General features: G+C 61.4%; 94 protein-coding genes and 1 pseudogene (1 of these 95 running past the window's edge). 38 read left to right on the top strand and 57 right to left on the bottom strand.

Going from position 1 to position 115343, the window contains the following annotated elements; translation table 11 throughout:
• Window positions 1–481: 481 nt before the first annotated feature.
• Together KOL99_RS17320 and KOL99_RS17325 are read left to right on the top strand one after the other, a co-directional pair.
• Window positions 482–1789, top strand: a complete 1308-nt coding sequence (locus KOL99_RS17320; protein ID WP_216511729.1) for a hypothetical protein — start codon at window positions 482–484, stop codon at window positions 1787–1789.
• A gap of 206 nt (window positions 1790–1995) precedes the next feature.
• Complete coding sequence (locus tag KOL99_RS17325; RefSeq protein WP_216511730.1) at window positions 1996–2508, top strand: hypothetical protein; 513 nt, start codon at window positions 1996–1998, stop codon at window positions 2506–2508.
• A 646-nt stretch (window positions 2509–3154) separates the two neighbouring features.
• Here KOL99_RS17325 and KOL99_RS21860 read toward each other — a convergent pair.
• The 3 genes from KOL99_RS21860 to KOL99_RS17335 form a co-directional block, all read right to left on the bottom strand.
• Window positions 3155–3283, bottom strand: a complete 129-nt coding sequence (locus KOL99_RS21860; protein WP_268898957.1) for a hypothetical protein — start codon at window positions 3281–3283, stop codon at window positions 3155–3157.
• Window positions 3284–4170: 887 nt separating this feature from the next.
• Window positions 4171–4602, bottom strand: a complete 432-nt coding sequence (locus tag KOL99_RS17330; protein ID WP_216511731.1) for a hypothetical protein — start codon at window positions 4600–4602, stop codon at window positions 4171–4173.
• A 148-nt stretch (window positions 4603–4750) separates the two neighbouring features.
• Window positions 4751–6565 (bottom strand): alpha-amylase family glycosyl hydrolase, encoded by a 1815-nt coding sequence (locus KOL99_RS17335; RefSeq protein ID WP_216511732.1) that lies wholly within the window; start codon window positions 6563–6565, stop codon window positions 4751–4753.
• Window positions 6566–7433: 868 nt separating this feature from the next.
• On the opposite strand from KOL99_RS17335, the gene KOL99_RS17340 reads away from it, so the two are divergent.
• From KOL99_RS17340 to KOL99_RS17355, 4 genes are all read left to right on the top strand, one after another.
• Entirely contained in the window at window positions 7434–7748 is a 315-nt protein-coding gene (locus tag KOL99_RS17340; RefSeq protein WP_216511733.1) for a BON domain-containing protein, read from the top strand.
• 95 nt (window positions 7749–7843) lie between these two features.
• A complete protein-coding gene (locus tag KOL99_RS17345) occupies window positions 7844–7993 on the top strand; it encodes a lmo0937 family membrane protein (RefSeq protein WP_216511734.1) in 150 nt (49 codons plus the stop codon).
• Between the two features lie 128 nt (window positions 7994–8121).
• The gene (locus KOL99_RS17350; protein ID WP_216511735.1) at window positions 8122–8544 is read left to right on the top strand and encodes a hypothetical protein; all 423 of its coding nucleotides are present in this window, start codon (window positions 8122–8124) and stop codon (window positions 8542–8544) included.
• 621 nt (window positions 8545–9165) lie between these two features.
• The gene (locus tag KOL99_RS17355; RefSeq protein WP_236026395.1) at window positions 9166–10929 is read left to right on the top strand and encodes a sigma 54-interacting transcriptional regulator; all 1764 of its coding nucleotides are present in this window, start codon (window positions 9166–9168) and stop codon (window positions 10927–10929) included.
• A 9-nt stretch (window positions 10930–10938) separates the two neighbouring features.
• Here the strand turns inward: KOL99_RS17355 and KOL99_RS17360 are convergent, their stop codons facing one another.
• The 3 genes from KOL99_RS17360 to KOL99_RS17370 all read right to left on the bottom strand — a co-directional run bounded on the left by KOL99_RS17360 (window position 10939) and on the right by KOL99_RS17370 (window position 13519).
• Window positions 10939–11184 carry a hypothetical protein gene (locus KOL99_RS17360; protein ID WP_216511736.1) on the bottom strand — a complete coding sequence of 82 codons (246 nt, stop codon included), beginning with the start codon at window positions 11182–11184 and terminating at the stop codon, window positions 10939–10941.
• Between the two features lie 170 nt (window positions 11185–11354).
• Complete coding sequence (locus tag KOL99_RS17365; protein WP_216511737.1) at window positions 11355–12476, bottom strand: sigma 54-interacting transcriptional regulator; 1122 nt, start codon at window positions 12474–12476, stop codon at window positions 11355–11357.
• A gap of 845 nt (window positions 12477–13321) precedes the next feature.
• Window positions 13322–13519, bottom strand: a complete 198-nt coding sequence (locus tag KOL99_RS17370; protein WP_216511738.1) for a hypothetical protein — start codon at window positions 13517–13519, stop codon at window positions 13322–13324.
• A 238-nt stretch (window positions 13520–13757) separates the two neighbouring features.
• On the opposite strand from KOL99_RS17370, the gene KOL99_RS17375 reads away from it, so the two are divergent.
• The 4 genes from KOL99_RS17375 to KOL99_RS17390 all read left to right on the top strand — a co-directional run bounded on the left by KOL99_RS17375 (window position 13758) and on the right by KOL99_RS17390 (window position 18951).
• The gene (locus KOL99_RS17375; RefSeq protein WP_216511739.1) at window positions 13758–15275 is read left to right on the top strand and encodes a B12-binding domain-containing radical SAM protein; all 1518 of its coding nucleotides are present in this window, start codon (window positions 13758–13760) and stop codon (window positions 15273–15275) included.
• Window positions 15276–15288: 13 nt separating this feature from the next.
• Complete coding sequence (locus KOL99_RS17380) at window positions 15289–15807, top strand: GGDEF domain-containing protein (RefSeq protein ID WP_268898961.1); 519 nt, start codon at window positions 15289–15291, stop codon at window positions 15805–15807.
• On the top strand, window positions 15804–16289 hold the full coding sequence (locus tag KOL99_RS17385) for a ferritin-like domain-containing protein (protein ID WP_216511741.1): 486 nt from the start codon (window positions 15804–15806) through the stop codon (window positions 16287–16289). The genes KOL99_RS17380 and KOL99_RS17385 overlap by 4 nt, the downstream gene beginning before the upstream one ends.
• Before the next feature lie 421 nt (window positions 16290–16710).
• Window positions 16711–18951, top strand: coding sequence for a putative bifunctional diguanylate cyclase/phosphodiesterase (locus KOL99_RS17390; protein WP_216511742.1), 2241 nt, complete (start codon window positions 16711–16713; stop codon window positions 18949–18951).
• 266 nt (window positions 18952–19217) lie between these two features.
• On the opposite strand, the gene KOL99_RS17395 is transcribed toward KOL99_RS17390, so the two are convergent.
• The 3 genes and pseudogenes from KOL99_RS17395 to KOL99_RS17405 all read right to left on the bottom strand — a co-directional run bounded on the left by KOL99_RS17395 (window position 19218) and on the right by KOL99_RS17405 (window position 21311).
• Window positions 19218–19949, bottom strand: a complete 732-nt coding sequence (locus KOL99_RS17395) for an SDR family oxidoreductase (RefSeq protein WP_216511743.1) — start codon at window positions 19947–19949, stop codon at window positions 19218–19220.
• A gap of 262 nt (window positions 19950–20211) precedes the next feature.
• Window positions 20212–20781: pseudogene (locus tag KOL99_RS17400) on the bottom strand (sulfate ABC transporter substrate-binding protein); the annotation flags it as partial.
• Between the two features lie 68 nt (window positions 20782–20849).
• A complete protein-coding gene (locus KOL99_RS17405; RefSeq protein WP_216511744.1) occupies window positions 20850–21311 on the bottom strand; it encodes an RrF2 family transcriptional regulator in 462 nt (153 codons plus the stop codon).
• A gap of 430 nt (window positions 21312–21741) precedes the next feature.
• On the opposite strand from KOL99_RS17405, the gene KOL99_RS17410 reads away from it, so the two are divergent.
• Together KOL99_RS17410 and KOL99_RS17415 are read left to right on the top strand one after the other, a co-directional pair.
• On the top strand, window positions 21742–22311 hold the full coding sequence (locus KOL99_RS17410) for a hypothetical protein (protein WP_216511745.1): 570 nt from the start codon (window positions 21742–21744) through the stop codon (window positions 22309–22311).
• Window positions 22312–22368: 57 nt separating this feature from the next.
• Window positions 22369–23043: a DUF1345 domain-containing protein gene (locus tag KOL99_RS17415; RefSeq protein WP_216511746.1), complete on the top strand. Its 675-nt coding sequence runs from the start codon at window positions 22369–22371 to the stop codon at window positions 23041–23043.
• 27 nt (window positions 23044–23070) lie between these two features.
• On the opposite strand, the gene KOL99_RS17420 is transcribed toward KOL99_RS17415, so the two are convergent.
• Window positions 23071–23313, bottom strand: a complete 243-nt coding sequence (locus tag KOL99_RS17420) for a VF530 family protein (protein WP_216511747.1) — start codon at window positions 23311–23313, stop codon at window positions 23071–23073.
• 131 nt (window positions 23314–23444) lie between these two features.
• Between KOL99_RS17420 and KOL99_RS17425 the strand changes: the two genes are divergently transcribed.
• A complete protein-coding gene (locus KOL99_RS17425) occupies window positions 23445–24155 on the top strand; it encodes a fatty acid desaturase family protein (RefSeq protein WP_216511748.1) in 711 nt (236 codons plus the stop codon).
• A gap of 137 nt (window positions 24156–24292) precedes the next feature.
• Here KOL99_RS17425 and KOL99_RS17430 read toward each other — a convergent pair whose 3' ends face one another.
• Together KOL99_RS17430 and KOL99_RS17435 are read right to left on the bottom strand one after the other, a co-directional pair.
• Window positions 24293–25426 carry a potassium channel family protein gene (locus KOL99_RS17430; protein WP_216511749.1) on the bottom strand — a complete coding sequence of 378 codons (1134 nt, stop codon included), beginning with the start codon at window positions 25424–25426 and terminating at the stop codon, window positions 24293–24295.
• A 259-nt stretch (window positions 25427–25685) separates the two neighbouring features.
• The gene (locus KOL99_RS17435; protein WP_216511750.1) at window positions 25686–26333 is read right to left on the bottom strand and encodes a hypothetical protein; all 648 of its coding nucleotides are present in this window, start codon (window positions 26331–26333) and stop codon (window positions 25686–25688) included.
• Between the two features lie 171 nt (window positions 26334–26504).
• Here KOL99_RS17435 and KOL99_RS17440 point away from each other — a divergent pair, with 171 nt between their 5' ends.
• Both KOL99_RS17440 and KOL99_RS17445 read left to right on the top strand, forming a co-directional pair.
• Window positions 26505–26990 carry a hypothetical protein gene (locus KOL99_RS17440; RefSeq protein ID WP_216511751.1) on the top strand — a complete coding sequence of 162 codons (486 nt, stop codon included), beginning with the start codon at window positions 26505–26507 and terminating at the stop codon, window positions 26988–26990.
• A 69-nt stretch (window positions 26991–27059) separates the two neighbouring features.
• The gene (locus tag KOL99_RS17445) at window positions 27060–27431 is read left to right on the top strand and encodes a hypothetical protein (RefSeq protein ID WP_216511752.1); all 372 of its coding nucleotides are present in this window, start codon (window positions 27060–27062) and stop codon (window positions 27429–27431) included.
• Between the two features lie 31 nt (window positions 27432–27462).
• On the opposite strand, the gene KOL99_RS17450 is transcribed toward KOL99_RS17445, so the two are convergent.
• Window positions 27463–28425 (bottom strand): tetratricopeptide repeat protein, encoded by a 963-nt coding sequence (locus KOL99_RS17450; RefSeq protein ID WP_216511753.1) that lies wholly within the window; start codon window positions 28423–28425, stop codon window positions 27463–27465.
• A gap of 440 nt (window positions 28426–28865) precedes the next feature.
• Here KOL99_RS17450 and KOL99_RS21865 point away from each other — a divergent pair, with 440 nt between their 5' ends.
• From KOL99_RS21865 to KOL99_RS17465, 5 genes are all read left to right on the top strand, one after another.
• Entirely contained in the window at window positions 28866–28991 is a 126-nt protein-coding gene (locus KOL99_RS21865) for a hypothetical protein (protein WP_268898958.1), read from the top strand.
• A 159-nt stretch (window positions 28992–29150) separates the two neighbouring features.
• Entirely contained in the window at window positions 29151–29276 is a 126-nt protein-coding gene (locus KOL99_RS21870; protein WP_268898959.1) for a hypothetical protein, read from the top strand.
• 447 nt (window positions 29277–29723) lie between these two features.
• Window positions 29724–30086, top strand: coding sequence for a hypothetical protein (locus KOL99_RS17455; protein WP_216511754.1), 363 nt, complete (start codon window positions 29724–29726; stop codon window positions 30084–30086).
• Window positions 30087–30135: 49 nt separating this feature from the next.
• A complete protein-coding gene (locus KOL99_RS17460; protein WP_216511755.1) occupies window positions 30136–30696 on the top strand; it encodes a dihydrofolate reductase family protein in 561 nt (186 codons plus the stop codon).
• Window positions 30697–31152: 456 nt separating this feature from the next.
• Window positions 31153–32379 carry a radical SAM protein gene (locus KOL99_RS17465; RefSeq protein ID WP_216511756.1) on the top strand — a complete coding sequence of 409 codons (1227 nt, stop codon included), beginning with the start codon at window positions 31153–31155 and terminating at the stop codon, window positions 32377–32379.
• Between the two features lie 133 nt (window positions 32380–32512).
• On the opposite strand, the gene KOL99_RS17470 is transcribed toward KOL99_RS17465, so the two are convergent.
• Window positions 32513–33616, bottom strand: coding sequence for a GTP pyrophosphokinase (locus tag KOL99_RS17470; protein WP_216511757.1), 1104 nt, complete (start codon window positions 33614–33616; stop codon window positions 32513–32515).
• 250 nt (window positions 33617–33866) lie between these two features.
• Between KOL99_RS17470 and KOL99_RS17475 the strand changes: the two genes are divergently transcribed.
• Window positions 33867–34727, top strand: a complete 861-nt coding sequence (locus tag KOL99_RS17475; protein ID WP_216511758.1) for an AraC family transcriptional regulator — start codon at window positions 33867–33869, stop codon at window positions 34725–34727.
• 121 nt (window positions 34728–34848) lie between these two features.
• A complete protein-coding gene (locus tag KOL99_RS17480; RefSeq protein ID WP_216511759.1) occupies window positions 34849–35013 on the top strand; it encodes a hypothetical protein in 165 nt (54 codons plus the stop codon).
• A 14-nt stretch (window positions 35014–35027) separates the two neighbouring features.
• On the opposite strand, the gene KOL99_RS17485 is transcribed toward KOL99_RS17480, so the two are convergent.
• The 23 genes from KOL99_RS17485 to KOL99_RS17595 all read right to left on the bottom strand — a co-directional run bounded on the left by KOL99_RS17485 (window position 35028) and on the right by KOL99_RS17595 (window position 64127).
• Window positions 35028–35192, bottom strand: coding sequence for a hypothetical protein (locus KOL99_RS17485; protein WP_216511760.1), 165 nt, complete (start codon window positions 35190–35192; stop codon window positions 35028–35030).
• Window positions 35193–35523: 331 nt separating this feature from the next.
• Window positions 35524–37182 carry a GAF domain-containing protein gene (locus tag KOL99_RS17490; protein ID WP_216511761.1) on the bottom strand — a complete coding sequence of 553 codons (1659 nt, stop codon included), beginning with the start codon at window positions 37180–37182 and terminating at the stop codon, window positions 35524–35526.
• 145 nt (window positions 37183–37327) lie between these two features.
• Complete coding sequence (locus KOL99_RS17495) at window positions 37328–39328, bottom strand: heterodisulfide reductase-related iron-sulfur binding cluster (protein WP_216511762.1); 2001 nt, start codon at window positions 39326–39328, stop codon at window positions 37328–37330.
• Window positions 39329–39474: 146 nt separating this feature from the next.
• Window positions 39475–40818, bottom strand: a complete 1344-nt coding sequence (locus tag KOL99_RS17500; protein WP_216511763.1) for an FAD-binding protein — start codon at window positions 40816–40818, stop codon at window positions 39475–39477.
• Window positions 40819–40828: 10 nt separating this feature from the next.
• Window positions 40829–41641: an electron transfer flavoprotein subunit beta/FixA family protein gene (locus KOL99_RS17505; RefSeq protein ID WP_216511764.1), complete on the bottom strand. Its 813-nt coding sequence runs from the start codon at window positions 41639–41641 to the stop codon at window positions 40829–40831.
• Window positions 41642–41740: 99 nt separating this feature from the next.
• Window positions 41741–42562 carry a CoA-transferase subunit beta gene (locus KOL99_RS17510; RefSeq protein WP_216511765.1) on the bottom strand — a complete coding sequence of 274 codons (822 nt, stop codon included), beginning with the start codon at window positions 42560–42562 and terminating at the stop codon, window positions 41741–41743.
• Between the two features lies 1 nt (window position 42563).
• Window positions 42564–43529, bottom strand: a complete 966-nt coding sequence (locus tag KOL99_RS17515; RefSeq protein ID WP_216511766.1) for a CoA transferase subunit A — start codon at window positions 43527–43529, stop codon at window positions 42564–42566.
• A gap of 276 nt (window positions 43530–43805) precedes the next feature.
• On the bottom strand, window positions 43806–44963 hold the full coding sequence (locus KOL99_RS17520; RefSeq protein WP_216511767.1) for an acyl-CoA dehydrogenase family protein: 1158 nt from the start codon (window positions 44961–44963) through the stop codon (window positions 43806–43808).
• A 32-nt stretch (window positions 44964–44995) separates the two neighbouring features.
• Window positions 44996–45913, bottom strand: coding sequence for an electron transfer flavoprotein subunit alpha/FixB family protein (locus KOL99_RS17525; protein ID WP_216511768.1), 918 nt, complete (start codon window positions 45911–45913; stop codon window positions 44996–44998).
• A gap of 9 nt (window positions 45914–45922) precedes the next feature.
• Window positions 45923–46699, bottom strand: coding sequence for an electron transfer flavoprotein subunit beta/FixA family protein (locus KOL99_RS17530; protein WP_216511769.1), 777 nt, complete (start codon window positions 46697–46699; stop codon window positions 45923–45925).
• Between the two features lie 28 nt (window positions 46700–46727).
• Window positions 46728–48845 (bottom strand): heterodisulfide reductase-related iron-sulfur binding cluster, encoded by a 2118-nt coding sequence (locus tag KOL99_RS17535; RefSeq protein WP_216511770.1) that lies wholly within the window; start codon window positions 48843–48845, stop codon window positions 46728–46730.
• A 91-nt stretch (window positions 48846–48936) separates the two neighbouring features.
• Window positions 48937–50076 carry an acyl-CoA dehydrogenase gene (locus KOL99_RS17540; RefSeq protein ID WP_216511771.1) on the bottom strand — a complete coding sequence of 380 codons (1140 nt, stop codon included), beginning with the start codon at window positions 50074–50076 and terminating at the stop codon, window positions 48937–48939.
• 175 nt (window positions 50077–50251) lie between these two features.
• Window positions 50252–51034 carry an enoyl-CoA hydratase/isomerase family protein gene (locus KOL99_RS17545; protein WP_216511772.1) on the bottom strand — a complete coding sequence of 261 codons (783 nt, stop codon included), beginning with the start codon at window positions 51032–51034 and terminating at the stop codon, window positions 50252–50254.
• A gap of 18 nt (window positions 51035–51052) precedes the next feature.
• Window positions 51053–51904, bottom strand: a complete 852-nt coding sequence (locus KOL99_RS17550) for a 3-hydroxybutyryl-CoA dehydrogenase (RefSeq protein ID WP_216511773.1) — start codon at window positions 51902–51904, stop codon at window positions 51053–51055.
• Window positions 51905–51943: 39 nt separating this feature from the next.
• The gene (locus KOL99_RS17555) at window positions 51944–53119 is read right to left on the bottom strand and encodes a thiolase family protein (RefSeq protein ID WP_216511774.1); all 1176 of its coding nucleotides are present in this window, start codon (window positions 53117–53119) and stop codon (window positions 51944–51946) included.
• Window positions 53120–53372: 253 nt separating this feature from the next.
• A complete protein-coding gene (locus KOL99_RS17560; RefSeq protein ID WP_216511775.1) occupies window positions 53373–54539 on the bottom strand; it encodes a M24 family metallopeptidase in 1167 nt (388 codons plus the stop codon).
• Complete coding sequence (locus tag KOL99_RS17565) at window positions 54533–55066, bottom strand: nitroreductase family protein (protein ID WP_216511776.1); 534 nt, start codon at window positions 55064–55066, stop codon at window positions 54533–54535. Before KOL99_RS17565 ends, KOL99_RS17560 begins: the two co-directional genes overlap by 7 nt.
• A 148-nt stretch (window positions 55067–55214) precedes the next feature.
• Entirely contained in the window at window positions 55215–58463 is a 3249-nt protein-coding gene (gene icmF, locus KOL99_RS17570) for a fused isobutyryl-CoA mutase/GTPase IcmF (RefSeq protein ID WP_216511777.1), read from the bottom strand.
• A gap of 31 nt (window positions 58464–58494) precedes the next feature.
• Window positions 58495–59073: a DUF6125 family protein gene (locus KOL99_RS17575; RefSeq protein ID WP_216511778.1), complete on the bottom strand. Its 579-nt coding sequence runs from the start codon at window positions 59071–59073 to the stop codon at window positions 58495–58497.
• A gap of 181 nt (window positions 59074–59254) precedes the next feature.
• Window positions 59255–61255, bottom strand: coding sequence for a solute symporter family protein (locus tag KOL99_RS17580; protein WP_216511779.1), 2001 nt, complete (start codon window positions 61253–61255; stop codon window positions 59255–59257).
• A 32-nt stretch (window positions 61256–61287) separates the two neighbouring features.
• A complete protein-coding gene (locus KOL99_RS17585) occupies window positions 61288–61593 on the bottom strand; it encodes a DUF485 domain-containing protein (RefSeq protein WP_216511780.1) in 306 nt (101 codons plus the stop codon).
• A 115-nt stretch (window positions 61594–61708) separates the two neighbouring features.
• The gene (locus tag KOL99_RS17590) at window positions 61709–62545 is read right to left on the bottom strand and encodes an IclR family transcriptional regulator (protein ID WP_216511781.1); all 837 of its coding nucleotides are present in this window, start codon (window positions 62543–62545) and stop codon (window positions 61709–61711) included.
• A 22-nt stretch (window positions 62546–62567) separates the two neighbouring features.
• Window positions 62568–64127, bottom strand: a complete 1560-nt coding sequence (locus KOL99_RS17595) for an acetyl-CoA hydrolase/transferase C-terminal domain-containing protein (protein ID WP_216511782.1) — start codon at window positions 64125–64127, stop codon at window positions 62568–62570.
• A gap of 501 nt (window positions 64128–64628) precedes the next feature.
• Here KOL99_RS17595 and KOL99_RS17600 point away from each other — a divergent pair.
• Entirely contained in the window at window positions 64629–65057 is a 429-nt protein-coding gene (locus KOL99_RS17600) for a MerR family transcriptional regulator (RefSeq protein WP_216511783.1), read from the top strand.
• 71 nt (window positions 65058–65128) lie between these two features.
• Here KOL99_RS17600 and KOL99_RS17605 read toward each other — a convergent pair whose 3' ends face one another.
• Genes KOL99_RS17605 through KOL99_RS17615 form a run of 3 tightly spaced genes read right to left on the bottom strand, consistent with a single transcriptional unit; the run spans window position 65129 to window position 69948 of the window.
• Window positions 65129–67699 (bottom strand): hybrid sensor histidine kinase/response regulator, encoded by a 2571-nt coding sequence (locus KOL99_RS17605; RefSeq protein ID WP_216511784.1) that lies wholly within the window; start codon window positions 67697–67699, stop codon window positions 65129–65131.
• A 17-nt stretch (window positions 67700–67716) separates the two neighbouring features.
• Window positions 67717–68907 carry an FIST signal transduction protein gene (locus tag KOL99_RS17610; protein ID WP_216511785.1) on the bottom strand — a complete coding sequence of 397 codons (1191 nt, stop codon included), beginning with the start codon at window positions 68905–68907 and terminating at the stop codon, window positions 67717–67719.
• A gap of 39 nt (window positions 68908–68946) precedes the next feature.
• Complete coding sequence (locus KOL99_RS17615) at window positions 68947–69948, bottom strand: DUF3187 family protein (RefSeq protein WP_216511786.1); 1002 nt, start codon at window positions 69946–69948, stop codon at window positions 68947–68949.
• A gap of 306 nt (window positions 69949–70254) precedes the next feature.
• On the opposite strand from KOL99_RS17615, the gene KOL99_RS21875 reads away from it, so the two are divergent.
• The gene (locus tag KOL99_RS21875) at window positions 70255–70380 is read left to right on the top strand and encodes a hypothetical protein (RefSeq protein WP_268898960.1); all 126 of its coding nucleotides are present in this window, start codon (window positions 70255–70257) and stop codon (window positions 70378–70380) included.
• Window positions 70381–70488: 108 nt separating this feature from the next.
• On the opposite strand, the gene KOL99_RS17620 is transcribed toward KOL99_RS21875, so the two are convergent.
• From KOL99_RS17620 to KOL99_RS17630, 3 genes are read right to left on the bottom strand one after another with little or no spacing between them, the layout of a single operon-like run.
• A complete protein-coding gene (locus KOL99_RS17620; RefSeq protein WP_216511787.1) occupies window positions 70489–70764 on the bottom strand; it encodes a YtxH domain-containing protein in 276 nt (91 codons plus the stop codon).
• Window positions 70765–70802: 38 nt separating this feature from the next.
• The gene (locus KOL99_RS17625) at window positions 70803–71393 is read right to left on the bottom strand and encodes a DUF3618 domain-containing protein (protein WP_216511788.1); all 591 of its coding nucleotides are present in this window, start codon (window positions 71391–71393) and stop codon (window positions 70803–70805) included.
• Window positions 71315–71758 (bottom strand): phage holin family protein, encoded by a 444-nt coding sequence (locus KOL99_RS17630; RefSeq protein ID WP_216511789.1) that lies wholly within the window; start codon window positions 71756–71758, stop codon window positions 71315–71317. The genes KOL99_RS17625 and KOL99_RS17630 overlap by 79 nt, the downstream gene beginning before the upstream one ends.
• Window positions 71759–72138: 380 nt before the next feature.
• Between KOL99_RS17630 and KOL99_RS17635 the strand changes: the two genes are divergently transcribed.
• A complete protein-coding gene (locus tag KOL99_RS17635) occupies window positions 72139–72504 on the top strand; it encodes a DUF3135 domain-containing protein (protein WP_216511790.1) in 366 nt (121 codons plus the stop codon).
• A gap of 360 nt (window positions 72505–72864) precedes the next feature.
• Here KOL99_RS17635 and KOL99_RS17640 read toward each other — a convergent pair whose 3' ends face one another.
• Window positions 72865–73914, bottom strand: a complete 1050-nt coding sequence (locus KOL99_RS17640; protein WP_216511791.1) for an adenosine deaminase — start codon at window positions 73912–73914, stop codon at window positions 72865–72867.
• A gap of 383 nt (window positions 73915–74297) precedes the next feature.
• On the opposite strand from KOL99_RS17640, the gene KOL99_RS17645 reads away from it, so the two are divergent.
• Window positions 74298–75671, top strand: coding sequence for an ABC transporter substrate-binding protein (locus KOL99_RS17645; protein ID WP_216511792.1), 1374 nt, complete (start codon window positions 74298–74300; stop codon window positions 75669–75671).
• 132 nt (window positions 75672–75803) lie between these two features.
• Entirely contained in the window at window positions 75804–77525 is a 1722-nt protein-coding gene (locus tag KOL99_RS17650) for a PAS domain S-box protein (protein ID WP_216511793.1), read from the top strand.
• 111 nt (window positions 77526–77636) lie between these two features.
• Here the strand turns inward: KOL99_RS17650 and KOL99_RS17655 are convergent, their stop codons facing one another.
• The 3 genes from KOL99_RS17655 to KOL99_RS17665 all read right to left on the bottom strand — a co-directional run bounded on the left by KOL99_RS17655 (window position 77637) and on the right by KOL99_RS17665 (window position 81601).
• A complete protein-coding gene (locus tag KOL99_RS17655) occupies window positions 77637–78104 on the bottom strand; it encodes a DUF1003 domain-containing protein (RefSeq protein WP_216511794.1) in 468 nt (155 codons plus the stop codon).
• A 757-nt stretch (window positions 78105–78861) separates the two neighbouring features.
• The gene (locus KOL99_RS17660) at window positions 78862–79488 is read right to left on the bottom strand and encodes a fibronectin type III domain-containing protein (RefSeq protein ID WP_216511795.1); all 627 of its coding nucleotides are present in this window, start codon (window positions 79486–79488) and stop codon (window positions 78862–78864) included.
• Window positions 79489–79702: 214 nt separating this feature from the next.
• Window positions 79703–81601 carry a methyl-accepting chemotaxis protein gene (locus KOL99_RS17665; protein ID WP_216511796.1) on the bottom strand — a complete coding sequence of 633 codons (1899 nt, stop codon included), beginning with the start codon at window positions 81599–81601 and terminating at the stop codon, window positions 79703–79705.
• Window positions 81602–81793: 192 nt separating this feature from the next.
• Between KOL99_RS17665 and KOL99_RS17670 the strand changes: the two genes are divergently transcribed.
• The 9 genes from KOL99_RS17670 to KOL99_RS17710 all read left to right on the top strand — a co-directional run bounded on the left by KOL99_RS17670 (window position 81794) and on the right by KOL99_RS17710 (window position 94495).
• The gene (locus tag KOL99_RS17670) at window positions 81794–83566 is read left to right on the top strand and encodes a transporter substrate-binding domain-containing protein (protein ID WP_216511797.1); all 1773 of its coding nucleotides are present in this window, start codon (window positions 81794–81796) and stop codon (window positions 83564–83566) included.
• Entirely contained in the window at window positions 83563–84975 is a 1413-nt protein-coding gene (locus tag KOL99_RS17675) for a sigma-54-dependent transcriptional regulator (protein WP_216511798.1), read from the top strand. The genes KOL99_RS17670 and KOL99_RS17675 overlap by 4 nt, the downstream gene beginning before the upstream one ends.
• Window positions 84976–85095: 120 nt before the next feature.
• Complete coding sequence (locus KOL99_RS17680; protein WP_216511799.1) at window positions 85096–85290, top strand: hypothetical protein; 195 nt, start codon at window positions 85096–85098, stop codon at window positions 85288–85290.
• Window positions 85291–85305: 15 nt separating this feature from the next.
• Complete coding sequence (locus KOL99_RS17685; protein WP_216511800.1) at window positions 85306–85518, top strand: glutaredoxin family protein; 213 nt, start codon at window positions 85306–85308, stop codon at window positions 85516–85518.
• Window positions 85519–85847: 329 nt separating this feature from the next.
• Complete coding sequence (locus tag KOL99_RS17690; protein WP_216511801.1) at window positions 85848–87488, top strand: anaerobic C4-dicarboxylate transporter; 1641 nt, start codon at window positions 85848–85850, stop codon at window positions 87486–87488.
• Window positions 87489–87693: 205 nt separating this feature from the next.
• Window positions 87694–90657 carry an NAD-glutamate dehydrogenase domain-containing protein gene (locus KOL99_RS17695; protein ID WP_216511802.1) on the top strand — a complete coding sequence of 988 codons (2964 nt, stop codon included), beginning with the start codon at window positions 87694–87696 and terminating at the stop codon, window positions 90655–90657.
• A gap of 192 nt (window positions 90658–90849) precedes the next feature.
• Window positions 90850–93387, top strand: a complete 2538-nt coding sequence (locus tag KOL99_RS17700; protein ID WP_216511803.1) for a hybrid sensor histidine kinase/response regulator — start codon at window positions 90850–90852, stop codon at window positions 93385–93387.
• Window positions 93388–93418: 31 nt separating this feature from the next.
• The gene (locus KOL99_RS17705; RefSeq protein WP_216511804.1) at window positions 93419–94015 is read left to right on the top strand and encodes a chemotaxis protein CheD; all 597 of its coding nucleotides are present in this window, start codon (window positions 93419–93421) and stop codon (window positions 94013–94015) included.
• Window positions 94016–94033: 18 nt separating this feature from the next.
• Window positions 94034–94495, top strand: a complete 462-nt coding sequence (locus KOL99_RS17710) for an SRPBCC family protein (RefSeq protein WP_216511805.1) — start codon at window positions 94034–94036, stop codon at window positions 94493–94495.
• 232 nt (window positions 94496–94727) lie between these two features.
• Here the strand turns inward: KOL99_RS17710 and KOL99_RS17715 are convergent, their stop codons facing one another.
• The 7 genes from KOL99_RS17715 to KOL99_RS17745 all read right to left on the bottom strand — a co-directional run bounded on the left by KOL99_RS17715 (window position 94728) and on the right by KOL99_RS17745 (window position 102032).
• A complete protein-coding gene (locus tag KOL99_RS17715; RefSeq protein ID WP_216511806.1) occupies window positions 94728–95021 on the bottom strand; it encodes a J domain-containing protein in 294 nt (97 codons plus the stop codon).
• Complete coding sequence (locus tag KOL99_RS17720) at window positions 95018–96163, bottom strand: transaldolase family protein (protein ID WP_216511807.1); 1146 nt, start codon at window positions 96161–96163, stop codon at window positions 95018–95020. The genes KOL99_RS17715 and KOL99_RS17720 overlap by 4 nt, the downstream gene beginning before the upstream one ends.
• A 57-nt stretch (window positions 96164–96220) precedes the next feature.
• Window positions 96221–98296 (bottom strand): transketolase, encoded by a 2076-nt coding sequence (gene tkt / locus KOL99_RS17725; protein ID WP_216511808.1) that lies wholly within the window; start codon window positions 98294–98296, stop codon window positions 96221–96223.
• A gap of 220 nt (window positions 98297–98516) precedes the next feature.
• On the bottom strand, window positions 98517–99512 hold the full coding sequence (locus KOL99_RS17730) for an aldo/keto reductase (RefSeq protein WP_216511809.1): 996 nt from the start codon (window positions 99510–99512) through the stop codon (window positions 98517–98519).
• 253 nt (window positions 99513–99765) lie between these two features.
• The gene (locus tag KOL99_RS17735) at window positions 99766–101193 is read right to left on the bottom strand and encodes an OmpA family protein (protein ID WP_216511810.1); all 1428 of its coding nucleotides are present in this window, start codon (window positions 101191–101193) and stop codon (window positions 99766–99768) included.
• A 258-nt stretch (window positions 101194–101451) separates the two neighbouring features.
• Window positions 101452–101820, bottom strand: coding sequence for a rhodanese-like domain-containing protein (locus KOL99_RS17740; RefSeq protein ID WP_216511811.1), 369 nt, complete (start codon window positions 101818–101820; stop codon window positions 101452–101454).
• A 14-nt stretch (window positions 101821–101834) separates the two neighbouring features.
• Complete coding sequence (locus tag KOL99_RS17745) at window positions 101835–102032, bottom strand: hypothetical protein (RefSeq protein ID WP_236026397.1); 198 nt, start codon at window positions 102030–102032, stop codon at window positions 101835–101837.
• Window positions 102033–102396: 364 nt separating this feature from the next.
• Between KOL99_RS17745 and flgM the strand changes: the two genes are divergently transcribed.
• Window positions 102397–102681, top strand: coding sequence for a flagellar biosynthesis anti-sigma factor FlgM (gene flgM / locus KOL99_RS17750; RefSeq protein WP_216511813.1), 285 nt, complete (start codon window positions 102397–102399; stop codon window positions 102679–102681).
• Between the two features lie 215 nt (window positions 102682–102896).
• On the opposite strand, the gene KOL99_RS17755 is transcribed toward flgM, so the two are convergent.
• The 3 genes from KOL99_RS17755 to KOL99_RS17765 all read right to left on the bottom strand — a co-directional run bounded on the left by KOL99_RS17755 (window position 102897) and on the right by KOL99_RS17765 (window position 114282).
• On the bottom strand, window positions 102897–104402 hold the full coding sequence (locus KOL99_RS17755) for a M15 family metallopeptidase (RefSeq protein WP_216511814.1): 1506 nt from the start codon (window positions 104400–104402) through the stop codon (window positions 102897–102899).
• Window positions 104403–104466: 64 nt separating this feature from the next.
• Window positions 104467–109608, bottom strand: a complete 5142-nt coding sequence (locus KOL99_RS17760; protein WP_216511815.1) for an MBG domain-containing protein — start codon at window positions 109606–109608, stop codon at window positions 104467–104469.
• 3 nt (window positions 109609–109611) lie between these two features.
• Window positions 109612–114282 (bottom strand): pilus assembly protein, encoded by a 4671-nt coding sequence (locus KOL99_RS17765; protein ID WP_216511816.1) that lies wholly within the window; start codon window positions 114280–114282, stop codon window positions 109612–109614.
• A 288-nt stretch (window positions 114283–114570) separates the two neighbouring features.
• Between KOL99_RS17765 and KOL99_RS17770 the strand changes: the two genes are divergently transcribed.
• Window positions 114571–115343: the 5' portion of a hydrogenase small subunit gene (locus KOL99_RS17770; protein ID WP_216511817.1), read on the top strand. It continues 415 nt past the right edge of the window; 773 of the gene's 1188 nt are visible here — the first part of the coding sequence; the start codon lies at window positions 114571–114573; its stop codon lies beyond the right edge, outside the window.

Here is a 115343-nt window from a genome sequence, read left to right on the forward strand (position 1 = left end):
GCTGCAGACTGGAAACATTCCTATTTCCAGCCTGATGCAGAAGTTGTTGGGAGGCTACGCTACCGCTTTCAATCTGCGCCATCAACGCTGCGGGCATTTGTTTCAGAACCGATACAAGTCGATTCTTACGGATGGGAACTGCAAGAGGTGCTGGACAGAAACTTATAATCTTATACGTGTCCCCCTTTGTCCCAAGCTGTTTCACGTGGTGAAAAGCTGGCCGAAGAAAACGGATGGGAACTGCAAGAGGTGCTGGACAGAAACTTATAATCTTATACGTGTCCCCCTTTGTCCGAGGATGCGAAGGCCTTGAATGACCTTTCGACCGCATTTGTCCCCAAATATGAGGAATTCGTAAGGATCTGCAGAATAAAGCTTGTCGACTGAATTTTAACAAACGGCGAAAGCGGTCTTGACTGTGACTGTCGCTGCGCTTGTGACGTTGGCCTAATAGGTACACAAGGAATGCTAGGAGTCGGTTGTGCAAGACAAAAGCCTATCTGATTTTACATCATTTACTGGGACCCTTAGGGCTGGTGAGTTCAACATTCAAATCACTTTCTTAGCCCGTATTGACAACAGAGGAGAGGTCGAGTTCAATTTTGCCCAAATCCCTCTTACGAAAGAAAACATTTTTATAAAGAAGCATTGGAATAATGATAATTTCTTATTCACTCTTTCGGGGCAATCTGACGACGGAATACTATTCAAAACTGAATATTTTCAATTCAACTCCGTAGGCCACCAGAGTAGTAAAGACTGCACCTTGCTGAACCTAGCCGGCTTCTGCTCTAAAGCTGAGTTTCAAAGGGATCTTACAAAATTATCTCCAAAGCCGGTGATCCAGATGTGGCTGAAGGGTTTCCAGAGTTTCCGTCCCTTAACTCGAGAATGCCAACTCGGAACGGTTACTATGGGTGGAAAGACCACAATTAAAGATCCAGATACCATTACCGGCTTTATTTCAGTACGTATGGATTATGAAACTGATGATTTATTAGTTTGGCGCAAGGAAGCCGATAAACTACTTGAACACTTACGGCGGGTAATGTCTTTTGCTTCGGCAACTGTTATTCAGAATCCAGTAATTGAATTTCGCTCCGGGAATAAATCGGAAGTTTTTACCTTCTCCCAGACAAGGCAAGCACCTGCATTTATGCAAACCTTTCATTTTCTTAATTATGAACCCATTTTCGAAGCAGCTCTGAACTCTTTTTTTAATCCACCCTTTAAAGCAAATAACCTTTTCTTTGCCATCGAGTGGTTCGCCATGGACGCAACATATAATGAAGTACGCTTGGTTAACGCTATGACAGTCCTTGAAAATCTGATTGCGGCTAATCTCGATGATTCTTTTGCTCTAATTCGGCCAGCCAAAGAATTTGAGAAAATCAAAAATAAACTTCGACAAGAAATAAAAAAATGCCTTGCGAAATGGTCATCGGAAGAATCAGAAAAGGCAAATGAGATTGTGGTAGAGCTCAATGAACGGCTTTCTGATCTGAATAGAAGATCAATTTTCCACAAAATTAAAGCTCTGTCAAAATCGTGGTCGGTTCCGCTCGATGGAATCAGTGATGATGAGATCAAAGCAGCCAAGAAGGCTCGTGATTTGATCGTACATAGAGGACAATACTACCAGGAAGATAAAGAGGACCAAGAGGATCTTTGGTCTCATGTTGCAGTGATAAGAGAAGTTGTCGTGCGTTTCGTCCTTACAGCTTTAGGATATCGTGGCCGTTATATTTCATATTACGGTGGTTATCACGATGCGCATTTTCCTCCTTGAGAGAAACCAGAGGGGCAGTGGGGCTTCGATAACTTGATAACTTGCCTATCGTCTCCAAATTCGATTGATAAGTGACTGGTAGACTTGAAGTTTCAACCAGCCGGCAGGACCCGGGCAAACCGGGTCAGCCGAATGTTGGCGCAGGGGCGAAGGTGCGAGTCTGTTCAGTAATCTAGCAAAATAAGGGGCGCACATAGGGAGGAGATATGGGGTGGCAGGAAGAAGAAATCGCTAAACTTCGAAATACAGAAGAAGCAACATCGACTGGGAACAAAAATAAAGAGAAGGTTGCTATTACATTTTGGAAATCAGTCTTAGACGCAAATCAATCACTGCTACCAGAATTAAGACTGTCTGAAAACGAAATCACTGGCCCCTATGTGGTTCAACATCGGTTACTAAACAGGTATGGTTACGGAATTACTTTGTTCGTATGGATAATCAATGACGCAATCACTTATACGTTGACTGCTTGCAACGGCCACGGTAAGTTAGAAATATTTTTAGACCAACTCAATAATATAGTTGCTACAAGAGAAGAGTCATCAGGCGACATTTTCTTGGAAAATAAGTTATTTTATTATGTAGTGAATTCCTATACCCCTGAAATATTGTTAAAAAACATCATTCAAAATAAATTCCCCCCACATACAGGCCTTGAGCAATTCGATTATGATCCAAAAAAACAAGTAAAGAAAAATCGATTTTGGCTAAAATGAGGTTTTTTTGGAAGTGGCGGATTTGACCTCACCTCTTTTCGGATAAAGATAAGGGCGATGGGACCGGTTGTTGAGTTGATAGCTTTAGCTGGAAGAAGCCCGTGAGAGTTGAAGCAAAAGGACGAGGGTTTCACCGACGCCAGTTGGCTCAAGGCTCAGCTGATTAAGCTTGCTAAGCCCATAGAAGATCGTGAGAGAGCGTGAGAGTCTGATAAGCAAATGGAAGTACGACCAATAGGCTGAGATAGAGCCAAAAATAGTCGAGCAGAACCGAGCGCTAACGAGCAGCCAAGAGCAGACTCCGCGGGTTCCTGAGAGCGGATGAGAGCCGCCGGAAGCTGGGCCGCTACGCTGCTCAGGCAGGTGTTGGTCAATAGGTGAAACCAGGACTAACGGCTCTAACATGTTTAAATATTCTCTCGATGGTATTCGCTCAAACCGTTATAATGAATTTGGTGGGTGTGAGCAGTTATTATAGGTTTTGCCAACTCACCTCACCATTTCGGAAGCGAACCCGCCAAACTAATTAATTATTTGCAATACAATGCGGGTAACTACCCTCTAAGACAACTAAACACCTTCTGAAATTTAGGCCACTTGAGTGCAAAACCGTAATCCCATGTGCTTCCGCCATTATTATCAATAATTACAGATTTATAGGCATGAAAGCCTGACAACTTTCACCAAAACTTTCACCATCGAGAAGAGAGAGGGCAAACAGTCCTCTCTTTTTTTGTGCTACGAAGTCTTCACCGAGATATTCCAGGATGGACATCACATCGTCCTCGAGCCCTTCCACATACTCTGCGCACGTCACATAAATCATTTTTTTTGCTGTTATGCCCCATATGACAGCAGCAGGGGGACGCCCATGAAATTATGCGTTACCCATTGTCTTAGTTTCGGAAGAAACGCATAAAAATCATGGGGGTCCCCATGTCTCCATGTCTCCCCAATACCGACGGATGCAACGACTGACGAAAACCCGTTGCCCAGGACCATTAGCCACGGAGAACATCTGAGACCTGCCGGGAAAACGAAAAACCGAGCAGAATTGTTACTTTGCGTGTGATAACTTCTAAATAGGTATTTATAACTTGTAAATCGTCATTTATATTTTACAAGTCCCAGCTCATAACTTCTACAACGTGATTTACAACTTCTGACTACCGGTTGATAAGTTGTAAATACCGATTTATAACTTATCAAGAGCGGTTTGGAATATATCAAGAGCTGTTTACAACTTATATATCGCGACTGAGAAATTATACATCCCGAGTGATAACTTATAACTCGCGATGCATAACTTATAACTCGCGATGCATAAGTTATGCATCGCGGTTTAGAAAAAATATATCGGGGTTTATAAAACATGAAGAGCGGTTCAGAACTTTAAAATAGCTGTTTATAAAACATCACCCGCAGATGACAAGTTATACACAGCTATTTAGAAGTTATAACTCGCGGTTTACAAGTTGTGCATCGTGATGGACGGATGATCCGGAGCAGGAAAGAGGGCTTAGGCGGGTGACAGCCCGCGGCTGTCAGGCAAAAAGGGGAGTAATCAAAGGCTTGCAACGAAAATCCTCCGGGGTGCCTGGCGGCACCACGGAGGATTTTTTGTTGGGGGCATGGCCCTTGACCTGGAAATGGGGAGCCGGATCAGGTCGGCGTACCCCCCTCCTCCCCTTCCTTTGCGGCGCGCGCTGCACTGAGAGCTGCGTTAGCGGCCTTGGCCCTTGCGCGTCCCCGCTTCTCTCTGGCGAGGGTGAACCCCGAGGCGAGAAGGATTTCAGGAGTGCGCACAGCAGCCATTTCCAGGATGGCGGCGATCTCGTCCAGGTTGAGAACCAGTTGTGCCTGAAGCAACTCGCGTTCCGCGATCACCAACCTGCTCCCGTGCATCGACTCGTGATACACCGCATCGTGCTTGGCCGATGCGGCAAGATAAGATTCCAACAGGGTCGGATGCGCCACCCATAACGAATCCGGGAACCTGGTCTTGTCAGCCAGGGAACTCACTACCCCCTGGTTGAACTCATGAAACTTCGTTGGCGGCATGTTGTGATAGTCCCGAACAATTCTGGAGCCCACGTCGCACCTCCTTTCCTTCGCCTGAGCGCAAGGTTTAACCTTAATTTGTTTTAATATATTTCCCTGCCCCCATCAGATTACAACCTGGAGCAAGTAAAGCAAGCGCCCGGTGCCCCGATAATTCATTTCCAGCGCCACGACGGAGCCATCACTGGGAAAATATCAGCACGCTGTAGGGCCCAAGAGAAATTGTTGCGTGACAGGGGAGTCCGTCGCACTCGCCCGTTTCGGCACCGGCGTCGCTGCTCGGATGATCAGAGAAGGCTTCGCTGTACCCCTGCCAATCACTGTTGAAGCGCAGCCTCCAGATCCCTTCGGCCGGGAAGCCGACAACGTATCCCTCGTGCGGTTCTCTGAAGAAATTGGCGACCACAACGACGTCGTCTCCCGCTCCTCCCTGGTCCCAGCGGTGGAAGGCGATGACCTTGGCCTCCTCGTTCAAGTGGTGCACTTGGGTGAACTGCCCGCACAGGCCGCGGGTGAAACCAGCGCGGTTGAGTCGCAGATGGATCAGGTCCCGGTAGAGCCGGACGATGCCGCGGAACTCGTCGCGCTGATCCCAGTCCAGCGGGACCGTGTCGCGGAACCATTCCCCTTCGAGAAACTCCTGCCCCTGGAACAGCATCGGTATGCCGGGAGCCGTAAAGACAAGGGCGGCGGCCAGGGTAGAGCGTTTCTGGGCGTACCATCCCTTAGGGTCCCCGGGATTTATCTCCTGAGGCACGCGGGCCTTGCCGTTGGCCACCTCGTCGTGGCTTTCGCTGTAGATGACCCGATCGAAGGCATCGTCGTTGTAGCGGTAACAAATGGCGTCCCGGACGGAGGCAAGCGAGCGTTCTTGGTCTTCGGGGGTTATCACCGCCTGGCGTATGGGATGCACGAACATGGCGTCCCACTGCGATCCGAAGCCGGCGCCCCCGGCACCCACGGCCTTGGTGAGCCAGCTGTTGTTCTGCAGGTCCTCGGCTATGGTGATGCGGCCGGGGAACTGCTGGGCGACCTGTTCATTCAGCCACTGCATAAGACTCCACCCCTCGGGAAGGTCGTTTTCTGTCGACCCGTCGACACTCCTGATGAACTGGGTGCAGTCGTAGCGCAACCCGTCCACATGGTATTCCTTAAGCCACATGAACACGTTGTCGGATATGAACTGGCGCACCTCGCCCTGGCCGTAATTGGGGCGTGTCTCCCCCCATGGGGTGTGGGACCGGCCGTCGTTGTAGAAGTAGATGCCGCCCTTCCCGTTTTCGGACCAGCCGTCGAACTGCCACAGATCGAGATCGTTTGGGCCCAGGTGGTTGTAGACCACGTCGAGGATCACCGCGACCCCTTGGCTATGGGCACGTTTGACGAAACGTTTGAAGGCAAGAGGGCCTCCGTAGCTCAGTTCGACGGAGAAGATATGGGCAGGGTTGTACCCCCAGGACCGGTCGCCGGCAAACTCGCCCACCGGCATGATCTGGATGGCATTGACCCCCAGTTTTTTCAGATGCCCCAGACGGGCCGCGATCGAGTCGAACTGGGCAGCCGCATCGTCATCCTCCTGGTCATTGAAAGTCCCGACATGCAGCTCGTAGATGACCAACTCGTTCCAGGGAGCCAGGTGAAAGTCGTCGCCCCAGTCAAAGCTCGGATCGTGGACCACTGCATCGCCAGTGGAACCGGTCACCTCGCGGGCATAGGGGTCGATGCGCTTGAGCTCCCCCTTTTCGGTAGTGAGCAGGAACTTGTAGGCGTCGCCGATTTTGGCCCCAGGCACATCGGCAAACCAGTTGCCGTTCTCCTCGGTCTGCAGGGGGTTCCTGGCGCCATCCCAGTCATTGAACGCCCCGATGACCGATACCCGCGTGGCATGCGGGGCCCAGACCCGGAATCCGACTCCCCCAGCGTGCGGGGTCGCCCCCATCCCACCGCCCCGATCCCCTTTGAGCTCTTTCTCCTTGACAGTGTTCTCTTTGCTCATGGTCACAGTCCTCCGGCAGCCCTATCTGCGCAGCCCACTTCGCGCACCAGGAAACCAGGATCCACTCAGCCAGAAGCCCTCAAAGGCCACAAGGCCGCAAGAGTGCCGGTGGTCGTCATGGTTCTTCCTTTATGGGACGATACACCTTTATGTGACGGAAAACCTCTTCCCTGCCGAGTTTCCCAAACTTCAGTAATCCTCTTTCCAAAATCTTCATGGCCCATCTCCTTAATGGCGATTTCATCCTGGTTTAGCCGGTGCAGGAGGCCGGATCCCTCTTGATTTGCTACTAGCGTGCCGAATTAACCCAAGCAACCTTGGGAACACAAGAGTTTGATTGCACGAGGAATATCGAAGGGCAAAGGATGAGTGCGGGGAGAAACCGCAAGCGGTACCCGTCATTTATGGCATAACCGCCATATGCGGTGGGCCTTTCCACCCCCCGGTTGCAGCCCTAAGACAGAAGCATGACCTCGAGCTGAAACAAAGGACAACCTGTGAAACGATGGATGTGGGTGCCAGAACCGACGTCGGCAGCTACAACTGCTCGGATCCCGGAATGGAGGTGGAAAATAGCAGCGGAAAGGCTCTTCCTGCAAAAGAGTGCCCCGTCCCGACACGGGCGTGACCCGGCCGAACTGGAGACCGCAGGGGGACGATGCTGAAGCGACCTGCCACATATAAAAGTTCCGCCACATGTGGCGGCCGCCCATCTTTTGCCGGGCATCCCGTGGCTTCCCTCGGCAGCTAACGATCAGCTTTGACAGGTTATTATTACGGCCGTACCCGAATCCGGCAATTGGCTTGCCAATTGCAAATAAAGGGTACCGCAGCGTATTCAAACCGTTTATTAAAAGGAGACGACATCATGTTAAAACTGCAGCGTATCTTGAGGCTACTGGTTTGTGCCGTGCTGGTAACAACGTCCTTTGGCTGTGCGTCTACCAGGACCCATGAGAGCCCCGGCGAGTACGTCGACAACACAGTCATCACAACCAAGGTAAAAGCAGCCATCTTAAACGAGTCTTCGCTGAAAACCATGCAGATAAGCGTCAAGACTTACAAGGATGAGGTTCAATTAAGCGGTTTCGTTGATTCGGCAGAAAGCGTTGCCAAGGCGGGAGAAATCGCCAGGCGCGTTCCTGGCGTCGGGTCTGTAAAAAACAACCTGTTGGTAAAATAGCCGCCGGGACAGTAATTCACCGGGCAGGCTGCAAATCTTGACCTTGAGAACCGATACAGGCTAAGGCTGACGCAGTCAGACCTGGGGAGGTTGGTATGCTTTGGACTATATGCGCGATCTTGATAGTACTTTGGCTTGTTGGGCTGGTTACCTCCTATACCATGGGTGGCCTGATTCACATTCTTCTCGTGATTGCCATCATTGTAGTAGTGGTACAGCTCATCCAGGGACGCAGATCCATGTAGGACGCCCCCCCATAAGGCAGTAAGGGCTGCGCTCCTTTTCTGACAGGGGCCCGTCCGAAGGCGTGAGACACCCCTCCTTGTCGGACATGACTGACGAGGAGGGGAACGAGGTGCCAGGGAGGTGGAACATGAAGGTTTCAAGCACCATTATCGCGGCGGTGTGCATGATATTCCTGGCCAATGCTGGAGCCTGCCTGGCCATCGACCAATCGATTTGTACTCCCGGCGAGATCACCTACTATCCGGGCGGCCAATTGAAATCCTGCACACTGAAGGATGATGTCATCGTAAGTGGCGTTAAATGCAAGCAGTATGCGTCCGTCACCCTGTTTCAATCAGGAACCCTTCAAAGTTGCGTCACAAGCGACTATTTCAATTACGGAGATATTACCTGCAACCAGTACGGCCAGGTCAGTTTCCATGCAAACGGCAAACTGGACACCTGCAATCTTTCCAAATCGCTGACGATCGACGGCAAGACCTGCGCCGCATTCGAAAACATCTCGCTTTTCGAAAACGGGAAACTGAAGTCCTGCAGCGCCCCTCATTGACCGGCGCCGGCCACCTGTGACAGGAGGCGGGAAAGGCCGTAGTCTTGGAACCGGCCAGATCCAACAACCGCATTCACCTCGTCATTGCTTAACAGGCTCAGGTAGTCCAGGTCGTCGCCCCCCCGTGGACGATATTCCTTCCATAACCTTACCTTCACTCGTAAAAGGGAACTGCTGGGCCCGCCCCGCCGTAAAAAGCCCCCAATAATGCTACCGTTGTGGGTGCCAGCTTGGAATCGGTGACGCCGGACCTCCGGCCCCGGGTGCACGTTAACCTCCGGGATCAGGTCCTATGCAAGGAGCCGATCGGGAACCTACGTGCCGGAACATGTCGCTTGATAAGAATATGTGCATAAAACTGAATTTATATTAAAAGGGAAAATGCAGCCGACCCTTCAGTAGGTAACGAGTCACTGAGCACAGCCACCTTAAGCATAACTGTCATATGTAGCAGTCAAAAATTTTGGCATTAGTCATATACGGAAATGGGTGTTATCATAAAAAGCGAATTCCAAAACCATCCCACCATTTAATGTACACAAACAAATGTTAAAATTATTTTTACTATTTAAACTTCTGTATAAAGTTTTGCCCTGAGTATCGGGACACAAGAGGTGACAGATGGGCATTGACAAAAACAAGGGCCTTTTGAATACGATTGCCAAACCACGTCCCACAGGACAGCACCGGTTAAGTGCCCAATCGGTTTTTTCGCCCCCGCTGACAAAGGAGGCGATGCTGAGACTTGTTCAGCAGCTTGAAATCCACCAGATCGAACTTGAATCGCAGAACGAGGAGTTGCGCCGGGCCAGAGAAGCGCTTGAGGTATCGCGCAACAGCTACGCAGAGCTCTACGACTTTGCCCCCGCAGGCTATTTCACCTTCGATATCAATGGGGTGATTCGGCAGGTAAACCTTACCGGCGCCAACCTATTGGGGGTGGAACGGCACCTGCTGGTCGACACGCCCTTCGCCCGGTATATCGCCGACGCACAAGGAAGGGAGCTTTTCCCCCGGCACCTGGCGAATGTCGCCCAGAATTCGAGTCTACAGCAGTGTGAAATCAGGCTCAAAGGGAAAGGAGATTCTATCGTCTACACCCAGTTTCGCAGCGTCAGGGTCGACGACAGCAGCAGCTCGCATATCCGTATCTTTTGCTCGGTGGTTGACGGTACCATTGCCAGGCGCCTGAAGGAGGACCTGCAAAAGTCTCATGACAATCTCGAGTCAACCGTGTCGGAGCGGACCGGAAAACTGGCCAGGGCAAATCAGATGCTCGCACGGGAAGTTGAGGAACGCAAGAAGACGGAGGAGTCGCTCCAAGATGCCTGTTCCGAGATAAAGCGTCTGAAGGACCGGCTCCAGGCCGAAAACATCTACCTGCAGCAAGAGGTTGCCCGGCAGTACAACAGCTGCGAGATTATCGGACAAAGCGAAGCCCTTTCGCAGGTAATGGCCCGTATAGAACAGGTAGCCCCCATGGATGCGACGGTTCTCCTGCAGGGCGAGACCGGTACCGGCAAGGGAATGGCGGCGCGGGCCATCCACAGAAGCTCTGCCCGCAGAGAGCGCCCCATGATAACGGTCAACTGCACTACGCTGCCGGCTACCCTTGTAGAGAGCGAGCTTTTTGGGCGGGAAAAGGGGGCTTTCACTGGGGCTTTTGCAAGGCAGATCGGGCGCTTCGAACTGGCCGACGGCGGCACCATATTCCTTGACGAAATCGGCGATTTGCCGCTTGAGTTGCAAAGCAAACTGCTCAGGGTCATCCAGGACGGGGAGTTCGAGCGATTGGGCGCCAACCATACCATTAAGACCGATGTACGTATCATCGCGGCTACCAACCGAAATCTGGAACAGGAAATCCGGACCGGCAGGTTCCGGGAAGACCTCTACTACCGGCTCAACGTATTTCCAATCTCGATGCCACCACTTAGGCAGCGCAGTGAAGACATACCGCTGCTGGTTGAGTTTTTTCTCGCCAAGTTCAACAAGAAAATCGGCAGGGAAATCACCACCGTACCGAGTGAGACCATGCGCGCCTTGCAGAAATACCACTGGCCCGGCAACGTGCGGGAATTGGAGAGTGTAATCGAGCGGGCGGTAATCACGAGCCAAGGGAGCACGCTACAGGTACTGGACCAGTTCAACAATTTCCGCATGAAAGAGGATGCAGCAAATAACACAGGGCCGGCGGCGAATGAAGAGAGGGAGGAAGGGGAAGGTATCAAAACCCTCGTCGATCTGGAACGCGACTACATCCTCGGTGTGCTGCTGAAAACAGGTTGGCGCATTGAGGGAGCCAGTGGTGCGGCAGGGATACTCGGACTCAATGCCAGCACCCTGCGCGCACGTATGCGAAAATTCGGAATCATCCGTAAATAGTTGGCAACTTCATGGCTTATGCTTCGTTTCTTGATCGCGCTTTAACTTCCTGCAGCCTTCGATCAGTGCAATTTTCTGGGTCTCGATGGCTGCCTCACAGGAACGTTCATCTTCGGCGGTCAATGGCGCTGTACCGTTTCTCGACTCTAGCAGGTTTTCTATATTAGACTCGATCCCTCGTACGAACCCGATGAATTCTCTATATTGTCTTTCTTTGATGTCTTCTGTCTTGTCCTTGATGCTGCTGATATCCATGGCAGTCTCCTTTTATCGGTATTACTGTTCCTACGCCTTGCATCTCGTGCCGGCGCAGTATGAATTGTCGAGGTAGCGGGACAGGTTGGCGAACCCGTCCTGGATTGCCGGCTCAGGGGATGGGGGAGCGGTATATGTGACAGTCGTTAGGCAGGCAAACAGTTGATCGTTCACTGGTCACGCCTGTACTGGCGGAGGATGCCGAATTTCCGCATCCGTGCCCGAAGCGTGCTGGGATTAAGCCCGAGGAGTACGGCCGCTCCGCGATCCCCCTCGATGCGCCAACCTGTTTTTTGCAGCACGTTGAAGATGTAGCCACGTTCCAGTTCGGCAAGTGCCTTGATCTCCATCTCCCCAGTACGAATGATGCCGGACTTTTCCCAGACCTGCAGTTCGCCCCCATGGCCGGTGATCAACGCCCGCTCGATGATGTTCTCGAGCTCCCTGACGTTTCCGGGCCAGTGGTAAGACTGCAGGTCGCCTAGTGTAGCGCTGGAGACGCTTGCTGCCTTCTTGCCGATTTGCCCGTAGTGTTTGGCAAGGAAATGATCTACGAGCAGCGGGATGTCTTCTTTGCGCTTCCGAAGGGGGGGGATCGTGATGGGAAATGCGCTGAGGCGGCAGAACAGGTCCCCCCGAAACCTGCCAGCCCGAACCTCCGGCTCCAAGTCCCGGTTGCTTGCCACAATGACCCGCACATCGACCTTTATGGTGCGAGGGCTGTCCATACGCTGGAGTTCCCCGTCCTGGATGAGTCGGAGCAGTCTCCCCTGCAGTTCCGGTGACAGTTCGGCGATCTCTTCAAGGAGTATCGTGCTTGCATCGGCCAGCTCGAAACGCCCGATCTGCCGCCCCTCGGCTCCGGCACACTCTCCACTCTCCCACCCGAAGAGCTCGCATTCGACCAGGTTCGGAGGCAGTGCCGCTAGGTTGACCGTGACCATGGGCCGGTCCCTGCGAGAGCTTTTGTTGTGGATGGCGTGTGCCGCTACTCTCTTCCCTGTGCCGGCCTCTCCAATCAGCAGTACCGTCGTATTCAGGAAAGCTGCCTGGTCGACCCGCCGCAGGAGCTGCAAAATGGCGTTGCTTCTACCAATGACCTCGCCGAAGTTATACTTCTTGGCTACCTCCTGCTGCAGGTATCTGTTCTCGGCCTGAAATCTGTCTTTCAAGCGCTTTATCTCCGCATAGGCACCAAGGAGTGATCCCTCCGCCCTCTTGCGCTCCTCTATCTCCTGGGTCAGCTGCATATTCGCCCGGGCCAGGTCGTTGAGTCGTCTGTCCACTTCCATCCACCTCTACCTCCCTGTCCGCGTCCTGCCAAGGAGGATTTCGCAACATGCGTGCCAGACAAAGCCGCCGGCGATGGAGAATGCAAGCTGCCGATTGAACAGGGAAAAATCAGATAAGGGATTCGGTGGGAGAGATAAGGCGTCGAGGGGAATCCGTCAGGTTTACCATAACTGCTACATATGACGGAGAGCCTGGCAGATGTTGGCGGGTGAGACCGATAAGGGGTGAAATCTTCAGCGGTAGCGAAAGCAATTGGCTTGACTTCGATCCTGAACCCAGCGCGCCGCGGGGAGATTAACCAACTGCCAAATTGTAACGAACTCCCTGCTGCAACAAGCTTCTCAAGCCTCGCAATTTCCTCGCGCAACCCCGCCTCCAGGGCCTTGGCAGCGGTGATATCGGAAAAGGTGATCACCACCCCGTCGATTACCTCCTCCATGGTGCGGTAAGGCAGGACACAACTAACGTGCCAGTTTAAACTCCTGATCACTTGCAGAGTTAAATGGCAGACATGCTTAGACTCACTGAACGGCCCCTCCCTCGCACACGGCACTTTGCAAAGGAAACCTGTCGTATTTGGCAATGCCGTCATATATAGCGGCCTACCGACTGAATGCGCGGTGCCAGGGTTCAGGCTAAAAGAACCGGGTCGCGCTTTCGGCTGTCCCGTCGCCCATTTGCCTCTTACACTACCGCGACCGGCTCTGGGCACACAAGCTGCAGCGGTATTACCGGTCGAGGGCTACGCGCCCAGCCGGCCACCGTGTGTCGCAAACAGAGTGGCCCATGAAAACCTGAGCAAAGGAGCACGAAAATGAAAAAAACAATGACAACCGTTGGCTTGTTAGTGGCGGCAATGATGCTGTCCGGCTGCATTGTCCCATACTGGGGCGACGATGGTCGCGACGGTTACCGCGATGGTGGTTACCGAGATGGTGGTTACCGCGATGGCGGGCACAGGGATGGCGGATACCGCGATAGGGGGGAACGTTACGAAGGCGGGGAACGCCGTTGACGACAGCGTCGATGCTCTGGTCGACACGACCTGGATTCGCCGCGGGCCCAAGGTCAGAACCTGTCAGGTCAATTTGCTGATGGTGGCTGTACCCTACCATTTGTTCCAGCTATGCCAGACTTTACGGACCAGATACGCTTGGACTTCGTCTCCATTACAGTGGTCCACGTTTTCTACCACGAGAAGCGCATAATCGAGTCGGGCACGCATCACCCGATGAGCGACAACCGGGGTGCCTAAGTCCGACATACTCAAAGAGGCTGAGATGAATGTTCTACTCGTCTATCCTAAGTACCCGGACACCTACTGGAGTTTCCGTCATGCCCTGCCGTTTATCGGCAAAAAGGCGGTTTTCCCTCCGCTCGGACTTCTTACGGTGGCGGCAATGCTTCCACGACAGTGGCAATTGAGGCTTATTGATCTGAATGTCGAGCGGCTTTCGGACAGCGACCTGCAGTGGGCCGACCACGTCTTCATCAGTGCTATGACAGTCCAGAGGGAATCGACACAGGAGGTTATCGACCGATGCCGCAGCTTTGGGGTCAAGACCGTCGGGGGAGGCCCGCTTTTCACGACCTGTCATGACGAATTCCCGCAGGTGGACCACCTCGTGCTCGGTGAGGCGGAGGTGACCTTGCCCCGGTTTCTGGCGGACTTGGAAGTAAAGATGCCGCAGCGGTTGTACCTTCCCGACGGTCGCCCCGACATCTCCCGCACCCCGCTGCCCCGATGGAGTCTCATCGACTTGCGCAAGTACGCTTCCATGAATATCCAGTATTCCCGGGGATGCCCCTTCGACTGCGAGTTTTGCGACATCACCCAACTCTTCGGGCGAGAGCCGAGAACCAAGACGAAGGACCAGGTGATAGCCGAACTGGAAGCGCTCTACTCGGGAGGATGGCGTGGAGGGGTCTTTTTCGTTGATGACAATTTCATTGGCGACAAACAGAAGCTGAAAAGCGATGTTCTCCCATCCGTAATTGCGTGGATGAAGCGGCATGGACACCCCTTCTTCTTCTATACCGAGGCTTCCATCAATCTCGCTGACGACCCTCAGCTCCTGGAACTCATGTCCGCCGCCGGGTTCCGCGAGGTCTTCATCGGCATTGAAAGCCCCGAAGAGGATGCACTCAGGGAAACCGGAAAAACCCAGAACCGCAACCGCGATCTCGCCGCCTCGGTCAGGTGCATCCAACGGGCGGGGCTACAGGTTCAAGGGGGCTTCATCGTCGGCTTCGACAGCGACTCGCCCGCTATTTTCGACAAGCAACTTCGCTTCATCCAGGATAGCGGCATTGTCGTGGCTATGGTGGGCATATTGATGGTCCTACGGGGAACCAAGCTGCATGGCCGACTCTCAAACGAAGGAAGAATCATCAATAGCTCGACCGGGAACAATACGGAAGCCTTCCTGAATTACCTTCCGAAGATGCCCCCCCAGGACCTGATAGCAGGGTACCAGCGCCTGGTCAGAACCCTCTATTCCCCCAACTACTTCTACGACCGCCTGATGATCTTTCTGAAAGAGTACCGACTTTCGGAGACATCCTCGTTTGCGCTGCTGCAGCGCCGTGATATCAGGGCATTCTTCCGTTCCATGTTGTTTCTCGGCATCCTTGGAAGAGAGCGAATTCACTACTGGAAGGTATTCTTCTGGACGTTGCTGAGGAAACCACGACTGCTGCCGCTCGCTATAACGCTCACGATCTACGGTTTTCATTTCCGCACCGTCGCAGCCGCAATATGCTCGACGCCTCACAGTACTTCCCTGGAGGAGAGGTAAGGGTATCGAATCCCTGCCGTGGGCTGGCCTATCTTCGCAATACGAAAACACTCACGACGCGTTGACCGGCCTCTACAACAGGGCCTATTTCGATGAAGAACTGGAACGGCTGGCCCAGAGCGCTATGTTTCCCATGAGCCTGGTGATGGCGGATGTCAACGAACTGAAAGGTGTCAATGACGCACTGGGGCATGCAGCGGGAGACGAGCTGATAAAGATGGCGGCCCGGGTCATCCGGCGCGCCTTCCGTACCAAGGACATCGTTTCTCGGATCGGAGGAGACGAGTTTGCGGTAATCCTGCCGCAGACGGCAACCAGTGTGGCCAGGGAAACCGTCCGCCGGATCATGAACTGCCCGGAGGTCGCGAATGGCCAGGTGAGCATCGCCTTCGGCATAGCCACCGCAAAAGACAGGGATCAGCTTCGGGACACCTTGAAGCTCAGTGACGAGAGGATGTATCGCGAAAAGTCGGAGCAGAAGCAATCACAGCCAGAAGTCCCTGAAGACCAGGGAGGAGGGGGAACGCCATGAATGTTTTCGATTGCGCCATAAAGATGGAAGAGGAGGCGAGGGGTTACTACCAGCAGCTGGCAGAGTCGGCCGGCACTGAGGAACTGAAGAATCTCTTCACCCTGCTGGCCCAGGCCGAGCAGGAACACCACGATGCCTTGGTGGAGCTGAAGGCGGGGATCACCTCAAGAAAATCGCAATTCGAGGCCTTGCGGGAGGCGGCCTGCCTCTTTAAACCCCTGCTCGCCAAGCGCGAACAGATGGCAGCGCTAAAAAAGGACCCGGATGCCTATCAGATGGTCACCCGCCAGGAGCAAAAGTCGATAACATTCTACGAGGAGCTGGCTGCGCAGACAAAGGACGACGAGGCGCGCAAGATCGTTCTAAGTATCGCCGACGAGGAACGCAGGCACCTGAGCATCGTCGAGAATATCTATTCCTTCGTCGAGTCGCCCAAGAACTTCCTTGCCTGGGGCGAGTTTAGTAACATCCAGGAATACTGAGAGATAAAGAGCCACCTGATTCGGATTTATCGGATTAGTACCGAAAGGCAGCCTTCGCTACAGAGCAAATAGATCCCATTATTGCGGGGGCCCCTCCAGAGGCCCCCCGCCATCGCGAAGCGTCAGATAGTGGCGCTTTCTGCAACCCATTACGGATACTGTCAAATATGACAGTTTTCGCCGACAGTAAGTCTTTGGCGAAGCACTCCCGGCACTGCATCACCCTGCAGAATCAGCCAGTTGATAACCACGCCCCGTTAAAAACAGCTGGCACGTTAGTTGCGATCTTCTCTGGGGAGGCGGTATCAAAGAGTGCTGACAACCAAGGGTGGCGGCAACCGGGCGGAAAATTGCGGAACCACCGTGCGAGAATGTTTGCAACTGGGTCATTGAGCAGGAAGTACACCAGCAGAGGTCGACAATGGAATCCGAACGGGGAAAAGAGAAACCGAACCGGACAAAGGATGAGACCCGGCGACTCCTTCATGAACTGCAGCTGCGCCAGGTGGAACTTGACGTGCAGAACGCGGAGCTGCGCCATACAAGGGATGAGCTCGAGGCGACGCTTGATAAGTTTACCGACCTCTACGATTTTGCCCCGATCGGATATTTCACCCTGGACCGCCAGGGGGCAATCCGCGCCGTTAACCTTAGTGGTGCCAGTCTCCTAGGCATCGAGCGCAGCGACCTTTTGGGAAGACTTTTCCTGGAATTTGTCCCCGCAAAGGCCCGCCCTGGCTTCTCCGAATTTCTCGGAAGGGTGTTCGCCTTGCAGAAGAAGGAATCATTGGAGACGGCGCTTAACCCGCAAGGGGATGCTCCTCTCTTTGTGCACATAGATGCCGCGCTCTGCGGCTCGGGGCTCGAGTGCCGCTGTGCCGTTTCGGACATCTCTGAGAAGAAACAGGTCGCCGACGCCCTGGCGAAGAGCGAGGAGCAGTACCGTGCCATAGTAAGCAACATAAACGAGTACGTCTACAGTGCCAGCTTCGAAAACAACGCCCTGGTGTCGACCTACCACAGTCCCAAGTGCGTCGACATCACCGGCTATTCCCCGGAGGAATACGCACGTGACCCCCACTTGTGGCTTTCCATGGTTCATGAAAATGACCGGGAACTGGTCCTTCGTTTTCTTGATGCCGTTTATGCCGGCGAAAAACCCGAGCCGATCAGGCACCGCATCCGGCACAAAAATGGCAGCGAACGGTGGATTCTGAACAGTTGTACGGTACAGAGGACGGAAAGCGAGGGGGTTGCCACGATTACACGGCTGGACGGCTTCATCCTCGACATCACCGAGTTGAAGCTCGCAGAGGAGAGCATATTTTTCCTTGCCTACCACGATACGCTCACCGGGCTTCCCAACCGCAGCACGCTGTATAAGCGGATAACTCAGGTGATGACGGTAGCGAGGAGAACAGGCAAAGGCATAGCCTTGCTGTTTCTGGATATCGATGGTTTCAAGAAGGTAAACGACTCACTGGGCCACGATGTTGGAGACCGGGTCCTCCAGTCGGTTGCAAGGCGCCTGAAGGAATGCACGCGATACTGCGACATCGTGTCGCGGCTTGGGGGAGACGAGTTCGTCATCATGCTCTGGGATTGCGGGGCCGCGGAGGCTACAGTTGTGGCAAATAAAATCATCACTTCAGGTTTCAGCGTCCCGGAGGTCAGTGCCCCCCTTAACGCCAGCATCGGCATAAGCCTGTTCCCCCAGGACGGTACGGACTACCTCACACTGCTAAAGCACGCCGATGTCGCGATGTACCACGCCAAGAAATCCGGCGGCAAGAAGCATCAGTTCTTTACCCGCAAGTTAAACGAGCACGCCCGCGAGCGGTTCATCATGGAGGCCGATTTGCGGCACGCAGTGGAGCGAAGCGAGTTCGTGCTGTACTACCAGCCGAAGGTCGACCTCACCACCGGAAAATCCAGAAGCATGGAGGCGCTGATCCGCTGGCAGCATCCCGTCAGGGGGTTCACCCTGCCGGGCAATTTCATCGGCATAGCGGAGGAAACCGGGCTTCTTACGCCGATCAGCAAATGGACCATACGGACCGTCTGCCGGCAGTTACGCCAGTGGAGACAGCAGGGGATCGGCCCGCTTTCTGTGGCGATAAACCTTTCAGCAACCTTCTTCCAGCAGTCAGACTGCGAGGAAATCATCGAGTCGGCCCTGTATGAAACAGGGGTGCCGCCCGAATGCCTGGAGCTGGAGCTGACCGAAGCCACCCTTATGAACGATCCGGACAGGGTCCTCGGGAGCATGGCCGCCATGAAGGCACTTGGGGTGCAACTGTCCATCGACGATTTCGGGATTGGCTATTCCTGTCTCAATTATCTGAAGAAGCTCCCGATCGACAAGCTGAAGATCGACCAGTCTTTCATTCACAATATAGCTTTCGATACCGACAACATGGCGGTGGTTCGCGCCATCATGAGCATAGGTCGGAGCATGCAGCTCAAGGTAATAGCGGAAGGGGTGGAGAACGCCTCGCAACTCGCCTGGCTTCAGGCGGAGGGGAGCGAGGAAGCGCAGGGATTCTACTTCAGCCGCCCGCTGTCGGTGAACGGGCTAACCCCTCTCCTCAAGCAGGGGGCCAACTACCTGCACAACCCTCGCGGCAAGCTGAGAATCAGGGAGTCGGAAATCCCCCGCTAGCTCCTGCCCTGCCGCCTCTTCTGCAGCATCGCGGTTAAGCGGTCGCCACGAACTGTCAACCGTTTTATCGACTATTATGGGCCTCGCTTTCCTCCTGGGAGCGAGGCTCCTTTTTATTCGGTGCCGCTTTCGGGACCCGGCTCAATGAAAAGGAAGGCTCAGCGTGACCTGCTCTAAAAAAAAGGAAGGGTTACCACCAAGGCAGTAACCCGTTTTTCCTTTGCCCGCCAAGGTATGTAGGCGCCCCTACGCCCCCGATGTTTTCGCTACGGCACCATGGTACCGAACTGCTGCTCGACTTCTTTGGGAGCGTTGAGCAGACCACGATATACGTCCTTGGACATCGCGTCCGGGAAGATGTAGTCTTGGTCCTTCTCGATCCCGTCCAGGATCATCTTGGCAACCTGCTCCGGGGTGGCTTTGTCCATCTCCTGGCCGGCTGTCATCCTGGTGTCGACAGGTCCCGGGTACACTCCGTACACCTTGACGCCGCGCGACGCCAGCTCGGCGCGCACCCCCTGCAGCAAGGAATGACCGGCGGCCTTAGAGGCTGAATAGGTGCCGTTAACGGGGAGGTTCACAAGACCCAGGATGGAGCAGACGTTCGCTATCGCCCCACCGCGGGCTGCCAATAGCGGCGCGAAGGCCCGGCACATGGAGAGGGTGCCGAGATAGTTCACCTTGATCTCCTGGCGCGCGCTTTCAAGACCTTCCGGGTCGAGCAGGCTTTTGCAATGGTTGACGCCGGCGTTATTGATCAGCAGGTCGACATCCTGGCATTGCGCCGCGGCCGTGGCCACGCTGGTCTCGTGGGTCACGTCGATCCTGAGCGCCACCACGTGCCCGGGGTTGAATCTGGCCATTCCCGCCACCGCCTGGATATTGCGTGCCGCCGCATATACCTTGGCAGCTCCGCGCTCCAGCAACTCATTCACCAGCGCCCACCCGATACCGCCGTTGGCACCGGTAACAAGAACTACTTTTCCTGACAGGTCCATCTTTCCTTCTCCTCTTTTGTATTACGGTCTTTCTGCCCACAACAGCCGGTTACGCGGCTGCCGAACTTGGCCGGGCTGCCCGGCCGCCCCTGAAGTTTCACTCACCGGTCCCGTCATGACCGCCCCCTCTTCCAAAACGGCATACAGGGCTCGTGCGGCACTGCCCGATCCGGATTCCCTCAGGGTTATAGCCGTAGGCGCCGAAGGGAGATGTGCCGCCGGTGCCGATCCACTTGCTCCCCCCCTGGTGCCGCTACGGTTCCGTGCTCACCAGGGTCACCTGCTTGAAGAGTTCACCGACGAACTGTTTCGCCTTCGCCTCGTTGCCCCCCTTCTGTTTCAAGGCGTAGGCCCAGGCGGCCAGGTAGTTCCAGCGCGCGCCGCCGGAGGTCTTGGGATTTGGGGTGATCACCGCGACGCCCGGCTTGACTAGGTCGTTCCAGTCTTTAATCTTCTTGGGGTTCCCCTTGCGCACCAGGAACACGATGGTGGAGGTGTAGGGGGAGCTGTTGTTCGGCAGTCGCTTCTGCCAATTCTCGGGAAGGAGCTTCGCCTTATCGTGGATCTCATCGATGTCGTAGGCCAGCGCCAGGGTGACGACGTCCGCCTCCAGGCCGTCGATGACCGCCCGGGCCTGTTTGCCCGAACCGCCATGGGACTGCTTGAAGGTCGCGTCCTGGGTCCACCTCTTGGAAAAAGCCTTGTTGTAGTCCTGGTACAGCTCGCGGGTCGGGTCGTACGAGACGTTGAGGAACTCCTGTGCCGCGAAAGCGGTGAGGGGCAGTGCTGCTACCAGCAGCGTGGCGAGTGCGGTTCGGATCTCTCTTTTCATATTCTCCTCCAAGTTCTTTTTAGTCTACAGATTTAATAGATTAATGAGACAAAAAAATACGGTTACTCTCAGATGCAAAAGTCGACGACGTTCTTTTCGGTAAGTTCAGCCTGCGCGATGCGTTCCAGAACATCAGCCAGGGTAGTGTGGTCAACGATCTTCGCAATGGCATCACGCACGTCCTTCATGACCAACCGGATGCCACAGGTATTCTCGTTGCCACACTCGGTACACTTGGCGTAGGCGGTTTCGCTGACACATTGAACCGGCGCCAGCGGGCCTTCCATCACTCGGATCGCCTGGCCCATGGTGATCTGCCTGGGTGACCGGCCCAAGTAGTAGCCGCCCCCCTTCCCTTTCCGGCTCTGCAGGATGCCGCTGTTTTTCAAGGCGAGCAGGATGGATTCCAAAAACTTTTTGGGGATGTTCTCGTCACGTGCTAAATCCGCGATCAGGATCGGCCCCTGCTCGTACTGGCGTGCCAGGTAGATAAGGGCTTTGAGGCCGTATTTGGTCTTTTTCGATATCATCCACTACCCTGTCGTTTTTGTAGACTTGTGTATAGCCTCTCGAGAGGCTTTATGTCAACTATATTTTTCTGGCAACCTTACACCGCAACATCATCTGGTCGAAATCATTCATTTTTCACCGGTGATGTCCTGCGTATCAGGCGCAGCACACATATGGGGAATCGACCCCATCCGCATGCTCCTGTAGGGGCGAATAATCATTCGCCCGTTTCCATGCACGGGAGCAGTTTTCGCCCCATCCCCTCTTAGCGTCCCAGATTTCAGCCTCGGTAGCATAGTCATTTATTGGCGAAGGAATCCTTCCAGTTTGACTTGCCTCAGAAGACATCATATAGTGCCGTTTACTTAACAACCTCTTACCCACTGCCGTAATGCCTAATGATGCCGGTGGCGCGTATCAAACAATGCTGCCCTAACAAAGGAGCTAATGTTGATTCATGAAACCATTAAAACTGCCTTTGAAACAGCAAGCAAAATCCCCCTAGAACCCGCAATCCCCAAGAAATTACATGCAGCAAGGGCAAGGTGTTGGGTCGAATCACTGGCAGCCGAATTTCGGAAAGAGTTTGGAAAGCCGGACTGGAGAGTATTCTCTATTGACTGCGATGAAAACAAGAAGGAATTCCGCAGGAACGAGTTCTTATTTGACATCACTGTTAGCAGAGTAGATTTCATTACCTCTCCAGTTCACGCCAAATCTATACCATTTATGACCGATCTAGAGTGGGCCGTCGAATCAGAGTTCTCTGGTAACACTCGAAATGTGATTGACGACTTCAACAAACTTGTGGTCGCACGATCAAAGAACAAGCTTATGGTTATTGCTGCAGGCCCTCGGGAGAAAGATGTATGGGAAACACTGAGACCTTGTGCTGCCGCTGCCACTTTTGGAGGAGCACGTGTGTTCTTAGCAGCTATTCCGCACCCACGCCATTGGAATAGTGAAAGCTTACAGGTCACGATTCTTGAATTTAAGGCCACGGATGGTCTGTGGGTATAATGCAGGCTGGAGAAATTCCCCTGTCTCCATAGGGATCTTCAACACGTTGAGGTAGCAATGACCAGAGTAAACGAGAGGGTGGGGGGTGTTGCGAGGGCTGTGCGGTCGCGCTGGCCCTCGCTCTGCGCATTGTTGGCGCTTGGCGGTCTGTATGCGGCTTTGCCTTCCACTTTGCTACTGGGCGGCCCGCGCTGGCTCCTCCTGGCTATCGTCTCCGTACTTGCAGTGCCACTTGTCGTCACGCATTACCAAGGGGCCCATGATGTAAACCAGGTGATAGGGTTCGTTCTAAACGGCGTGGTGACGGCGACCATGATCATGTCGTTAGCCTTACTGATAAGAGCCCTGCCGCTTCACCTGGAAAAACCGCAAGAACTGCTGCAGTCCGCTGCGGCACTGTGGCTCTCCAATATCCTGGTATTCGCTTCCTGGTACTGGAGGCTTGACGCCGGTGGCCCGCACCATCGAGCTCAACAACAGGAACACCTCAAGGGGGCATTTCTCTTTCCCCAGATGACGCTGCCCCCCGAGAGAAAACACGCTGCTGGTTTGCATGAGTGGACACCGAATTTTGTGGATTACCTGTTCCTGGCCTTTAACACCTCAACAGCCTTCTCGCCAACCGACGTTCCCGTCTTGTCGCGTTGGGCAAAGGTTTTGATGATGCTGCAGTCGATGATCTCTTTGCTGGTGATAGCGCTACTTGCGGCTCGGGCGGTCAACATCCTGTAACATCCGGGGAGGCGAACGGAGTTGCACTTAGGGTCTCAGGGTGCAGGCCCCGCCGGCCCGCAACCTCAGGTACATCTCCTCGACCTTGTCTCTGGCCCAGGGCGTCCTTCTTAGGAATTTGAGACTGGAGGAGATGCTGGGGGTGTGGGTAAAACAACGAATGTCGATCCGCCTTCCCAGCTCTTCCCAGCCGAGCTCCTCCACCAACGCGGTGAGAATCATCTTCAAAGTGACGCCGTGGAGCGGGTCGTTTGGCGATTGAGCGGTCATCGTTTCATCCTGAATTCTGTAGGTGCAAAGCTGAGAAAAGGCGACTACTGTTGATATGGCTGATTTGCTGTAAGAAGTCAACGGAATCAGTCCGCTCCGGGTTAAGGCATGATGAGGTGACAGTAGTGGGGTTGGAAGAGAAGCAGAGACAATTCAATGCAGCCATGGAGTTGTATAGCACACGGAGCGGCTACAAACGTTTCGGCGTGTTGGTATCCTTTGCCAACGTGAGTCTGCAGGCCTGGCTGGTCTGGTGTACCATGTCGCTGCCCATTGGCATCGCCGGAGAGCTGACCGCGCTATTGGTCGCGTGGCTTCTTGCCGATTTTGTGAACGGGCTGGTGCATCTGTACATGGACCACAATGATCACTACGACTCGTTCTGCGGACCGCTGATCGCCAATTTCCACCTACACCACAAACTGCCTCGTTACGGGCAGAAGAGCTTGCCGGTTGTCTACTTCATCGAGTCCGGCTCCAAAGTCTGGCTTGTCCCCTGCCTGGCTTTACTGGCGGTGGCAGCAGAGTTCTTTGGGCTACATCCGGTACTATTTCATACTCTCGTCTACGCCGGAATCCTTTCCTCAGTCGCTGAGGTCTCCCACTACCTCTGCCATAATTCGATATCGCCCGCCGTGGTATTCCTGGGCAACTGCCGAATTCTCCTATCCAAGCGGCATCACGCTATTCATCATATGCAGGACAACGTGAACTACGCCTTCCTAAACGGTGTCACCGATCCCGTCATCAACCTCATAGCCGCCCGTTTCCCCCGGGGGTACAAGCAAAACACCGACCTCCATTACGCCACCTACTCAGGAGAGACCGGCTCGCACCAGTAACGCAAGGGGCAGACGCCGCATCCTTATTTACATTTACGGTCTTATGCGTAAATAGCGTCACAGCCTATTAACGGATAAGGCGATGCCAAAAACCACCTCAGCTCGACATTATGGGACCGGGCATTCCACCACCCGGCTCAAAAATGCCTCTCCTCAACCTCCTCCGCGGCTTTCTGGCGTTTGGCCGGGGGCTTCCAGAAGCTGGCTTGCCAGTTGTCCACACCGTTTTCCCGCGCCACCCATGGGGGGAGACCGACCTTGAAATGCCTGGAGAGCGCGTTGATGTAGGGCTCGTACATGAGGCGCAGTTCGCCAAGGTTCTGCTCCAGGACAGCCCTATCCTTCAGCTTGTAACCGCTGCCGCGAAGGATGTCGCAGATCTCGTCCAGCTTCGCCGGAGGGAGCCGGTCAGCCCCTAGTTGCCGCGGCTGGGTCTTGAACACGAGTGCCAGGTCGACTACCGCATGGCGCGACATGGCAAAGGTGAGCTCCGCCTGACGGTTGCAGGTCCCCTCTACCCCAGCCATGATCAGGGCGCAGGTGTCAAGGATCGCGGTAAGCGCGGCCAGCCAGGACTGGTTGTCGTGTTGGGAACGAAAATAGGCGAGCACGGGATAGGAAAGATGCCCCTCGAGAAACTCCGCGGACCAGCGCTCCCACTCGTGCAGAAGTTCGCGAAGCGATTCCGCCCCCCCGTGATGGCTGTGCCTGCGCAGCATCTCCGAAGCGGTGGGAGGTGAACCGGCCCGGGCGTCGAGCAGGGAGATGCTCACCTCGCGTCGGGCGAAGGACTGGTTCAGAGCCGGCAGGTAACTGATCACCAGGGCCAGGAAAGCGAACCCCATCCCTGATTCGATCACCACCAGCAGGCGCCCCAGGCTCGTTTTGGGCACCACGTCACCAATGCCGAGGGTAAAGAAGGTGGTGCCGCTCAGGTAGAGGTCACTGATCAATGCGGTACCGCCGTCGCGGTAGAAAAGCCAGGAACCGCCCCAGTGGATGAGCGCGAAGCCGGCGATCAATACCGCCGCCCAAAGGCTCAACAGAAGCAAAAGCGACAGCGGCCCGAAGTAGCTCAACCAGGTTTCCCGGCGCCTGGCCGGAACGAAGTTGTGGATGAGCCAGGTCCAGGGACGCCAACTGCTGCGGTAGAAGACCCGCGTGATGCGGAAGCGGCGCGTCACCCGGCGCGGCAGGATGATGGTCTCGAATCCCTCCCACAGCACCAGGAGCACCAGTGCAGCTCCTAGAATCATCGCCACAATTGCCATATCCTGCCTCTCGCCCGCCATCCGAACTGCCACACGCTCTCATAGCAGTTCCACAAATTCTCTCACCAAGACGGACGAATGCAAAGGGGTGACAAGGCCCCCGTGCCCAAAACCATTGGCCACGGAGAAAACCTGGGAACTTCTGAGAAACCACGCAAACCAGCGGCCCCAATTCCATATCGGTGCTAATCCGAATGAGACAAAAGCGCCCCCGTCCGGGAGACGGACGGGGGCACGGGAATGTTGTCAAAAGAAGTGTTTAGAGCGACCTGATGCTCACCGGCAGGGACCAGGGGCCGCGGCCGGTGGAGGAGAGGATGCTGGCACGAATCCAGTACAGTTTGCCGGGTTCTCTACCGGGAATGTGAATCTTGGAGGCCAGGGGAAAGTCATCCACGTCGAGCCATGTAGGATTGGTGGCCGGATCCTGATCCGTGATCTGAACCCTGTAACTTTTGGCGCCCGGAAACCTGGTGATCCTGGCTGACAATGTACCGGAATCCTTGCCATGAGTAACGGTGAGCTCGGGCGCCGGAGGAGGACCGGAAGCGGTCTTTTTCACCTGCACCTGCACCGGACGAACCTTGAACCCGGCCCTCTTCAGAGCGTCCCGGTCGCCTTCGACGGCCAATTCGACGTACTGGCCGATCCTCGCTATCCGTTTCTTACTCGTCTGGTGAAACTCGTCCCTCTCCTTCACCATCGCCACATCATGGTTTTGCGCTCGGAGTATCGCGGCATCTAGGAAATCCGCGTCCTCCCCCAGCCCGTCTAAAGATCGCAACCATGGTGGCCACGGCTTCAGGTTGGGGTGATCATGATTGAGCAGCATCACCTTGACGGTCCTCATCATTTCCGCCGTCTCGCGAGGGGTAGATCCGAATTCAGGGGCTAGCACTGACTGCATAAATTCCTCCTGGGCCTGATGTGATCTCATCTCCAGGAGGAGACTATCTTAAATATATTTAATTGCAAGCACCACATTTACCGATCCTTGCGGCAAGCTTGTGCCCCTTGGTAGCCACGTGGTTCACAATTTCTAGGGCGTACAAGAAGGTATGCGCCGCTGGTGGTGACGATGCCGGCCTTCTTCGACACATTTCGCGCTCCCGTATCGAGCCTGAGAAGTAGTTGGGCAAACTCCTGGCAAACATATGCCGCCACAACTTGCCGAAATCATACATACTTTACGGAGGTTGACGAATCATTTATCAAAGTTGACGGGAAGTTTTTCAAAGTTGACGGGAAGTTTTTCAAAGTTGACGGGAAGTTTTTCAAGGTTTGGAAAAAGTTCAACAAGGTTTTGGAAAAGTTTGACAAACCTCCCCCCTACCTTTTCAAGGTCCGGGACGTGATGGTGCGGGCGGACGGAATCCTTCTCGAACTTCGCGCCTTTGTGCCAACTTTCACCGGCGGTTTATGCAGTCCGGCGAAGAACCTGGGCAAAGAGCGGCTACGGGTGTGTGAGGTTTTCGGTTTCCGGTTCCGTTTTTTCCCAGAAGTGCTCGGATCTTCTCTGTGGCTAACGGTTTTCCCAACCGAGGTTGATCGGACTGGTTTATGAACTACAATTAATTCAGCAGACAGAACCGGGTCATTTACGGCTGGCCTGACAGCGACGTGGAGGTACCACATGGATGGCGTGAGCGAGTATAAGCTACTTAGCTTGGAGTTGAGGACGTTATTGGCGGAGGCAATAAAAAGGTCCCAGATCGCTGAGGCAGGCGACTACGAGCCTCGTCGCCTGTTCGCGCTGACGCAGGTGCTCGGGTGCCGTGACCTGTTGCAATACCTTATTGACAACGATGAGTCTGCATTTGGTGAGGTTCTGGAGGCAACGCTCGAAGATCAGGAAACGCAATACTGGGAGGCTTGGAAAGACGATAACCGCGAGAGGATGACTATTGCCCTTGCCCACCGACGCCTGTTGAAGAGGCTGATTAGGCGGCTGACCGATCCCCGGCGCAGACAAATGCTGCTTCCACAGTTAAATCCTAACCTGTGACTGCGCGGAAGAAGTCACTGTTGCTGCCGAGTCAGCCAAAAACTCTCTCCGTGACCCAGTAAATGCCCATCGGTCCTTCAGGCTTGTCCTCACGGATTCTGACATCCGCCACCTCCACGCTCTCAACCCCGGCGACACTCTCGAATTCGTTGATCATCTCGAGCGCCCGAGATTCCGAATCGGAGACGACATCGTAGGCGACGTAGTACCCCCGCGCCTCCCGGTACCACGGATGTCCTGCAGGCAGTCTCGCAACGATGATGAATTGGTATCGTTTCGATTCGTCGCTGTAGCAGAACCCCTTCAACCTCCTTATTTCGCCGAGCAGCGGGTTACTGCTACCGTACTCATCAAGGCAGTGCATCAGAAAGCTTTGTACCTCGTCTTTGCTGCACCCCTGTTGCTGCCGAATACGCGCAAGCGCAGCGACCACAAAGCCGACCCTTTTTTGATACTCGTCATCCCTCTCGGGGTGCTCCTCCAGGAATCTTTCTGCCAACTCTCCGGCTTCGGCAATTCTGCCCATTCCCTCCAAAGCGAGGATTCGGGTAGACTCGGCGCACCATCGCATAGAGGCATCTTCAATACCATCCAAACACGTCAAGGCAGCTTCATAGTCATGACGGTCGAGCCCAAGAAGGGCCATATTGATCCGGACCTCGTCTGTTTTTACGTGCGGGCAAAGCAATGCCTGATCGTAGGCAGCCGATGCTTCTTCGTGCCTGTTAAGGCGGCTTAGGCAGATTCCCAGGAAAAGCCAGTTGGTCCAGAGGGTAGGAGTTTTCAGCACGCCGCGTCTCATCGTGTCAACGGCGCTTTTGACATCATTTAACCCGGCGTAGGATTGGCCAGCGAGGTAGCAGGCAAAGGGATTCTTGGCATATTCGAGCTCTGCCGCGACCTGGAGAGCCTCTGTATACCGGCCAGCTTCTAAATGATCGATACCCTTGTCCAAAAGTTTTTCAATTCTTTTCTTAGCAAGATCATCCACCACAGCACCTCCCGTATGACTGCCGTACCACACCTCGCCCGGTTAAAATAATTTGAATAATTTAATCTCGTTGGCGACGATGTCAAGTTCGTGCAGGAACGCAGTGCTCCAACTCGCAGCTGAGCCGTCTTGAGAAATATAGCCACAGGAGGGAACGGCCGTCGGGACAGTGGGACCAAGGGTTGATACTGGATGGGGGAGAGCTCGCGGTCGCACGGCTCATCGGCCCGATAATGGTTCCGGGGACAACGTGATACCCTCACCCGCCGAGACATGATGCCCAGAGAATTTACCTACACATAGTCTCAGAGTGTAACCGGCGACCGGCTACTGAAGGCGTCTGACGGCGTACTGGTAATAAAAGCACATCTGCTGTCTTATCGTGGTATAGTACAAAGGATAGAATTTTTACGTAATGCAACTTTACAACAAGGAGTAACATCATGAGTAAAGGCCAAGACAGCAAGAAATCATCCAAAAAGGAACCGGCAAAAACACAAAAAGAAAAGAAGGCCGACAAACGGCTCAAAAAAGAGGAAAAAACTACTGGCGTAAAGCTCACGATCTAAAAAGAGTCCGTCTGTTACCGAAGACAGCGACAGCCGGCGCTTTACTGTTACTTGACAGCCGCCGCGCTGCGGCTCTTCTTCCCTCCGAATTCCCACGCAACGTCTCTCCTCAAGCCTGCTCTTCACGCAACAAAATCGTTCGCAACAAATGGAGACATCATGATCCTCGCAATAGTGGTTACCTGTGTATTTTGCGCCGCCGCCTTCGCCCTGCTGAACAAGGGGCCGATGGACCGCCAATCCGCCCACAGCACGGTCTATTGGGCGCGCTACGAAGGTAAATAGGCAAAATACTGAAATCGCGTCCTTACGGCGGCTTGCCGCAAGAGCAAGCCGCTTGTTGAGACATCCAAGTTTCCGGTAGCTTCCCTTGCCTCCTCCGATCCATCTCCCCAGAAACAGTCCGCACGGTTCCTTTCAGAACCCTTCCGTTCGATGAAGTTATCTCGATGGTTTGAAGTTCAGAAAACGCAGCCCTGGTCCGGGTGGAACTGGATGGCCGGCCCATGGCCGACGGCGTGGTCCCCCTGGAGCGGGCCCTGGTGGAGCACAGGGTCGTGGTCCGGATGGGAGGACCGATACTGCCAGCCGTTCACGTTTGACTTGCCTCATAAGAACAATTATAGTGCGGCCTGTTCGGCAAACGGTATCCTGTCGAGGAGCCGGGCCAGACCGCCCTACTCCTGCAGGCGCCCATCCCCCTCTGACCCAATCGGTATCAAGGAGTTCCCGATGCGTTACATCAATATCGACAAGATACTCGCCGCCCAGCTCACCACGCCGGCTGAAAATCCGCTCGTCGGAGACGAAACCCGCATGATCGACGTCTGGTTTGACGGTGCCGCGGTGCGCAAACAGCTGTTCAAGAAGGTGCACAAGACGGAGCAGGAAGCGATGGCGCAGGAACTCGAGAACAAGGGGTTCATCCGCTCCGGTAATCTCCTCATCAACCCGCGCGCAATCCTCTTCGCCGAGATGGAGCACGAGATCGTTGGCGGTCTGGTCACCATCGGCTACCAGGACAACGGCAAACCGGTGGAGCTAAAGGTGGACACCACGGCCTTCAAGGATTTGTGCGAGCGGCTGGCGAAATAGGAAAAGTGAGTTGGTCCGGAGCAGCACCAACGTTGAGGAACGTACCCAGATGACGACCCAGTACTACGCAGCGGCTAGTCTCGACGGATTCATTGCCACCGAAGATGATTCGTTGGATTGGCTGTTTCAGTTAGGCAGTGTCGACGACACCAGCTATCCCGCATTTATCGCGGAGGTTGGCGCACTGGCGATGGGTTCGACAACCTACGAGTGGATGCTGCGTCATGCCGACGAGGTGGCCCTGGAGACAGGAACGGCGTGGCCGTACACCCAGCCAGTGTGGATATTTTCCAGCCGGGAGCTTCCAACCATTGACGGTGCGAATATCCACTTCGTGCGTGGTGACGTCCGGTCTGTTCATGCCGAAATGATGAAAGCGGCAGGATCCAGGAACATCTGGATTGTGGGCGGAGGCGATCTGGCCGGCCAGTTCTACGACGCCGGACTACTAGACGAGATCATCGTTCAAGTCGGCTCGGTCACCCTCGGCAAGGGGAAGCCGTTCTTTCCGCGTCGCCTGGTCACCCCACCGTTGACCTTGGTTTCCGTGCAGCAGTTCGGCCCAGGATTTGCCGAGTTGCGGTACCAGGTACCGAAGCTTGCCCAATGAGGCGCTGCACCGGCACGGGTTCATCGGCATCGAGAAAGAGGTCGTTGACCTTATTTCCATATGGATCAAAAGCCAGTCCCCCTCCAAGTAGCGCCTCCTGGATTTCTCTACAACCAATCACTGCCCGCCAAGTACCACCGGCGGGCTTTTTTTTTGTCAGCAACAAGGGCAGACTGGGGAAGGTTGCAATCTCTGTTTGCCGGAGCCACAAGCCTTGCAAGAGGACACGAGGGGGAAGAACCAGATGCGGATGACTTCCTGATCATTGAGAAGAAGGACTATTGGGTATCGCATTTTGTTCACATCTGTTACTGTCGTTTCATCAAGGAGCTTTGAGCACCGCAGCTCCCCACACTGACCTTCTCGAAAAGATACCTACCATTTAACATTTCCCCAGAAATTTAAATCATGGATTCCATCCGGATATCAGCCACCACGCGATGCAGAGGGGAACTGATGTCCACCATGGATGTACGAAACAGCCAGATCGCAGGCAACCGCCTGGAATACGGCCGCCACTATGATTTTCTGCAGTTTGTGACGCTCGCACAGGCAACGGCAGCCAGCGACGAGAGAGACGAGCTGCTCGCCTGGCTACGGACGCATGCCGACTTCGGCTGCGGCGACACCAAGGTCGATTGCGGGAGGCTTTCGCCAGGCTGCCGGACCTGCGCTACCGGCGGGTGGTCCTGCCTCTTCATCAACGGCCGCTGCAACGCCTCCTGCTTTTATTGCCCGACGTCGCAGGACGATACCGGCGACCCGCTGACCAACGGTATCCCCTTTGCCTCTCCCGAGGACTACGCCGAGTACGTGGCACGGTTCGGTTTCACCGGGGCCAGCATCAGCGGAGGGGAGCCGTTACTCACCCTGGACCGCACACTCGCCTACCTGGATGCCGTCAGGCGACGCTGCGGCGACTCGGTCCATCTCTGGTTGTATACCAACGGCACGCTCCTTACCAAGGAGATCGCGACGGAGCTCCGTAGCGCGGGGCTCGGCGAGATCCGCTTCGACATCGGGGCGACCGGCTACCACCTCGCCAAGCTTCAGCTGGCGGTGGGGGTCATACCTACGGTGACCGTGGAGATCCCGGCCGTTCCGGAAGAGGAAGGGGTGTTGCGGGGAAAGCTGACGGAAATGGCTGCCGTGGGGGTTCAGCATCTGAACCTGCACCAGATGAGACTGACGCCGCATAATTCCCGGCACCTGGCAAGCCGTCCCTACACCTTCGTGCATGGAGAGAGTGTGACGGTGCTGGAATCGGAATTGACCGCACTCAGGCTGGTGCGCTTTGCGCTCGAAAAGGGTATCGGCCTGCCGGTCAACTACTGCTCCTTCCCCTACAAGCGTCGCTTCCAGCATGCGGCTGCCCGCCGTCGCGGCATCCCGTTTGTCCGGGGGAGTGGCGAAGAGGTGACGCAGGCAGGGTACATGCGTGCCGTCGGCGGGGGGAACGTGCAGTATTTCGAGGCCGTCACCCTCCCCCGCGGGATCTACCAACACCCTGTGGTGGAGATCGCCCTCCCTTCGGGTGGCCGTATAGCCGTGGAGAAGCGCCCTGTTTCCCAACTCATGCCCGCCGCCGCTTCCACTTTTGCATCCCTCTCCGAAGAGACCGTTTTTCCTGCCGAGTTACAGAGGTTCGAACGGATCGCCATGGGCCTTGCCGATTACTTTTGAGGTTATTCGGGGTTAAAGGCTAAAGGGGACAGGCTACTTTTTCGATTTCTCAGGCAGTAGATTCCACAAGCGGAAACCAAGCAGGCGTTGTCGGCCTGCACCGGCAGGCTTGTCGAGGTATAGGGGACAGGGACTATGACGTCCCCTCTGCGGAAGTTACGGCTTGGGCCGACCGATGTGCCTTGAGCCACTGCGAGAAACGCTCGCTGTTTCTCCGCGACAGGATCCGCTCGAATTTTTCCTGGTCGTAGAGATAGAGACAGTACCGGATCAGAGAGTAGGCACTGAAGGTCCGGTTCGGGTTTTCAGCGATCACGTGGTCGCTGTACTGCCGGACGACTTTCAGATTCTCGTTGAGGCACCGGTGCAGGTCCGCCTTCTGGAAGGTGCTGTCCTGCTCCAGGATATCCTGGACAAAATCATCCACCTTCTGATCCTCGAACGAAAAATCCCTGAAAAAGTGCCCTGCGATGGGGAGAAAGTTGAAGGCGTTCACGGTTTTCGAGCCGGGCGACACCGCCTGTCCAGGCAGTTCCGGCACACCGTCTGCCGGCTCGCTGATCTGCGTATCCGTCGCCTGCTGCATCAGGTCCGAGGTCGCGTTGCGGATTTCCTTGAATTCGCGGTCTGCCAGTTCGAACAGGGCGGAGAGGACGTTGATCCTGCGCTTCAGGTCGACCGGGATCGATTTCTTGTACTTGATCTTGTGGTCCAGCCTGCTCCAGGCGTCTTGAATCAGTGACCGGATCTGCACCTCGAAGCTGATTTCCATCGGCGGAAGATTCTTGGTGAGGCAGGGGGCCTGCGGGTCCAGGGCCAGGTCCATGTGCAGCCCTTTGTAACCGAAGGAATCCTCCGTGCTCTCCACGGCGGAGGTCTTGTCCGTGACGTTCAGTATCCTGTAGTGCCGTTGCAGCAGCGCCGAAACCGCCGGGACTTCATCCTCGTAGAGGCAGACGACCCGGATGCCGACGAGGTCTGATATGAAGTCCTTGATCTCGTAGGGCTGCTCGTCGGCCTCGAGCTTGCTCTGGTACTTGCGCTGGAACTTCTTGATGCATTCCTCTTTGTCCTTGACGCGCCCTTCTATCTTGGTGACCTCGCCAACATCGCTTTGCCTGATCAGCGTCCTGATCATCCCGAGGTATGCGTCCTTGGCCGCGATGAATTGCTTGTGGTTGCTTTCGTAGTACTTGTTGAAGATTGCTTTTTCTTGTTCGAAATCAAGTGATGCCATGCACGTTTCCTTATAAGACGCGGTTGTTACGCTCCCATTGGTAGCCCAGAGCAGCGCAACTTTATCCTGTTATGGGACGAAATGCGAGAGGTAATAACACGGGGGGGAGGGCGGGATTGGGTGCATCGACCACGGGCGGCATAGGATCGACCGGCAGGAAGCGCGAGAAGGGACGGATTGAGCAATTTCGGTCAGGAATCTCTCTCGAAAATCGGGTAGGATGATCCGCGAATCGAGAGGGGCGATGAACATGGATAAGGCACAGGCATACGCGGAAAAGTTCGACAGGGTGTTGCGCTACATCGAGCGGCACCTGGATGAGCCGTTGACGGTGGAGCGGTTGAGCCGGGTGGCGCACTTCTCCAAGTTCCACTTCCACCGGCAATTCACGCTCTATACCGGCATAGGGGTCGTTGCCTACATCCGGCTGCTGCGGCTCAAGCATGCCTCTTACCGGTTAATCTACCGCCGGGACGAGCGCATCATCGACATCGCGCTCGATGCGGGGTTCGACAGCCCGGAAGCCTTTGCCCGTGCCTTTCGCCAGATGTTCGGACAGTCTCCCTCTCAATTCAGAAAATCACCCACATGGCAGCCCTGGAAGGAACGCTTCCGGCTGCCGCCCAACGAAAGGAGAGAAGACATGGATGTGAAGATCGTGGAGTTCCCCGAGACACGGATCGCGGTCCTGGCCCACCGCGGCGCTCCGGAGAAGCTGGATGACTCGGCACTCCGGTTCATCGAATGGCGCAAGCAGAGCGGCTTGTCGCCGGTGAAGCAATCCCTTACCATCGGCATCGTCTACGACGATCCCTCCAACGTGGAACCGGAGCAGTTCCGCTTCGACATCTGCGGCGAAGTTTCGCAGGAGGTACCGGAGAACCCGCAGGGTGTGTTCAACAGCGTCATTCCCGGCGGCCGCTGCGCCGTGGCGCGGCATCTCGGCTCCCACGACCGGATCGGCGACACCGTCTATCCGCTCTGCCGCGACTGGTTTCCGAAAAGCGGCGAGGAATTGCGGGATTTCCCACTCTTCTTCATCTACCTGAACCTGCTTCCCGACGTCGCCGAGCACGAACTGATCACCGACATCTACCTGCCGCTAAAATAGCCGGTTCACACCATTTACCATTTCAGCATCGTCGCCGATCCTTCCTTTCCCCTGGCTCGGTGTGGTCGCTATCTCTGCCGCCAGTTCCTTGCTAGGCTACGTGGCTCTGGCAGGTGTATCGGTGAACATAATCGGTGGCATCCAGGCGTTTGCGGCCGGTGCCATTCTCACCATGCTGGCCAGCACCATGATGCCCGAGGCATTTGAAGAAGGGGGCGCCGTCGTGGGGTTCATCACCACGGTCGGATTCCTGCTCTCGTTCGTGCTGAGCAAGCTGCAAGGATAGCGGGCAGTTTCGAACTACCTGCGCCAACCATACGGACCGCGGTCATAGTGGCGGTCATAGTCGTCGTAATAGTATCCGTGATGGTGTCCGTAATAGCCGTCCACCGGCACGATGATGCAGCCCGGCAGCAGCGAGGATAGCACCACGAATACAACCAGGTACCGGATTTTCGTTTTCATCTCCGTGCTCCTTTTTCAACAGGGGACACGTCGTCTCCTCTTTTGATTATAGAGACATCGGGATGAAAAGTGGAACAAAGCCACGCGTAACATCGGCGCAAAAGTCCAGTTCGGTGGGGACGGAATTGGAGACCGCAGCATCGCAAGCAAAGGGGACGTGGCAATCAGCTACGTCCCCTTTGCTTGCTTGTAGAGGAGATTGAAGCGGGAAATTTTCAAGAAACTGGAGAGCTTGACAAGCCGTGGTCCGGAAAGGTGTCGGCGTAGCGCTGGGCGATCCGGCTGAACTCCGCTTCGAGTTCGATGAAGGCGTCGGCAACGTCGTGGTACTTCAGGCCGTTGCCCCTCCGAGGGTGAAGTAGAAGGTAGCGCCCTTGCCCACCGCCCCCTCGCCCCAGATCCTGCCGCCGTGACGTTCCACGATCTGGTGCGAGGTCGCCAAACCGATCCCCACCCCGTCGAACTCGGAACCGTGCAGCCTCTCGAAAGGCTTGAAAAGCTTGGCCTGGTAACTCATGTCGAAGCCGGCGCCGTTGTCGGTCACGAAGAGGACTTCCCCGCGGGAGGTCGTGGTCTTGCCCACGGCGATCCTCGGAAAGGAGGTCTTGGCGGTGTACTTCCAGGCGTTGCCCAAGAGGTTCCCCAACAGTTGGTTGACCAGGTGGACGTCTCCCTGCACGGTGAGGCCCGGCTCGATTTCCTGGCTGACCATGCGATGCGGCTCGGTCTCCTGAAGCATCTGCAGGATGGCGGCCGCGGCTGCGCTCAGGTCGATGGGCACCGGGCGGATTGGCACCCTGGCCACCTTGGAGAGTTCCAGCAGGTGGTCGATGAGCGCCCCCATCTGGTTGGCGGCTCCGCGCATGCGATCCAGGTAGGTGCGGGCCTCGTAGGGGAGAGCCGGCCCGTAATCCTCGATGAGGATGGAACTGTAGCTGCTGATGTGCCGCAAGGGAGCCCGCAGGTCGTGGGAGACGGAGTAGCTGAAGGATTCGCGCTCCCGGATCGCCGCCTGCAGGTCGGCGGTGCGCTGGCTGACCCGCTGTTCAAGGAGCTCGTTGGCCTGCTTCAGTTCGTCCGTCTTGGCGAGCAGCCTGCTGTGCATCTGCTTCTGCTGGGCCACGTCCCAGGTGAGATCGGCAAACAGGGTGACAGTGTGGACGTCGGTTTCAGTGTAGTCGGAAGGCTTGTTGCCGACGCCCAAGATGGCAACGACCTCTCCGTTTCTTTGCACCGGCACCACCAGGATGCGCTGGACCGGGGCATGCCCGGGGGGAAGCCCCTTGCGGTGGAGCAGGCTGTTGTAGTCGTTGTAAATGATGGCTTCACCGGAGCGCAGGCCGTCGGCCCAGACCCCGGCCTCATCGATACTGTACTGCCAATGCCGACCCTCGACGCAGCAAAAGTTAGCCAGGGTGCTGGTAGACCACGCCTTCAAGACCACGGCATCGGCCACAGCGTCGAAGAGGTGGTAAAAGCCGATGCTGCTGTCGGTCAGTTTCTCCACTTCGTCCAGCGCTTTCACCATCAGTTCGTCGAGGGAATAGGTGCCCGCCTTTTGAACGACACGGAGTCGGGAGAGATGGATGTCGCTGACACGCTTTTGGCTGGAGATGTCGTGCATGGTCACGAAGACCTGGTACGGCGAGGACTCGCCGGGACGGAACATGGGGATGGCGTTCAGGTTGAACCAGCAGAAACTTCCTCTGCGCGGGTTGAACACCCCGGCTACGGAGTCGAGCACGGGACGGCCGCTGCTGAGAGCAGCCATGGAAGGGTGGCGCTCGGGAGGGAGGTCGGAGCCGTCCTTACCGATGACGCGCCAGGACGGGTTCATCGAGGTGCGGCCGAGAAACTCGTCACGCGTCAGACCGAACATCTCCAGCGCGGCAGGATTGACATCGGTGAGCGTCCCATCGGCTGACTGGAAGAATGCCCCCTGGGCCATCTGGTCGAACAAGGCATGGTATTTGGCTGCATCGTCTCCCATTATGATCCCTTCCGGCTGCACGTGGCTGCGAAACCGGGACAGACTACCACATTAGGAGAGGATAAAAAAGAATTTTAACGTCCCGAGTACCCTCCGCGATCAGTTGTCCGTTGTCGATTGCTGCATTCCTCCTGCGCCCCTACTTTCAAGCGCGCAGCCCTTCCGCCACGACCTCGGCCAGGTCCTTCACCTTGACCGCCCCTCCCTGCAAATCCTTCAAACCGTCCTCCATCATGGTCAGACAGTAGGGACAACTGACGCAGACGGTGTCGGGCTTTTGCCGCAGCGCCTCCCTGACCCGGTTCAGGTTGATCCTTTCCCCTTCCTGCTCCTCCTGCCACATCCGGCCGCCTCCGGCACCACAGCAGAAGGAGCGGACCCCGTTGCGGACGAACTCGGCGGGGGCAGCGCCGGTGGCGGCAGCGAGCACCTGCCGGGGGGCCGCGTAGACGTCGTTGTGCCGCCCGAGGTAACAGGAGTCGTGGAAGAGCAGCCGCCCAAGGTCCGCAACCCGCCGCTTCAGTTCCAGCCGACCGCTGGCAAGCAGCGAGGCTATCAGCTCCGAGTGGTGCATCACCTCCAGCTCGATGCCGTACTGGCGGTAGTCGTTTTTGAGCGCGGAAAAGCAGTGCGGGCACTGGGTGACGATCTTTTTTACCCCGCGCTCGGCGAGGAGGCTGACGTTGTCCCGCGCGCTCCGTTCGAAGACGTACTCGTTGCCCAGGCGGCGCAGACTGTCGCCGCAGCAGCGCTCGTCCTTGCCCAGCGTGCCCCAGGAAATACCGGCGGCGTCGAGGATGGTGGCCAACGCCACCGTCACCTGCTTCTGCCGGGCGTCGAAAGCTCCGGCGCAGCCGACATAGAGGAGGTAGTCGGTCTTTCCCGCCTCGAAGGGCCTGACCTGCAGGGTGCCGTGCCATTTGGTCCGTTCGGTCGGGGCGATCCCCCACGGGTTACTCCTGGCTTCGATGTTCTCGAAAAAGGTGGTGAGCTCCTCCGGGAAGGAGGCCTTCATCTGCACCAGGTGGCGGCGCATCTTGACGATCTTGGGCATGTGCTCGATGAGCACCGGACAGACGCTCATGCAGGCCCCGCAGGTGGTGCAGGCCCAGATCGCCTGTTCGCCGGCGCTCCCCTCACCCGACGTTGTCTCACCAGCCGGCTCGAGGAGCGGCAGCGGTGGTTTCTCGCCTGCGCGCAAGGCGGTGCCGTTGTTCAGGAGGTTGGTCTTGATCGCATGAATGACGTTACGCGGATTGAGCGACTTGCCGGTGGCGGCGGCGGGGCAGGTTTCCTGGCAGCGGCCGCACTCGGTGCAGGAGAAGGAGTCGAAAAGATCCTTCCAGGTGAACTCATCCACCCGTCCGACACCCAAGCTCATCCCCCTGGCGAATTCTTCGCGGGGCTGTGTATTGGGCCGGTCGAGATGGCCGAGGAAACAGTTGGGGATGGCGGTGAGGATGTGCATGTGCTTGCTCTGCGGGAGATAGGCGAGAAAGGAGAGCAGCGCGAGGGCGTGCAGCCACCAGGACCAGGCAGCCAGGGTCGAGGGGACGATCGCGAGCGGCGCCACCAGGTTGGCAGCAATGAAGGCGGAGATCGGGAGAGCGGAGGGATCCTCGCTGCCGAGGGCGATCCGTCCCGCGTGCAGACCGAAGTAGGCCAGCATGAGCACGGCGATCAGGGAGAGGATCAGGAAGGCCTCGGGGCTACGCGCCTTGACGTAATCGCTGCTCAGGGAGGGCTCGGGGAAGAAGAGCCTGCGGGCGAAGGCGATGAGGACGCCGAACAGGGCCAGCAGGGAGACCAGGTCGAAGAGAAAGAGTAGCGCATGCTGAAGCGGCGTCGGAAGCGCGGCGAGGCTTGCCTGCGGCAAAAGGGCGCTGGCCAGGAACTCGGCGTTGGCGACGGCGAGGATGATGAAGGACCAGAAGATGACGAAGTGGTTGGCGCCGAAAGGTTTGCCAAGCACCCTCTCTTGGCCGAAGGCGAGCCGGAGCATGCGCGAAAAACGTGCTCCGGCAGAGTCGAGCCGGTATTCGGGCCGTCCGAGGGCGACCAGGCTGAACCGGCGGTAGCAGCCGATGACGAAGACGGAGGCGGAGAGAAGCAGGAGTACGGCGAAGAGTTTCGGGTTCGGGGACATGGTCAATCCTCTAGATGCACAAAGGCTTTAACGCAAAGGCGCGGAGCCGCAGAGACGCAAGGAAAAATCTTATGAGGGGTAACCCTTTACTTCTTTGCGCCTTCGCGCCTTGGCGCCTTTGCGTTGGGGCTTTTTTGTTTGGTCTTTTAGCCGTTGCTGCAGGCGGCCGTTTCCGGCGCCTTCTGCTTCAGGCTCCGCAGCCGCTCGGTGAGGGCCGGGACGACTTCGAACAAATCTCCCACGATGCCGAGATGGGCGACCTCGAAGATGGGGGCCTCGGCATCGCGGTTGATGGCGATGATCAGGTCGGAGTCCTGCATGCCGACCAGGTGCTGGATGGCGCCGCTGATGCCGCAGGCGATGTAGATCTTGGGACGGACGGTCTTGCCGGTCTGCCCCACCTGCCGCTCGTGCGGCATCCAGCCGGCATCCACGGCGCTGCGCGAGGCGCCGACCACCCCACCAAGCTCCTCGGCCAACTCCTGCAGCAGGACGAAATTCTCCTTCCCCATCATGCCGCGCCCGCCGGAGACGATGAACTCCGCGCCGGCGACGTCCACCTGGTCCTTGTTCCGGTCCGAGACCACCGCCAGCACCTTGGTAAGCATTTCCTCTTCCATGACGCCGCTCGTGACGCGAATGACCGGGCCGCTTTTCCCCTCCATGCGCTCGGGCAGCGGCATGACGTGGGGGCGCACCGTGGCCATCTGGGGACGGAACTTGTCACACATGATGGTGGCCATGATGTTGCCGCCGAAGGCGGGACGGGTCTGCATCAGGTTGCGCCGGTCGTCGATGCCGAGACCGGTGCAGTCGGCGGTGAGCCCGGTGCCGACCACGGTGGCCACCGCTCCCGCCAGGTCCCGTCCCAGGCCGGTCGCCCCCATGAGCACGATCTCGGGCTTATAGTTTTCGATCAGCCGGCAGAGCGCCTTCAGGTAGGCCTCGGTGCGGTAGTGGCGGAACACCGGCTCGTCCACGAGGTAGGCCTCGTCGGCGCCGTAACAGAAGGAGTCGTAACAGAGCTCCTCGACATGCGAGCCGACCACGACCGCCGAGAGCGGCACACCCAGCGTGTCGGCCAACTCCCGCCCCTTCCCCATCAGTTCCCAGGAAACCCGGGCCGGCTCCCCTTCGGTCTGCTCCACGAAGACCCAGACGCCGCGGTAGGCGGCGAGCTTCGCGGCCAGGACCCGCGCTTCCGGGTCGGCCTCCTCCGCATCGGCGCCGCTCTCGCGGGCAAGTCGTTCAAGGATCCGCCGCTCTTCCTCCGTGAAGACCACTTCCAGCGCCTGCGCCGGGCAGACCTTGACGCACTTCACACAGCCGATGCACTTGGACGCGACGATCGCCGGCTCGCCCCCCTCGCCCATCGCGACGGCGTCGACCGGGCAGGCGCTTTGGCAGCGCCCGCCGCAGGCGATGCACCTCCCGTCGATCAGCCGGGCCTTCCCCCGCGGCCTTTTCATGCCTCCCTTCTCCTCGCTCATGCACGCGCTCCTATACGACAAGCAGATCCCTGCTCACAAGTCTGTCGATCAGCAGGTGGGCTGCGCCTGTCGGGTCTGCCGCGCCGTCCCCCACAATCTCCCCTTTTTCCCGCTGCGGTGAGAAGATACGGCTCACCCAGGTCGGCGAGCCTTTCAGGCCGATGCCGTTTTGGTCCAGTTGCAGTTCCTGGTTGCTCCAGACCTGCACCGTCGCCGCCTCGGACTCCAGCCGCATCGGGACGGTCGGATAACGGGGACGGTTCACCTCGCGCACTACGGTGAGCAGCACGGGGAGCGGAGCCTCCACGATCTCGTGGCGCCCTTCCAGTTTGCGCCGCACCGTGATCCTCCCCTGCTGGGGATCGAGCTTCTCGATAAGGTCCACCAGGGTGAGTTGGGTATAGCCAAGGCGCGTGGCGATGCCGGGCCCGACCTGGGCGGTGTCGCCGTCGATGGTCTGCTTGCCGCAGATGACGATCCCCACCTGCTCCTGCTGGTTCAGCCTTTCGATCGCCTCCGATAGCACCCGGCTGGTGGCCAGGGTGTCGGCCCCGCCGAAGACACGGTCGGAGAGGAGAATGGCCTCGTCCACCCCAAGGGCCAGCGCCTTCTTCAGGGTGGCCTCAGCGTTGGGGGGGCCCATGGAAAGGGCGGCGACCCGGAAGCCGAAACGGTCCTTGAGTCTCAGGGCCTCCTCAAGAGCGTGGGCGTCGTACGGGTTCACGATGAAGGGGATACCCTCCCGCACCAGGGTGTTGGTCACGGGATCAATCTGTACCTGGGTGGTGTCAGGCACCTGTTTGATGCAGACTACGACGAGCATTGTCAGCTCCGTTGACGTTTACGTAAGATGCTTGCTTTGCTTAAAAAAAACCCTCTCGTGGAAGAGGGCAGAAAAACCCGGGGTCGCAAGGGAGGAGAGCTACCCCCGCTTCACCTTGGGAATGAAGATCTGTTCCGGGTCGAGCACTTCATGGATGTAGTGCAGTTCCTCCCGGGTCGGGGGAAGCGTCTCGCCGCTGACCCGGCTCACGTCGAGGTCGAACTGGCACATGTCCCGGATCTGCTCCGGCGTGTTCCCCGCGTGGCAGGTGTCGAGGTAGATCCGCCCGCTTTCCTCGTCGAAGCGGAAGACGCCGAGCGTGGAGATGACGGCCGAGGGACCGCCGCGGTAGGCGGCGCCGTAGAGCTCGCGCCGGTGCACCGTCTCGCCGCCGGGCCAGTTGCGCACCCGCCAGCCGGGGCTCGTGATGTAGCTCACCTGCTCGGTGAAGCGGCGCTTCTCGTGCACCATGATGAAGACGGTGCGCCTGGCGAAGGAGTTGATGTCGGGATTGCCGCCGCTGCCGGTCAGGCGCAGTTCCGGGTTCAGGTAATCGCCGATGCAGGTGGTGTTCACGTTGCCGTACTGGTCCACCTCCGCGCCCCCGAGAAAGCCCAGGTCGACGTAGCCCCGCTGCGCGATGCTGAAGGCGTCGTGCAGGCCGGAGGAGCGCGAGGCGCCCATCTCGCAGCGGGCGTCGCCGACCGAGGTGGGGATCTCGGGGGGGCGGCCATCCAGCGTCCCCGCCTCGAAGATCAGCTTGAGGTTCGGCGCATGGGTCTTTTGCGCCAGCATGATGGCCACCATGGGAAGCCCCGTGCCGGCGAAGACGATCTCGTTGTCCTGCACCTCGCGGGAGGCAGCGCAGCAGAGGAGGTCGGCCAGCCCGTATTCTTCCGGTTTCGCGAACTCTTTGTTCATGTCACTGCCCCCTTTTCATGCCGGTGCTGTACTTGAGGGCGGTGTTCGCCTTCAGGTTGAGCATCTTCGGCCAGCCGAGTTTCTCGAGGTAGCCCAGATGGTCCAGGCCGTGGATCCATTCCTTGGCGAAGTCGTCGAACCCTTCCTGGGTCCTGGTCCTGCCGTAGAAATCCTTGAGGAAGGCGCCGTCGACGTCATAGCGGCCGAACATGCCGGTGGGGTGGGCGCCGAAGGGGACTTCGAGGATGTGATCGACCTCGAAGCTGGTGATGGTGTTCTGGTCGCTTTCGCGCCTGAGGTACTCTTCCGGGACGATCTCTTCCGCCATGACGATGGTGACGTCGGCCGCCCTGGCAACTTCCGGGTCGGAGTAGAACTGGCCGTTCACCCGCACCGTCCCCTCCTCCCCCACCTGCTGGACGCAGAGGATGGCGACGTCCACCTTGGCGGCGGGGACCATCACCTGGGCGCCGGCGCCGAAGAAGGGGTCCTCGGTGAAGCGGTACTTGTGTCGCGGGATGCGCCGGCCATCGCGGAGCCCGGCGTTGCCCAGCGTGTCGTAGGCGGGGTTGTGGATGTCGGTGCCGAGCGAGGTCTGGGTAACGGCGTAGGGGGCGCCCGAGGCGGCCGCGCTGAAGCGGAACAGCATCTCCGCGTGGCTGTAGTCCTCGACCAGGATCTCCTTGTTGCCGACCTTCCTGGAGAGGTTGGCGCCGTACTTGCCGTAGAGTTCGTGGCCGACCCAGCACGATTCCCAGATGTCGACGCACCCCGCGCCGACCAGGAACTCGGTCTGCGGTCCGCCGTTCACCTCGATGAGGTGGAGCCCCTTTTTCCTTTGCCGGATCAGCTCGTAGACCAGCGCGAAGGGGCGCCGCCAGATGGTGAAGCCGGAAAAGGTCAGGCTGGAGCCGTTTGTCACGATCTCGGCCGCCTGCTGCAACGTGATCCGCTTGCCGCTACTCATGCGTCCCTCCTTGAACTGTGACCATCTACCCTCCCCTTGCGGGAGGACTACGCTTCGTGGCTGCCCCCCCGCCCCGGAGGACGAGGGGTAAACATTTTTTGCCCCTACGGCCAATGCACCTAACTTCATCGCACCTCCGCCTCGCTTGCCAAGGCCGGGGCGGGGCAGCGGCGGCTGGGCGAATAATTATTCGCCCCTACAGGACGTACGAGTGACGCGGCGTGCAAGGAAACCCTCATCCCTGCCCCCTGGGAGATGGACTATCAGGCAGCCTTGCTAGCTGATGTTTTTCAGGATCTCCCGGGCGATGATGACCCGCTGGATTTCGCTGGTCCCCTCGTAGATGGAGGTGATCCTGACGTCGCGGGCGTAGCGCTCGACCGGGAAGTCGGCGGTGTAGCCGTAGCCGCCCAGCATCTGGACCGCGTTGTAGCAGGCGCGGTTGGCGGCCTCGGTGGCGTAGAGCTTGGCCATGGACGCCTCCTTGGCGAAGGGGCGGCCGCTCTCCTTGCGGAAGGCGGCATTCATGAGCAACAGGCGCGCCGCCTCCAGTTCGGTGTAGCTGTCCGCGATCTTCCACTGGATGGCCTGGAAGCTGCTGATTTTCTGCCCGAACTGCACCCGTTCGGTGCTGTACCTGGTGGCGTAGTCCATGGCCGCAAGGCCGACCCCGAGCGCCAGGGAGCCGATGCCGATCCTCCCCCCGCCCAGTTCGGCGACGGCGATGCGGAAGCCGTCGTTCAGCTTCCCCATCAGCGCGTCCTTGGGGATACGGCAGTTGTCGAAGACCAGTTCGTTGGTGGCCGAGGCGTGCTGCCCGGTCTTTTCCTCCTGCTTGCCGATCACGAGCCCCGGCGTCCCCTGCTCCACCAGGAAGCAGCTGATCCCCTTCCCTTTGGGCGCCTCCCGGTCGGTTACCGCCCAGACCACGAAGACGCCGGCGTAAGGCGCGCTGGTGATGAAGATCTTGGAGCCGTTCAGCACCCAGCTGTCGCCGTCGAGGACCGCGGTGGTGGTCATGCCGGCGGGGTCCGAACCGGCGCCGGTTTCGGTGAGGGCGAAGCTCCCGGCGGCGTAGGCGCCGGAGCAGATGCGCGGGATGTACTTCTCCTTTTGCTCCTGCGAGCCGACGGCCTGGATCACCTCGCAGACCATGTTGTTGACCGAGACGGTCACCGCGGTGGAGGCGCAGGCACGGGCGATTTCGGTCATGGCCACGCTGAAGGCGACCACCCCGGCCTCTGAGCCGCCATACTCGCCCTGCACGTTGAGGCCCATGAAGCCCAACTCGGCCAGCTTCTTCAGGTTGGCGAGGAACGCCGGGCGGTCTCCCTCCCGGTCCAGCTTGGCCGCGAGCGGCTCCAGTTCGGAACGGGCGAAGTTGCGGGCGGTTTCCTGGATCAGCTTCTGCTCTTCGGTAAGTTCGAGAAACATCGGTGTCTCCCCTTTGTGAATCGGTTACAGGTTCATCGCGCACACTTGGCCGTGAAAGCGGGGACGAACTGCATCACGTCCGCTACCACCAGGACATCGGCGATCTCGCCGATGGGGGCGTCCTTGTCCTTGTTGATGGCCACGATGAAGTCGGCTTTCTTCATTCCCGCCAGGTGCTGGATGGCGCCGCTGATGCCGCAGGCGACGTAGAGCTTGGGGCTCACCGTCTGCCCGGTGGTGCCGACCTGGTGGCTGTGATCGACCCAGCCGGCGTCGACCACCGGGCGGCTCGCGCCGAGCTCGCCTCCGAGGGCGCTGGCGAGGGCGGCGATGACCGGGACGTTGTCCTTCTTGCCCACGCCGCGGCCGGCGCTCACGATGACCTCGGCCTTGCTGAGGTCGACCCCTTTCTGCTCGGCGGCCTCGTACCCCACGAACTCGATGGCGGAGGCGGTGCCGGAAAGCTCCAATCTTTCCAGTTGCGGCGTCCCCTGCGGCTCGCCGGATGGACTGAAGGCGCCCGCCTGGATGGTAAGCACGCAGCGACCGCTTCTGGGGGTCACGGTCCGGCGCAGCTTGGCGTTGCAAGCGTTCACCTCGTAGGCTCCCTCGTTGAGCGCCACGATCTCGGAGACCTGGCCCGCCTTTAGGGCGACGGCGACGCGCGGCGCGAGGTCCCAGCCGTAGGAGGAGTGGACGAAGACGATGCAGTCCGGGTTCTCCTTCTCGACGGCCTGCAGCACCAGCTGTTTGTGCAGGTCGGGGTTGTACTCGCCGTATTTGGCGGCATCGGCCAGGTAAAGCTTGCCGGCGTATTTCGGGAGTTCGGTATCACTCCCCACCAGCAGCATGACGCTGTCGGCGCCAAGGCGGTCGGCGAAGGCCTTCAATTCGTAGGTGGTGTCGAGGAGCTTTCCCTGCCGGTATTCCCCTATCAGTAACGCTTTCATGGTCTCCTCCTATCTGAGCACCGCGGTCTTTTCCTTCAGGATCCCCATCAGCCGGTCCACCTGGACGCCGATGTCCCCTTCCAGCACCAGGCCGCCACCTTTCTTGGCGGGGGGGTAGATCGCGGCGGTGGCGGTCAGTTCGGCTTCGCCGGAGAGCTCGGCCGGCGTCAGGGAAGCGATCTCCTTCTTCTTCGCCTTCATGATGTTGGGAAGGGTCGGATAGCGCGGGGTGTTGAGCCCCAGCTGGCAGGTGACCAGCGCCGGGAGCTTCAGCTTGGCAACGCCCTTGATCCCCCCTTCCAGCTCCCTCTTGACGGTGATGGTGCCGCCGTCATAGCTGAAGCCGACCAGGGTGGTGGCGCAGGAGAGGCCTAAGAGTTCCGCCACGATGACGCCGACCTGCGCCGAACCGCGGTCCTGGGACTGCATGCCGGTGAAGATCAGGTCGAACGCCTCCCCCTTGGCGTAGCTCGCGATCATCGAGGCGATCTGCCAGGGATCCTTCTGGTAGTACCTGTCGTCCCGGATGTGGACGGCACGGTCCCCCCCCATGGCGAGCGCCTTCTTGATCGCCTCCACCGTCCGCTCGGGACCGATGGAAAGGACCGTGATCTCGGGCTCGCCGCCCAGTTGTTCCTTGAGCTGTACCGCCTGTTCCACCGCGTATTCGTCGTATTCGTTCATGCGGAAGGCGAGGTCGCTCTCGTCGTACCAGGTCTTTTCGCCGTTGGGTCTGAACCGGGACTCCATGTCCGGCACCTGTTTGATGCACACCAGTATCTTCATAGCTTCCTCCTCTGGATTCTTTGCGGCGTCACGCCGAGACACCTTCCGCGGCCGCCAGCCGCTCCTCTTCCGGCGGCGCCGGCTCGATTCTGCCGGCCACCTCGGCTAATGCGGTGACGGCGGCCATGCTCAGTTCCGGCCCCGCCTTCCCTATCTCGAGCGGCGTCGCGAGCCGTTCGGCCACCACCTCGGCCAGGTCCCGCACCGCCAGTTTCCCTTCGCAATCACCGGTCTTGATGCCGTCCTCGAACATGGTCAGGCAGAAGGGACAGTTGGATACGATGAGCGGCGCCCCGGTCGCCTCGGCCATCTTGACCCGCTGCACGTTGATCCGGCTCCCCAGCTTTTCCTCGGCGAGGATCCGGCCGCCGCCGGCGCCGCAGCAGAAGCTCTCCAGCCCGGACCTCTGCATCTCGTTGATCCTCCCCCCGGCGACGTGCAGCACGTTGCGCGGTTGCTCCATGATGCCCTGGTAGCGACCAAGGTAGCAGGAGTCGTGGTAGGTGTAGTCGAACTGGTGCGGAGCGAGGGCGAGTGTCCCTTGCGTGAGCAGCCGGTCGATGAAGACGGTGTAGTGTTCGACTTCCACGTCCAATCCGAGGTCGCGGTAGTCGCGTCCCAGGGTGTTGAGACAGTGGGGACAGGTGGTGACGATCTTCTTCACGCCGTACCCCTTGATCAGCTCGATGTTCTCCTGGGCCGTCACCTGGTACAGGTACTCGTTGCCCAGCTTGCGCAGCGGTTCGCCGCAGCAGCGCTCCTCCTTGCCCAGGATGCCGACGCTCACCCCCGCCGCGTCGCAGATCTTCACGAAGCTCTTGGCCACCTCCTGATTTCTCTTGTCGAAGGAGGCGTAGCACCCCACGAAGTAGAGGATGTCCGCCCCCTCCCCCTCGGAGAGGTGCCGCACCGGGAGGCCGTCGGACCATTTGCCCCGCTCCGCGTAGGCCATACCGAAGGGGTTGCCGTTCACCTCGACGTTGTTGGCCGCGACCATGACCTCCTCGCCGGGGAATTCGCCCTGCATGAGCACCAGGTTGCGCCTCATCTCGATGACCTTGTTGACGTGCTCCACCTGCGCCGGGCAGATCTCCTGGCACGAGCGGCAGGTGGTGCAGGACCAGAGGGCGTCCCGGCCCACCGTCTCGATCAGGTCCGCCTGCGGCGCCGTGCACGCGGTCTCGCCGATCTGCTGCACCACCTGCATCGGGGAGAGCGGTTTGTCCGTGTTGAAGGCGGGGCAGCGATCCTGGCACCGTTTGCAGCTGGTGCAGGCATCGGCGTCGAAAATGTCTTTCCAGGTGAGGTCGGCGACCTTGTCCACCCCGAAATGCTCCACCCCTTCGGCCTCGAGGTCGATGGTGGCGATGCTCCCCTTTGGCCTGAGATCGACGAAGAGGTAGTTGGCGGGGGTGGTCAGCAGGTGACGGAACTTGGTCCAGGGGATGGCGGCGATGAAACCGGTGACCAGCAGGAAATGGCACCACCACCAGAGCCGGTGCAGCTCCTTGAGGGACTGGAGGTCGAGCGCGGCGAACTGGCCGGCGACGAAGAGTCCGATCGGCGAGAAGCGGGCCAGGTCCGGGTTCTGACGCAGCTCCGTGGCGGCCATGCGTACGCCTTCGGCGAAGAAACCGGTGACGATGATGGCGGATAAAAGGCCGTGCATCAGGTAGTCGTCGCGGGTGATCTTGAGCCCCTCCGGCCGTGCCACGAAGCGCCTGAGCGCCAGGCCGAACAGGGTGACCAGCGCGGCCAGGCCAGCGAGGTCCAGCACCAGCGAGTAGGCCTTGTAGAAGCCGCCGGTGAGAATCCTGACGCCGAAGAGCGGCTGCGAGACGTCGGCCTGGGCCATGACCAGGAGGGTCCCGATGAAGAGGACGACGAAGCCCCAGAAGAACAGCGCATGCGGAATCCCGGGGCCGGCGACGCGCAGCACCCTGATCTGGCCGAACAGGTTGGTGGCCATCAGCATGATCCGCTCGCGCAGGTTGTCCAGGCGGTTGAGGGGTTTCCCCTGCCGGTAGACCTCGATCCGCTTCCAGCACCCGTAGGCGCAGGCGGCGAAGGCGAGCAGCGTGAGCAGGTACATCGGGAGCACCACGCCGTGCCCTACGTTCCAATAGATTTCCCTGGTAGCTTCCATGACTCACTCCTGCGTGTTGACTGATGCGGATTGCGCCGCTGCCAGCTTCCCCCCTCCCCGCCTCCCCCCTCCGGGGGGAGGAGTGAAGGCCTTACGAGAGCAGCATCTTGGAGATGACCACCCGCTGCACCTCGTTGGTACCTTCGTAGATCTCGGTGATCTTGGCGTCGCGGAACATGCGCTCCACCTCGTAGTCGCAGATGAAGCCGTAGCCGCCGTGGATCTGGATCGCCTCCTTGGTGACATAGGTGGCCGCCTCGGAAGCAAGCATCTTGCACATCGCCGACTCCGCCGTGTAGTTCTTCTTGGCGTCCTTGAGGCAGGCGGCCTTGTAGGTCATCAGCTTGCTGGTCTCGATGCGGGTGTACATGTCGGCCAGCTTGAACTGGATCGCCTGCAGCTCGCAGATGGGGTGATCGAACTGCTTGCGCTCCTTGGAGTACGCGAGCGCCCGCTCGAAGGCGCCCTCGGCGATGCCGAGCGCCTGGGACGCGATGCCGATGCGCCCGCCGTTGAGAGTATCCATGGCGATCTTGAACCCCTGCCCTTCCTGCCCGAGGAGGTTCTCCGCCGGGATGCGCACGCTGTCCAGCGCGAAGGCGGTGGTGTAGCTGCCCCGGATACCGAGCTTCTTCTCGTTTTTGAGGATCTCGACCCCCGGGGAATTGAGGTCGATGATGAAGGCGGAAACACCCCGGTGCTTGAGGCTCTTGTCGGAGGTGGCGAAGAGGACGCCGGTGCCGCGGTAGCCGCCGTTGGTGATGAAGATCTTGGAGCCGTTGATGACGAACTCGTCCCCCTCGCGCCGGTAGGTGGTCGAGATGGCCCCGGCGTCGCTGCCGGCATCGGGCTCGGTGAGGAGGAAGCAGCCGATCACCTTGCCGGTGTTCAGCGCCGGGAGCCACTTCTTCTTCTGGGCCTCGGTGCCGAAGGTGTAGATCGGGCCGCAGGCCAGCGAGGTGTGGGCCGAGATGAGCACGCCGCTGGAGCCGCACGCCTTGGAGACTTCTTCGACCACGATGGCGTAGGAGAGCATGTCGAGCCCGGCGCCATCGTACTCCTCGGGGAGGTAGCTCCCCAGGAAGCCCATCTCCGCCATCTTGTTGACCAGCGCGTCCGGGATCATGTGCTCCTCGTCGATCTGCATCGCGATCGGCTTGATCTCCTTCTCCACGAACTCACGCACCGAATCCCTCAATACCTTGTGGTCCTGGCTCAATTCGAAATCCATTGCATCCTCCTGTTATGTGTGCCGGTTAGGGAAATTCGAATGTCTCTATTCCCCTCGCCCTCCGGGAGAGGGGCAGGGGTGAGGGCTTCACGAGGCAACTGCTCGGCAGGCAACGGCACCCTCACCCGGCCTTCGGCCACCCTCTCCCAAAGGGAGAGGGATTTGGCGTCGGACGCTATTTGCCTCGGAACTGCGCCTTGCGCTTCTCCACGAAGGCGCCCATACCTTCCTTCTGGTCCTCGGTGGCGAAGAGGACGCCGAAGAGGGAACTCTCATAGCGGAAGCCGTCTTCCTTGGTCATGTTGAGACCGTTGACGATGGCGTTCTTGGCGTAGGCGACGCCGAGGCTGCCGTTTTTGGCGATCTCCCGCGCCAGCTCCAGGGCCTTCGCCGCCAGTTCCGCCTGGGCGACCACCTCGTTGACGACACCCCAGGCGAGGGCCTTCTGGGCGTTGATCATCCTGCCGCTGTAGACGAGTTCCTTGGCCCGGTTGGGGCCGATGAGACGGGAGAGGTTCTGGGTGCCGCCGAAACCGGGGATGATCCCTAGGGTGACCTCGGGGAAGCCGAGCTTGGCGTTGTCGGAGGCGTAGATCACGTCGCAGGCGAGGGCCAGCTCCAGACCGCCCCCGAGGGCGTAACCGTTGACCGCGGCGATGACGGGCTTGCCCATCTTCTCGATGAAGAGCATGACCCGCTGCCCCTGAAGGGCGAAACGGTGCCCCTCGAAGGAGTTCATGTCGGCCATTTCCTTGATGTCGGCGCCGGCGACGAACGCCTTTTCTCCCGCTCCGGTGAGGATCACCACCTGCACGGCGGGGTCCTGCTCCAGGTTGTAGAGGGTGCACTCCAACTCGCCCAGCACCTGGCTGTTCAGCGCGTTCAGGCTCGCCGGCCGGTTCACGGTGACGGTCGCCACTCCCTCGGCGATATCGCAACGGATGTTCTGGTTTTCCATGATGATCGCTCCCCAGGCCTAGCCCTGATAGTCGTAGAATCCCTTCCCCGATTTCTTGCCGAGATACCCGGCGTTGACCATGTTGACCAGGAGCGGACAGGGGCGGTACTTGGGATCCTTGAAGCCGTCATGCAGGACGTTGCAGATGGCGAGCACGGTGTCGAGGCCGATGAAGTCGGCGAGGACCAGCGGTCCCATGGGCTGGTTGGTGCCGAGTTTCATCCCCTTGTCGATGTCCTCCGCCGTGGCGATCCCCTCGTAGAGCGCGAAGATCGCCTCGTTGATCATCGGGATCAGCACCCGGTTCACGATGAAGCCGGGGTAGTCCTTGGCGACCGCCATTTCCTTGCCGAGCCGCGCGACCAGGGCGCCGATGGCCTGGAAGGTCTCCTCGCTGGTGCCCAGCCCCCGGATCACCTCCACCAGCGTCATGATCGGCACCGGGTTCATGAAGTGCATGCCGATCACCTTGTCCGGGCGCTTGGTGCAGGCCGCGATGCGGGTGATGGAGATGGAGGAGGTGTTGGAGGCGAGGATGGCCTCCGGCGCGACGATCTCGTCCAGCTTCTTGAAGAGCTCGAACTTGAGGTTCTCGTTCTCGGTCGCCGCCTCCACCACCAGGTCGCACTGTGCGAAGTCCTTGAGATCCTTGGTGGCGGTGATGCGCGCCATGATCCCCTCGATGCTGGTGGTGAAGATGACCCCCTTTTTCGCCTGGCGCTCCAGGTTCTGTTCGATGGACTTGAGCGCCTTGTCCAGCTGAGCCTGGGAAATGTCGTAGAGCAGAACCTGGTACGCGTGCTGGGCGAAGACATGGGCGATGCCACTTCCCATCTGGCCGGCCCCTATGACGCCTACTACCTTGAACATGTCAGCCTCCTATCAAAACGTGGATTCTTTACGTGCGGGTCAGACCCTTTCGAATACTACCGCGACCGCCTCGCCTCCGCCGATGCAAAGGGTGGCGAGCCCGTAGCGTGCCTGGCGCCGGTGCAGTTCGCGCACGAGCGTCGCGGTCAGCCTGCCGCCGCTGGCGCCGATGGGATGGCCGATGGCGCAGGCGCCGCCGTTGACATTCACTTTGTCCGGGTCCAGGCCAAGTTCTTTGATGGCGATCATGGCGACAATGGCGAAGGCTTCGTTCACCTCGAAAAGGTCGATGTCTTTCGGCTTCAGCCCCGCCTTGGCGCAGGCGACCTCGATGGCCCCGACGGGTGCTTCGGTGTAGCGCTCGGGATGGAGGCTGCAGGTGGCATGGGCGACGATGCGCGCCCGTGGCTTCAGGTTCAGGCGCTTCACCGCGTCGGCGCCGGCCAGCAGGGAAAACGCCGCGCCGTCGTTGATGGTGGAGGCGTTGGCGGCGGTGATGGTGCCGTCCTTTCTGAAGACCGGCTTGAGGGCGGTGAGCTTGCCGAAGTCGACCTTGAAAGGCTCCTCGTCCTCCTCGACCGTCACCTCGCCGCCGCGTCCCTTTTTCAGCACCGGCACGATCTCGTCCTTGAAGATGCCGCCGCGAACCGCCTCCTGCGCCCGGGTGTAGGAGCGTACGGTGAACTGGTCCTGGGCCTCGCGCGAGAGGGCGTGCCGCGCGGCCGCCTCTTCGGCGATGTCGCCCATGTGACGCCCCGAGTACGGGTCCTGCAGGCCGTCGTAGATCATGAGGTCGGTGAGTTCACCATGCCCCATGCGGTAGCCGTAGCGCGCTTTTTTCAGGATGAAGGGGGCAAGCGACATGTTCTCCATCCCACCCGCGATGACCACGTCGGAATCGCCCAGCATGATGGAACCGGCACCGAGCATGATCGACTTCAAGCCGCTGCCGCAGACCTTGTTGATGGTGAGCGCATGCGCGGCGTCGGGAATGCCGGCGTAGCGCATGGCCTGCCGGGCGGGAGCCTGCCCCACCCCGGCGCTGAGAACCTGGCCGGCGATGACCTCGTCGACTTGGGCGGGGTTTAGGTCGGCACGCTCCAGGAGCGCCTTGATCACGGTCCCCCCCAGCACGGGCGCCTCAACGTCGGACAACGAGCCGCCAAAGGAGCCGAACGGGGTTCTCAGCGATTCCACTATGAAGACGTCTTGCATCGTTTCCCTCCCGGTGTTGATGTGTTGGTTAGAACTTTATCTGTCGTTTACGTTAAAGTCAAGCAAAAGTATAACAAGAGTTTAAATACGAGAATTTATTGTACCACCGGCGCCGACCCGCCGCAGCGCGATCAAAGACAGGCACCACTTTCCGCGCCACAACCAACCGAAATACAACGATAAAATTTATTCAGCCACAAAAAAGGGGCTCGAATCAGCGAGCCCCTCGGTAAAACAAAAATTGTTTTTAGCATCACACATACACGATATCGTCGGGCAAATCCGTGATTTTCACCCCGCCCTCTGGGGCCACGGCAAACGTGTTTTCGATACCTATAACACCGAGGCCGGGGAGCACGAACTTCGGCTCGATGGCGATGGTCTGCCCCGCCCGCAGCTGCGACTTGAATCCCTGGGCCAGCACCGGGAATTCGTCCAGCTCGAGCCCCACGCCATGTCCCACGAACTTTGCGTTCTCCCCCGGCGCGCCCATGAAGTTGCTCGCCAGCCCCTCGCCCTCAGCAATCTCGGCGGCCTGGGCGAAAAGGTCTTCGCAGACCGCGCCGGGCTTCAGGTTCTCAGCCAGGTGCTGCTGGATCCGCAACGAGGTGGCAAAGGCGCGCTCCAATTCCGCGGCGAGCCGCCCCACCACGAACATCCGTGTCATGTCCACGATGTAGCCGTTGAAGACGCCGGTGTAGTCCACCAGCACCGGGGCGTTGGCGGCTATGGCATCGGTCGAGGCACCGTGGGGCGAGGCGTTGGAGAGTCCCCGACCGGTGACCGCGCCGTCGAAGAACCCAGGATTGCCGGCGCCGGCGCTGACGGCAAGCCCCTGGAACAACTCCTGGTTGTAGGCGCGCATGCGCACGTACCCTTCGCCTCCCGCCTTGCGCAGCCGATATTCGAACTCCGCGGCGAGGTCCAGCTCGCGCATCCCCGCCCGCAGAAAACCGGGCACTTCCTTGAACACTCCGCAAAGCCTGGCGCCGCTTTCCCGCATACGCTCCAGTTCCAGTGCTGACTTCACGCTGCGCAGTTCCCGGTTCAGCGTGGAGACGTCCACGAACTCGACGCCAGGCAGGAGCTTCGCGTAGTACTGGTACTGCTGAACCGGCGCCACGTCGAACGTGAAACCGACCCGCTTCAAGCCGGGCGGGAACAAAGAGGCGAACTCCTTGCTGGAGGGAAAGGGGCGCGTGTCGTCGATGACGCTCTCCGCCTGGGCGCGGAAGTAGCTTTTACGCACCATCAGGCGCGGCTTCCCTTCCGCGGGAACAAAGAGCGCGGAATTCTGCCGCGTGCCGGAAAAGTAGTAGATGTCGATGGGATAGATGAACAGGGCGCCGTCGAGTTCTTGTTGTTTCAGCCCGCCCTGCAGCCGGGAGATCCTCTGCTCAGATTCGGTCTTGGTCAGCATGCGCTCCCCCAGTCGTTGTGATACGCGATTTCCGCCAACTCCTTGCGCGGCCGCGCCTTGGGCTCCTGGTCCGGGTAACCCAGCGGCGTCACCCCGACCACCCGTATCCCCTCCGGGATGCCGAGGGAGTTCTTCAGGGTCCGCTCGTCGAAGAGCCCCATCCAGCAGGTGCCGAGCCCGAGGCCGTGCGCGGCCAGGCAGATATGCTCGAAGGCGATGGCGGTGTCGGCGACATAGTACTCGATGCCGTTCTCGACGCCGGACTGTGCCGGATCGGCGCAGACCACGATGGTCACCGGGGCCTGCGACAGCGCCTTCTTGCCGGGGTTGTCGTCGGGGAAAGCGTCCAGCAGCGCGTTCCGCTTCCCTCCCGCCGAGAGCACCAGGAAGCGCCAGCACTGCATGTTCTTCCAGGATGGCGCCAGGCGCCCGGCATCGAGCACCTGGCTCACCTTCTCCCACTCGACGGGGGTGTCCCGGTATTTACGGATGCTTCTTCTGTCGTTTATGGCTTGGAACACGTCCACGGTTTGTCCTCCTTGTTCTTCCTCGTTGCCTCCAGCGCCGCTACCTACCGCAGGCTGTTTCCCCCTCCCTGTCCCTCCCCCTCCGGGGGAGGGGACGTGGGGTGGCACTTCTTCTCGGGTCCAGGCGGTTTCGACCAGCAGCGCCTGGCTACATGTTGCGTCGGTACTCGCCGCCTACTTCATAGAGCGCCCGGGTGATCTGCCCCAGCGAGGCGCACTGCACCGTCTCCATCAGCTCGGCGAAGATGTTGCCGCCAGCCACCGCCGTCTCCTGGAGCCGCGCCAGGGCGAGCGGAGCCTCATCCTTGTGCCCTTCCTGGAAGGCGCGCAGGTTCCTGATCTGCTGCTCCTTCTCCTCCACGGTGGCGCGGGCCAGTTCTCCGGGGATCTGGTATCCCTCTTCGCCCGCGTGCGGGTTGAGGAAGGTGTTGACGCCGACGATGGGGAGCTCGCCGGAGTGCTTCCTCGCCTCGTAGAGCATGGACTCGTCCTGGATCTTGCTGCGCTGGTACTGGGTTTCCATGGCACCCAGAACGCCGCCGCGCTGGTCGATCCGCTCGAATTCGGCGATGACCGCCTCCTCCACCAGGTCGGTCAGTTCGTCGATGATAAAGGCGCCCTGCAACGGGTTCTCGTTCTTGGCAAGCCCGAGCTCCTTGGTGATGATCATCTGCACCGCCATGGCCCGGCGCACCGACTCCTCGGACGGGGTGGTGACCGCCTCGTCGTAGGCGTTGGTGTGCAGGGAGTTGCAGTTGTCGTAAAGCGCCATCAGGGCCTGCAGCGTGGTGCGGATGTCGTTGAAATCCATCTCCTGGGCGTGCAGCGACCGGCCGCTCGTCTGGATGTGGTACTTCAATTTCTGGCTGCGGTCGTTGGCGCCGTACTTCTCCCGCATCACCACCGCCCAGATGCGCCGCGCCACCCGGCCGATCACGGTGTACTCGGGGTCGAGACCGTTACTGAAGAAGAAGGAGAGGTTCGGCGCGAAGTCGTCGATGTGCATGCCGCGTGACAGGTAGTACTCCACGTAGGTGAACCCGTTGGACAGCGTGAAGGCGAGCTGCGAGATCGGATTGGCACCGGCCTCGGCGATGTGGTAGCCGCTGATGGAGACCGAGTAGTAGTTGCGCACCTGCTGCTCGATGAAGTACTGCTGGATGTCCCCCATCATCCTGAGCGCGAACTCGGTGGAGAAGATGCAGGTGTTCTGCCCCTGGTCCTCCTTCAGGATGTCGGCCTGAACCGTGCCGCGCACGGTCTGCAGGGTGCGGGCCTTCAACTCGGCGTATTCCGACGCCGACGGCTCGCGCCCCTGCGCGGTTTTGAACTGCGCCACCTGCTGCCTGATCGCCGCGTTGAAGAAGAAGGCGAGCATGATCGGCGCCGGGCCGTTGATGGTGATGGAGACGCTGGTCGAGGGGGCGCAGAGGTCGAAGCCGGCGTACAGCTTCTCCATGTCCTCGACGGTACAGATGGAGACCCCGCTCTCCCCCACCTTGCCGTAGATGTCGGGTGGGTAATCCGGGTCCTCCCCGTAGAGGGTGACGCTGTCGAAGGCGGTGGAGAGGCGCTTGGCGCCGTCGTCCTGGCACAGGTAATGGAAGCGCCTGTTGGTCCGCTCCGGGGTCCCCTCGCCGGCGAACTGACGCTTCGGGTCCTCCTCGGAGCGTTTGAAGGGGAACACGCCCGCCGTGTACGGGAAGAAACCGGGGAGGTTCTCCTTCATGGACCACTTGACGATCTCGCCCCAGTCCTGGTAGTCCGGGAGGCAGACCTTGGGGATCTTCGTCCCCGAGAGCGAGGTGGTGTGGAGCTCGGTGCGGATTTCCTTGTCGCGCACCTTGGTGACCTGGGCCTCCTGACGATAGCACTCCTTGAGCGACTTCCAGCCGTCAATGATGCGCCGCGGCTCCTCCTGCAGTTTCGCGGAGAAGGTCCCGATCAACTGCTCCAGTTCCGCGACCGCCCCCTCCCCCTTCACCTGGGCCCTGGCGCCGGAGAGCTGGAACAGGGTGCGGGCCACGGCGGCCTGCTCCTCCACATCCTTGCGATAGCCGCGCACGGCCTGGACGATCTCGCCCAGGTAGTGCACCCGGTCCGGCGGGATGATGTACTGCTTCAGGCTCTCGCGCTCGGTCACTTGCAGGCGCGACCGCCACCCCGCGTCCTTCTTCTCGTTGACCCGGTCCAGCAGGGCGCGGTAGAGCACGTTGGTGCCGGGGTCGTTGAACTGCGAGGCGATGGTGCCGTAGACCGGGAGTTCCGCGTCCGGGATGTCGAACAGGTTCCGGTTGCGGCGGTACTGCTTGCGCACGTTGCGCAGCGCATCCTCGGCCCCCTTGCGTTCGAACTTGTTGAGCGCCACCAGGTCGGCGAAGTCGAGCATGTCGATCTTCTCGAGCTGGGTCGGGGCGCCGAATTCGCAGGTCATCACGTAGAGCGAGACGTCGCAGATCTCCACCACCCCGGCGTCCCCCTGCCCGATCCCCGAAGTCTCCACGATGACCAGGTCGAAACCGGAGGCGCGCACCACGTCAAGGGCGTCACGAATCGCGGCGGAGAGTTCCGAACGGGAATCGCGGGTGGCCAGGGAGCGCATGTAGACCCGGTCCGTGTTGATGGAGTTCATCCGGATCCGGTCGCCCAGGAGCGCTCCGCCGGTGCGCTGCCGGGACGGGTCCACCGCCAGGATCGCCACGCTTTTCTCCGGGAAGTCCCTGATGAAACGGCGCACCAGTTCGTCGGTGATCGAGCTTTTCCCCGCACCGCCCGTCCCGGTGATGCCGACCACCGGCACCTCGCGCGCCATGGCCCGGATCCGGTCCCGTACCGCCCCGTACCCCTCGTTCCGGTCGTGAACCGCCTGCTCGGCCAGGGTGATCAGGGTGTTGACCGCGCGGATGTCCCGCTCCTTGAGCCGCTCGATCTCCCGGTCCGTATCGCGCTCGGGCGTGAAGTCGCACAGCTCCATCATGTGGTTGATCATCCCCTGCAGCCCCATGCGCCTGCCGTCCTCGGGGGAGAAGATCTTGCTCACGCCGTAGGACTCTATCTCGCGCACTTCCTCGGGGACGATCACGCCGCCTCCCCCTCCGAAGACCTTGATGTGGTCGGCGCCGCGCTCCCGGAGCAGGTCGCAGATGTACTTGAAGAACGGGACATGCCCCCCCTGGTAGCAGCTCACCGCGATCCCCTGGGCGTCCTCCTGGATGGCGGCGGTGACGATGGCGTCCACGGAGCGGTTGTGCCCCAGGTGGATCACCTCGGCGCCCGAGGCCTGGAGCATCCGCCTGATGATGTTGGTGGCGGCATCGTGCCCGTCAAAGAGACTGGTCGCGGTGACGAATCGTACCTTGTGTCTGGAGCGATAAGGCTCCGCAGCGGCTATGTGCATGTCGTTCCTCCTTGCGAGGTGGTCTGTGCTGCTAATCGGTTTTCAAGGTGAACTCCCAGGCGCACCAAAACTCCTCCGGGTGCGGGTCGGGAGGACAGGCAATGCAGCGGGTCGTGATGCGCGGATCGATGGTCCGGGCGAACTCGGAGTATTCGACGATCCCGACGGACTTGCAGGGGTGGTCCGGAAGCCCCTTGCGCTTTCTGGCCGACTGCACCCGGCAGTCGAGCATCCGGAACACGGCCCGGGTCTCGCTCACCTCGACGCTTTCCTGGAGGTTCAAGCGGGCGTAGAAGCGATGTTTAAGGCACTCCACCAGGGCCGGGATGCCGCCGCCCGGCTTCATGGAGAGCCGCTCCATGATCCTTTTGGCCTCGATGACCGTGAAGAGGCGCCAGGCGTCGGTGTCGATGTCCACCGCCACGTCCATGCCGTACTTTCGCTCCAGCGACTGGAACCAGACCCCGTCGTGGGCGAGCCAGTTCTTGGCGTCGTCGACGATGATCCTGACCAGTTCCTCCTTGCTGAGCATGTAGAGGAGCCGGAGTCCCTCGTCCCCCTCCGGCTGCTCCACGGCTGGGATCTGTTGCAGGTTGTTAGCGTTTGTCACGGGTTCACCTCCTTGATGAGTTTCTCGGCGCCAGTCGCGGCTGTTCCAGTCCACTAGGTCGCATGCAAGCGAGTCCTTCCCCCCTCCCTGTCCCTCCCCCTCCGGGGGAGGGAACGCTGTGTGGACGCCCCCTCCCCCGGGAGGGGGGAGGCCGGGGAGGGGGGCAGGTTTGGCAAACGTGCTAGTGATCGGCGGCGCTGGCGATGCCGATGCCGGTATTCTGGCGCACGTCGATCTCGTCGAACATCTCCTCGGCGCGACGCTCCCTAAAGAGCAGACAGCCAAAGACGGCGGCCAGGAAGCCCAGCGGAACCGAGACGATGCCCGGGTTCTTGAGCGGGAAGATCGGGGCGTCCAGGCCGACCATGGACTTGCCGTCCTTGTTCTTCACGTACTCCGTCCGCGATTTCTCCAGGGCCTGCACTTCCTTCTCGGCCAGCACCGCGCCGCCGGCCTGCTTCTTCTCAAGGGTCTCCACCACCTTCTTGGCGTCGGCGGCGATCTTCTTCGGATAGGTCATTACCGGCGAGACCATGACCAGGGTCAGGGCGGAGATGGTACCTACAACCAGGCCGGAAACGATCCCCGCCGTGTTGAACTTGCGCCAGAACAGGGACAGCATGATGACCGGGAAGTTGCCGGAAGCGGCGACCGCGAAGGCCAGCGCCACCAGGGCCACCACGTTCTCCTTCTCCGCCATGAGCCCCATGACGATGGCGGAAGTTCCCACGAACAGCGAGGTGATGCGGGCCACCTTCACCTGCAGCTGCTGATCCGCCTTGCCGTCCTTGATGATGTTGACGTAGACGTCGTGGGCGATAGCCGCGGAGGCCGCCAGCACCAGGCCGGAGACCACGGCGAGGATGGTGGCGAAGGCGACCGCGCAGATGAAGGCAAGGAAGATGTCGCCACCGAGGCTCCCCGCGCCGCCGCCCATGTGCTGGGCCAGAAGCAGCGTCGCCATGTTGCCCCCCTTGTCCACGGCGGAGATCGCCTGCGGGGTGAGGTAGAGCGCGGCGCCGAAGCCGATCACGCTGATCATGAAGAAGAAGCTGGAGTTGAGGAACAGGGCCACGATGATGGACTTGCGCGCATCCTTCGCGCTGGGAACGGTGAAAAAGCGCATCAGGATGTGGGGCAGGCCGGCGGCGCCGAGCGCCCAGGCGAGGCCGAGAGAGATCTGGTCCAGGGGATTCTTCAGGAACAGGCCGGGCTCCAGGAACCGCTGGCCGTAGTCGACCCCGGGCTTGGCGATGACGTCCTTCAGGACGTTCATGCGCACGTGCTCCTGGATCGCGCTGTTACTGACCACGTCGGTGAAGAAGCGAACCGGGTTGAAGCCGGCCTTGATGGCGACCAGCAGGCAGAGCACCGTGGTGGCGCCCATCAACAGCGAGGCCTTGATGATCTGCACCCAGGTGGTGGCCTTCATGCCGCCGAAAACGACGTAGGCGACCATGAGCGCGCCCACCCCGATCACCGAAACGCGGTACGGGATGTTCAAAAGCATCTGCATCAGCTTCCCGGCGCCGACCATCTGGGCGATCAGGTAGAAGATGGAGACGGTCACCGTCGACAGCGCCGCGACGCCGCGCACCACCTTGGGCGAGCTCCTGAAACAGAGAATGTCGCCCAGCGTGTACTTGCCGGCGTTGCGGCAGGGCTCGGCGATGACCAGGAGGATGGCGATGAAGGAGAACATCGGTCCCACCGCGTACATGAAGCCGTCGATGCCGTAGAGGGAGATGAGGCCGGACATCCCGAGGAAGGAGGCGGCCGACATGTAGTCCCCGGCGATGGCCCAGCCGTTTTGGAAGCCGGTGATGCCGCCGCCGGCGGTGTAGAAGTCCGAGGCGGTCTGGGTCTTCTTGGCTGCCCAGACCACGACGCCCATGGTGACGGCGATGATGAGGGCGAACATGCCGATGGTGATGCCGCGGTTGGGGGTGATCTTGGCCGGAGCGGCGCCTCCCTTGGCCGGCGTTGCCACCGCCTTGGCGGCGACGTTCGCCGCGGGAGCCGCTGCCTGGGCAGCTGCGGCGGCGGGAGCGCCGGCCTGAGGAGCGGCGACGGTGGCGGCCTGAGGTGCGGCGGCGCCGGCGGGCGCCTGGGCGCACACGGCGGCCGCGCCGAACATCGATAGCGACAGTGCTACGGTTAAAGCGGCGATCCTCTTTTTCATATCTGGTCCCCCTCTTTGATTGATGGACGCATCTATTGCAAGGCTTCCAAGAGCTGCTTGGTGAGTCGGTCGAAGGTCTTGTTGGCCACGTGGGCGTAGTAGATGGCGACGCCGATGGCCATGACGAACTGGGACAGGATGAAGAGGTAGCCGAAGTTGATGGGGCCGATGACCTTCACCCGGAAGGCCTCGGGGAAGTAGCCGGAGATGACCGGGAGCAGGAGGTAGTAGATGGTCGAGATGATCCACCAGCTGAAGAGGAAGTTCCGTTTCTTGCGCTTTAGCTCGATGAACTTGCTGTGGTTGGCGATTGCTTGCCATTGCTGTTGTTCCGACATGGCCGTCACTCCTTCTGTTAGGGTTACCAGCGTCTGAAAGCGGGGCCGCCGCTTCCGTGTTCATCCCCCCGCCTGCGCCAGGGGGGCCAATAGCTCCACGAGAGGCTTGCGTGTGTCAGGGGCGGGCGTAGCCGAACCTGGCGGAGAGAAGTTCGGCGCTCAGGCGCAGCGAGGGGATGATCTCCTGCTCCAGCCTGTCCCCCAGCAGCCGGAACGAAGGCCCGATCAGCATCAGGGCGCCCACCACCTTGCCGGCGTAGTCCCGGACCGCCACCGCCACGGTAACCACGCCGTCCCCCATGCCGCTGCACTCCACCGCAACACCGTTCTCCCTGATCTTCTCCAGTTCGACCCGCAGGGCGGCGAGGTCCGGGTGCTCTCCGCGGCCGCCGCGCCACCTCCGGCCGATCTGCTCCAGCAGGTCCCAGGAATCGATGGCCCGCATCACCTTGCCGGCGGCGTTGGCGAAAAACGGGAAGCGCCGCCCGACCAGCTCGCCCCGCTCCTGCCGCAAGGGATCCACCATGTCCAGCAGCAGCACCTCGTCACCGTTTGGGACCGCCATGTAGATCGCCTCGTTGTGCCGGCGGGCCAAGGCCTCCAGGACCGGCCGGGCATCCTTCAGGATGGTCACCTTGAGCTCGTCGTCGTGCTCCGACAACACCGACCGGAGCACCGGCCCGAGGACCCTGCTGTTGCGGGCGTTTTGCAAAAGGCTCCGGGCCAGCTTCCTGGCGCGGCTCTCGTCATACTTCCCGCTCTGGATCGCGCACTGCACCAGCCCCTTGTCCTCCAAAAGCGCCAGCAGGAGCCGCGCCCGGTAGGGAGTGATCCCCGCCTGGCGCGCCAGCGCCGACAGGGAACATCCCTTGCCCCGGGCCGCCACTATCTCGAGGAGTTCGACCGCCTTTTGCAACTCGTCACTGGAAAGCTCACCTTTCTCCCGTTCCATCCGTCCGCCCTCTCTGGCCCAGCTAGTTCCAGTTGTCGATCTTCATGGTCCCTTTTTCCGCGAGGTGCTGCTGCATCTTGAACACCTTGAAGAGCAGGTGCGGCTCGTGGCCGACGTTCAGCTCGCAGCACTCGCGCCTGGCCCGCTCGTAGTACTCCTGCATCAGCGGCTTGTAGTCGGGATGGACGCACTTGCTGATGATGGTCCTCGCGCGCTCCTGGGGCGAGAGCCCGCGCAGGTCGGCAAGCCCCTGCTCGGTGACCAGGACGTCCAGGTCGTGCTCGGTGTGGTCCACGTGCGGCGCCATGGGAACCACGCAGGTGATGCCGGTGGGATCGGTCTTCGAGGGGCGCGTGGACGGGGTGTGCATGATGGAGAGGTAGGCGTTGCGGAGAAAATCCCCGGAGCCGCCGATGCCGTTGATCATCCGGGTACCTCCCACCAGGGTGGAGTTGGCGTGTCCGTAGATGTCGAACTCGACCGGCGTGTTCATGGCGATCACCCCCAGGCGACGGATCGGCTCCGGGTTGTTGCTGATCTGCATGGGGCGCAGCACCACCTTCTGGACGTAAAAGTCCCAGTTGTCGTAGAGCCGCTTGAAGCCGTTTTCGGAGAGGGAAAGCGAGGTGGAGGAGGCGAAATCGAGCTTTCCCGAGTCGAAGAAGTCCAGCATGGTGTCCTGGATCACCTCGGTCCACACCTTGACGTTGGAGAACGGCCCCTTGACCATGCCGCCGACCACCGCGTTGGCTATGTTGCCGACGCCCGACTGCAGCGGCAGGAGGTTCTTCGGCAGCCGGCCGGCCTTCACCTCGAACTGGAAGAAGTCGAGTATGTGCGCGGCGATCTGTTCCGAGGTCTCGTCGGGAGCGGACAGGGCGCGCCCGCGGTCCGGCAGGCGCGACTCCACGATGGCGAGGATCTTGTCGGGGTCGCAGGGGACGTAGGGGGAGCCGATCCGGTCGTCGACCCGGCTGATCAGGTAGGGCTTCTTGTAGGGAGGGCGCTCGGTCATCACAATGTCGTGGAGCCCCTCGAAGGAGGGAATCGCGGTGTTGATCTCGATGATGAGCTTGTCGGAGTGCTGGATCACCTCGGTGGCGCAGCCGATGGAGCCTCCCAAAATGATGCCGCCGTCCTCGGTGATGCCGCTCGCCTCGATGAGCCCCAGGTCGAAACCGCCTCCCCTCTCCTTGGTGTAAAACCCGTAGGCCAGGTCCTGCGCGTAGACGGAGAGGTGCTTGTCCCCCATGCGTACCGTGCCGTTGTTCACCTGTTTCTGCACCACCTTGCCGGTCTGGTAGGGCCAGCGTTTGTCGGTCATCAACAGCGAAGCCCAGCGGTCCTCGATCTCCGCGCCGATGGAAGCGCCGATGAAGAGGTTGAAGCGCATCTTTCCCTGGAGGTTGTGCTTCTCCACGTAGTCGGCCAGGGCTGCCGGCACCACCTTGGGATAGCCGACCGGGGTGAAGCCGGACCAGCCCAGGTCCATGCCGTTACGGAAAAAGGGGATGGTATCCTCGGCGTTCATGATTCTCGAATGCAGGCTCGTCTTCCTGATCCTTTTGTGCAGCTCGCTCATTTAAACCTCCGTTAGTTAATTAAGCTTATGCAGACCAAGCCATAGAGGGACAACCAGCGCTACAAACCGGAATAAAAGGTATTTTTACGGGACCAGATGAAACAGAACACAGGTTTGGCACATCGTCAATAACGCCATGAACAGCCGGAAGTCATCCCACCACCCGGGGTAGCGTCATGCCGGTTCCCCCAAAAAACCGGTCCTGCAAACCATGAGCGCATTTGACGCCAAGGGGAAATATGCACCGGTGTTCCTTTTGCCGCCAGGGCGATCCCGCAAGAAACCGACCGTTTTACAGGGTATTTGACTGCGCCATCCAAATCGCGGTAAAAAAATATCAGTCGTTTACGTTAATGTCAACCATAAATAAAACAGAATTATACTTATTTGTTTTTTTGGCATCCCAGCGTCGGTTCCCGCGCGTTTTCTTTGCACCGACTATTGGTTGACAAAAGACGGTGCTTAGCTGAGAATGGCGCAATTTACGTAAAGGTGAAACAAATGAACAACGTGCAGAAGGAAGGCGAGACCATCGTCTCGATCAGCGACTTGGCGAAGGATCTGGGACTCACGACGAGGACCCTGCGCTACTGGGAAGAGGTGGGGATCGTGGAATCGGTGGAGCGGCAGGACGGCGCCACCAGGGGGTACACCCCCTACTATGTCAGAAGGATAAAGTTCATCATCAAGCTCAAAGAGTTGGGGCTGACGATCAAGGAGATGCAGGATCTCTATGTGGCATACGGAGACGCCAAGCAGACCGAGAAGATGATCCCGCGACTGATCGAGATCCTTGACGTGCATGTCGCCAAGGTGGATGAAAAGATGGCACAACTGGCGTCGCTACGACAGGACATCGTGGGGTATCGGCAGAAGATGATGAAGCAGTTCGCGCTCGCGAACGAACGGGAGCAAAGTACCGAAGTGTAGCAATCCCCTCTCACCTTTGGGAGAGGTACGGGGAGGGATCCACTCGGCCCTCTCACCCGCCCTGCCAGGACCTACCTATCCCGCAGCGCTTCCTTCAGTTTCCGGCCCAGCGACTGCAAGTCGAACGGCTTCTGGATGAAATGCCTCCCCTCATCCACCACGCCGCGCTGGGCCACGAGGTCCCTGGTGTACCCCGACATGAACAGGACCTTCAGCCCCGGTCGAAAAGCCTCGATGGCATCGACCATCTCCTTGCCGTTCATCCCCGGCATCACCACGTCGGTCAGAATGACATCTATGCGCGTCTCCCCGTCCCTGCAGATGGCGATCGCCTCGTCGGCGCCGGAGGCATGGATCACCGTGTAGCCCAGATCCCGCAGGGCGCGCAGCGTCATCTTGCGCACCAGCGCGTCGTCTTCGACCAGCAGCACGGTTCCCGATCCCACCAGGGAGGCATCGAGTGCCGCGTCCTCCCCGACCGGGGCGGCTCCGGCACACCTTGGGAAGTTGATCTGGAAGATGGTCCCCTGCCCCGGCTCGCTGTACACGTTGATGAAGCCGTTGTGCTGCCGCACGATGCCATAGACCGTTGCCAGCCCCAACCCCGTCCCCTTCCCCACCTCCTTGGTCGTGAAGAACGGTTCGAAGATGCGATCGATGGTGTCGCGGTCCATGCCGCAGCCGGTGTCGCTCACCGAAAGCTGCACGTAATCGCCGGGGGAGGCGTCTAGGTGGTACTGGCTGTAGCTGCTGTCCACCGTGATGTTCGCCGTCGCCACGGTGAGCACCCCGCCGTTTTCCATGGCGTCGCGGGCGTTCACCGCCAGGTTGACCAGGATCTGGTCCAGTTGCGTCGTGTCGGCGTTGACCGTCCAGAGATCAGGCGCGGGCTGGAAGGACATCTTGATGTCCTCACCGATCAGCCGACCCAGCGTTTTCTGCATCTCGGCGAAGTGCTCGTTCAGGTTCACTTCCCGCGGCGCGATCACCTCGTTGCGCGAGAACGCCAGCAACTGGCGGGTGATGTCGCTGGAGCGCTTGGCGGCGTGGATGATCTGGTCCAGGTCCTGCCACAGCGGGGTCCCTTCCTCGGCCTCGCGCAGGGCGAGCTGCGCGCACCCGAGGATGACGCTCAGCATGTTGTTGAAGTCGTGCGCCACACCGCCCGCCAGCCGCCCGATCGACTCCATCTTCTGCGACTGGAACAGCTGGGCTTCCAGCAGCTTGCGCTCGGTGATGTCCTCCTTGACCGCCAGGTAGTGCGTGATGACGCCGTTTCTGTCCCTGATCGGCGCAACGGTGGCGTGCTCCGAGAAAAGCTCGCCGTTCTTCTTCTTGTTCAGGAACTCCCCTTCCCACACCTTGCCGCTGGCGATGGTCTGCCACAGCGTGCGGGACTCCTCCGGGTCGGACTTGCCCGACTTCAGAAACCTCGGGGTTCTGCCGGCTACCTCCTCGAGCGTGTACCCCGTCAGCTGCACGAACTTTGGGTTGACGAACTCGATGCACCCGGAGGTGTCAGTGATGACGATGGACACGGGGCTTTGCTCGACCACCTGGGAGAGCTTGCGCAGGGAATCCTCGTCACGCTTTCGCTCGGTGATGTCCTGCATGATGCCGTCGATGTGGGCGAGCACGCCGTTGTCGTCGAAGGTGGGGCGCGTGCTCAGGTTGACCCAGATCTTGCTGCCGTCGTTGCGGTAAAATTCCACCTCGAAATTCTTCACGTTTTGCCGCTGGTTCATCATCCCGTACAGCTCGTCGCGCCGTTTGGGGTCCACGTAGAGTTGCGGCCCGATGTCCACCACGTTTTCCAGCACCTCTTCCGGTGTCTGGTAGCCGAGGATGGCGGCGGTGGCGAAGTTGCAGCTCAGAAACTTCCCTTCCGGCGTGGTCTGGAAGATCCCCTCCATGGCGTTTTCAAAGATGCCGCGGTACTTCGCCTCGGCGAGCCGCTCCTGCTCCAGCGCCTTCTTCATGCCGGCGTAGTGGATCAGGTTCTCGATCGCGGAGGAGAGGAGCCCCACCAGGTTGCCGATGCCGAACAGGGCCTCCTCGCTGTCGCTGATCCTGCGGTTGAAATCGGCGTTTTCCGCGGAGTTTCCCACCGCTATGAGCACAGCGGGATCGGAAGGATTGCCCAGCGGACAAAGGAGATACTCGTTCATCAAGAGCTTGGCGCGGTATTGGGAGAGCGTGTGCTGCCGGTAGCCTTCCGTGCAGATACGGTAGTTTTCGCCGTCAAAGAGCGGGGCCAGGAAGGGGGCCTTCTTCGGAATGCTAAGGGAGGCGACGGCGCTTGCCTCGTCGGGGTCGTAATAGCCGTCCCAGGCGCAGACCGCGTAGGCGGCGCCGTCGTCGGACTTCTGGAAAATGAGGACACGTTCATAGTTGAGGCTGTTGATGACGTAGCCGGTGGCAAGTTCAAAGATGGCGGACAGGTCGGCGCAGGTGGAGAGCTTGCGGCTCAGGTCGTAGAGCTCGCTGTACTCCTTGACCTGGGCGTCCAGCTGCTCCTGGTAGTCGTAGAGCCTGCTCTCGGCCTTGACCAGCCTTTTCACCTGCTCCGACAGGATCTCGTTCTCCCGACGCAGCTTTTCAAGCTCGGCTGCCGGGGCGATGTCTTTTGCTGATTCGCTCATACGCTACATCTTTCGTCTTAGTACACGACGGTGACGACCGAGGTGAAATTGTGGAAGCAGTTGTACTTGCTGATCGGCCCGATCTCGCCATAGGTGTAGAACCCGAGCCAGGGCACATTCTCCCCCAGATCGCGCTGCAGGGACTTGACCAGCTCCATGCGTTCCTGCTCCTTGAACACCACCCTGCCCCGGCCCATGCATTCGAACTGCAGCACGAACTTCGGCGGGTCGCCGCAGAGCTGCTCCTTGATCTGCCGCGGTATCGAGCGCAGGCCGTTCATCATCAGTTCCTTGTCGCGGCGCACGATCCAGAGCTCCGTCCCCTCCGCCACGTCGGACTGGATGGTGACCGAGCCCTCCCGGTCGTCCTTGTCGGTTATGTAGCGGATGAAATACTCCTCGTACCCCTGGCGCAGGTGTTCGGGAGTCTTGAAGCCCAGGCAGAGGTTCAGGGTGGCCTTGTTCCACTTGATGGCCCAGTCCTCGTCCAGGTACTCCTTGAGCAGCTCGAGGGCGGACACCCCGTCGATCTCGTAGATGATGTTCCCCTTGCTGCGGGTGATGGTGCGCTTGGTTCCCACGGGGACGCAGCCGTGATTGATCCCCCAGGCGACGCGCCCCTTGCCCGACATGACGACACAGCAGGCCCCGTCACTGAGCACCTCGTCGTCGTGGTACTGGTAGGTCCTGCGCGAGGCCCAGTTGTCGGCTGCCAGCCCGCCGAAGATCGGCAGCCGCGCCGACGGGGACAACACCGCCTCAAATGCGGAGACAAAAGGATCGAAATCGAAGCCCAGCCCGTCCGCCAGCAGGAAAAAGGCGCGGCTGTCGGAAGCGATCAGTGGCGCAATCTTCTGGGCCAGACGCGCGCCGGCCAGGTCGCCGCGCTCCCCTATGGCGGGGATCGAGGCGATCCCGAAGCGCAGCTCGTCGGAGGCGATCACCATGACGCCGACGGCGAAATTGGTTTCGGCGACATCCTGCTGGGCGATGATGCCCTCCCCCGAGCAACCGCACAGCGGCGCCCCGCCGGTCGTCTCCCGGATCGCGGCGATCAGCCGCTGCTGGTGGTACCCCACCGTGGCGAAAACCATGACGAAGTCCGGCTTGGCGATTCCCGCCTGTGCCAGGGCGACCCGGGCCGCCTCCTGGCCCGCCTCGACCGGGTTCTTGCGCATGCTAAACCCTATTCCTACCGACGTTCCCATCAAAACCTCCACCCCTTTGGGGGGATGACCAACAACCTGTCAGAACCGGTGCCCCAGCCCCAGGTGCAGCGCCACGTCCGGCGAGGCGCCGACGATGACGTCCTCGGAAAGGGCGATATCCAGGGTGGTGCGCGGCGAGAGAGCGACGGTCCCGCCGAAAATGAGCTGCATGGCGCCGGAGGTCAGCTCCGAGAACCCGCTGTCCCTGAAAATGGCGCTGTGCCCGGAGAGCTGCGCCTTCAAGGCGAAGCTGTCGGCCGGGGACCAGCCAAAGCCCAGGGTGCCGAAGCCCGCCAGGTTCTTGTGCTGCTCCTTCAGCACCTGCCCGTCCGTCATGGCGAGGCCGCCGGCAGCCGCGAAAACCGCGGCGTGCCCCCATGCGCCGGGAAGGGCGTAATCGCTGCTGCCGGTGAGCCACAAGGCCAGGTCCGTGCTGCCGCTGCCGGTCAAACGGGAACTGCTTCCGGTGGGGAGTTTGAGGCTGCCGCGCAGCGCCAGGGCGACCGGGTTGGCCCCGCCGTCGTGGTAGAGCTGCCATGCCCCGTTAAACCTCAGGTCCCCGACCCGCATGCCGTCGCGGTCCATATCCAGGCGCTGCCGTCCGTCCTTGGCGTACTCGAAGCGGAGCTGCCCCTTCGGTGCATCGGGCCTTTGCCCCTGGGGGAGCCCGAAGAACTCGTGCCAGTCTTCGATGAAGCCGTCGAAGATCCCGCCGCTGTAAAAGACCAGGGGGAGATCCATCCCCAACTCCGCCCTTTGTGCGACGCCGTAGCGCAGCGCAAGAGTCATGCGCTCCCCCTCTCCGTCCAAAAGGAGCGTCTCCCGTGCCGTTTCCCGCTTCAGGTAACTGTTGGCCACATCCACGGCCACCAGCGTCCATGCCTTCCCAGCCGGCTGCACGATGGCGCTTTCGGCGGCGGGAAGCCCGTAGATCTGAACCAGCGGGCTCTGGTTGAAGGTATGGAAAGGGTTGATCGCCAGCGGCTCCGCGTGGCACCGTCCACTCCATGAAGCAAGCAGTACAATAAGGAAAAAAAACATTCTCTGCAGCGACGGCACTGGGGTCATGAGGGAACTTTGGCTTGTCATAGCACTCCGCTTACAGGTGGTCGTATGGATTCAACAGATGGTACATGAGGTTGCGCTTAATGCAAACACGGCACAGAGTAGCCGGCACTGACGTCTGAGAGGAAAACCGGTCTTCACGTCAATGTGTCACAGGTCGAGCTTTCCCGTCAACCGCCATTGCGCTCGTTTCGTGCAATCTCCGCCACTTCCCACCACCTCGTGCCGCCTCAAAAAACGCGCTCACACCCTGCAACCGCGAACTGGGAAAATCAAACCTTCATGGGCGAGGAGGAGTTGCTGCGCGCCCGCGGCGTGCACGTAGAAGTGCTGCAAAGCGAGCAAGACCTGATGCGCAGGTTCATCGACGCAACGCCGGAGCTTTGGAACGAGGATATCGGGGTGTGACACCCGGTCATATCCTGCTGAGCAAATATTTGAGGGGCCTGCCGATAAAAAGGCTGTCCGCTTCCGGACAGCCCCTTTTCGACCTGGCCGGTGCCAACACGTCCGGCGTTAGTGATACTGTTCCCTTTCCTCAATATTTGAAGATAACTCCGACACTTTTTCTTCCGCGTACTCGCGCCCTCTGCGCAGGTTCCGGTTCAGCTTGTCCTGGGCTTCCGCCGTCATCCCTTTCATCTTGGCGATGGCGTCCCCGGTCACGTCGGAGACTTTCTCCCTCATCTCGTGGCCGGTTTTCGGGGCGTAGAGCAGGGCAAGCCCGGCGCCTACCAGTGCCCCCGCCGAAAAGCTGACTACCTCAGCCGTGGTGCTCGCATGTCTTCTCATGGTGTTCCTCCTTCGCTAACTTTCGTTACACTGCCCGGTTACACTCTGCGGGTCTTGTGGGTGTACCAGTAGTTCCCCAGAGCCGCCCCGATGGTCGTCGCCACCCCGTGCCAGGCGACCTTTTTACCTTCCCTGGGAGTGCCGCTTTTTTGCGAGGCTCTTTTGCCCCCCAGGAACGCCTTGGCGGCGGTGGCTGCCAGGGCCCACCCCGATGCCGGAACCTTCTCCGCACTCCCCTTTCCGCCGCCAAGCTTGCGCATCAGCAGCCACAGCGCGCCTGTTCCGACCGCGCGCGCCGCGGCCGGAACAGGATGGACCTCCACGACGGGCTTTTTGCCCGTCCTGACGTGCATCCTGTCGCGCACCCGCCTGTTCCCCAACAGCATCAGCAGCGCGCTCCCTCCGACCAACGAGGCCTGCACCGAGGTCCGCTGGGCCATATCGAGGGCTTTGGCGATGGTCTGCCAGGCGAACAGCTCGGCCTTCCGCAGTCCCCGCCGCTTCAGGTAACGCGGGGAAAGTCTCTGCTCGAGGCTCTGCACCGTTTGCGTTATATCGCTTTCCGTATGCCGGATTTGTTCGCGAATCCTCTCCGGCGACTGCTCGTCAATTTTAACGTTTTCGCCCATTGTACCGCCTCCTTCAAAGCCCCGACCGTCTGTTCGGGCTTCACGTCCATCCCCTTCACGTCCTTGCCGCCTTTAAGAACCAGCACCGCTCCGATCGCGATCAGGCCCACAGCCACCAGGAGCGCCGCCCCCCACGCGGGCATCACGGTGGCCAACCCAAGAACGATGGCCGCCAGGAACACCAGGAACCCCGTATAGAGGAGCACCCCGCCCACTCCGATAGCGGCGGCATCCTTGGCCAGCGCCACCGCTTTCTGCTTCATCTCCGCCGTGAAAAGGTCCAACTCCTGCCGGAAAAGCATGCGCACCTCCCCGGCCAGCTCGGACACCAGTTCGCCAATAGTCTTTTCACCTTTATCCGCCATGGCAGCCTCCTTTCGCCGCGTCGCACTGCTCCAGACAGGTATTGCTGTAAGTTAATGGTAAAAAATTTACCTTTTTATTGCAAGGTTATTGGCGCAACGGCGGGCAGGGACCTACCGGGGGAAGTAACCCGGTGGGCGGCCGGGGGAACGCGCCTGGTATCGCGGGGCAACGCCAGGCTGGCCGGAGGATTTGGGAGGGGGGACGTGCCGATAAGCCATGGAAAAAGAGCGCGGATTGTGTTACTGTCGCACCCCTTCAACCGTATACACAATTTACTGGAATATTTTTTTTCTTTGGTCCACAATTAGCACAATTAGAAAACATCAATCAGCATCACTGTCACAACTTTTTATTGTTATGCAAGGAGAAGGAGCGTGTCATGAGTACCCAAAGAGAGTTTACCTCGTATACCCCGGATGAACTGCGGGAGCTATATAAGGAGGACCCCGCCCGGTTCGAAGAACTGGCGGATGAGGCGTTAAAGAAGGCGTGCGTGGCGAGGACCCCGGAGAAGAGCCTGAAGCTCCAGCAGATGCAGTGGTCGATGACCATGCAGATGCGTAAGGCGAACAGCAACCTCGGCCGTATGCACATCATGGAGAACCTCTTTTACACCCAGGTCTACGGCAAGGGAGGGCAGTTGGAGAAACTGGTGGACAACTGCAACTCCCTGCTGCGCGCCATCGGCAAAAAGCAGCAGATCGTGGGGAAGGAAGAGGAGACCATCAAGCTCCGCAGAGTTTAGATCAATCAAGCTACGCAGGGGGGCAACAGTGCACGAGCGTGGCGTCCCGCAGTAACGAAAAGAGCCGCAGAGGCCGGCGATGTCGGCCCTGACGGCTCTTTCTTTGTGCAGCATCAAGAGCTGAAAACAGGCTATCCCCCCATAATGAAGGTTCATCTCACACGACCGCCAGCATCGAGTGAAGCCCACGAAGCACCACACTTCGAACCAGAGTCCCCCCTTTTACGAAGGGTGTATAGACCGGAGTCAAGGGTGACAGTTGTTCGGGGACAGGGGGGATTTGCCTTGAAGCAGCGGTCAACCACCGGTTCCGGCCCTGACCAGGTCCGGCGCCAACTAGATGCCGCCACAGCTTGCCGATCACCCGCCGGCGCTGCAGTCGGCGAAGAAGGCATCGAGACCGGCGATCCACACCGCCTTGGTCTCGTCCGGGACGAAGCTCGCCTCGAAGCTGTTGCGCGCCAACAGGTAGGCCTCCCGCGCGCCGAGTTCGGGAAGCGCGTCGAAGGTGGCCGTGAAATTCTCGTTCAGATAACCGCCGAAGTACGCGGGATCATCGGAGTTAATGGTGGCGAGGACTCCTGCCGCCAGCAGCCTGCCGATGTTGTGGTGCCCCAGCTCGGGAAACACCGCGAGCTTCACGTTGGACAGCGGGCAAACCGTCAGAGCGATCCGCTCCGCGGCCAGGCGGGCGACCAGGTGCGGGTCTTCCAGGCACCGCACCCCGTGGTCGATCCTTTCCGCCTTCAAAAGGTCAAGGGCGTCGCGTATATAGCGCGCCGGCCCCTCCTCGCCGGCGTGCGCCACCAGCCTAAGCCCCAGTTCGCGGCAGCGGCCGAAAACGGCGGCGAATTTCTCCGGGGGGTTGCCGCGCTCACCGCTGTCAAGCCCGACACCGATGAACTTGTCCCGAAACGGCAGCGCCTGTTCCAGGGTGGCGAAGGCGTCAGCCTCACTCAGGTGGCGCAGGAAGCAGAGGATCAGGGACGCGGAGAGCCCCAGTTCCTCGCGCGCCCGCTCGACGGCACGGTGCAGCCCGTTGATGACCGTCGCGAAGGGGACGCCCCTGGCGGTGTGAGTCTGGGGATCGAAGAAGATCTCACAGTGGATCACGTTGTCGGCCTTGGCCCGGTTCAGGTAGCTCCAGGCCATCTCGAAGAAGTCCTCCTCCGTTCGCAGCACGCCGGCGCCGGCATAGTAGATGTCGAGAAAGCTCTGCAGGTCGGTGAAGGCGTAGGCCGCGCGCAGCGCCTCGACCGACGGGTAGGCAAGCTCAATGCCGTTTCTTTGGGCCATGCGGAAGATCAGCTCCGGCTCCAGGGATCCTTCGATGTGGATATGCAGTTCCGCCTTGGGCATGCGGCGCAGGATGGCGGCGAGTTCCCCGCGCGGGATGGATTCCAGGTTCATACTCGATACTCCAGTGGTTCGATTGGGCGCCCGCAGGCGCGGACCAGGGATACTGCCACAACAGCACCCACACGACAACGACCTTTCACGACTGGCACCATTATAAAAGATCAACCCTCTGTGTCAGCAACCGGAACGCATTTTCCCTTGCCACCATTGCCTGCCGCTCCCCTAAAACGCTGAATCTTTGCCCTTTGACACGGGGTTTGAACTGTTATACATTGCGCCTAATCTGAAGGGGCTGCGAAAAACATCCCGACTCCCCACTCAAGTGAAATGCGATAGTGCCGAAAGTATTGTATAGGCGCAATTTTTGACTGTGTCGGACCGGTTTCAGCAGGGACGAAGAGGGAACGGGATTGCGCTCCCGCATGGAGAAGAAGATGACCCGGATGTGGCCCCTAAACCGCCTGCTGTACGTACTGGTCGGCGTCTGCCTGCTCGGTTGGGTGATGAACGCCGACGGCGCCGACACCACTGCCCGCAAAAAGGTCCTGATCCTCAACTCCTACCATTCCGGGTACAAAGGGTCCGATGACGCCGTGGAAGGGATCAGGGAGACGCTGCTCCGGGCACTGCCGGAAACCGAGATCCAGATCGAGTACCTGGACTCAAAAAACAACAGCGGCAAGGAGTTCGATGGCAAGCTCATCGACCTGCTCAGGTTCAAATACCAAAAACGCCACTTCGACCTGATTCTCTCCACGGACGACTACGCCTTCAGCGTCATCGAGGCGCACGGGGCGGACCTCTTCGGCGCCACGCCGGTGGTCTTTTGCGGCACCAACTCATTCGATCGCTCAAGGCTCACCGGCAAGCACGGCATCGTCGGCATCGACGAACGCCCAAGCTTCAAGGCCACCCTCGACCTCATCCTTACCCTCCACCCCAAAACCAGCAATATCGTCGTCATCCGTGACGATTCGGTTACCGGCCAGCTGAACGACATGGAGTTCCGCAAGGCGGCCGAGCAGTTGCGGGATAGAGTCACCTTCTCCGACTGGGCCGGGCTGCGCATGGACGAATTCATCACCCGGGTCGAGAAGCTGCACCCCGGCAGCGTGATCGTTTACTTCGCGTCCTTTGTGCAGGATGAAAATGGCGACCGGGTCTCCAGCAACGAGGCGCTCAGAAGGATTTCCACCGCCAGTCCCGTCCCCGTGTACGGCGGCTGGGAATTCAACCTGGGCAAGGGGATCGTCGGGGGGCGTTTGCTGAACCTTCGGGAACATGGTGCCGCCGCGGCAGCCTTGGCCGTGCGGGTCCTCAGGGGAGAATCCATAGATGCCCTCCCCCCCGTCAGCCCCAGCCCCAACAAGGACATGTTCGACTACAACGAGCTGCGGCGCTTCGGCATCGCGCAAGGGGAACTGCCGGCCGACAGCATCATCGTCAACAAGCCCCCCGGCTACCTCTGGAGTCACCGGGTCGAGATACTCTCCACCATATCCGTGCTCCTTTTGCTGGCCCTCACCATGAGCTTCGTCAAGCTGGTCAACAGCCGGAAGAACCTCCAGATTCACCGCGATGCCCTGATGCAGCGCAACGAGGAACTCGAAAAGGCCCTGTCCAAGGTAAAGGTGCTGGAGGGGATCATACCGGTCTGCATGTACTGCAAGAAAGTCAGAAAAGACGAGCAGAGCTGGCAGCAGATGGAGTCCTACATATCCCAGCACACCGAGGCTCAGTTCAGTCACGGCATCTGTCCTACCTGCTTCGACGACAATTTCTCGGGGAAAAAGCCCAAGCAGCTTTAGTAGCGACCTCGCCGGGGAGCCTGTACCGTGAGCCACCGTCCATCCGCTGGTGCCATGATCGAATGCGATGATCTGGCGCCGCCTTGATTCCGTCCTCCGGAGTCAGCCCAGTTTGCCCCAGAAGGAGAGTACATGTCGTCGCGGCTCCGAAACGGTCGTTGGTATTCTGTCGCAACAGCAAGCATCCTGATCGTGGGATCGTGGATCACGGACAGCTTTCTCGACGCCGTGCTATTTTCCGAAGGGACCTTCCTTCAGCAGCTCCTGCGGCCCCACCCCCAGGAACTGACCTACCGTCTCCAGACCGTCATTTTTCTGCTGGTTTTCATGACCTGTGCCTGGCGCAAGTCGAGCCGCGAGGAACAAGCGACCGCCGCGCTGGAAGATACCGTGGCCAAACTGGCCTTCGAAAAGGCGCGCACCGAGGCGATCCTCGCCAGCGTGCCCGAGGCGGTTACGGTCCAGAGCCCGGACTTCAGGATCCTGTACCAAAATCCCACAGCCAGGGCGTTCAAGGGGGAGCACCTGGGGCAGTACTGCTACACCGCCTACCATGGTAGGGACTCCATCTGCACCGACTGCGTCGTCAGGGAATGCCTGGCCGACGGACAGCGACACCAGAGGGAATCGACCCATGTCTTCGACGGGGAGACGCGTCACATCGAGACGGTGGCGGCCCCGCTCGTTGATGCCACGGGTACCGTGATCGCGGCCATTGAACTCGTTCGCGACGTGACGGAGCGCAAGAACAGGGAAAACATCCTGAAAAAACAATCGGCTGCCATAGAAGCATCCATGGACGGCATCGCCCTGTTAGACGCTGACGGCAAGTACCTCTACCTGAACAGGGCACATGCCACCATCTACGGCTATCCCTCGCAGCGGGAACTGATCGGCTGCACCTGGAAGACCCTGTACCATGACGAGGAACGCCAACGGCTGGAGCCGCTCATCTACGCCGAATTCGAGAAGGGACACGGGTGGCGCGGCGAGGCGACCGGCGTCAAGAAGGACGGCTCCCAGTTCCCCCAGGAGATTTCCCTCTCGCTTTTGGAGGATGGAGGCATCATCTGCGTGGTGCGGGACATCACCGAGCGCAAGGAATCGGAACAGGCGATCCGGACATTGAACGCCAGCCTGCGCCAGCAGACCCTCGAGTTGCAGGCGACCAACCGGGAGCTGGAGGCTTTCAGCTACTCGCTGTCGCACGACCTGCGCACCCCGCTGACCAGCGTCTCCGCGGCCGGGCAGGCCTTAGCGGACCTGTACCGCGACCAGCTGGACGAAACCGGTCAGTACCTGTTGAACGCCATCTATACCGGTTGCGAAAACATGGAAGAGTTCATCGAGGCGATGCTGGTGCTGTTCCGGGTAACGAGGTCGGAACTGAGTTGCGAGGAGGTGGACCTGAGCGCCTTGGCCGATGACATCATGGCCGAACTGCGCATGTACGACGTGGAGCGCTCGCTAAAGTGGCAATGCGCCCCGAACCTGACCGCGTGGTGCGACCCCCACCTCGCCCGCCTCCTGTTGCAGAACCTTCTGGGCAACGCGTGGAAGTACACCTCCAGAAATGAGCACACCTGCATCGAATTCGGACAGAAGGTGCGCGACGGCGTGACGGAGTTCTCCGTCTGCGATAACGGCATCGGCTTCGAGATGAGCGACGCGGACAAGATTTTCAAGCCCTTCCAGCGTTTACAGCGCTCCAGTGATTTCCCCGGCACCGGGGTGGGGCTCGCCACCGTGTTCCGCATTGTCGACCGGCACGGCGGGGAGGTGCGCGCGGAGGGGGAGGCCGGCAAAGGCGCCTGCTTCTATTTCACGCTGCAAGGGGCGCAGCACCACATCTGAAAACGTCGCGTCCACACAGCCGCCCGTTACCTCTCTCTTCCACCTGGTGCACTCATACGTTCTGCCAACGGGACCAAAGATTGCCTGGCGGCTTTTAGACCAGGTGCATCTTTAGGGCTGGGCATTCATCTTTTTATCCGACAATTCCTCAAGCATTTTATGCAGTTCAGCTATGACAATGTTCTGTGCGTCAAGATTTTCCAAAATTGCTTTGATTTCGGCCTCTGCTTTCAGATTGACTTCATAATCAATGTGGGCTTCGATGCGGTCGCGATCAGCCTTGCGATTTTGACTCATCATAATCATGGGAGCCGTGTAAGCAGCCTGTAATGACAGTACCAAGTTCATCAATATGAACGGATACGGGTCCCAGTGTTGGACCCAAGCAGTAACATTCAGTATCGCCCATATGAAGAGAATTGTAGACTGCCCGATGATGAACTGCCAGGATCCGACTTTGTCGGCGATCCAGTCAGACGCTTTCTGGCCAAAAGTAAGCTGTTCCTCGACGATCTCGTTGGCGTTCTTTATCGGGCCGTGTTCGTGCCGGTAGGGCGGTGGAAGAGTCGGGCGGGTCATTGAATTCTCCTTAGCCGGGCTGGATGTCACAATTCGCAGGTGTAATTCATCCAATCCTTTTCCTTGTTCATGGTGCCAACGGGGGCGGCCTTGACCGGCGGCGTCAGCCGTCCGAGTCCAAGGGCGTTGTTGGGCTCACCTCTCCGCCATCTGTGGTGATAAAAGTAGCCTGTCCCCTTTTACCCTCCACCTATAAGCAATTTCATTTGCCGGAACAAATAAATCGCAATATATAGAGATCCTGCATACATGTCAAAGGCGAAGTGATGGCTGGTATCCCTAAAGCGGTCGTGTCCACCAAACTGCGGTAGTAGTAGGAATACTGTTGGTCGCGTTCCGGGATTTCGCACACTTTTTCCGTTGTTACGGTCGTTACTTTGCCAATGTACGGCTGCACTTTGTGAATGTTCAGTAGTACTTCACGAATGTCCCAACGTACTTTGCCAATGTATGGACGAAGTTTGTGAATGTACGGTCGTACATTTCTGATGTAGGGCGACAATTCGCGAATCTACCACCTTACTTTGCGAATCTACGGTGTTACCTCTCAGTTTTATCATCACGTTTTGCAATTTTGCGTATTGAGATTTTGCAGGAAGGTTTTGCGATCCGGGGGGCTGGTTTCCGGTTTTCAGGGTGTCTCGACGTTCACCAGCTTGCCGACGACCTCTCGCGATTAGGTGGCAAGGGAGGTTGGAAGGGAGTGCCACCACCCGGTACGGAACCGGACCAGGGGTGGTGGCACGGTTGAGATGCTCTAGATCGCCATCATACTGATGAAGTTGGACCAAGGCCCTGCGTCCGTGGCACCCACCGCCCTGATCCTGAAATAGTAGAGCCTGCCGGGGGTAAGACCGGTTATGTCGATTCGGTGGACCCGACCTGAGGTCGTGTGGTGCCTCCAGCTGCTCTCGACGAGAGGGTCGCTTTCGCACACCCAGATCTCGTAGCTTTTGGCACCCTTGACCGCGGAGGCGCGGGCAATGATGCCGCGCCCTTCGTAGGCCATTCTGAAGTTCTCCGGCACCAAAAGACCCGCAACCGAAACTCGTTTGCTGGAGTTCTGCTGCACCATGCCCAGTTTCTGCGGAATGGTCGGGTCGTGTTTGCCGGTGAGGTTCGCTATGCCGTGAACAAGGCTCATCTGTAAGAGGACGTAATTTCGGGCTGCCTCCAGTTCCCCCTCCTTGTCATGGGCACCGTCCAGGACCTGGTGAAAGAGGGTACGGTGCCGTTCATGGGCACTCCGTATCTTCTCCAGGTTCGGCAGCAGGGTGTAAATGCTTTCCATGATGGAGGGGTCATTGCTCAAGTTGGTGATCAAGTCGCCGGTCTCGCGGACAAGTTCTTCGTCCTTTTCTCCGCCGTTACGATTTTTCCCCATACGGGTTCCTCCTTTCGCTAGATTGGAAAACTCCAATACCGTAACATGCAGAACGGTCAAAGCAAGAATAAATCGTGGGGGAGTGAGGCGAAGGCGGGCGAATGATTATTCGCCCCTACAGGACGGACGCGGGTGAACCATAAAAAAGCGGGGGGCGAGTCTTTGCTCGTCCCCCGCTTCGCTTTCGGTTGCTACGGTATATCGCTGGCGGCCGCTAAAGCTTGAACTTGCCGACGATGCGCTGCAGTTCGCCGGAGAGCTCGGAGAGCCGGGAGGCGGACTGGGCGGAATCCTGGGCGCCGCTGGCGGTCTCCTGGACCACCGCGGTCACCTGCTGGATGTTATTGGTGATCTCGCCGGTGGTGGCGCCCTGCTCCTCGGCAGCGGTGGCGATCTGGCTCACCTGGGTGGTGACATCGTTCACCTGCTCCAGGATCTTCTTCAACGCCCCCTCCAACTGCTCGGCCTCGACGGCGCCCTGCTCGGTGCCGCGCACTCCTTCCTCCATGGAGGTGATGGCGTCCCTGGTCTCCAGCTGGATCGCCTTGATCATGTCGCCGATCTCCTTGGTGGCGCGGGTGGTGCGCTCGGCAAGGGCACGCACCTCGTCGGCAACCACCGCGAACCCGCGCCCCTGCTCCCCGGCCCGCGCTGCCTCGATGGCGGCATTGAGCGCAAGGAGGTTGGTCTGGTCGGCGATGTCCTCGATGGTCGCCACGATGGCGCCGATCTGTTCGGAGCGCTCGCCCAGCGAGGAAATCCGGTCGGCGTTCTGCCTGGTCATCCGGCCACGGTGACGGATACCCTCCACCGTGCTGGAGACCACCTTGAACCCTTCCTGGGTGGTATCGGCGGCGTGCTGCGCGCTATCGGCGGCACGGTGACAGTTGCTGGCGATGTCGGCGGCGGTGGCGGCCATCTCCTCGCTGGCGGTGGCCACGGTGGCGGTCTGCCCGGCCACGGATTCGGCGCCGACCGAGATGGACATTGAGGTGGAGGTGAGCGCGTTGGACTCGGAGGCGAGCGACTTCGAGGCGGAGGCGATCTGGGAGATGATGCTCCCCATGTTCTCCACGAAGGTGTTCAGCTTCTCGGCCAAAAGCCCGATCTCGTCGCGGCGGTCACCGACGTCGACCCGCTTGGTCAGGTCCCCCTCCCCTTCCGCGAGGTCGGCGACGCGGGTGCAGAGCACGCCCAACGGACTCAGCAGGCGCCTGATGATGAAGAAGATGACGGCGATGCCGCCCGCGAGGAAGACGGCGCCGATGGCGATGAGGGCCCGGGTCTGGCGGTTCACCGGTGCGAAGACGTCAGCCTTGTCCGCCGTGACGCAGAGATACCAGTCCGCGGCGGGGATGCGCGCGTAGGAGGCGATTTTGGCGACGTCCCCCATCTTGTACTCGATGCTGCCATTGGGAGTAGCGGCCAGTTTGGCGCTCAGATCGTCCATGCCGGTGGTGACCTCCTGGAACTTCTTCTTGAGCACGAGCTCCTTTTTCGGGTGCACCAGTATCTTGCCGGTCTTGTCCATGATGAAGGCGTAGCCGGAGCTGCCGATCTTGACGTTGAGCACCTGCTTGATCACGTCGTCGAGCATGATGTCGGAGCTGAGCACGCCGGTGAAACTCCCGCCGGCCGTGATGGGTGCGATGAAGGAGATGATGGTCTTGCCGGTCTGGGCATCGACGTACGGCTCGGTCTGGGACACCTTCATCTCCGACTTCGCCTTCTCGTACCAGGGCCTCTTGCGATGGTCCCAACCGGCATCGGGCACCCAGCCGTCCGAGGAGACGAAGAGGCCGTTCTCGTACCCCGGGTAGACGGTGGCGAACCCGCCGGCGGAGGCCAGCAGCCGCACCAGGGACCCCAGCGCCTCCTTCGATTGCCCGGATTCCTTGGAAAGATCCTTGGCCCCCGCGGCGATGATGGCCTGTTTGCTGAGCAGCCACGAGTTGACGCTGGCGGCGTTGTCGCCGGCAAGCGACAGTTGGGAGGTGTCGATCATGCTCCCCATGATCCTGCGCGAACTGGTGGCGGCGGTAACGATCAGGGCGACGATCGCTATGGCGAAAGCTACCACGACGGTCAGATTAACCTTGGTTCTCAGATGCATAAGTCACCTCTCATATTACTCCCGAAAAAATGTTCCATTCCTGCTTTTTCGGCCCGAAGAGGAACGCTCTTGAGTACTTTAAGGGACACCCCCCTGCACATTGGCGGAAAATAATGCACCAGCCGGTGCCTTATCATGTCAGTAGTGTCAGAGGTTCTTGCAACTCGCGAATTTGATGGATAAGCTGCATCCATGCCATCAGCAAGTAAGCGCCACTATCGCCGCAACCGCACCAGGCACCTGCGCCTTCTCCTCACCGCAGTCTTCCTCCTCTGCGGCGTCATCCACGTCGACGCGGCCTTGGCGGCCGACCCCGGCCCGTCACTGGTCATCGTCGGCGGCGACCGCAGCTATCCTCCCTACGAGTTCCTGGACAAGGATGACAAGCCAAGCGGCTACAACGTGGAACTGACCCGCGCCGTGGCGCGGGTGATGGGGCTCAAGGTCGACATCCGGCTGGGGGCATGGTCGCAGCGGCGCCAAGACCTGGTCCGGGGGGACATCGATCTCCTGGAGGGGATGTCCTACTCGGACGAGCGCGCCAAAACCCTCGACTTCTCGCCGCCGCACACCATCGTGCACCACTCCATCTTCGCCCGCAAAGGAGGGAACAGGCGCCCGACGCTGGCTGACCTGCGCGGCAAGGAGGTCCTGGTGCTGAACGACGGCATCATGCAGGAGTTCCTGGCCGCGAACCGCGTCGGCGCCACGGTGATACCGGTCCCCACCCACGCCGACGTGCTTCGCTCGCTGGCCTCGGGCAAGCACGACTACGCCGTCATGGCGAAGCTCCCCGGCCTGTACCTGATCCGGGAGCTGGGGCTGTCCAACCTGGAGGCGGTGGGGGACCCGGTATCGGCGCAGCAGTACTGCTTCGCGGTGAACAAGGGGAACGCGGCGCTCCTGGCCCGCTTCAACGAGGGGCTCGCCATACTGAAGAACACCGGCGAGTACCAGAAGATCTACAACAAGTGGCTGGGCGTCCTGGAGCCGCCGGGGCTCTCCTGGAGCGAGGTGTTCAAGTACGGCGCCGTCGTGGTGCTGCCGCTCATCCTGCTGGCGGGGGGCTCGGTGCTCTGGTCACGGGCTCTTTCGCGCGAGGTGGACACCCGCACGGCGGAGCTGACCCGCGAGGTGGAGGAGCGCCGCCTTGCCGAGGAGGAGCTCAGGAACCGGCAGCAGCAGCTGGTCCAGGCAGACAAGATGGCGGCGCTGGGGATCCTGGTTTCGGGCGTGGCGCACGAGATCAACAACCCCAACGGCCTGATCCTTTTGAACCTGCCGGTGGTGATGGAGGCGTTTCGGGACGCAGAGCCGATCCTCGAGGAGTATTACGAGAAGAACGGCGACTTCGAGTTCGGGGGGCTCTCCTATTCGCGGATGCGCGAGGCACTCCCCAAGCTGATCCAGCAGATGCAGGAGGGGTCGCGGCGGGTGAAGCTGATCGTCGAAGACCTGAAGGATTTTGCAAGACAGCAGGAGCCGGGGCAGGCGGCGGAGCTCGACCTGAACGAAACGGTGCAGGCGGCGCTGCGCCTTCTGGCCAACCTGGTGGAGAAGAGCACCGAACACTTCAGCGTGAGCCTCGGCAGCGGGATTCCCAAGCTCAACGGCAGCGCCCAGCGCATCGAGCAGGTGGTGGTGAACCTCCTGGTGAACGCCTGCCAGGCGCTCCCCGCACCGGATCGGGGCATCGAGCTGGTCACCTGGTTTGACGCCGAAAAGAGGCAGGTGATCCTGGAGGTGCGGGACCAGGGGACCGGCATCGCGCCGGAGCACCTGCCGCGTTTGACCGATCCCTTCTTCACCACCAAGCGTGAAAGCGGCGGCACCGGGCTCGGGCTGTCGGTATCGAGCGGCATCGTCAAGGAGCACGGCGGCGAGCTCTCCTTCAGCTCCGCCCCGGGCGCAGGCACCACGGCACGCCTCACCTTCACCGTGCCGGACAAGGAGTCCGTATCATGACCACCACCCTCTATCCATCCTTCAGCATCCTGCTGGTGGACGACGAACCGGACTGGCTCTACTCCATGAGTATCACCCTGGAGCGCGCGGGGCTCACCAACATCCTGACCTGCGCGGACAGCCGCGAGGCCCTGAAGATGATGACACAGCACACGGTCGGCGTGGTGCTCCTCGATCTCACCATGCCGCACCTTTCCGGGGAGGAACTCCTGGAGCGGATCGCGGAAGAGCACCCCGAGGTGACGGTGATCATCGTGAGCGGCCTGAACCAGCTGGAGACCGCGGTGAACTGCATGAGAAGCGGCGCCTTCGACTACTACGTGAAGACCTCGGAGGAGGGGCGCATCGTCAAGGGGGTGAAGCGGGCGGTCCGGGAGAAGGAGTTGCAGCTCGAGAACCGGGAGCTGAGAAACCGCTTCCTCTATGACCGGCTGGAGCACCCGGAGGCATTTGGCGACATCGTGACCGGCGACAAGGGGATGCGCTCCATCTTCCAGTACGTCGAGGCGGTGGCGCTCTCCTCGCAGCCCATCCTGGTGACCGGGGAGAGCGGCGTCGGCAAGGAGCTGATCGTTGCCGCGCTGCACCGGCTGTCCGGGAGAAAGGGGGAGTTGGTGGCGGTGAACGTGGCGGGCCTGGACGACGCCATGGTGTCGGACACCCTCTTCGGACACGTGAAGGGGGCCTACACCGGCGCGGGCGAGGCGCGCAAGGGGATGATCGAGCAGGCCGCCGACGGGACGCTGTTCCTGGACGAGATCGGCGACCTGAGCCTCGGTTCGCAGGTGAAACTGTTGCGCCTTCTGCAGGAGGGGGAGTACTACCCGATCGGCAGCGACCGGCCCCGGCGCATCCGGGCGCGGGTGGTGGTGGCGACACACCAGGACCTGGCCGCGCGGCAGGCGGCCGGTGAGTTCCGCAAGGACCTCTACTACCGGCTGCGGGCGCACCACCTGCACATCCCCCCCTTGAGGAAGCGGAAGGAGGACATACCGCTTTTGCTCGATCACTTCCTGGAACTTGCCGCCGCGGAGTTCGGCAAGAAGAAGCCGACCCTCCCCAAGGAACTCGCCGTGCTCCTCTCCACCTACGACTTCCCCGGCAACGTGCGGGAACTGAAGGCGATGGTCTACGACGCGGTGAGCCTGCACCAGGGGGGTGTGCTTTCCATGGAGGCGTTCGTGCGGGCCATCGGCGAGCGCCCGGTGCACGCCGCCGCGGAGCAGGCGGTCGAGGCATCGGACAACCCCTTCTATGGCATGGAGCGACTCCCCGGCTTCACCGAGGCCATCGACCTTTTGGTGGCCGAGGCGGTGCGGCGGGCCGAGGGGAACCAATCCATCGCGGCAAGGCTTTTGGGGGTATCGCAACCGACGCTGAGCAAGAGGTTGAAGCAGCAGCGTTCATAACCGCGGCCGGACCAGGCGAGGGTCCCCTCCCGACCTCCCCCCTCCGGGGGGACGAGATGGACGAGGAACGGCTTGCTGTGGCGCCACCGTAGTGCTAGGATGACTGCCCCGGAGGGATAAATGGAGCACCGCCACAAAATCAGCATGCCTTTGCCACTACGGCACCGGACAGCGTTCCGACTGGCCGCGCTCCTCCTCCTGCTCTCGCTGCCGCTCCCCGGCTGCGCCACGGCGACCTCCCCCCTCCCGACCTCCACCCGCCCGACCTCCACCCGCCACTACCCCGCCATAACCATCTATACCGGCAGCGGCTGAAGCTACTGCGCCGAGGTGGAAAGTTATTTCACCGAGAAAGGGATCCCCTACACCACGCGCGACATCCGCAAGGACCACGTCGCGCACCAGGAATGGCGCGAACGCTACCATGGCGACATGGTCCCCCTCATCGTCTTCGACCACGGCAAGCGGATCGTCGACGGCTGCGATGTCCGGGCCATCGAACGGGTGATGCGGGAGCTTGAGGATGGGGCCCGGGCAAGGTAAGGCACGGGAAGGCTAATACCCGAGGGATCCCACCCGTCAACCGAACGCCCGCCTCACCGGAACCATGCGGAAAAGGGGTATTCCCCCGGGCATACTATGCCGGTTGTCATACATCACCCTAACCGACCGTAGTTCCGTATCATTCCTCGCTGACACAGTCCCCCGTATTCCCTGCGGCATACCCCTCATGAGAACCAGCGCGCTTCGGTCGACACGACAACCCTCCGATTCTACGACATTTGCATCCGGGCATCCCTCTTGGCATCGCCGATGCTATGTACCGGTCGTGGGCGATACTGCGCCCGACCATCTCAGAGGGGAGAATCATCATGTTCTGGCTAGAGTTCGTAGTGGTACTGGCAGCTATCTTCGTCGGAGCCCGGTTGGGCGGCATCGGCCTCGGGGTCATGGGCGGCCTGGGCCTCGCGGTCCTCACCTTCCTGTTCCACCTGCAACCGACCGCGCCCCCCATCGACGTCATGCTGATGATCGCCGCCGTGGTCACGGCCGCCGGCGTGCTGCAGGCGGCGGGGGGGCTGGACTACCTGGTATCGCTGGCGGAACGGATCCTCAGGAACAACCCGGACCGGATCACGTTCCTGGGGCCCATGGTCACCTACTTTTTCACCCTCTTCGCCGGGACCGGGCACGTCGCCTATTCGGTGCTCCCGGTCATCGCCGAGGTGGCGCGCGAGACCGGCGTCCGCCCCGAACGCCCCATGTCCATTTCGGTAATCGCCTCGCAGCAGGCCATCACGGCGAGCCCGATCGCCGCGGCAACCGTGGCTCTTTTGGGCCTGCTCGGTGGCTCGGCCGCCAAGTTCGGCTTCAACGTGGAACTGATCGACATCCTGAAGGTCTGTATCCCCTCCACCCTGATCGGCGTCATCATCGCCGCCTTCGTCTCCAACAAGCTCGGCAAGAACCTGGACCAGGACCCGGAATACCAGAAACGCCTTAAGGAAGGGTTGGTCCCTCCGCCGCGCACCTCCCATGCGGACAGCGCCAAGGTCAACGAGGCGATCAGGAACACGCCGGCCGGCGCCAAGGTGGCGGTGGCACTGTTCCTGGTGGGAACCATCCTGGTGGTCCTCTTCGGCTCCTTCCCGCAAATGCGCCCCGAGTGGAGCGTGGGGAGCGATACCAGGATCAGCCACATCGTGGTGAAGAGCGAGACCGAGGCGAAGCAGGTGCTCGCCCAGCTTAAATCAGGCGGCAACTTCTCCGACGTCGCCAAACAATGCTCCATCGACGCCACGGCGCCGACCGGCGGCGACCTCGGCTGGCAGGCCAAGGGAAAGATGATCCCCGAGTTCGAGAAGGCGTGCGCCAAGCTGAAAAAACCGGGTGACCTCACCGAGGTGATCAAGACCCCGTTTGGCTACCACGTCGTCAAGCTCGATGACAAGCGCCCCGCCCAGAACAAGGAGAAGATGGGGATGCCGCACGTGATCGAGATCGTGATGCTGACCATCGCGGCGCTCATGCTGCTTCTGTGCAAGGTGAAGGTATCCCGCGTGGCCGAGGGGAGCGTGTTCATCGCGGGCGTGCAGGCGGTCATCGCCATCTTCGGCATCGCCTGGATGGGGGACACCTTCTTCCAGGGAAACATGGACTTTCTGAGCGGCTCCATCAAGGGGATGGTCACCACCGCGCCGTGGCTGTTCGCCTTCGCGCTCTTCGTACTCTCCATCCTGCTCTACAGCCAGGCCGCCACGGTGAGGGCGCTCATGCCGCTGGGGATCAGCCTGGGCATCCCCGCCCCCTTCCTGATCGCCATGTTCCCGGCGGTTAACGGCTACTTCTTCATACCCAACTACCCGACCGTGGTCGCCGCCATCAACTTCGACCGCACCGGCACCACCGGCATCGGGCGCTACGTGTTGAACCACAGCTTCATGATCCCGGGGCTCGTCGCCACCTTCTCGTCCATCGGTATCGGTTTTTTGCTGGTGAAGCTGATGTTCTAGGGTGAAAACTGACGACAAACCTGTAGGGGCGAATGATCATTCGCCCGCCTTTACCGCATCTGTCACCTCGGCGTCTCTCGCCATCGGCAGTGATCGGGCAATGGTGCCGGGCAAATAATTATTTGCCCCTACAACAGCTCACCACCACAGGAAATACACAAGGGGCGAATAACCATTCGCCCGCCTTCAAAGGGAGCAACGATCAATGAAAACGAACACCGCAGCATTCAAGAGACTGAGCGCCGCAACCATGGGAAACCGCAGCTGGCTCATGGAGCAGTTCCCCCCGTATTTCTTCATCGCCATGAAGGACGAACCCGAGGCGATGGCCATGCTGGAGCGCGAGATGGGCACTCTCGCCCAAAACCGCCGGCTGGTGCTCTCCGACCGGGACAAGTGCCTGATCCAGGCGCTCCCCAACGTGCCGGGATCCCTGTACGACACGCTGCGCCGCATCCCGGAACGGGAGATCTCCTACGCCATGATCGCCCACTCGGAAAGCCCGCTCCCCGGCAGCGACCGCACCCTCGAAATCCAGCGCTTCGAGTTCGACCGCAAGAGCAACAAGGAGATCCAGGAGGGGGGCGACGTGGTCATCCCGGCGGGCATCCGCGCCAAGATCGCCTCCTCGCTGCGCCAGAGCTACCCGGACTTCGCCATGTCCGAACTGGACCGCCTGTTGCGCATGGTCTGGCTCAACAACGAGAAGTACGTGCGCATGGCCTGGCCTGAACGGGTGGCGCAGGTGCTGAACCTGTACCAGAAGGGGGTCAAGGCGGGCGGGCTCTACCTCGACGTAGAGGAGATGGAGGGGGGGCGGGAATCGCGCATCCACTTCGCCGTCGGCAACCCGCCGCAGCACGACTTCCTGCTCCAGGTGATGGAGGTCTTCAACCGCCTGGACCTGGGCGTGAACCGCGCCTACTGCCTCACCATCTCCAACGGGACCCACCCCTACTTCCTGGGGACCTTCTACGTGCGCCGCCGCGATGGCGAGGTGCTCTCGCGCGGCAGCGAACTGTTCAGCCGCCTGAAGGACGAACTCTGCAACACCCAGATCCTCGCCACCACCTCGATCGCCTACCGCGACTTCGTCACCAAGGGGACCTTCAGCGGCAGGGAGGGGTCGCTCATCAACGCCTTCATCGCCTTCACCCACACGAACCTCGCCCATAACCAGCCGGACCGCTTCGGGCTGGACGACGTGAAGAGCGCCTTCTTCTCCCACCCCGAGATCGCCCTGCAGTTGGCCGAACTGTTCGCGGTCCGCTTCCATCCCGCCGTCGGTGAGCGCGAGGCGCGCTACGCGGCCAAACTGGAGGAGACCGAGCGGGTGGTGGGCGACTACAACACCGGGCACCGTTACCTGGACGAGGTGCGCCGCGCCATCTTCCGCTGCTGCCTCATCTTTATCAAGCACACCCTGAAGACCAACTTCTACGTCCTTCAGAAGCAGGCGCTCGCCTTCCGGCTCGACCCCGCTTACCTCGCCGAGTTGGGGAGCGACTTCACCGCCGACCTCCCCTCCGCCCTCCCCTTCCGGGTCACCTTCTTCTTCAGCCGCTTCGGCTTCGGCTACCACATCGGCTTCTCGGACATCGCGCGCGGCGGCTGGCGCACCGTCATCGCCAGAAACGGCGACGACTTCATCACCAACGCCAACACCATCTTCCGGGAAAACTTCGTCCTCGCCCACACCCAGCACCTGAAGAACAAGGACATCTACGAGGGGGGCTCGAAGCTGGTACTGATCCTCGACGCGGGGGACCTGCAGAGAAGCGGCGAGCGCGACCAGGAGGTCTTACGCCTGTACAAGCTGCAGTACGGCGTCGCCAACGCCTTTTTGGACATCTTCGTCACCGACCAGGGCGTGGCCCGGCTCCCGGCAGTGGTGGACTACTACCGCGAGGACGAGCCGATCGAGCTCGGGCCGGACGAGAACATGCACGACGCCATGATCGAGAGCATCGCCCGCATCTCCAAAGAGCGCGGCTACCTCTTGGGCATCGGCATCATGTCCAGCAAGAAGGTCGGGATCAACCACAAGGAGTTCGGGGTCACCTCGACCGGCGTGGTCCGCTTCGCCGAGATCACCATGGCGGATCTCGGCATCGACATGGTGCACGACGCCTTCAGCGTGAAGTTCACCGGCGGCCCCAACGGGGACGTGGCGGGCAACGCCATGCGCATCATGCTGGAGCGCTACCCGAGGATGCAGGTCCGCCTGATCCTGGACGGCACCGCGGCCCTGTTCGACCCGCTGGGCGCGCGCCACGGCGAGCTCGCCCGCATCATCCTGAAGGAGGACCTGGACGGCTTCAACCCGCAGGCGCTGCACGAGGGGGGCTTCATGCTCTTTAGAAGCGGCAGCCGGACCGAGGGGCTGAAGACCCTCTACCGCAAGGTGACCATGGGGAGCGGCGGTCTCACCGAGCAGTGGATCTCCATCGACGAGTTCTCGCGCGAGTTCGGGGACCTGGTCTTCACCACCGAGGCCGACCTCTTCATCCCCGGCGGCGGGCGCCCGGAGACCATCGACGCGGGCAACTGGGAGCGCTTTTTCCTCCCTGACGGCACCCCGTCGGCGCGCGCCATCATCGAGGGGGCCAACTCCTTCATCACCCCGCCGGCGCGGGCCCTTTTGCAAAAACGCGGCGTCATCATCATGCGCGACGCCTCGGCCAACAAGTGCGGCGTGATCTCCTCCTCCTACGAGATCATCGCCAACCTGCTCATGAAGGACAACGAGTTCCTGGCCGAGAAAAATGAGTACGTGGCCGGGGTGATCGCCATCCTGGAAAAGCGGGCGGCCGACGAGGCGCGGCTGATCCTCAAGCGGCACCGCGACAACCCGGCACTTCCCTGCACCGAGATCTCCGACGCCATCAGCACCGAGATCAACGGCCACTACGCGCGCCTGTTCCGCTTCTTCCAGGCAAGGCCGGAGCTTCTGGGTCAGGCACCGTTTCGCCGGGTGATCCTGGCGCACCTCCCCGCCCTGGTGGCCGACAAGGCGCTCTACCGGCGCAGGATCGGCATCCTGCCGCAGAAATACCTCTGCGCCATCCTGGCGGCGGAACTGGGTTCCTCCATGGTGTACCGGGGCGACCAGGAGACCGAGTTCGAGGACATCCTGAGGCTGCACATCGACCGCAACTTCGCCGCCTGACAGCACCGCCACCGCTCTCCTCCAACCGCGACCCCCATGAGCCCGCCGGCAACGGCGGGCTCATTCATTTGTGCAACATTTTTTTGCTGCTATTATCATTAAGTTGCGCGGAGCCGGGATGGCCGGGGCTCAATGTTTCGGGGCGAAAGCCGATGAGGAACAGATCGCAGCCAATCCTTCCGGAGGAACGTAGTGTCTTACCTCAAAGGCCCATACCCCCACCCTCGCAACCGCTCGGCGGCCCTACGCTACAGCGCCATCCTGTTCGCCACCTTCCTGGTGGTCTTCGGACTGATCGTCTGGTTTACCGAAGGTAACAACCTCAAGTCGAAGCAAAACGACCTGAATAGCAGGGCAAGGACCTTCAGCGGATCGTTGCAGCTCACCCTGGAAGGGGACGCGAGCTACCTGGAGCTTCTGGCGCTGGACCGCGCCTCGGGAAAGCTCACCCCCCAGCTTTTCCAAGAGCGCGCCGGGCAGTACGTGCAGGCGCACCCCCAGTTGATCAACATCACCTGGGTCGACGCCGACTTCTATATCACCGACGTGGCGCCGCTGGCACAAAACCGGCAGATCGTCGGGCTCCAGCTGAACCTCCCCGAACCCAAACGGGTCTCCGCCCTGGCCAGGCAACTGCGCAAGCCGGTCTACACCCGCCCCTTCGAGGCGATCCAGGGGAACACCTCCTTCGAGGTCTGGGTCCCGGTGTTCCGCGGCGACACCTTCCTCGGGCTCTTCGGAGGGATCTATTCCTGCAACAACCTCCTGCAGCAGCTGGTCGCGCATACCCAGCCGCGCCTTTACCACCTAAGCCTCACCGACCAGGGCGGCCGACTGCTCGCCACCATGGCGCATGACGAACCCCTGGACCGGCACTTCACCAGGGAAAGCGCGGTCACCGACCCTGAGAGCGGGGTGATGCTACGGGTGACCCGCTACCAGGGGCGCAGCGACTGGCGCCTGTACCTGTTGAAGTCGATCTCGCTCCTTTTGGTCATGGGGATGTTCTACACGCTCTGGAACCTGAAGCTGGAAATAGAGGAGCGCAAGCAAGCCGAGGAGGAGATCAAGAAGCAGGCCGCGCTCTTGGAGGAGGAGATCAGCGAGCGCCAGGTCGCCCAGGAATCGCTGCAGGAGCAGGCGGCGCTCTTGGAGGAAGAGGTCTCGGAGCGCTGGCAGGCGGAGGAGGCCCTCAGGGAGAGCGAGGAGCGGCTGCGGCTATTGCTTGATTCCACCGGCGAGGCGATCTACGGCATCGACATCGACGGGAACTGCACCTTCTGCAACCGGGCCTGCCTGAGGATGCTCGGCTACGAAAAAGACACCGACCTCCTCGGCAAGAACATCCACGGCATCATGCACCACAGCTACCCCGACGGAAGGCACATGCCCCAGGAGGAGTGCGGCGCCCACCGTAACATGCTGCAGGGCAAGGGGAGCCATGCCGATGACGAGGTGTTCTGGCGCTGCGACGGCACCAGCTTCCCCGTCGAGTACTGGTCCTATCCCCAGGTGAAGGGAGGCAAGGTCGTGGGCGCGGTGGTGGCCTTCATCAACACCACGGAGCGCAGGCACCTGGAGGAGCAGTTCCGCCAGTCGCAGAAGATGGAATCCATCGGCCGCTTGGCCGGCGGGGTCGCGCACGACTTCAACAACATGCTGAGCGTCATCTCCGGCGCCGCCGAGCTCTCCAAGCGCAAGCTCGAGGACGGCGAGCCGATCGGGCAGTACCTGGAACTGATCATCAACGCCGCCCGCCGCTCCAGCGACATCACCCGACAGCTCCTCGCCTTCTCCCGCAAGGAGGTGGTCTCCCCCAAACCGGTGCAGTTGAACCGGCAGATCGAGGACTCCATCAAGATCCTGACCAGGCTCATCAGCGAGGACGTGAAGCTCACCTTCCATCCGGCGCCGGAGCTTTGGAGCGTGCTGATCGCCCCCTCGCAGGTGGACCAGATCCTGATGAACCTGGCGGTCAACGCCCGCGACGCCATGCCCGAGGGTGGAAGCCTCGCCATCGAGACGGCCAACGTCCAGATCCCCAGCCACTACGCCTACCTGCATCCGGAGGCGAGACCGGGTGATTACGTGCAGCTCTCGGTGAGCGACACCGGCCACGGCATGGACAAGGCCACCGCCGCCCACATCTTCGAACCCTTCTTCACCACCAAGGGACAGGGGAAGGGTACCGGCCTGGGACTCTCCACCGTGTACGGCATCGTCACCCAAAACGGCGGTTTCATCAACGTCTACAGCGAGCCGGGCCAGGGGGCCGTGTTCAAGGTGTACCTGCCCCGCCTCCAGGAGAGCCCGGCGCCGCCACAGGGGGACCGCCCCGAGGGTGGGCCCCTTTCCGGAACGGTGCTGCTGGTCGAGGACGAGGAGATGCTGTTGTGGCTCACCACGAGGCTGCTGGAGGAGATGGGGCTCACGGTGATCCAGGCGCAGAGCCCGCTGGAGGCCCTGGAGATCAGCCGGCAGCGCGGCGCCGAGATCGACCTGGTGCTGACCGACGTGGTGATGCCGGAGATGAACGGCAGGGAATTGGCGGAGCGGATCCGGGAGAGCCTGCCGCGGATGAAGGTGCTCTTCATGTCGGGGCACACCTCCGACAACGTGATCCGGCGCGGGGTGATTGAAGCGGGGATGCACTTCATCCAGAAACCCTTGGAGATGGAAAAACTGAAGAAAACGATCTCGGAGATGCTGGCGGAGCGGCAAGAGGCTTGAGGCGGATCATTACCGGCGCGGCGGGTGCGGCATGAAGGTGGAGAAATATCAAAACGGTGAGCGGGTCACCATCGCGCCGGGCGAGTTCTACGTCACCGGCAAGCCCTGCGTGATCACCACCCTGCTCGGCTCCTGCATCGCCGCCTGCCTCTACGATCCCGCCAAGCGGCTGATCGGGATGAACCACTTCATGCTGAGCAACCCGCGCTACGCCAAGGAGCTGCCGCTCAACATCACCGACGCGGGACGCTACGGCATCCATGCCATGGATCTCTTGATCAACGCCATGATGGCCAGCGGCACCGACCGTTCGCGGCTGAGGGCCAAGGTGTTCGGGGGGGCGACCATCATCAACGCCGAAAGCAACGCGGACAACTTCTTCTGCGTGGGGCAGGTCAACTGCAGGTTCATCCTGCAGTACCTGGAACAGGAACGGATCCCCATCGACGCCATGGATATCGGCGGCGACTTCGGGAGGGTGATCCACTTCTCCAACGGCGATTTCGCCGTGCACAGAAGGAAGGTGGACTCAAACCGCAGCAACAAGCTGGCCCAGCGCGACCGCTACTGCTGGCAAAGGGCGATCGAGCAGCAGCAGGCGGCACTCACGGAAATCGACCTGTGGTGACCGGGAAAGGTGGACCCGATGAAGATGTACCTGTTGAAACAGGAGCAGTCGCTGCCGCTGTCGCTGGGGGAGGCCTGGGAGTTCTTCGTGCACCCGGGCAACCTGCCGCGCATAACGCCCCCAGACCTGGGGTTCCAGATCACCGGGGAGCTCCCGGAGAAGATGCACGCGGGGATGATCGTGAGTTACACGGTGACCCCGTTTCTCGGGTTCGCGGTCGAGTGGGTCACCGAGATCACCCACATGCGGGAGCCGTACTTCTTCGTGGACGAGCAGCGCTTCGGCCCGTACCGGATGTGGCATCACCAGCACATGTTCAAGGAGACGCCGGGGGGGACGCTGATGACCGACCTGGTGCACTACGTGCTCCCCTTCGGTCCCCTGGGGCGGGTCGCTGCCCCCCTGGTGGCGCGCAGGGTGCGCGGCATCTTCGAGTACCGGCGCGCGGCCCTGGCCCGCGAACTCGGCTTCCCGCTGTAGAGCAGGGACAGCAGCGGAGAGACTGCACATTTTTTATGCAAAAAGGTAAAAAACCATGATCTACGGGGAGAAACCCGCGCGATCCGGAAAGTTATCCACAGCGTTTTCCACGAAACTGTGTACAGCGAAGCCGCGCCCAGATGGGTGCTAGCTCCCGGAGCCGCATTTTATGCACTTTTACGCCAGTTTGCGCAGCTTCGACACTATATTGACGAAAACCAATGTGCACCGCCTAACCATTGCCGCCCCATAAGGGATCCTCGAAGTACTGGCGCCTGAGACGCTCGTCCGGGTTCTGCTCGTAGAACTCCTCTTCGGCGAAGGAGAAACGGTAATCCGAGAGGTACTCCAGCAGCACCCGGTAGGCGGCATTCACCTTCCTCATCTCCTCGCTGTCGGCCGGCGCGCCCAGGTCGGGATGATGTCTTTTCACCAGTTCCCGGTGCCGACTCTTGATCTGCCTGAGGCTGGCCCGGTCCTCGATACCGAACACCGCCAGCGCCAGTTGCAACTCCCTGTAGGTCATAGCTCACCTCCGCCTCGCCCCAGCGCCGCCCTGCGTTTCAGCTCTATATTGCGCATCAGGCTGTCGTAGGGACGGGCCAGCCGCTGCACCCCCTCGTCCTCGAGCTCCTGGGCCAGGCGCTCCGGATCGATCCCCAGGGCGCGGAGCTGCTCCAGGAGCGCCAGGGCGTCCTGCATGCCGAGGTCCAGCCTGCTGACGGGACGGCCGCGCTCGCGGTAGGCGGCCAGCACCCCCGGCGACATGACCTGCACCGTCTCCGGCCCGACCAGCGCCTCGGGGTAGCGCAGATCGAAGCATCCCGCCTCCCTCTCGTTGGCAATGACCCAGGCCAGCCGCTGGGGGGTCGCTCCCCGCGCCGCCAGCGCCAGGTAGCGGCTGTCGCGGTGGATCTCACGGTTCACGCCGCGCAGCACCTTGGCCAACGCGATGGCGGCCTCGCCCCTGATCGCCCCGGCCAACACCCTGCCGGCTTCGCTCTCCTGGGCCAGCCGGGCCAGCTGCGGCTCCAGGAGCCGGTCGACCCGTCCCAGCGGCAGCCCCACCACCGAGGCCACCCGCTCCAGCGGCAGCCCGCGCGCCGCGCGCCGGGAGAGCCCGTCCAGGTACGCCTCGGCCACCGAACGGTAACGGGGCACGCTGAAAACCGGATCCACCCGCACGCTGATCCCCTCGCTCACCAGGCGGCGCAGGGCCGCCACCCCCTCCAGGGTGCCCGGGATCTTGATGAAGAGGTTGGCCCGCCCGGCCAGGTCCCAAAGGCGCCTCCCCTCCAGGACCAACGCGGCGGCGTCGTGCGCCAGGTAGGGGGAAAGCTCCAGGGTGACCAGGCCGTCCACCCCCGCGCTTTGTTCATACACGGGGCGCAGCAGGTCGGCGGCGGTCCTCACGTCGTCCAGAAGGAGCGTGTCGTAGATCGGCTCCGCCGCGAGACCGCTGCGGGCCAGGGCGGCGATGTCGGCGTCGTAATCGCTCCCCGCCGCGATACAGTGCTCGAGGACGGCGGCGCTGCAGCCGACGCCGCCCACCCCGTCCTCCTGGACCAGCGCTACCAGTTCCCCGGAAAGCAGGACGCTGCGGCTGACGCCGTCGAGCCACACGCTCTGGCCGCACCGCGATAGCCTCGATACCGGCGTATCCCTCATGATCGCTCCCTTGATCCGGGTGCGGCTTCGCCGCCCCCGGATCAAGGCGTCGGACCGCTACCCACCAGTCAGCCGCAGGGCGAGCCTGCGGACGTTCTCCAGGGTGAACCCGTACTCCTCGAGGACGCGGTCCCCCGGCGCGGAGGCGCCGTACCCCTCCACACCGAGCACGGCACCTGCGTCCCCCACGTAGCGGTGCCACCCCTGGGGGCTCCCCGCCTCGATCGCCAGCCGAAGCGGGACCTCGCGCGGCAGCACGGCCTCGCGGTACTCCGCGGGCTGCTCCTCGAAGAGCTCCCAGCTTGGCAGCGATACCACGCGTACCGCGAGCCCCTCCTCTTGCAGCCCAAGGCGCGCCCGCAGCGCGAGGGCAACCTCGGAACCGGTGGCGATCAGGATGAGCCGAGGCCCCTCCCCCTCGAAGTCGGCCAGCACGTAGCCGCCGCGCAGGACACCCTCCGCCGCCCCATAGCGCTCCCGGTCCAGGGTGGGGAGGGCCTGGCGCGACAGCACCAGCGCGACCGGGCGGTCATTGGCCGAAAGCGCCACCCGCCAGGCAAAGGCGCTCTCGTTGGCGTCGCACGGTCGCAGCACGATGAGGCGCGGGATCGCCCGCAACGAGGCCAGGTGTTCCACCGGCTGGTGGGTCGGCCCGTCCTCGCCCAGGGCGATCGAGTCGTGGGTGAAGACGTGCACCACCTTCAAGCCGGAGAGGGCGGCGAGGCGCAACGCCGGGCGCAGGTAGTCCGAGAAGGTGAGGAAGGTGGCCCCGAAGGGGATGGTGCCGCCGTGGGCGGCCATGCCGTTCAGGATCGCCGCCATGCCGTGCTCGCGCACCCCGAAGTGGACGTTGGCGCCGCCGGCTCCCCACTCCCCTCCCACCGCCCCCTGGCGGTCTTCCGGCTGCCACTGCTCGCTTTGGAAGTCCCCCTTGCCGGCAAGCGCGGTGACGGTGGAGGGGTTGAGATCGGCCGAGCCGCCGAAAAGCTGCGGCAGGCGAGCCGCCAGCGCGTTCAGGACCTTCCCCGAGGCGGCGCGGGTCGCCATCCCCTTCTCGTCGGCGGGAAACTCGGGGAGGGCCTCCAGCCACCCCGCCGGGAGCTCGCCGGAGAGGGCGAGCGCGAGCTCGGCGGCAAGCTCCGGATAGTCGGCGGCGTAGCGGGCGCGCAACGCCTCCCACTCCCGCTGGGCCGCGCCGCCACGCTCGAGCGCCTGCCGGAAATGCTCGAGCGCGGCAGCGGGAATCAGGAATTGCGGTTCGGCGGGCCACCCCAGACGCTCCTTGCTGCGCAGCACCTCGTCCGCGCCAAGCGGAGAGCCGTGCGCCTCGAAACTGTCCTGTTTTCCCGGCGAACCGAAGCCGATGCGGGTGCGCACCATGATGAGCGAGGGGCGACCCGACTCGGCGCGCGCCTCCTCGAGCGCGTCCGCGAGCGCCGCGAGGTCGTTGCCGTCCGCCACGGTGAGGACCTGCCAGCCGAAGGAGGCGAAGCGCGCGGCGCGGTCCTCGGAAAAGCTCAGGGAGGTCGAGGCGGCCAGGGTGATGCGGTTGTCGTCGTAGAGGCAGATCAGTTTGCCCAGGCGCAGGTGCCCTGCCAGGGAGGCGGCCTCCGAGACCACCCCCTCCATCAGGTCCCCGTCGCCGGCGATCAGGTAGCTGTAGTGGTCGATGAGGCGGTAGCCGGGACGGTTGAAGCGCGCGGCCAGGTGGGCCTCCGCCATGGCCATGCCCACCGCGTTGCCAAAGCCCTGTCCCAGGGGGCCGGTACTCACCTCGACGCCGGGGGTGAGGCCGCGCTCGGGGTGCCCCGGGGTGCGGCTCCCCCACTGCCTGAAGCGCTTGATCTCCTCCAGCGGCAGGTCGTAACCGGTCAGATGCAGCAGGGAATAGAGCAGCATCGAGCCGTGCCCGGCGGAGAGGACGAAGCGGTCCCGGTCGAACCAGGCGGGATCGGCCGGGTTGTGCTTCAGGAACCGGGTCCAGAGCTGGTACGCCATGGCGGCCGCCCCCATCGGCATGCCGGGGTGGCCGCTGTTGGCCTTTTGAATGGCGTCGACCGCGAGAAAGCGCAGGGTGTTGATGCAGAGCTGGTCCAGGTCGGTGGCGGGGGCGGTAACGGGATGCGTGGTCATGGCGCTGCTCCTCCAGGTATGAGATCCGGGAGCATCGACATTGTTTCCGCCACCCTTCGTTCATTGACCCCAGAAGGAACTGTGACAGGAAAATTGCGCTGCTTCCTGCCATGACTATAACAAGTGACAAGCCAAATAGAAACTGTAGCAGCCACTCTCTATGACGTGAACACCATTTCCCGATACAGTTCCCGTTGCCGCCGCGACCTGTCGCCGCCGCCTAGTCGGAATTGTCGACGAATCGAAGCGCCGCCTCGGGCGAGCGCGCGCCGGCCACCTGGAACCCGCAGACCGACTTGTCGAGGCTGCACCAGACGTCGTCGCACAGTTTGAGCCCCACGGCCTGGGCGTTCTCCTCGAGGTAGCGCAGGTGCCTGGTCCCGGGGATGGGGACGACGTCGCTGCCGCGGCGCAACAGCCACGCGAGCGCCACCTGGGCTGGCGTGGCGTCGTGGGCGCAGGCGAGTTCGTTGACCATGGAGACCAGGGTGAAGTTGTGGCGCAGGTTCTCGGCGAGAAAGCGCGGGTTCTTGCGGCGCCAGTCGCACGGCTCGAGGTCGTCGGTGCTCCTGATCTTGCCGGCCAGGAACCCCCTCCCCATCGGGCTGTAGGCCACGAAGCCGATCCCCAGTTCGCGCAGCACCGGCAGGAGCTTGTCCTCCACCCCCCTCTCCCACAGCGAATATTCCGACTGCACGGCGGAGAGCGGGTGCACGGCATGGGCGCGGCGCACGATCCCGGGGCCCACCTCGGAGAGGCCGATGTAGCGCACCTTCCCCTCCCGCACCAGTTCCGACAGGGCTCCCACCGTCTCCTCGACCGGGACCGCCGGGTCCAGGCGGTGCTGGTAATAGAGGTCGATGTAGTCCGTCCCCAGGCGCTTCAAGGAGCCGTCGATGGACCTGCGCACCTGGGCCGGGCTGCTGTCCAGCCCGACCTGCCTGCCGTGCGGCCCGAAGCGCCAGGCGAACTTGGTGGCGAGCACCAGCTTTTGGCGCGGCACCTCCTTCAGCAGGCGCCCCAGGAGTTCCTCGTTGCAGAAGGGGCCGTACACCTCGGCGGTATCCCAGAAGGTGATGCCGAGCTCCATGGCCCGGCGCAGTACCCGGATCGACTCGGTCAGGTCCTGGCTCCCGTAGCTGTAGGTCAACCCGCGACAGCCAAGCCCCAGTGCCGACACCTCCAGCCCCTGTTGCCCCAGTTTGCGTTTGTGCATAAGACCTCCCCCCAAAACAGGCTCTACGTTCTATGTTCTACGTGTCCAGGATCCGGTACCGGGTTCCTCGATATCGGTGACGTCCGTTCTGGAGACTCGGCACCTGGAACGGGTACGGTCCCTTCCACGCTCCGGCGGGTGCGGCAACAAAAATAGCCCATACGGGATATGGGCTATTTCTGCGGCGGAGGTGGTCAGGGGTGCCGTTGGCCAGGGTGCTGAAGGTGAGCGCGGGACCCCTGGCCGCACATGGTTACTTGTTGACGACGCAGTCGATGATGGCGTTGATCCTGCGGTTTTGCTGCCGCCCTTCCGCGGTGTTGTTGTAGGCGATGGGGCGGGTCGAGCCGAACCCCTTGGCGGAGAGACGGGAGCGCTCGATGCCGAAGTTCTTGACCAGGTAGTCGGCCACGTTCTGGGCGCGCTGCTGGGACAGCTTCATGTTCTGTGCGGCGTTGCCGGTGTTGTCGGTGTGCCCTTCGATGACGGCGGTCGTGGTGGTGTAGCGCTTCATGTAGTCGGCCACCTTGGCGATCTCATCGCGGTACTGCGGCTTGATCTCGGCCTTGCCCGGGTCGAAGTCGACCACCAGGGACATGCAGAGACGCTCGGGCGGGGTAACCTGCTGCACGTCGAAGGCGCAGTCGATGATCGCCTCGATGCGGCGGTTCTTCTGCTTCCCTTCATTGGTCGCGTTGTCGGCGATGGGGCGGGTGAAGCCGTAGCCCTTGGCGGCGAGGCGGGTGCGCTCGATGCCGTACTGCTCGGCCAGCACGTCGACCACGGCCTGCGCGCGGCGCTGGGAGAGGTCCATGTTGTGGTTGTAGGAGCCGACGTTGTCGGTGTGCCCCTCGATGACGGCCGTGGTGGTCGGGTACTTCTTCATGAAGTTGCCGACCTGGGCGATCTGGTCGCGCAGTTCCTGGCGCACGATGGCCTTGTCGATGTCGAACTCACCCTGCAGGGTGATGCAGTACTTGTAGTGCCCCGGGGTCGGCTCGGCTGCCACGGGCGCGGGCTGCGGCTGCGCCTGCGGTTCGGGCTGCGCCGGCGGCGGGGTCTGGGCGACGGTGCCGCCGGGCTCGGTCGCCGCGGCCCTGGCGGGAGCGGCCTTCATGGAGCGGCCGCCCACCACGAAGGTGAGGCCGACGCTGTATTCCCAGTTCCTGGCGATGTTCTCACGGACGTGGTCGCTCTGGAAGTCGATGATGCGGCGGGCGTCGGCCCTGAAGGCGATGTCATCGTTGAAGAAGAGCTTGAAGCCGGCGCCGCCGTTGGCCGTGCCGTCGTGGGAGTTGGCGCCGTGGTACCTGATGGTGGTCCCGCCGCCGCCCAGGGCGAGGTAGGGAACGAAGGCGGACCTGGGCATGAAGTTCCAGATCAGGTCCAGGTGGTAGGAGTACATGCCGTTCTCGATATCGGTGGCCTGATCCTCGATCTTCAGATAGCTCCCCACGAGCTCGGTGGCGAAGTTGTCGGTCCAGTCGTAGCCGAGCCTCAAACCGCCGGTTATCCGGTTCTCCCTGTAGTTGCGCTGTGGCAGTTTCGAATCATCGAAGATGTAACCGCCGACGAAGGGGGAGATGGAGAACGCCCCCGCGCGTTCTCCGGCGTGCGCCGTGGCGGCCAGCGCCATCACGGCCAGGACCATGATGCAGATAAAGCCGGTGATCTTTTTCATCGTGGTAGCCTCCTTGTTGAGAGCATCTCGGCCTGGAGATCCTCCCGCTAATTTTTCGAGCCGGCCTCTGGCTGGCCCATCCAGTCCCGGCCCAAGCCGGCGTGAAAGATCCGCTAACCCGTTGTTTCAGTTACCCGGGCGCCTGGTTCGCCGGCGCCGGAAAAATTAACGTTTACCAATATAACGTCATTCATCTGGGTGTCAACCAGCGAAAAGCCGCTCTGGAAGCCGCTGCGCAAAGGATGAACAGCGCGCGGTTCACTCGCCGCGGCTGCGGGTCATGTCCCGGGCCGCCTTGACCTCGTCCGCCGGGAGTCCGGCCTCGAGGTACTCGGCCACCCCGCCCGCGAGGACCCGAGCCGTTACCCCGTTCTCCGTGAGAAAGGCGGCCAACTCCAGCGCCGGCTCGTCGTTGGGCAAGCCGGAACAGACCACCACCAGGCGGTCGCGCGGCAGTTCCGGGAGATGCCGCTTGGCGTCGTCGAAATCGACCCGGAGCGCCCCCCGCACCCGGCGCACGGCGTAGTCGACATCGCCGGGGTGCCGCAACTCGATAAAAAAGAGCGGCTCCCCTTCCTTGATCCGCTCCCATACCCAGTCCGTCGATACCGCCAGATCGCTCCGCATGGTCCCCTCCCCGCTCAGTCTTCCCCCTCGTCGCCGGCTTTCTGGTCGACGTGCCGGCCATCGACCTTCCTGCGCGAGGTGAAGTACACGAACAGGGCGATGGCCAGCACGATGAACAGCGTGACGCTCAGGGCGAAGGTGCCGAAGGAATGTTTGGCTACCGGAACGGGAACGGTCGACGGAGCCTGGGTTTGCGCTTGCACAGTGGCCATGGTCTCCTCCTTTGAGCCGGTCATCCCGCTTATTGCCCGGCGGGCGGCACCCATTTAAAATAACTTAGTGTTTTTTAATGTCAACAAGCCAATCTTTCTTTTTTGGCGTGACTGGAACAGAAGGGAAGAGTTGAGCGCCCGGACCTGTTGGCGAGAGACAGGGTCGAACCGGCGGGAAACTTTATGAAAGGGCACACGGCGCACACACGACAACGCCGCGCACAGGCGGGGGGGCAATGACTGTCGCGGCGGGCGGGGAAGGACGTCGATAATGAAATAAAAATCACTGGGATTTATGCAAGAAAACTATTACCATTCAAATAGTTCCTGCATACACACCCACAACGAGCAAAGAGCCGGAGATATGAACATCACCGATAAAATAGAGCAGGCCAAGCCTGCCATTCCCGTAGAGGGAAGGATGGACGCCCCGCCGCGGACCCGGGCGCAGCAACCGGAAGGCCGCCCCGAGCGACAGGATGACCTGGTCGAGCTCTCCACCTCCCTGTCCCAGATTTCCACCCATGACCTGGACCAGCAGCAGGCCCGGCGGGTAGCCGCCATCAAGGCACGCATCCAGTCGGGAGAGTACCGGGTCGATTCCCGGCAGGTGGCCGAGAAGATGCTTGCCAACAACAGCGGCATCTGACCGCCCCCTCCCCCTCAACAACCTGAAACGCCAAACGGCGCGTCACCTGGCGGTGACACGCCGTTTTTCATTGCCCCCCTTCAGAGCCGCGCCGCTTGATCTCGCGCAACTTCACCGTGGTCTGGTTGAAGTGCCGCGCCAGCTCCCCGGACTCGTCGTTGCCGGGCCCCTGCGCGGCGCCAGCGTTCGGGACGGAAACAATTAAAAAATAAAAATCACCGAGGGGTCGTTTCGTCCCCTTGGAGGAGTCTCCCCAGGTCGTACTCGAGGTGCTGGTAATCGGGAAAGCGCCAGCTTCCACCCCAGGTGAAGCCGCGCTGCCGGAAGGGGGTGAGCAGCGGGTCGCCCGGCTGCAGCATGCCGGGGCGCGGTTGCTGCCGGTCCAGGTGGTCGGCCGAAGCCGCCGGAAGAACCCGGCACAGGGCGGGGTTGCCGAGGCAGAAATCCCGCGCGGCGGCGGCTCCCGCTACGCTCGCGCCTTGCTGCCGCGCCCCCTCCTCGAGCATCAGGTAGGGGTTTTGCCTCGGGTTGATGTCGATGGCGGCGCCGTAGCTGTGCCTGGAGAAGACCCCGGGCCTGCCGGGGACCTCGCGGCAGTTGAAGGCCGAGCTGTTGTTGGCGTCCATGGAGCGGAAATCGTCGGCATCGAAGGCGTCGATGAGCTCCATCCTTTCGATGGGGAAGCGGCCGTTGTAGGCGTGGTGCAGGGAATCCATGAAGAAGGCCGCGAGCACCTGGTGCACCACCAGCTCGCCGTAGTGTGGCTGGCCGTCGAAGCCCCAGAACGAGGTGACCAGGTAGGCGAGCTGGTCCAGCGGGACCGGGCATTCCGGCCGCCAGGACTGCTTCTCCCGCATCAGGCGCCCCACGCTGTCGGGCAGCGAGACGGCGGCGGCGAAGAAGCCCCCGGCGCCGCGACGTAGCGCCAACAGGCGTCCCCCCTGGGAAAGCCGCTCCTTCAGTCCGGCCGGCAGGTCGTCCGGAAGCTGCGCCGCGACGCCGGCGGACGCGGCCGCCACGGCGGAGGCGCTGCCGATCACGACCTGCGGCCGTTGTTCCGGGTCGAGCCAGCCGATGACCCGCACCAGCTCCTTTTCCGGCAGCGAGACGCACCCGGCGGTGCCGCTCTCCGGGCCCCGCTCGACGTGGATGAAGATGGCGCTTCCCATGTCGCGCACCGCCGGCTCCGTGTTGTAGTCGAGCGCCAGGGCGTACCGGTAGAGCGGATCGGGACGCAAGAGCTCCTCGAAGGAGGAGGCCCTGGTCTCGCCGCGCCAGACCCAGCGGTTGTAGTCGGGGGATTGGGGGTCGTCGACCCAAAGGTCGTGGGTATCGACCTGGCGGTAGGGGAACGTACCGGGGAGAGTGGCGGGGTAGCCGAAGGCGGTGCGCAGGGGGAAGATGCCGGCAGGGGTGCGGCCGTCACCTTCGCGCTTCTCGAACGGGGGCGCCACACCGTTGCGCCCCAGGTTGACCGGGACCGCCGGCAGGGCAAGCTCCCACCCCAAAAGCGAGCGCCGCACCGGGTAGAGGGTCGCCTGCGGCAGCCCCGGGGTGCCCGGGTCGACGTAGAGGAACTGGCCGCTGTGGGAGCTGCGCGCGATGCCGTCCAGGCTCTCGCTGATGCGCCGCGGCAGTTCGCGGTTCGAGCTGCATCCTGTCACCAGGGCCAGGGTTGCCAGCGTAACGCCGCCGAAGATGGATCGCCAAGTCCTGTTCATGCCCCGCTCCTGGTGTGAGATTAGAGTCGTCTATACGATTTTGGAGCGGGAAAGGCAAGGAAAATCAATGCTGCAGCCCCACGATCCTCCGTAACAGCACCAGCAGATCGCCGACGTCGATGACCCCGTCGGGCCGGGACACGCCGTTCACCACCGGGGCCAGGTCCCCGTGGGCGAGCGCGGCGGCAGTGGCGGGATCAGCCCCCAGCGAGATCCTCAGTAACCGCAGGGCGTCCTGGATGTCGACGCTGCCGTTGCCGTCCAGGTCGCCGCCGATGCGCTCGATGCGCACCAGGTTGCGCTGCGCCACGCTGCTCGCCCCGTCGGCGGAGGTGGCGCGTACCGTGACCCGGTTTTCCCCCAGGGCCAAGGGGAGCTGCTGCCGGAAGGACCCGGCGGCCACCTCGGGGTTGTAGAGCGCCCCGCCAGCCTCGACCTGCACCGTCCCGGCAGCGGCGCCCCCCACCGTGCCCTGGATGGTGAATCCTTCCGCCTCGGTGCGCAGGTCCTGCACCGGATCGGTGATCGCCAGCGCCGGCGCTGCCGGGTCGAAGGTGACGCTCCGCTTGCTGCGCGAACTGCGCCCCTGCCCTTCCGCGGTGAGCTCAATGGTGTTCACCCCCGGGGCGAGGAGGGCGCTCCCGGTGAAGCTTCCCCCGGTCACCGGAAGCAGCTGCAGCGCGGCCCCGTTCACCGCCATGGTCACCGCGCTCCCCGGGGTCACCGTCCCGGTGACGGCGCAGCTCACGGCATCGGTGACGCTGTTGTCGGCGGGTGCGGTGACTGCCAGGACCGGCGCCAGCGCATCGAGGGTGATGGTGAAGCTGTGCGTGGTCACGTTGCCGGCGCCGTCGCGGGCGGTCACGGCGACGGCGTTCTCCCCTTCGGCCAGGGTAACGGCGGAACTGAACAGCGCCGCGTCGGCACTGCGCTCGACGCCGGCCACGGTGAGGCTCGCGATCCCCGAGGCGTCGCTGGCCCGCCCCATGATGTTCAGCACCGGGTTGGAGGTGCTGGAGCCGTGGTTCAACGTGGAGAGGTAGAGCTGCGGCGCGCTCCCCTCCTGGGCCACGGTGAGCGTGCGGGAAACCGGCAGGGCCGGGAGGTAGTTGCCGCTTCCCTCCTGCAGCGCGCTGATCACGGTGGTGCCGGCGCCGACCACGGTCACCGTGCTCCCGGCGACGGTGGCCACGGCAGGGTCGGAACTCACGTAGCTGAGGGGCAGGCCGCTGGAGGCGCTCCCCGTAAGGTCGAAAGGGGGATCCCCCACCACCTTCTGGGCCGGCGAGGAGAAACTTACCTGCTGGCCGCTTCTGTGCACGACGAAGGGCTGCGACTTCTCGGGCGCCGTCTCCAGGTCGCCGGTTCCCGGCTGGCTGGCGGTGATCACGGCGCTCCCCGCCCCGACGACGGTGATCACGGTGCCGTCGATGCGGGCCACCTCCGGGTTGGAGCTTTTGAAGCTGAGAGGGAGCCCGCTGCAGGCGGAGGCGACGATCTCGAAGGGGGGATCGCCGAAGGTCCGCTCGGGGATGGCGGGGAAGGTGATTTCCTGGCAGGACCGGTACACGGTCAACGTGCCGTTGACCGGCACCAGTTGGTAGTTGGCCGCCTGCAGCGTGCCGGTTCCGGCCAGGATGGCGTAGCTCCCCACCGGGCTGGACAGGACGGCAGGGGTGGCCAGCACCGGGGCCCCGGTCAGCACCGCGCCCCCCTCCCCGTTCACGAACCCCTGGTAGGCGACGGTCAGCTCGGGGTTCGGGGTGAGGTAGGCGCGGCTCTTGTCCTCGGCCACCACGCGCAGGGGGGCCTTGACGACGGTGAGGGTCACCGGGACCGCCGGGGCCGGGTCCCAGAAACCGTCCCCCGCCTGCGAGGCGGTGATCACGGTGCTCCCCGCGCCGGTGATGCGGACCTCCCCGCCGACCACGACCGCGGCGGCAGGGTTGGAACTCGCGTAGCTCACGGTGAGCCCGCTGCTGGCGCTCGCCCCCGCGGCGAAGGGGGGAGCCCCGTAGACCTTCGGGGGAGGCTCGGCGAAGGTGATGCCCTGGGGGCGCCCGGTGACGGTAAAAGTGCCGTCGGCGAAGCTGTAGCGGTAGTTGGCGCTGGTGATGCTCCCCAGGGCGGCATGGATGGGATAGCTCCCCCGGGGAGTGCCGGCAGCGACGCTGGTGGTAAGAAGCGGGGCGCCGCCGAGGCTTGCCGTGCTGTCCCAGGGGGCAAGCCCGGTGCAGGTGGCGGTGAGCTGGGGATTTGCGTTGCCGGCGGTCTTCACCTGGTTGTCGGCGCTGATCAGCAGGGGTGCCTGGTTGATGGTGAGGCTCGCGCCGCTGAACACGAGGTCGTAGGCGCTGCCAAGGGCGAGGGTCCCCACGGTGATGGCGTAGCTCCCGACATCCTCGCCCGCCACGCGGGACAGCGCCCCGGTGAACCGGTCGCTGCCGTTTAGGGGCGGATCGAAGCTGTAGCCCAGGGGGGGATCGGCCTGCCCGTAGGTTTTGCTTTGTCCGCGGGCAGTCACGGTGATGGTCGTCTTCTGCGGTTTCAGGTAATAAAGGCGCAGCGACTCCACGAGGGAGCCGATGGTGCCGTGGTCTCCCGCCACGTATCCCCTGGCGCGCACGTAGCCGTTGACCCGGGTGCCGTACCGGGCCAGGTTGACGCCGTCCAGGCGCCACCCCCCCGCCACCCGGGTGCCCCTGCCCAGCGGGACCCAAACCGGGGTGGCCGCGTCCGGGTCGGGCGAATACTCGAAGCTCACCCGCCACAGCTCCGGGGAGGTTCCCGAGCGCAGCCAGGTGACGGTGTCCCCCGTGTCGGAGACGGAGAGTTCCTCGAAGCTCCAGCCGTTGGCATAACGGCTCAGCTTGCTCCTGCCGTTTTGGTCCGTGAAATCGCCTCCCATCAGGAATTTGCCGTCCGGCCCAAGATTGATGGTCTCAACCTGGCTGATGGGGGTCCCGCTGGCGAAGGAGAAGGCGCCCAGGTCGAAGCCGGTGTCCAGGCGTCCTTCCGGGGTGATGCGGGCCACGTAGTCGCGGTAGATGACGGTGCCGTACCCGTCGGTCAGCTGGTCGAACACGCCGAAGATGATGATGCTGCCGTCACTTTGCAGGGCGAAGCCGATAACGTCGTCGCTAAAGCTCGTGTCGTAGGTGTAGAGGGCTTCTATGACGAAGCTCTCGTCGACGCTGCCGTCACTGTTCAGGCGCACCACGTTCCTCGTTACCGGGACCAGGTTCCCGGTGTCCGGGTCGGTGTAGCTGCCGGGGTACATGGGATAGCCGGAGATGAGGACGCGGCCATCGGGCAGCAGCGCCAGGTGATCGATCCTCCCCCCCATCTGCAACGGGGTGCCGCCGTGCCAGCCGGGGTCAAGGCTGCCGTCGGGTTTGAGCCGCAGCACGCGCCCGGTGCGGGTGGCGACCAGCAGCATGTTGTCCGGCTGCAGCGCCAGCGCGCTGACGACACCGTTCACGCCGGCAGCCGGGACGAAGCTCGGGTCATGTTCCCCGGTGGTTTTGAGGCGGAAGAGGTAGCGATAGGGGGACGCGATGACGTTGTTCCCCCCCACGTACATCATGCCGTCCTCCGCCACCATGACCGTGTTGAGGCTGCCCCACCTCTGCAGGTAGGCGTTCACCGCGGCGTTGAAAGCGGCCGGTCCCGGGATCCCCGCTTGGGTCACCTGCACCAACTGGTGCTGTTCGATGCCGTTGATGGTCAGGAAGTTCCCCCCGAACAAAAGCGCGTCCTGGGGCAGCGGCACGATGCTGGTCGTGCGCTGCCCCAGGGTGAGTCCGGCGTCGAAACCGGGATCGAGGGACCAGTCCGGCGTGAGCCTGGCGACGTGGAACCGCGACGCACCGAGCACGTTCTCGAAGAGGCCGGCGACGGTGGTGTAGCCGTCCGGGCGCAGCAAGAGCCGGGTCACCAGCCCGGTGTCGTCGATGATCTGGGCCAGGGTGTCGTCGAGGGTACCGTAGGGGTAGAAACGGGCCAGGGACGTGCGCGGGACGGAGCCGATGTTCGCGAAGTCTCCTCCGGCCAGGATGTTGCCGTCTCCCTGGCGCGCCACAACCCGTACCGCCGCATCGGCCGCGGGGAAGACGGTGTCGGCGAGGGTCCCGTCTATCTTCAGGCGGGCGAGATTGGTGCGTTGCGCGGGGGCGGGGCCGATGGTAAAGGTACCGCCGGCCAGGATCCTACCGTCGGGCTCCACCAGGATCGAGGCGACCCGGGCGCCGGGCGCGCTGTCGAAGCCGGGGTTGAACGCGTCCGGGGTCCCGTCGGCGTTGAGCCTGGCGAGGTAGGTGCGGGAGAGGAGCCCCCCGGAGAAGTCGCCTCCCAGCAGTATCTTCCCGTCCGCCTGCACGGCCAGGGCGCGCACGGCGCCGTTGGGCGACGGCGGGGCGAAGCCGGGGTCGTAGGCGCCTTGGGCCGTGAAGCGGGCGACATGGGAGGACCCGGTGCTGGCGAACTCTCCCCCGACCACGATGGCTCCGTTGTGCACCTGCACCGCGTGGACCGCCACGTTGCCGGCGTCATCGGTCAAGCCTCCGCTCCAGGTCCAGTTGAGCGCTCCGCTCGTGGCCGACAGCCCGGCCAGGTTCCTCGTGGGCACCCCGGACTTGATCTCCCGGAACGCTCCCGCCACGATGAGGTCCACGCCGCTCGGAAGGATGACCAGCGCGTTGACCGTCACCGGCGCGAGCGCGCTGGTGACCGGGTCCAGGCTGTCCAGTGCGCCGCTCGCCCCGGAGAGCCGTGCCAGTCCCTTGCGGCTCACCCCACCCACCGTGGTGAAGCTCCCCCCGATCCAGATCCCGTCCGGGTTGGCGGGGGTGGCCAGGTCCGGTTGCAGGGCTATGGCGCGCACGGGGCCATCCGGAAGCGGCGGATCAAAGGTGGCGTCCAGGGTGCCGTCGTGGTTGATCCTGGCTATGTTGGTGCGCGTCACCACGCCGTCGGTGAGGGTGAAATCCCCCCCCAGCACGATCTTCGCGTCCGCGCGCTGCACCGCGATGGCATGCACCGAACCATTGATGGCCACCGTGCCGCCGCTATGGATGGCGAAGCCGTCCAGGGTCCACACCGCGGCACCGGCCGGGGACGCCGCGGCCCAAAGCAGCACCAGGACCACCAGCAGATGTGCCGCCACCGTCAGTATGGCCCGCCCTGTCAGCACCGTTCTCCCTGTCATGCCCTAGCGCTCCTGGATGTGGATGATCTTCTTCAACGGTTTGAGACCGCTGTTGGTGACCAGCCGCGGCTTCACCGCCTTGCCGGTCAGGGCGGCGCTGCGCCGTTTGCCGCGATCGGGAAAACTCCCGGCGTCGACCGTGGCGAGGGTCCCGTTGGCAAGCGGGATCAGCACCTGGGCGGAAAGAGAGGCGACCGCCCCGCCGGTGCTGTAGTGCACCCCCCACAGGTACGAGAACCCCTCAAGACAGGGGTCCAGGGGAGGCTGGTAGGTGGTTAAGAAGACGGCTCCGCCGGTAAGCGCGCTCGGGCTGTCGATGAGGCGCTCACTCCCAAAGTTGCCGGCAGCGGCATCGAGGCGGATCCACCACCCCTTGTAGCCGGCGGTCTGGTCCTTGGCCGGTACGACCCGGGTGACATCGGTGACCTCGACCAGGTCGCCCGGCAGGACGGGGCTCTTGCTGCAGGTACCGTTCTCGATGGTGTCTCTCGGGGTGTAGCACGGCTCGCTCACGCCGTAGAGCGCGCGCCCGGCGGAGAGGTCGTCCTGGGTGTTGAAGTACCTCCCGGCGCCGAAGTAGAGCCAGAGCCGTTTATACTGCCGGTCCTGGAGCTTCGCCACGGCACCGGTGACCGGCCCGACGTCGTCGATCACCGGGCTCGTCTTCCAGGTGGAGGGATCGGGATCGTGGCCGGTCAAAAGCCTCAAAACCCCTCCGGTCCATCCTCCCCCGGCGGCAGCCCTGGTGTAGCCCAGGTACAGGGCATCGTCCTCGTAGTTGCCGGCATCCCCCCCGGCTACGTTCCACTTGTCCGCATCGATGCCGGCGCCGGACATGCTGCCGCCGAAGGCCTTCGGGATCCCCGTGTCGATGATCCAGTAGTTACGCCCCTGGACCAGCGGCGGGACCGCGTTCAGGTCGACCACGAACAGCTTCAGGTTCTGGTCCGAGGTCCCGGTGAACTGGCGGGTCTTGCGCTCCACGGCGCCGGTGGGGCCGGAGGCGAAGACCGCGAACCAGCGGCCGTTGCGGTTGGGATCGTGGATCACCACGTGGTTGGCGTCGGTGCTGCGTGCCTTGATCCGCACGATGGCGGGGCCGGAGGTGGCAAACCCCAGCTCGGGGTGGGAAAACTCCCACAGCAAGGTGGGCGCGCTGCCGGAGCCGTCTTCGGCCTGGCCGGTGACGTCCAGGGCGAAGTAGGAGGACAGCCCCCCCACCCCCACGGCCGGGGCCTTGACGCAGGTCGGGGAGGGATCCTGGTCACTGCAGGCGTCCCCGGGCAACCTGCTGGCTCCCCCAAGCCCCATGCCGCCGATGAGGACGGTGCGCCAGCTGTTTCCAGAGGGGTCCTTGGTGCAGTTCCAGTAGTCGTCGCGGCTGCAGCGCTGCGGGTCGCCGATGGCCGCGTCGACAAGGGTGATGGCACCATCCACGTAGTACAGGTGCGGGTAGAGCGGCTCCTTCAGGTAGCGCAGGTAGGGAAGCGCGTTCTTGGGCACGAAGGCCCATTGCTCCTCGCCCAGCAGGTCCTCCTCCCCAGACGCGGTGGTGAGAGCGGCCTTCTGGCTGACCGGCCAGCTCTCGGCGCCGTCGGGGCGGACCTTCAGCCTGCCCAGCCTGAAGGCGTGCAGCATGCCGTCGTTGGCCCCCACGTAGACCGTCCCCCGTTTGCGGTACGCGTCCGAAGCGCTGAAGGTGCCGTACGAGGCGTCTGCGTAGCCGCGGGGGGGAGCAAGATGGTAGCTCCCGAGCGGAACCGCCGACTGCAGTACCGGGGTGGAAGAGATGATGTCCCCGAGCTTCCAGACCAGCTTATCCGTTGCGCCGTACGCCGTGAGGGTGCGCGTCCGGGTGGCCGGGCCGTTGGCGCCGGCGCTGTCGTCGGTCCCCCGGGCGAAGGCCACGATCTGGTCCGCCTCCGCCTGGTCCTTGGCCTGCAGCAGCTGCTGGTTGGCGGCCGAGGTGGTATCGAGAAACGGGACCAGGAAAGCACCGCCGGTCTGGGTGTAGATGGTCCTCGTGGAGGGTGCCCTCTCCCAGAGCTTGCGCCCCGCGCGCCACAGGCTCTGCACCGCCTCGGGAACCACGGTCCTGGGGTAGCCGGAGGGCTGGGGCGCGTCGATGCTGCCGTCGCCGTCCGCGTCGACAAAGAGCCTGGCGCGGGCTTCGAGCAGCGCCGGGTCCAGGATGAACTGCACGACCCGGTCCTGTTTCAAGTCGAGTTCCCTCCCCCCCCCGGTGTCCTCCCTGATACCGCTCGACGCCCCGACGCTTCCCCCGATGAAGGGATCGATGTAGTACCAAAGGCTCTGCATCTCGCCGATCCACGCCGCAAAGGTGCGCCCTGCGTCGAAGCTTTTGTTGGGGTAGAACTGCGGCTGCAGAAACAGCGCCCCGTTCCCCTCCCCGGTGGCCAGTATCGAACTGCTGGTCCCCGTGTACGAGCCACCCACCACCTGCTGGAACAGCCCCTTGAGCGCGCTCTGCAGCGTAGCGGGGTTGCGGACGTTCTCGATGGCTCCTCCCCCCTTGGCCGCGGTCAACTGCATCAGCTTTTCCGGTTTTCCTTCGTCCGGGCTGACGCAGCTGCCGTCCGGGTTGTACCCGGTCCCGGTTTTGGGATCGCCACACGGGGGGCCGGTGTAGACCACGTGGGTGGTGATGTACTCCCTGCGCCGGGATACGGGCTGATCGGGATCGAAGATGTTCTTGTGCCTGGCGATCCAGGCGAGGTCATCGAGGTTATAGCTGCCAAGGTATGACGGCGCTGCATCGGGCGCCGTGCCGTTGGTGGTGGTCTGGCTGGCAGGGATGCCGTCGCTGCCGGTCCACTTGGCCACCGCAGCGGCTACATAACCGTTCACGGCGGTGGCGCGGTCCGCGGTGGACATGCCGTCGGTGAGGATCAGCACGTTGTTGCTTTGGCAACTGTACTTGGACGGAGGATTGGCGAGGTTGAAATCGTCCTGCTGCAGGCGCAGTTTGTCCTGGTTGGCGAAGTAGCCGATGACGTCGTAGAACGCCTCGGCCAGGGGGGTCCAGGAGGTGCCCCTGATGGCGTCGATGGCAGCGACCAGACTGGAGCCGGTACCGTGGTCGCCGACCTCGGAGTAGTTGATATAGGAGATGATCCTGCCGCCGTCATTGCGGGTGTCTTCGACACAGGGCCCAGCCGACCCGCAATCACCGTTCACGTAGCACTCCCTGCGGGGGGGCGCGTCGTTCTTGCAGTGCTTGACGCACGGGATGACGCCGCCGCACTCGGAGCCGGCACCGTTGTCGTTGAAGACCATGGCCCCGAGGTTGATCTCCGTCGCAAACAGCTGTATCAGCCCGGTCGGTGCCGCCGCCGTTGCCACCCGGACCTGCAGCGTCCCGGCGACCTGCCCCAGGCTGGTGATCCCCGCGTCGAGAATGTAGGCAGGAAGGCTGGCATTGGTCCCTGCCTGGGTCACGCCCACAGATGGGTCCGCCAGCCAGGGCATCTGCACCTCGGAGCAGAAGTCCTTGGTCTGTTTCACGGTGCAGTCGGCATCCATATCGCCGGTCTGGTAGCACTGCCCCAGGTAGCCGGTGATGGAGGGGGTTTTCTCATGGGTAATGAGGTTGTGGAACAGCCCCCTGGCGCAGACGTCGTCACCGGTGTTCTTGACGATCTTGGTGGGATCGTCGCTGTACGAGGAGCTGTAGCGCCGCAAGCAGTCGGCGACCAGGGTGTCGGCGATATCGGCGTAGACGATGTCGGTGCCGGCCCGATAGGTGTAGCAGTAGGTCATGATCTCGGCGAACACCTTGCCCGCGGTCGGCGTGCCGTCGCCAAGTTCGAGCTGCCCCATGCACTTGGCGGTGTAGAGCGCGATTTCGTCGCGGGTCCCCCCCTGCCATTTGTTCACCGCCGTCAGGCAATCGTCCCGGTTGTACGTGGCCGGGTAGACGTCGATCCGGGACGGCCCGCCGTGGTTGGCCTGCTGCACGTAGCCTGATTCGGACGGGATCGGTCCGCGCACCCCGAAGGTCACCGGAAGAGGTTTGGTAAGGTCGTTGACGATCTTCCCGTTCTCGGTCTTCTCTGCATAGACCGTCTTCACGTGGCGTTTCCCCTGGCAACCGCGCGATTCCCCCTGCAGTGTCCCGCTGACGGTATCGTACTTGCCACCCGTCAGCGCCAGTTTCTCCAGGTCCAGCTTGCTCATGGCGAGCCAGTTGAGAAATTTGCCCGTGGCAAGGAAGTTGTCGATCTTCCTGGAGCTGTCGAGGTTCACGCAGAAATGGGATGATCTGGCCTGGTTGCAGCTACTCGCCCCGATGCTGTCCGTGGCGGGCACAAACTTGCCGATGGCCGAGGTCTCCACGGAGTAACGATAGAGCGTACCTTGGTCGAAGTAGCCGGGATAGTTCCCTTCCGGCGACGGGTCGAAACGGTCGTCAAAACAGAAGATGTTGGGATCGGTATAGGCGAGATCGTACATGCTGGCGGAGTTATCCAGCAACAGGAGAAGGTTGGGCTTGATCCCGAAGCCGGGCAGCGGGGGAACGCTGCAGTAGGCCTGCATGGCCGCGGCGGCATCCTCGGCCCGCGCCTGCCGCGGCGGCGGGAACAGCACCAGGACCAGCAAGCTTATCACCACAGGGAGGACCACCCGCCCCCCCAGGCCCCTTCCCTTTTTCATATTCGCCACCTCTCCCATTAACGGCTCCGGCCAACCCCTCTGGTGCCCGTAAATTATTAGAAAATTTCAATCAAAGAAGTATAGCGTCGACAGGATGAAAAAAAAGTCCCTTTTGCTTTTAATGGCTTCCGGACCGCGAGGGAGCTGAAGTTCTAATTGACATCGTTTTCCTTGGCGTTAATCTCTTAAGAGATTTCATTGAACCAATGCGACGGCGCTTCCCATTGGCCTGACGCCTCTCACGTTCCCCTCCTATGGCGGGGTGGGAACCGGAGCAGGAGTACGGAAATGAACGATCCCCCCGACGGTGGTTGGTCGCGCGGCGAAACCTTTCTGCAGTTTGTGAGGCGACGCGGCGTCAGCAGACGCGAATTCCTCTCCTTTTGCGGCAGGATGGCGGCCTGTTTCGGCGCCGCGGCCGCCCTGCCTCCCGGTTCCCGGGCGCTGGCCCGGGAGATGGCCGGAAAACTCTCCGCGGCCCGGCGCCCCAGCGTCATCTACCTGCAGTTGCAGGAGTGCACCGGCTGCCTGGAAAGCCTGCTCCGCTCGGGGAGCAGTCCCATCGACCGGCTGGTCCTGGAACAGATCTCGCTCGACTACAACGAACTGCTGATGGCCCCTTCGGGCGACGCCGCCGAGGCGGTGCTGCGCGAGGCCAGCGACCGGCCGCACCTCCTCTTGGTGAACGGCTCGGTCCCACTGGGCCAGAACGGCGCCTTTTGCACCATCGGCGGTGACTCGGCCGAGAACCTGCTGCGGCGCGCGGCGCGCAAGGCGAACGCCATCATGGCGGTGGGTGCCTGCGCCGAGTACGGCTGTGTCCAGGCCGCCTCCCCCAACCTCACCGGCGCGGTCGGGGTCGCCCAGGTGATCACCGACCGGCCGGTGGTGAACATCAGCGGCTGCCCCCCCATCGCCGAGACCATCACGGCCACCCTCACCTACTACCTCGCCTATGGACACACGCCCCCCCTGGACGGCATGGGGCGCCCCCTCTTCGCCTACGGGCAGAGGATCCACGACAAGTGCCCGCGCCGGGCCAGTTTCGATGCCGGGCAGTT

Origin of the sequence: Geomonas azotofigens (assembly GCF_018919395.1) — a bacterium.
GTDB lineage: Bacteria > Desulfobacterota > Desulfuromonadia > Geobacterales > Geobacteraceae > Geomonas > Geomonas azotofigens.

Excerpts from the sequence above, each read along its gene's own strand:
- KOL99_RS17705 (WP_216511804.1), top strand. The coding sequence starts at position 93,419 with ATGAAGGTGGAGAAATATCAAAACGGTGAGCGGGTCACCATCGCGCCG.
- KOL99_RS17680 (WP_216511799.1), top strand. The coding sequence starts at position 85,096 with ATGGAGCACCGCCACAAAATCAGCATGCCTTTGCCACTACGGCACCGG.
- KOL99_RS21865 (WP_268898958.1), top strand. The coding sequence starts at position 28,866 with ATGAGTAAAGGCCAAGACAGCAAGAAATCATCCAAAAAGGAACCGGCA.
- KOL99_RS17515 (WP_216511766.1), bottom strand. The coding sequence starts at position 43,529 with ATGAGTAGCGGCAAGCGGATCACGTTGCAGCAGGCGGCCGAGATCGTG.
- KOL99_RS17540 (WP_216511771.1), bottom strand. The coding sequence starts at position 50,076 with ATGGATTTCGAATTGAGCCAGGACCACAAGGTATTGAGGGATTCGGTG.
- KOL99_RS17470 (WP_216511757.1), bottom strand. The coding sequence starts at position 33,616 with ATGGCATCACTTGATTTCGAACAAGAAAAAGCAATCTTCAACAAGTAC.
- KOL99_RS17375 (WP_216511739.1), top strand. The coding sequence starts at position 13,758 with ATGAATGTTCTACTCGTCTATCCTAAGTACCCGGACACCTACTGGAGT.
- KOL99_RS17710 (WP_216511805.1), top strand. The coding sequence starts at position 94,034 with ATGAAGATGTACCTGTTGAAACAGGAGCAGTCGCTGCCGCTGTCGCTG.
- KOL99_RS17665 (WP_216511796.1), bottom strand. The coding sequence starts at position 81,601 with ATGCATCTGAGAACCAAGGTTAATCTGACCGTCGTGGTAGCTTTCGCC.
- KOL99_RS17415 (WP_216511746.1), top strand. The coding sequence starts at position 22,369 with ATGACCAGAGTAAACGAGAGGGTGGGGGGTGTTGCGAGGGCTGTGCGG.
- KOL99_RS17760 (WP_216511815.1), bottom strand. The coding sequence starts at position 109,608 with ATGACAGGGAGAACGGTGCTGACAGGGCGGGCCATACTGACGGTGGCG.
- KOL99_RS17745 (WP_236026397.1), bottom strand. The coding sequence starts at position 102,032 with ATGGCCACTGTGCAAGCGCAAACCCAGGCTCCGTCGACCGTTCCCGTT.
- KOL99_RS21860 (WP_268898957.1), bottom strand. The coding sequence starts at position 3,283 with ATGTCCATCCTGGAATATCTCGGTGAAGACTTCGTAGCACAAAAAAAG.
- KOL99_RS17490 (WP_216511761.1), bottom strand. The coding sequence starts at position 37,182 with ATGGGAGACGATGCAGCCAAATACCATGCCTTGTTCGACCAGATGGCC.
- KOL99_RS17590 (WP_216511781.1), bottom strand. The coding sequence starts at position 62,545 with ATGGAACGGGAGAAAGGTGAGCTTTCCAGTGACGAGTTGCAAAAGGCG.
- KOL99_RS17580 (WP_216511779.1), bottom strand. The coding sequence starts at position 61,255 with ATGAAAAAGAGGATCGCCGCTTTAACCGTAGCACTGTCGCTATCGATG.
- KOL99_RS17350 (WP_216511735.1), top strand. The coding sequence starts at position 8,122 with ATGAAGGTTTCAAGCACCATTATCGCGGCGGTGTGCATGATATTCCTG.
- KOL99_RS17715 (WP_216511806.1), bottom strand. The coding sequence starts at position 95,021 with ATGACCTACAGGGAGTTGCAACTGGCGCTGGCGGTGTTCGGTATCGAG.
- KOL99_RS17485 (WP_216511760.1), bottom strand. The coding sequence starts at position 35,192 with ATGAAAACGAAAATCCGGTACCTGGTTGTATTCGTGGTGCTATCCTCG.
- KOL99_RS17695 (WP_216511802.1), top strand. The coding sequence starts at position 87,694 with ATGAAAACGAACACCGCAGCATTCAAGAGACTGAGCGCCGCAACCATG.
- KOL99_RS17390 (WP_216511742.1), top strand. The coding sequence starts at position 16,711 with ATGGAATCCGAACGGGGAAAAGAGAAACCGAACCGGACAAAGGATGAG.
- KOL99_RS17560 (WP_216511775.1), bottom strand. The coding sequence starts at position 54,539 with ATGCTGACCAAGACCGAATCTGAGCAGAGGATCTCCCGGCTGCAGGGC.
- KOL99_RS17495 (WP_216511762.1), bottom strand. The coding sequence starts at position 39,328 with ATGTCCCCGAACCCGAAACTCTTCGCCGTACTCCTGCTTCTCTCCGCC.
- KOL99_RS17500 (WP_216511763.1), bottom strand. The coding sequence starts at position 40,818 with ATGAGCGAGGAGAAGGGAGGCATGAAAAGGCCGCGGGGGAAGGCCCGG.
- KOL99_RS17730 (WP_216511809.1), bottom strand. The coding sequence starts at position 99,512 with ATGCACAAACGCAAACTGGGGCAACAGGGGCTGGAGGTGTCGGCACTG.
- KOL99_RS17460 (WP_216511755.1), top strand. The coding sequence starts at position 30,136 with ATGACGACCCAGTACTACGCAGCGGCTAGTCTCGACGGATTCATTGCC.
- KOL99_RS17530 (WP_216511769.1), bottom strand. The coding sequence starts at position 46,699 with ATGAAGATACTGGTGTGCATCAAACAGGTGCCGGACATGGAGTCCCGG.
- KOL99_RS17550 (WP_216511773.1), bottom strand. The coding sequence starts at position 51,904 with ATGTTCAAGGTAGTAGGCGTCATAGGGGCCGGCCAGATGGGAAGTGGC.
- KOL99_RS17510 (WP_216511765.1), bottom strand. The coding sequence starts at position 42,562 with ATGAACAAAGAGTTCGCGAAACCGGAAGAATACGGGCTGGCCGACCTC.
- KOL99_RS21870 (WP_268898959.1), top strand. The coding sequence starts at position 29,151 with ATGATCCTCGCAATAGTGGTTACCTGTGTATTTTGCGCCGCCGCCTTC.
- KOL99_RS17720 (WP_216511807.1), bottom strand. The coding sequence starts at position 96,163 with ATGAGGGATACGCCGGTATCGAGGCTATCGCGGTGCGGCCAGAGCGTG.
- KOL99_RS17625 (WP_216511788.1), bottom strand. The coding sequence starts at position 71,393 with ATGGGCGAAAACGTTAAAATTGACGAGCAGTCGCCGGAGAGGATTCGC.
- KOL99_RS17465 (WP_216511756.1), top strand. The coding sequence starts at position 31,153 with ATGTCCACCATGGATGTACGAAACAGCCAGATCGCAGGCAACCGCCTG.
- tkt (WP_216511808.1), bottom strand. The coding sequence starts at position 98,296 with ATGACCACGCATCCCGTTACCGCCCCCGCCACCGACCTGGACCAGCTC.
- KOL99_RS17430 (WP_216511749.1), bottom strand. The coding sequence starts at position 25,426 with ATGGCAATTGTGGCGATGATTCTAGGAGCTGCACTGGTGCTCCTGGTG.
- KOL99_RS17610 (WP_216511785.1), bottom strand. The coding sequence starts at position 68,907 with ATGGGAACGTCGGTAGGAATAGGGTTTAGCATGCGCAAGAACCCGGTC.
- KOL99_RS17525 (WP_216511768.1), bottom strand. The coding sequence starts at position 45,913 with ATGAAAGCGTTACTGATAGGGGAATACCGGCAGGGAAAGCTCCTCGAC.
- KOL99_RS17420 (WP_216511747.1), bottom strand. The coding sequence starts at position 23,313 with ATGACCGCTCAATCGCCAAACGACCCGCTCCACGGCGTCACTTTGAAG.
- KOL99_RS17365 (WP_216511737.1), bottom strand. The coding sequence starts at position 12,476 with ATGGAAGTGGACAGACGACTCAACGACCTGGCCCGGGCGAATATGCAG.
- KOL99_RS17585 (WP_216511780.1), bottom strand. The coding sequence starts at position 61,593 with ATGTCGGAACAACAGCAATGGCAAGCAATCGCCAACCACAGCAAGTTC.
- KOL99_RS17325 (WP_216511730.1), top strand. The coding sequence starts at position 1,996 with ATGGGGTGGCAGGAAGAAGAAATCGCTAAACTTCGAAATACAGAAGAA.
- KOL99_RS17740 (WP_216511811.1), bottom strand. The coding sequence starts at position 101,820 with ATGCGGAGCGATCTGGCGGTATCGACGGACTGGGTATGGGAGCGGATC.
- KOL99_RS17355 (WP_236026395.1), top strand. The coding sequence starts at position 9,166 with ATGGGCATTGACAAAAACAAGGGCCTTTTGAATACGATTGCCAAACCA.
- KOL99_RS17595 (WP_216511782.1), bottom strand. The coding sequence starts at position 64,127 with ATGAGCGAGCTGCACAAAAGGATCAGGAAGACGAGCCTGCATTCGAGA.
- KOL99_RS17615 (WP_216511786.1), bottom strand. The coding sequence starts at position 69,948 with ATGTTTTTTTTCCTTATTGTACTGCTTGCTTCATGGAGTGGACGGTGC.
- KOL99_RS17735 (WP_216511810.1), bottom strand. The coding sequence starts at position 101,193 with ATGAAAAAGATCACCGGCTTTATCTGCATCATGGTCCTGGCCGTGATG.
- KOL99_RS17555 (WP_216511774.1), bottom strand. The coding sequence starts at position 53,119 with ATGCAAGACGTCTTCATAGTGGAATCGCTGAGAACCCCGTTCGGCTCC.
- KOL99_RS17630 (WP_216511789.1), bottom strand. The coding sequence starts at position 71,758 with ATGGCGGATAAAGGTGAAAAGACTATTGGCGAACTGGTGTCCGAGCTG.
- KOL99_RS17535 (WP_216511770.1), bottom strand. The coding sequence starts at position 48,845 with ATGGAAGCTACCAGGGAAATCTATTGGAACGTAGGGCACGGCGTGGTG.
- KOL99_RS17600 (WP_216511783.1), top strand. The coding sequence starts at position 64,629 with ATGAACAACGTGCAGAAGGAAGGCGAGACCATCGTCTCGATCAGCGAC.
- KOL99_RS17605 (WP_216511784.1), bottom strand. The coding sequence starts at position 67,699 with ATGAGCGAATCAGCAAAAGACATCGCCCCGGCAGCCGAGCTTGAAAAG.
- flgM (WP_216511813.1), top strand. The coding sequence starts at position 102,397 with ATGAACATCACCGATAAAATAGAGCAGGCCAAGCCTGCCATTCCCGTA.
- icmF (WP_216511777.1), bottom strand. The coding sequence starts at position 58,463 with ATGCACATAGCCGCTGCGGAGCCTTATCGCTCCAGACACAAGGTACGA.
- KOL99_RS17405 (WP_216511744.1), bottom strand. The coding sequence starts at position 21,311 with ATGATATCGAAAAAGACCAAATACGGCCTCAAAGCCCTTATCTACCTG.
- KOL99_RS17345 (WP_216511734.1), top strand. The coding sequence starts at position 7,844 with ATGCTTTGGACTATATGCGCGATCTTGATAGTACTTTGGCTTGTTGGG.
- KOL99_RS17445 (WP_216511752.1), top strand. The coding sequence starts at position 27,060 with ATGGATGGCGTGAGCGAGTATAAGCTACTTAGCTTGGAGTTGAGGACG.
- KOL99_RS17655 (WP_216511794.1), bottom strand. The coding sequence starts at position 78,104 with ATGACCCGCCCGACTCTTCCACCGCCCTACCGGCACGAACACGGCCCG.
- KOL99_RS17545 (WP_216511772.1), bottom strand. The coding sequence starts at position 51,034 with ATGGAAAACCAGAACATCCGTTGCGATATCGCCGAGGGAGTGGCGACC.
- KOL99_RS17635 (WP_216511790.1), top strand. The coding sequence starts at position 72,139 with ATGAGTACCCAAAGAGAGTTTACCTCGTATACCCCGGATGAACTGCGG.
- KOL99_RS17650 (WP_216511793.1), top strand. The coding sequence starts at position 75,804 with ATGTCGTCGCGGCTCCGAAACGGTCGTTGGTATTCTGTCGCAACAGCA.
- KOL99_RS17675 (WP_216511798.1), top strand. The coding sequence starts at position 83,563 with ATGACCACCACCCTCTATCCATCCTTCAGCATCCTGCTGGTGGACGAC.
- KOL99_RS17620 (WP_216511787.1), bottom strand. The coding sequence starts at position 70,764 with ATGAGAAGACATGCGAGCACCACGGCTGAGGTAGTCAGCTTTTCGGCG.
- KOL99_RS17475 (WP_216511758.1), top strand. The coding sequence starts at position 33,867 with ATGGATAAGGCACAGGCATACGCGGAAAAGTTCGACAGGGTGTTGCGC.
- KOL99_RS17755 (WP_216511814.1), bottom strand. The coding sequence starts at position 104,402 with ATGAACAGGACTTGGCGATCCATCTTCGGCGGCGTTACGCTGGCAACC.
- KOL99_RS17670 (WP_216511797.1), top strand. The coding sequence starts at position 81,794 with ATGCCATCAGCAAGTAAGCGCCACTATCGCCGCAACCGCACCAGGCAC.
- KOL99_RS17335 (WP_216511732.1), bottom strand. The coding sequence starts at position 6,565 with ATGAGCAAAGAGAACACTGTCAAGGAGAAAGAGCTCAAAGGGGATCGG.
- KOL99_RS17360 (WP_216511736.1), bottom strand. The coding sequence starts at position 11,184 with ATGGATATCAGCAGCATCAAGGACAAGACAGAAGACATCAAAGAAAGA.
- KOL99_RS17395 (WP_216511743.1), bottom strand. The coding sequence starts at position 19,949 with ATGGACCTGTCAGGAAAAGTAGTTCTTGTTACCGGTGCCAACGGCGGT.
- KOL99_RS17520 (WP_216511767.1), bottom strand. The coding sequence starts at position 44,963 with ATGTTTCTCGAACTTACCGAAGAGCAGAAGCTGATCCAGGAAACCGCC.
- KOL99_RS17645 (WP_216511792.1), top strand. The coding sequence starts at position 74,298 with ATGACCCGGATGTGGCCCCTAAACCGCCTGCTGTACGTACTGGTCGGC.
- KOL99_RS17340 (WP_216511733.1), top strand. The coding sequence starts at position 7,434 with ATGTTAAAACTGCAGCGTATCTTGAGGCTACTGGTTTGTGCCGTGCTG.
- KOL99_RS17435 (WP_216511750.1), bottom strand. The coding sequence starts at position 26,333 with ATGCAGTCAGTGCTAGCCCCTGAATTCGGATCTACCCCTCGCGAGACG.
- KOL99_RS17690 (WP_216511801.1), top strand. The coding sequence starts at position 85,848 with ATGTTCTGGCTAGAGTTCGTAGTGGTACTGGCAGCTATCTTCGTCGGA.
- KOL99_RS17765 (WP_216511816.1), bottom strand. The coding sequence starts at position 114,282 with ATGAAAAAGGGAAGGGGCCTGGGGGGGCGGGTGGTCCTCCCTGTGGTG.
- KOL99_RS17385 (WP_216511741.1), top strand. The coding sequence starts at position 15,804 with ATGAATGTTTTCGATTGCGCCATAAAGATGGAAGAGGAGGCGAGGGGT.
- KOL99_RS17440 (WP_216511751.1), top strand. The coding sequence starts at position 26,505 with ATGCCGGCCTTCTTCGACACATTTCGCGCTCCCGTATCGAGCCTGAGA.
- KOL99_RS17505 (WP_216511764.1), bottom strand. The coding sequence starts at position 41,641 with ATGCTCGTCGTAGTCTGCATCAAACAGGTGCCTGACACCACCCAGGTA.
- KOL99_RS17640 (WP_216511791.1), bottom strand. The coding sequence starts at position 73,914 with ATGAACCTGGAATCCATCCCGCGCGGGGAACTCGCCGCCATCCTGCGC.
- KOL99_RS17455 (WP_216511754.1), top strand. The coding sequence starts at position 29,724 with ATGCGTTACATCAATATCGACAAGATACTCGCCGCCCAGCTCACCACG.
- KOL99_RS17660 (WP_216511795.1), bottom strand. The coding sequence starts at position 79,488 with ATGGGGAAAAATCGTAACGGCGGAGAAAAGGACGAAGAACTTGTCCGC.
- KOL99_RS21875 (WP_268898960.1), top strand. The coding sequence starts at position 70,255 with ATGGGCGAGGAGGAGTTGCTGCGCGCCCGCGGCGTGCACGTAGAAGTG.